93 protein-coding genes (1 of these 93 running past the window's edge) are annotated in these 115,343 nt (G+C 71.1%); 33 read left to right on the forward strand and 60 right to left on the reverse strand.

Features of this window, described 5'->3' with window-relative positions:
- On the forward strand, nt 1-204 hold a 204-nt coding region (locus ABZT02_RS31340; RefSeq protein ID WP_356023426.1), incomplete at its 5' end, for a zinc-binding dehydrogenase.
- A gap of 133 nt (nt 205-337) precedes the next feature.
- The gene (locus ABZT02_RS31345) at nt 338-1,333 is read left to right on the forward strand and encodes an alpha/beta hydrolase (protein ID WP_356023428.1); all 996 of its coding nucleotides are present in this window, start codon (nt 338-340) and stop codon (nt 1,331-1,333) included.
- Between the two features lie 76 nt (nt 1,334-1,409).
- Here ABZT02_RS31345 and ABZT02_RS31350 read toward each other — a convergent pair whose 3' ends face one another.
- Nucleotides 1,410-2,240 (reverse strand): AraC family transcriptional regulator, encoded by an 831-nt coding sequence (locus ABZT02_RS31350; RefSeq protein WP_356023430.1) that lies wholly within the window; start codon nt 2,238-2,240, stop codon nt 1,410-1,412.
- A gap of 236 nt (nt 2,241-2,476) precedes the next feature.
- Here ABZT02_RS31350 and ABZT02_RS31355 point away from each other — a divergent pair, with 236 nt between their 5' ends.
- The 3 genes from ABZT02_RS31355 (at nt 2,477) to ABZT02_RS31365 (ending at nt 4,671) form a co-directional block, all read left to right on the forward strand.
- A complete protein-coding gene (locus ABZT02_RS31355) occupies nt 2,477-2,872 on the forward strand; it encodes an MmcQ/YjbR family DNA-binding protein (protein ID WP_356023432.1) in 396 nt (131 codons plus the stop codon).
- On the forward strand, nt 2,869-3,237 hold the full coding sequence (locus ABZT02_RS31360) for an MmcQ/YjbR family DNA-binding protein (protein WP_356023434.1): 369 nt from the start codon (nt 2,869-2,871) through the stop codon (nt 3,235-3,237). The genes ABZT02_RS31355 and ABZT02_RS31360 overlap by 4 nt, the downstream gene beginning before the upstream one ends.
- Nucleotides 3,238-3,357: 120 nt before the next feature.
- Complete coding sequence (locus tag ABZT02_RS31365; protein ID WP_356023436.1) at nt 3,358-4,671, forward strand: replication-associated recombination protein A; 1,314 nt, start codon at nt 3,358-3,360, stop codon at nt 4,669-4,671.
- Between the two features lie 286 nt (nt 4,672-4,957).
- Here the strand turns inward: ABZT02_RS31365 and ABZT02_RS31370 are convergent, their stop codons facing one another.
- The 3 genes from ABZT02_RS31370 to ABZT02_RS31380 all read right to left on the reverse strand — a co-directional run bounded on the left by ABZT02_RS31370 (nt 4,958) and on the right by ABZT02_RS31380 (nt 9,529).
- The gene (locus tag ABZT02_RS31370) at nt 4,958-6,100 is read right to left on the reverse strand and encodes an acetate/propionate family kinase (protein WP_356023438.1); all 1,143 of its coding nucleotides are present in this window, start codon (nt 6,098-6,100) and stop codon (nt 4,958-4,960) included.
- A gap of 256 nt (nt 6,101-6,356) precedes the next feature.
- Nucleotides 6,357-8,531, reverse strand: coding sequence for an FUSC family protein (locus ABZT02_RS31375; protein ID WP_356023440.1), 2,175 nt, complete (start codon nt 8,529-8,531; stop codon nt 6,357-6,359).
- Nucleotides 8,532-8,638: 107 nt separating this feature from the next.
- Nucleotides 8,639-9,529 carry a hypothetical protein gene (locus ABZT02_RS31380; RefSeq protein WP_356023442.1) on the reverse strand — a complete coding sequence of 297 codons (891 nt, stop codon included), beginning with the start codon at nt 9,527-9,529 and terminating at the stop codon, nt 8,639-8,641.
- A gap of 754 nt (nt 9,530-10,283) precedes the next feature.
- Here ABZT02_RS31380 and ABZT02_RS31385 point away from each other — a divergent pair.
- Nucleotides 10,284-10,733, forward strand: a complete 450-nt coding sequence (locus tag ABZT02_RS31385) for a DUF1931 family protein (RefSeq protein ID WP_184596143.1) — start codon at nt 10,284-10,286, stop codon at nt 10,731-10,733.
- A gap of 104 nt (nt 10,734-10,837) precedes the next feature.
- On the opposite strand, the gene ABZT02_RS31390 is transcribed toward ABZT02_RS31385, so the two are convergent.
- From ABZT02_RS31390 to ABZT02_RS31440, 11 genes are all read right to left on the reverse strand, one after another.
- Complete coding sequence (locus ABZT02_RS31390) at nt 10,838-11,230, reverse strand: DUF2267 domain-containing protein (RefSeq protein WP_037722255.1); 393 nt, start codon at nt 11,228-11,230, stop codon at nt 10,838-10,840.
- A 354-nt stretch (nt 11,231-11,584) separates the two neighbouring features.
- Nucleotides 11,585-12,082: an Hsp20/alpha crystallin family protein gene (locus tag ABZT02_RS31395; protein ID WP_356023445.1), complete on the reverse strand. Its 498-nt coding sequence runs from the start codon at nt 12,080-12,082 to the stop codon at nt 11,585-11,587.
- A 46-nt stretch (nt 12,083-12,128) separates the two neighbouring features.
- Entirely contained in the window at nt 12,129-13,910 is a 1,782-nt protein-coding gene (locus ABZT02_RS31400; RefSeq protein ID WP_356023447.1) for an FAD-dependent oxidoreductase, read from the reverse strand.
- Nucleotides 13,910-14,170: a UBP-type zinc finger domain-containing protein gene (locus ABZT02_RS31405; RefSeq protein WP_356023449.1), complete on the reverse strand. Its 261-nt coding sequence runs from the start codon at nt 14,168-14,170 to the stop codon at nt 13,910-13,912. Before ABZT02_RS31405 ends, ABZT02_RS31400 begins: the two co-directional genes overlap by 1 nt.
- A 6-nt stretch (nt 14,171-14,176) precedes the next feature.
- Complete coding sequence (trxA, locus tag ABZT02_RS31410) at nt 14,177-14,635, reverse strand: thioredoxin (protein WP_356023451.1); 459 nt, start codon at nt 14,633-14,635, stop codon at nt 14,177-14,179.
- Entirely contained in the window at nt 14,632-17,271 is a 2,640-nt protein-coding gene (gene clpB / locus ABZT02_RS31415) for an ATP-dependent chaperone ClpB (RefSeq protein WP_356023453.1), read from the reverse strand. The genes trxA and clpB overlap by 4 nt, the downstream gene beginning before the upstream one ends.
- Nucleotides 17,262-17,630 (reverse strand): chaperone modulator CbpM, encoded by a 369-nt coding sequence (locus ABZT02_RS31420; RefSeq protein ID WP_356023456.1) that lies wholly within the window; start codon nt 17,628-17,630, stop codon nt 17,262-17,264. Before ABZT02_RS31420 ends, clpB begins: the two co-directional genes overlap by 10 nt.
- The gene (locus ABZT02_RS31425; RefSeq protein WP_356023458.1) at nt 17,630-18,559 is read right to left on the reverse strand and encodes a J domain-containing protein; all 930 of its coding nucleotides are present in this window, start codon (nt 18,557-18,559) and stop codon (nt 17,630-17,632) included. Before ABZT02_RS31425 ends, ABZT02_RS31420 begins: the two co-directional genes overlap by 1 nt.
- 6 nt (nt 18,560-18,565) lie before the next feature.
- Complete coding sequence (gene grpE, locus ABZT02_RS31430; RefSeq protein ID WP_356023460.1) at nt 18,566-19,153, reverse strand: nucleotide exchange factor GrpE; 588 nt, start codon at nt 19,151-19,153, stop codon at nt 18,566-18,568.
- Between the two features lie 10 nt (nt 19,154-19,163).
- Nucleotides 19,164-21,080, reverse strand: coding sequence for a molecular chaperone DnaK (dnaK, locus tag ABZT02_RS31435; RefSeq protein WP_356023462.1), 1,917 nt, complete (start codon nt 21,078-21,080; stop codon nt 19,164-19,166).
- A 67-nt stretch (nt 21,081-21,147) separates the two neighbouring features.
- Nucleotides 21,148-21,675 carry a general stress protein gene (locus ABZT02_RS31440; RefSeq protein ID WP_356023464.1) on the reverse strand — a complete coding sequence of 176 codons (528 nt, stop codon included), beginning with the start codon at nt 21,673-21,675 and terminating at the stop codon, nt 21,148-21,150.
- A gap of 303 nt (nt 21,676-21,978) precedes the next feature.
- Here ABZT02_RS31440 and ABZT02_RS31445 point away from each other — a divergent pair, with 303 nt between their 5' ends.
- Complete coding sequence (locus ABZT02_RS31445) at nt 21,979-23,688, forward strand: helix-turn-helix domain-containing protein (protein ID WP_356023466.1); 1,710 nt, start codon at nt 21,979-21,981, stop codon at nt 23,686-23,688.
- 406 nt (nt 23,689-24,094) lie between these two features.
- Here the strand turns inward: ABZT02_RS31445 and ABZT02_RS31450 are convergent, their stop codons facing one another.
- Nucleotides 24,095-24,796 (reverse strand): SDR family NAD(P)-dependent oxidoreductase, encoded by a 702-nt coding sequence (locus tag ABZT02_RS31450; protein ID WP_356023468.1) that lies wholly within the window; start codon nt 24,794-24,796, stop codon nt 24,095-24,097.
- A 147-nt stretch (nt 24,797-24,943) separates the two neighbouring features.
- Here ABZT02_RS31450 and ABZT02_RS31455 point away from each other — a divergent pair, with 147 nt between their 5' ends.
- Together ABZT02_RS31455 and ABZT02_RS31460 are read left to right on the forward strand one after the other, a co-directional pair.
- Nucleotides 24,944-25,639, forward strand: coding sequence for a helix-turn-helix domain-containing protein (locus ABZT02_RS31455; RefSeq protein ID WP_356023470.1), 696 nt, complete (start codon nt 24,944-24,946; stop codon nt 25,637-25,639).
- Nucleotides 25,623-25,772, forward strand: a complete 150-nt coding sequence (locus tag ABZT02_RS31460) for a hypothetical protein (RefSeq protein ID WP_356023472.1) — start codon at nt 25,623-25,625, stop codon at nt 25,770-25,772. Before ABZT02_RS31455 ends, ABZT02_RS31460 begins: the two co-directional genes overlap by 17 nt.
- Before the next feature lie 59 nt (nt 25,773-25,831).
- Here the strand turns inward: ABZT02_RS31460 and ABZT02_RS31465 are convergent, their stop codons facing one another.
- Together ABZT02_RS31465 and ABZT02_RS31470 are read right to left on the reverse strand one after the other, a co-directional pair.
- Nucleotides 25,832-30,907: a LamG-like jellyroll fold domain-containing protein gene (locus ABZT02_RS31465; RefSeq protein WP_356023474.1), complete on the reverse strand. Its 5,076-nt coding sequence runs from the start codon at nt 30,905-30,907 to the stop codon at nt 25,832-25,834.
- A 275-nt stretch (nt 30,908-31,182) separates the two neighbouring features.
- Entirely contained in the window at nt 31,183-31,377 is a 195-nt protein-coding gene (locus tag ABZT02_RS31470; protein WP_356023476.1) for a hypothetical protein, read from the reverse strand.
- 103 nt (nt 31,378-31,480) lie between these two features.
- Here ABZT02_RS31470 and ABZT02_RS31475 point away from each other — a divergent pair, with 103 nt between their 5' ends.
- From ABZT02_RS31475 to ABZT02_RS31490, 4 genes are all read left to right on the forward strand, one after another.
- Entirely contained in the window at nt 31,481-37,855 is a 6,375-nt protein-coding gene (locus tag ABZT02_RS31475; protein WP_356023478.1) for an RHS repeat-associated core domain-containing protein, read from the forward strand.
- Between the two features lie 65 nt (nt 37,856-37,920).
- Nucleotides 37,921-38,595 carry a hypothetical protein gene (locus ABZT02_RS31480; protein WP_356023480.1) on the forward strand — a complete coding sequence of 225 codons (675 nt, stop codon included), beginning with the start codon at nt 37,921-37,923 and terminating at the stop codon, nt 38,593-38,595.
- A 117-nt stretch (nt 38,596-38,712) separates the two neighbouring features.
- The gene (locus tag ABZT02_RS31485) at nt 38,713-38,847 is read left to right on the forward strand and encodes a hypothetical protein (RefSeq protein WP_356023482.1); all 135 of its coding nucleotides are present in this window, start codon (nt 38,713-38,715) and stop codon (nt 38,845-38,847) included.
- Nucleotides 38,848-39,066: 219 nt separating this feature from the next.
- Nucleotides 39,067-40,551: a ricin-type beta-trefoil lectin domain protein gene (locus ABZT02_RS31490; RefSeq protein WP_356023484.1), complete on the forward strand. Its 1,485-nt coding sequence runs from the start codon at nt 39,067-39,069 to the stop codon at nt 40,549-40,551.
- 100 nt (nt 40,552-40,651) lie between these two features.
- Here ABZT02_RS31490 and ABZT02_RS31495 read toward each other — a convergent pair whose 3' ends face one another.
- The 6 genes from ABZT02_RS31495 to ABZT02_RS31520 all read right to left on the reverse strand — a co-directional run bounded on the left by ABZT02_RS31495 (nt 40,652) and on the right by ABZT02_RS31520 (nt 48,776).
- On the reverse strand, nt 40,652-41,467 hold the full coding sequence (locus tag ABZT02_RS31495) for a hypothetical protein (protein WP_356023486.1): 816 nt from the start codon (nt 41,465-41,467) through the stop codon (nt 40,652-40,654).
- Between the two features lie 100 nt (nt 41,468-41,567).
- Nucleotides 41,568-44,369, reverse strand: coding sequence for a LamG-like jellyroll fold domain-containing protein (locus ABZT02_RS31500; RefSeq protein ID WP_356023488.1), 2,802 nt, complete (start codon nt 44,367-44,369; stop codon nt 41,568-41,570).
- 140 nt (nt 44,370-44,509) lie between these two features.
- Nucleotides 44,510-45,346, reverse strand: coding sequence for a carbohydrate ABC transporter permease (locus ABZT02_RS31505; protein WP_356023490.1), 837 nt, complete (start codon nt 45,344-45,346; stop codon nt 44,510-44,512).
- The gene (locus ABZT02_RS31510; RefSeq protein WP_356023492.1) at nt 45,343-46,314 is read right to left on the reverse strand and encodes a sugar ABC transporter permease; all 972 of its coding nucleotides are present in this window, start codon (nt 46,312-46,314) and stop codon (nt 45,343-45,345) included. The genes ABZT02_RS31505 and ABZT02_RS31510 overlap by 4 nt, the downstream gene beginning before the upstream one ends.
- 19 nt (nt 46,315-46,333) lie before the next feature.
- Nucleotides 46,334-47,635 (reverse strand): extracellular solute-binding protein, encoded by a 1,302-nt coding sequence (locus ABZT02_RS31515; protein ID WP_356023494.1) that lies wholly within the window; start codon nt 47,633-47,635, stop codon nt 46,334-46,336.
- Between the two features lie 202 nt (nt 47,636-47,837).
- Nucleotides 47,838-48,776, reverse strand: coding sequence for a glycosyl hydrolase (locus ABZT02_RS31520; protein ID WP_356023496.1), 939 nt, complete (start codon nt 48,774-48,776; stop codon nt 47,838-47,840).
- Nucleotides 48,777-49,133: 357 nt separating this feature from the next.
- Here ABZT02_RS31520 and ABZT02_RS31525 point away from each other — a divergent pair, with 357 nt between their 5' ends.
- The 3 genes from ABZT02_RS31525 to ABZT02_RS31535 are packed head-to-tail and all read left to right on the forward strand — an operon-like array spanning nt 49,134 to nt 52,270.
- Nucleotides 49,134-50,177, forward strand: coding sequence for a glycoside hydrolase family 43 protein (locus ABZT02_RS31525; RefSeq protein ID WP_356023498.1), 1,044 nt, complete (start codon nt 49,134-49,136; stop codon nt 50,175-50,177).
- 9 nt (nt 50,178-50,186) lie between these two features.
- Nucleotides 50,187-51,239, forward strand: coding sequence for a LacI family DNA-binding transcriptional regulator (locus tag ABZT02_RS31530; RefSeq protein WP_356023500.1), 1,053 nt, complete (start codon nt 50,187-50,189; stop codon nt 51,237-51,239).
- Between the two features lie 2 nt (nt 51,240-51,241).
- Nucleotides 51,242-52,270, forward strand: a complete 1,029-nt coding sequence (locus tag ABZT02_RS31535) for a LacI family DNA-binding transcriptional regulator (protein ID WP_356023743.1) — start codon at nt 51,242-51,244, stop codon at nt 52,268-52,270.
- A 78-nt stretch (nt 52,271-52,348) separates the two neighbouring features.
- Here the strand turns inward: ABZT02_RS31535 and ABZT02_RS31540 are convergent, their stop codons facing one another.
- From ABZT02_RS31540 to ABZT02_RS31555, 4 genes are all read right to left on the reverse strand, one after another.
- Nucleotides 52,349-52,900, reverse strand: a complete 552-nt coding sequence (locus ABZT02_RS31540) for a hypothetical protein (protein ID WP_356023502.1) — start codon at nt 52,898-52,900, stop codon at nt 52,349-52,351.
- Between the two features lie 125 nt (nt 52,901-53,025).
- Nucleotides 53,026-54,042, reverse strand: a complete 1,017-nt coding sequence (locus tag ABZT02_RS31545) for an NAD(P)/FAD-dependent oxidoreductase (protein WP_356023504.1) — start codon at nt 54,040-54,042, stop codon at nt 53,026-53,028.
- Nucleotides 54,039-54,587 (reverse strand): isoprenylcysteine carboxyl methyltransferase family protein, encoded by a 549-nt coding sequence (locus tag ABZT02_RS31550; protein ID WP_356023506.1) that lies wholly within the window; start codon nt 54,585-54,587, stop codon nt 54,039-54,041. Before ABZT02_RS31550 ends, ABZT02_RS31545 begins: the two co-directional genes overlap by 4 nt.
- Nucleotides 54,588-54,632: 45 nt before the next feature.
- Entirely contained in the window at nt 54,633-55,691 is a 1,059-nt protein-coding gene (locus tag ABZT02_RS31555; RefSeq protein ID WP_356023508.1) for a 3-oxoacyl-[acyl-carrier-protein] synthase III C-terminal domain-containing protein, read from the reverse strand.
- A 148-nt stretch (nt 55,692-55,839) separates the two neighbouring features.
- On the opposite strand from ABZT02_RS31555, the gene ABZT02_RS31560 reads away from it, so the two are divergent.
- From ABZT02_RS31560 to ABZT02_RS31570, 3 genes are all read left to right on the forward strand, one after another.
- Nucleotides 55,840-56,706, forward strand: a complete 867-nt coding sequence (locus tag ABZT02_RS31560) for a UbiA family prenyltransferase (protein WP_356023510.1) — start codon at nt 55,840-55,842, stop codon at nt 56,704-56,706.
- 56 nt (nt 56,707-56,762) lie between these two features.
- Nucleotides 56,763-58,100 (forward strand): APC family permease, encoded by a 1,338-nt coding sequence (locus tag ABZT02_RS31565; RefSeq protein ID WP_356023512.1) that lies wholly within the window; start codon nt 56,763-56,765, stop codon nt 58,098-58,100.
- Between the two features lie 292 nt (nt 58,101-58,392).
- The gene (locus ABZT02_RS31570; RefSeq protein ID WP_356023745.1) at nt 58,393-59,616 is read left to right on the forward strand and encodes a PP2C family protein-serine/threonine phosphatase; all 1,224 of its coding nucleotides are present in this window, start codon (nt 58,393-58,395) and stop codon (nt 59,614-59,616) included.
- Between the two features lie 8 nt (nt 59,617-59,624).
- Here the strand turns inward: ABZT02_RS31570 and ABZT02_RS31575 are convergent, their stop codons facing one another.
- Both ABZT02_RS31575 and ABZT02_RS31580 read right to left on the reverse strand, forming a co-directional pair.
- Nucleotides 59,625-59,798, reverse strand: coding sequence for a hypothetical protein (locus ABZT02_RS31575; protein ID WP_356023514.1), 174 nt, complete (start codon nt 59,796-59,798; stop codon nt 59,625-59,627).
- A gap of 28 nt (nt 59,799-59,826) precedes the next feature.
- On the reverse strand, nt 59,827-60,183 hold the full coding sequence (locus tag ABZT02_RS31580; RefSeq protein WP_355737220.1) for a PRC-barrel domain-containing protein: 357 nt from the start codon (nt 60,181-60,183) through the stop codon (nt 59,827-59,829).
- A gap of 153 nt (nt 60,184-60,336) precedes the next feature.
- On the opposite strand from ABZT02_RS31580, the gene ABZT02_RS31585 reads away from it, so the two are divergent.
- Nucleotides 60,337-60,885 (forward strand): SigE family RNA polymerase sigma factor, encoded by a 549-nt coding sequence (locus tag ABZT02_RS31585; protein WP_356023516.1) that lies wholly within the window; start codon nt 60,337-60,339, stop codon nt 60,883-60,885.
- Nucleotides 60,882-61,568: a hypothetical protein gene (locus tag ABZT02_RS31590; RefSeq protein WP_356023518.1), complete on the forward strand. Its 687-nt coding sequence runs from the start codon at nt 60,882-60,884 to the stop codon at nt 61,566-61,568. The genes ABZT02_RS31585 and ABZT02_RS31590 overlap by 4 nt, the downstream gene beginning before the upstream one ends.
- A gap of 37 nt (nt 61,569-61,605) precedes the next feature.
- Here ABZT02_RS31590 and ABZT02_RS31595 read toward each other — a convergent pair whose 3' ends face one another.
- The 5 genes from ABZT02_RS31595 to ABZT02_RS31615 form a co-directional block, all read right to left on the reverse strand.
- Entirely contained in the window at nt 61,606-63,042 is a 1,437-nt protein-coding gene (locus tag ABZT02_RS31595) for a polysaccharide deacetylase family protein (RefSeq protein WP_356023520.1), read from the reverse strand.
- Nucleotides 63,043-63,138: 96 nt separating this feature from the next.
- The gene (locus ABZT02_RS31600; RefSeq protein WP_356023522.1) at nt 63,139-66,912 is read right to left on the reverse strand and encodes a helix-turn-helix domain-containing protein; all 3,774 of its coding nucleotides are present in this window, start codon (nt 66,910-66,912) and stop codon (nt 63,139-63,141) included.
- A 105-nt stretch (nt 66,913-67,017) separates the two neighbouring features.
- Nucleotides 67,018-68,550, reverse strand: a complete 1,533-nt coding sequence (locus tag ABZT02_RS31605) for an APC family permease (RefSeq protein ID WP_356023524.1) — start codon at nt 68,548-68,550, stop codon at nt 67,018-67,020.
- Between the two features lie 154 nt (nt 68,551-68,704).
- Entirely contained in the window at nt 68,705-69,283 is a 579-nt protein-coding gene (locus ABZT02_RS31610; RefSeq protein ID WP_356023526.1) for a hypothetical protein, read from the reverse strand.
- Between the two features lie 613 nt (nt 69,284-69,896).
- Nucleotides 69,897-70,568 (reverse strand): ANTAR domain-containing protein, encoded by a 672-nt coding sequence (locus ABZT02_RS31615; protein ID WP_356023528.1) that lies wholly within the window; start codon nt 70,566-70,568, stop codon nt 69,897-69,899.
- Between the two features lie 343 nt (nt 70,569-70,911).
- Between ABZT02_RS31615 and ABZT02_RS31620 the strand changes: the two genes are divergently transcribed.
- Complete coding sequence (locus tag ABZT02_RS31620; RefSeq protein ID WP_356023530.1) at nt 70,912-71,841, forward strand: sensor histidine kinase; 930 nt, start codon at nt 70,912-70,914, stop codon at nt 71,839-71,841.
- A gap of 160 nt (nt 71,842-72,001) precedes the next feature.
- On the forward strand, nt 72,002-72,880 hold the full coding sequence (locus ABZT02_RS31625) for an alpha/beta hydrolase (RefSeq protein ID WP_356023532.1): 879 nt from the start codon (nt 72,002-72,004) through the stop codon (nt 72,878-72,880).
- 494 nt (nt 72,881-73,374) lie between these two features.
- On the opposite strand, the gene fxsT is transcribed toward ABZT02_RS31625, so the two are convergent.
- From fxsT to ABZT02_RS31650, 5 genes are all read right to left on the reverse strand, one after another.
- The gene (gene fxsT, locus ABZT02_RS31630; protein ID WP_356023534.1) at nt 73,375-77,295 is read right to left on the reverse strand and encodes an FxSxx-COOH system tetratricopeptide repeat protein; all 3,921 of its coding nucleotides are present in this window, start codon (nt 77,293-77,295) and stop codon (nt 73,375-73,377) included.
- Entirely contained in the window at nt 77,292-78,620 is a 1,329-nt protein-coding gene (locus ABZT02_RS31635; protein ID WP_356023536.1) for a TIR-like protein FxsC, read from the reverse strand. The genes fxsT and ABZT02_RS31635 overlap by 4 nt, the downstream gene beginning before the upstream one ends.
- Nucleotides 78,621-78,709: 89 nt before the next feature.
- Nucleotides 78,710-79,771 carry an AAC(3) family N-acetyltransferase gene (locus ABZT02_RS31640; protein WP_356023538.1) on the reverse strand — a complete coding sequence of 354 codons (1,062 nt, stop codon included), beginning with the start codon at nt 79,769-79,771 and terminating at the stop codon, nt 78,710-78,712.
- Complete coding sequence (gene fxsB / locus ABZT02_RS31645) at nt 79,768-81,957, reverse strand: radical SAM/SPASM protein FxsB, inactivated metallohydrolase extension form (RefSeq protein ID WP_356023540.1); 2,190 nt, start codon at nt 81,955-81,957, stop codon at nt 79,768-79,770. The genes ABZT02_RS31640 and fxsB overlap by 4 nt, the downstream gene beginning before the upstream one ends.
- A 156-nt stretch (nt 81,958-82,113) precedes the next feature.
- Nucleotides 82,114-82,278, reverse strand: a complete 165-nt coding sequence (locus tag ABZT02_RS31650; protein WP_356023542.1) for a hypothetical protein — start codon at nt 82,276-82,278, stop codon at nt 82,114-82,116.
- A gap of 205 nt (nt 82,279-82,483) precedes the next feature.
- On the opposite strand from ABZT02_RS31650, the gene ABZT02_RS31655 reads away from it, so the two are divergent.
- A complete protein-coding gene (locus ABZT02_RS31655; RefSeq protein WP_356023544.1) occupies nt 82,484-83,398 on the forward strand; it encodes a DUF4231 domain-containing protein in 915 nt (304 codons plus the stop codon).
- Nucleotides 83,399-83,419: 21 nt separating this feature from the next.
- Here ABZT02_RS31655 and ABZT02_RS31660 read toward each other — a convergent pair whose 3' ends face one another.
- Complete coding sequence (locus ABZT02_RS31660) at nt 83,420-83,920, reverse strand: hypothetical protein (RefSeq protein ID WP_356023546.1); 501 nt, start codon at nt 83,918-83,920, stop codon at nt 83,420-83,422.
- Between the two features lie 150 nt (nt 83,921-84,070).
- On the reverse strand, nt 84,071-85,165 hold the full coding sequence (locus tag ABZT02_RS31665; RefSeq protein ID WP_356023548.1) for a Gfo/Idh/MocA family oxidoreductase: 1,095 nt from the start codon (nt 85,163-85,165) through the stop codon (nt 84,071-84,073).
- 129 nt (nt 85,166-85,294) lie between these two features.
- On the opposite strand from ABZT02_RS31665, the gene ABZT02_RS31670 reads away from it, so the two are divergent.
- Nucleotides 85,295-85,924: a ScbR family autoregulator-binding transcription factor gene (locus tag ABZT02_RS31670; protein ID WP_356023550.1), complete on the forward strand. Its 630-nt coding sequence runs from the start codon at nt 85,295-85,297 to the stop codon at nt 85,922-85,924.
- 236 nt (nt 85,925-86,160) lie between these two features.
- On the opposite strand, the gene ABZT02_RS31675 is transcribed toward ABZT02_RS31670, so the two are convergent.
- The 4 genes from ABZT02_RS31675 to ABZT02_RS31690 form a co-directional block, all read right to left on the reverse strand.
- A complete protein-coding gene (locus ABZT02_RS31675) occupies nt 86,161-87,198 on the reverse strand; it encodes a rod shape-determining protein (protein WP_356023552.1) in 1,038 nt (345 codons plus the stop codon).
- A 177-nt stretch (nt 87,199-87,375) separates the two neighbouring features.
- Nucleotides 87,376-88,848 carry a carboxyl transferase domain-containing protein gene (locus ABZT02_RS31680; protein ID WP_356023554.1) on the reverse strand — a complete coding sequence of 491 codons (1,473 nt, stop codon included), beginning with the start codon at nt 88,846-88,848 and terminating at the stop codon, nt 87,376-87,378.
- Nucleotides 88,841-90,304 carry an acyl-CoA synthetase gene (locus ABZT02_RS31685; RefSeq protein ID WP_356023556.1) on the reverse strand — a complete coding sequence of 488 codons (1,464 nt, stop codon included), beginning with the start codon at nt 90,302-90,304 and terminating at the stop codon, nt 88,841-88,843. The genes ABZT02_RS31680 and ABZT02_RS31685 overlap by 8 nt, the downstream gene beginning before the upstream one ends.
- A 36-nt stretch (nt 90,305-90,340) precedes the next feature.
- Nucleotides 90,341-91,744, reverse strand: a complete 1,404-nt coding sequence (locus ABZT02_RS31690; RefSeq protein ID WP_356023558.1) for an SLC13 family permease — start codon at nt 91,742-91,744, stop codon at nt 90,341-90,343.
- Nucleotides 91,745-91,957: 213 nt separating this feature from the next.
- On the opposite strand from ABZT02_RS31690, the gene ABZT02_RS31695 reads away from it, so the two are divergent.
- On the forward strand, nt 91,958-92,665 hold the full coding sequence (locus tag ABZT02_RS31695; RefSeq protein ID WP_356023560.1) for a FadR/GntR family transcriptional regulator: 708 nt from the start codon (nt 91,958-91,960) through the stop codon (nt 92,663-92,665).
- A 38-nt stretch (nt 92,666-92,703) separates the two neighbouring features.
- On the opposite strand, the gene ABZT02_RS31700 is transcribed toward ABZT02_RS31695, so the two are convergent.
- Nucleotides 92,704-93,576, reverse strand: coding sequence for a hypothetical protein (locus ABZT02_RS31700; RefSeq protein WP_356023562.1), 873 nt, complete (start codon nt 93,574-93,576; stop codon nt 92,704-92,706).
- 124 nt (nt 93,577-93,700) lie between these two features.
- Between ABZT02_RS31700 and ABZT02_RS31705 the strand changes: the two genes are divergently transcribed.
- The gene (locus tag ABZT02_RS31705; protein WP_356023564.1) at nt 93,701-94,753 is read left to right on the forward strand and encodes a MerR family transcriptional regulator; all 1,053 of its coding nucleotides are present in this window, start codon (nt 93,701-93,703) and stop codon (nt 94,751-94,753) included.
- A gap of 26 nt (nt 94,754-94,779) precedes the next feature.
- Here the strand turns inward: ABZT02_RS31705 and ABZT02_RS31710 are convergent, their stop codons facing one another.
- The 10 genes from ABZT02_RS31710 to ABZT02_RS31755 all read right to left on the reverse strand — a co-directional run bounded on the left by ABZT02_RS31710 (nt 94,780) and on the right by ABZT02_RS31755 (nt 106,781).
- Complete coding sequence (locus ABZT02_RS31710) at nt 94,780-95,379, reverse strand: hypothetical protein (protein ID WP_356023566.1); 600 nt, start codon at nt 95,377-95,379, stop codon at nt 94,780-94,782.
- Complete coding sequence (locus ABZT02_RS31715) at nt 95,345-96,178, reverse strand: FkbM family methyltransferase (protein WP_356023568.1); 834 nt, start codon at nt 96,176-96,178, stop codon at nt 95,345-95,347. Before ABZT02_RS31715 ends, ABZT02_RS31710 begins: the two co-directional genes overlap by 35 nt.
- Nucleotides 96,175-96,402: a Trm112 family protein gene (locus ABZT02_RS31720; protein WP_356023570.1), complete on the reverse strand. Its 228-nt coding sequence runs from the start codon at nt 96,400-96,402 to the stop codon at nt 96,175-96,177. Before ABZT02_RS31720 ends, ABZT02_RS31715 begins: the two co-directional genes overlap by 4 nt.
- Nucleotides 96,399-97,304, reverse strand: coding sequence for a hypothetical protein (locus ABZT02_RS31725; protein WP_356023747.1), 906 nt, complete (start codon nt 97,302-97,304; stop codon nt 96,399-96,401). Before ABZT02_RS31725 ends, ABZT02_RS31720 begins: the two co-directional genes overlap by 4 nt.
- A gap of 24 nt (nt 97,305-97,328) precedes the next feature.
- The gene (locus tag ABZT02_RS31730) at nt 97,329-98,066 is read right to left on the reverse strand and encodes a class I SAM-dependent methyltransferase (protein WP_356023572.1); all 738 of its coding nucleotides are present in this window, start codon (nt 98,064-98,066) and stop codon (nt 97,329-97,331) included.
- Nucleotides 98,063-99,448 (reverse strand): condensation protein, encoded by a 1,386-nt coding sequence (locus ABZT02_RS31735; protein ID WP_356023574.1) that lies wholly within the window; start codon nt 99,446-99,448, stop codon nt 98,063-98,065. Before ABZT02_RS31735 ends, ABZT02_RS31730 begins: the two co-directional genes overlap by 4 nt.
- Entirely contained in the window at nt 99,445-103,638 is a 4,194-nt protein-coding gene (locus ABZT02_RS31740) for an alpha-(1->3)-arabinofuranosyltransferase family protein (RefSeq protein ID WP_356023576.1), read from the reverse strand. Before ABZT02_RS31740 ends, ABZT02_RS31735 begins: the two co-directional genes overlap by 4 nt.
- Entirely contained in the window at nt 103,635-104,417 is a 783-nt protein-coding gene (locus tag ABZT02_RS31745) for a class I SAM-dependent methyltransferase (protein WP_356023578.1), read from the reverse strand. Before ABZT02_RS31745 ends, ABZT02_RS31740 begins: the two co-directional genes overlap by 4 nt.
- Nucleotides 104,414-105,598, reverse strand: a complete 1,185-nt coding sequence (locus tag ABZT02_RS31750) for a glycosyltransferase family 4 protein (RefSeq protein WP_356023580.1) — start codon at nt 105,596-105,598, stop codon at nt 104,414-104,416. The genes ABZT02_RS31745 and ABZT02_RS31750 overlap by 4 nt, the downstream gene beginning before the upstream one ends.
- Nucleotides 105,599-105,791: 193 nt before the next feature.
- Nucleotides 105,792-106,781: a DUF3068 domain-containing protein gene (locus tag ABZT02_RS31755; RefSeq protein ID WP_356023582.1), complete on the reverse strand. Its 990-nt coding sequence runs from the start codon at nt 106,779-106,781 to the stop codon at nt 105,792-105,794.
- A gap of 412 nt (nt 106,782-107,193) precedes the next feature.
- Here ABZT02_RS31755 and ABZT02_RS31760 point away from each other — a divergent pair, with 412 nt between their 5' ends.
- From ABZT02_RS31760 to ABZT02_RS31775, 4 genes are all read left to right on the forward strand, one after another.
- Nucleotides 107,194-107,346: a hypothetical protein gene (locus tag ABZT02_RS31760; protein ID WP_185092818.1), complete on the forward strand. Its 153-nt coding sequence runs from the start codon at nt 107,194-107,196 to the stop codon at nt 107,344-107,346.
- Nucleotides 107,347-107,349: 3 nt separating this feature from the next.
- Entirely contained in the window at nt 107,350-108,588 is a 1,239-nt protein-coding gene (locus tag ABZT02_RS31765) for a helix-turn-helix domain-containing protein (RefSeq protein ID WP_356023585.1), read from the forward strand.
- Nucleotides 108,589-108,718: 130 nt separating this feature from the next.
- Nucleotides 108,719-109,492: an IclR family transcriptional regulator gene (locus tag ABZT02_RS31770; protein WP_356023587.1), complete on the forward strand. Its 774-nt coding sequence runs from the start codon at nt 108,719-108,721 to the stop codon at nt 109,490-109,492.
- Nucleotides 109,489-110,337: an SMP-30/gluconolactonase/LRE family protein gene (locus ABZT02_RS31775; RefSeq protein ID WP_356023589.1), complete on the forward strand. Its 849-nt coding sequence runs from the start codon at nt 109,489-109,491 to the stop codon at nt 110,335-110,337. Before ABZT02_RS31770 ends, ABZT02_RS31775 begins: the two co-directional genes overlap by 4 nt.
- On the opposite strand, the gene ABZT02_RS31780 is transcribed toward ABZT02_RS31775, so the two are convergent.
- The 3 genes from ABZT02_RS31780 to ABZT02_RS31790 are packed head-to-tail and all read right to left on the reverse strand — an operon-like array spanning nt 110,338 to nt 113,556.
- Nucleotides 110,338-111,738: an FAD-dependent oxidoreductase gene (locus ABZT02_RS31780; RefSeq protein ID WP_356023591.1), complete on the reverse strand. Its 1,401-nt coding sequence runs from the start codon at nt 111,736-111,738 to the stop codon at nt 110,338-110,340. It abuts the gene before it with no gap.
- Nucleotides 111,731-112,963 carry an MAB_1171c family putative transporter gene (locus ABZT02_RS31785; RefSeq protein WP_356023593.1) on the reverse strand — a complete coding sequence of 411 codons (1,233 nt, stop codon included), beginning with the start codon at nt 112,961-112,963 and terminating at the stop codon, nt 111,731-111,733. The genes ABZT02_RS31780 and ABZT02_RS31785 overlap by 8 nt, the downstream gene beginning before the upstream one ends.
- Nucleotides 112,960-113,556, reverse strand: a complete 597-nt coding sequence (locus ABZT02_RS31790) for a toxin-antitoxin system, toxin component family protein (RefSeq protein ID WP_356023595.1) — start codon at nt 113,554-113,556, stop codon at nt 112,960-112,962. The genes ABZT02_RS31785 and ABZT02_RS31790 overlap by 4 nt, the downstream gene beginning before the upstream one ends.
- 179 nt (nt 113,557-113,735) lie before the next feature.
- On the opposite strand from ABZT02_RS31790, the gene ABZT02_RS31795 reads away from it, so the two are divergent.
- A complete protein-coding gene (locus ABZT02_RS31795) occupies nt 113,736-115,085 on the forward strand; it encodes an extracellular solute-binding protein (RefSeq protein WP_356023597.1) in 1,350 nt (449 codons plus the stop codon).
- Nucleotides 115,082-115,343: the start of a sugar ABC transporter permease gene (locus tag ABZT02_RS31800; protein WP_356023599.1), read on the forward strand. Its footprint extends 677 nt past the window's final position; 262 of the gene's 939 nt are visible here — the first part of the coding sequence; the start codon lies at nt 115,082-115,084; the stop codon falls past the right edge of the window. Before ABZT02_RS31795 ends, ABZT02_RS31800 begins: the two co-directional genes overlap by 4 nt.

The following is a 115,343-nucleotide window of genomic DNA, read 5'->3' on the forward strand; positions in this document are numbered from 1 at the left end:
GGGGTGCGGCTGACCAGCTACGTGGGTGAGGCCGCCGACTTCCCGGCCGACGTCCTCGCCCACCAGCTCCAGACCATCGCCGAAGGACGCCTCAAGGTCCCGGTCGCGAAGGTCTACCACGGCCTGGAACAGGTCCGTGACGCCCAGGCTGACCTTGAGTCCGGCACCACGCCGGGCAAGCACGTCGTCGTCCTCGACGACTGAGAACTGATCGCGGGACGCGACAAGGTCATCGGACACAGCGAGTCGATCGACTCGCACCCACACATCGTGCGCCGTGAGTACCTCGACCCGGCGGTGAGCGCCGCCGCTCCCCGTCGTTGCCGAAGGAGAACAGATGACAGCGGCAGACCCCTTTGATGCCTTGACCATCCGGCCCCCGTTGGACCCGGAACTCGCGCCCGTCGAGGAGGCGCGGGGAGCCGTCTTTCCGGCCCTGTCGGACGAGGCCCTGTCAGAGATCCGACGGCAGATCGCCCAGGGTTCCCCCGGGTTGGATTCGGAGGCTCTGACGGCGGGCGGCAGAGTGCGGGTGGACGAGCGCCAGGTACCGGGGCCGGAAGGCGCGCCGGACATCACTGTGCTGATCCTCAGCCCCGCCGAGGACCGAGGCCCCAAGGGAGGCATCCTCAGCCTCCACGGCGGCGGGATGATCATGGGGGGCCGCCGCGACCACGTGAGTCATCTCCTCCCACACGTGATCGACGGGAGTGCGGTCGTCGTGTCGGTCGAGTACCGACTGGCGCCGGATCACCCCGATCCCGCGCCGGTCGAGGACTGCTACGCGGGCCTGGTGTGGATGGCGAAGAACGCGGCCGAACTCGGCATCGACCCCGAGCGACTCATGATCACCGGAGTCAGTGGCGGCGGCGGCCTCGCGGCGGGGACCGCGCTGCTCGCCCGCGACCGCGCCTTTCCCCCGCTCAGCCACCAAATTCTGGTCTGCCCCATGCTCGACGACCGCTTCGAGACGCACAGCAGTCGCATGGTGGACCGCGAAGGCGTATGGGACCGCCACAGCAACCTGTACGCGTGGACCTCCGTACTGGGCGAGCGGCGCGGCGGCCCGGACGTGTCGCAGTACGCCGCGCCGGCCCGCGCCGAGGACCTCGGCCGGCTGCCGCGCACCTACATCGACACCGGCTCGGCCGAGGGGTTCCGCGACGAGATCCTGATCTACGCCGGCCGCCTGTCCGAGGCGGGAGTGAGCGTCGATCTGCACATGTGGGGCGGGGGCTTCCACGGGTTCGACATGACGGTGGATCATGCGGCTGTGTCGCGCGCTTCCAGCGCGACCCGTGAAATGTTCATCCGGCGGGCCCTTGACAGGTGAGCGGTGCGACAACGCGCAGACTGCGAAGACAGCCATTGCCTCCTGACGGGCAAGCCCGGCGTTCGCCGCGTTTCCGTCAAGCGTCGGTCCTCGCTTCGCGGGCCGCGTAGGCGGCCGGGGTGAGGCCGGTGCGGTCACGGAAGAAGCGGCCGAAGTTCGCGGGGTCGGTGAAGCCGAGGTGGACGGCCACGGTCCGGGCGTCCCACCGGGCAACTCCGAGCAGGCGTCGGGCTTCCAGGAGGCGCCGGTCGTCGATGAGTTCGCGTACTCCCTTGCCGGTGGCGTCCCGGGCGGTGCGGCTGAGGGTGCGGACCGAGCAGCCGAGCAACTCGGCGTAGTCCGCGGCGCGGTGCAGTTCGCGAAAGTGCAGCTCCAGGGCGTCGAGGAAGCGTCCGTACCTGTCGGCGCGGCCGGTGCCGGCCGCGGCCGTGCCGTCGTGGGCGATGCCTGGGGAGTTGGCCAGGCGCAGCAGCAGCGATTCGAGCAGGCTGCGGCGCAGAGCGTGGTGGATGTCGAGGGGGCGGCGCCCCAGTGCGCGGTGTTCGTCCAGGAGTTGGAGTGCCGTCTGCTGGAGCCAGGCGGTGTCGTCGGGGTGCGGGCTGAGCACGGCGGGGGCCTCGTGCGCGGTGAGCGGGGCCAGGAGGCGGGCGATGTCGGGCCTCAGCACGTCCGGTTCGAACAGGATGAACGGGCCGCGGGCCGCGCCGGGCGGATGCCAGCACTGCGCGTGCCCGGGGCGCACCCACAGCCACTGGCCGGGGGCGACGGTCCGCGTGACGTGGTCGACGTCGTGCCGTAGTTCGCCTTCGGTGACCGCGATGAGGTAGTGGAAGGTGGCGCGGCCCGGCCGGGGCGGGTTCCACGGCCAGTCGTCGTGGTGGGTGAAGAAGTCCTCGACGGTGCTCACTTCAAGGCCGTAGGGAGTACCGACCGGGGGCTGGAAACCGTACAGCGGTACCGCAGCCGGACCGGCCGCGCTTCCGCTCGGGTCAGGGTGTCGCCTGTCGACCATCACGTGTCCGCAGCCTACTGCCTTTCTGGTTGGCTGCGACGGAAGGATGGGACGTGCCGCCGCGCCCGCGCGGCGCGCCCCCCACCTCTTTCGATGCCACAGTCCGTCACCACTTGAGGAAGGGAACGCCCATGAACGGACCGGCCCTGCACAAGACCGCCGCCGACTGCGCGGAGGAGCTCCCCGGAGCTCAGCTGGAACACCCTTTCGGTCCTGATTGGGAGGTCTTCAAGGTGCGCGGCAAGGTGTTCATGCTGATGACCGACGTCCCCGGGCGGCCCGTGGTGATCCTCAAGGCGGACCCCGGTGAGGCCCACGCTCTGCGGGAGCAGTACCGCCACATCACCCCCGGCTACCACATGAACAAGAGGCACTGGATCACGCTGGAGAGCGGAGAAGGCGTCGACGAGGAGCTCGTCAGGGAGCTCGTCACCGACTCCTACCGGCTCGTCGTCGCTCACTTGCCCAAGGCCGAGCGGCCTGTCGACCCGCACACCTACGGCACCGGCACGCGGGCGGCCCGGTGAGCGCGGCCGGCGACCGGCTCCAGGACACCGCCCGACAGGTGGCCCTGGCCCTCCCCGACGTCAGCCACGGCTACCCCTTCACCCCAGGGCTCGACGTGTACAAGGTCGCGGGCAAGGTGTTCCTGATCGTCACCGACGACCCGGACGAACAGATCATCACGGTCAAGTGCGAACCCGAGCACGCGCGGGCACTGGAGCGCGGCCACGCCTCGATCACTACGGGCCGCTATCTCGACAAGAGGCACTGGATCTCACTGGGGCCGGGTCCCGGTGTCACTGAGCGGCTGGTCACCGACGTGGTCGAGGACTCCTACCACCTGGCCGTCGAGCGGCTGCCGCGACGCGACCGCCCCGGTGCCCGATGAGCGCCGCGAGCTTCCCCACGAGCGGCTGAGCCGACGCCTGTCAGTGCCCCGTGCAAGGCTCGTCATGTCCGCACACGTACGCACCTGTCCGCACACGTCCGCCTGCCACCCGAGAGACCGATGGAACCGACCGAAGTGACCCTGCCGCTCTTCGGCGAGGAGCCCGCCCGGCCCCTCGCCGACCGCCTGCGCCCCACCCAGCTGCAAGATGTCGTCGGGCAGGACCACCTCCTTGCCCCGGACGCCCCGCTCGGCCGCATGGTCGCCCAGCAGCGCCTCGGCTCCGCCATCCTGTGGGGCCCGCCCGGCGTCGGGAAGACCACCATCGCCCGGCTCCTCGCGAACACTGGCAACCTGGCCTTCGAACCGGTGTCGGCCACCTTCTCCGGCGTGGCCGATCTGCGCAAGGTCTTCGCCACCGCACGAAGCCGACGCGGCATCGGCCAGGGCACCCTGCTGTTCGTCGACGAGATCCACCGCTTCAACCGCGCCCAGCAGGACAGCTTCCTGCCCTACGTCGAGGACGGCACCGTCACCCTGATCGGCGCCACCACGGAGAACCCGAGCTTCGAACTCAACGGAGCCCTCCTCTCCCGCACCCAGGTCCTCGTCCTCAAACGCCTCGACGAAGCCGCACTGTCCACGCTCCTCGACCGCGCCGAACAGCTCACCGGCCACCATCTGCCCCTGGACGACGACGCCCGCCGCGCACTGATCGCCATGGCCGACGGCGACGGCCGCTACCTCCTCAATATGGCCGAACAGCTCCAAGCCCTCCCGGACACCGAAACCACCCTGGACACCGCCGGGCTCGCCCATCACATCCAGCAGCGTGCCCCGCTGTACGACAAGGCGCAGGAGGGCCATTACAACCTGATCTCCGCGCTGCACAAGGCGATGCGTGGCTCCGACCCGGACGCGGCCCTGTACTGGCTCGCCCGGATGCTCGACGGCGGCGAGGACCCGCTGTTCGTCGCCCGCCGCCTGGTCCGCTTCGCGAACGAGGACATCGGCATGGCCGACCCGCACGCCGTCCAGCAGGCCCTCGCCGCCTGGGACGTGTACGAGCGACTCGGCTCCCCCGAGGGCGAGTTGGCGATCGCCCAGGCCGTCGTCTATCTCGCCACCGCCCCCAAGTCCATCGCCGTCTACCGCGGCTTCAACGCCGCACACCGATCAGCCCGGCACACCGGCTCACTCATGCCACCCGCCCATATCCTCAACGCCCCGACCCGGCTGATGAAAGACCTCGGCTACGGCAAGGACTACCAGTACGACCCGGACACAGCCGACGGCTTCTCCGGTGACGACTACTTCCCCGACGACATGGACCGCGAGACGTACTACCAGCCCACCCGCAACGGCTACGAAGCCCAGATCAGCGAACGGCTACGCCACTGGAACGCCCTGCGCGCCCGCCGGCAACGCGGCTGACCGGCCGCGCCCGCGACGTCTCCGTGAGGGCCCTCGCGTCGGACCGCAGCACTGCCCGGCCAAATGTCGGGGACGACTCCTGCCGTCGTGGCGTGTCGTCGAGCACGCAGGTGACTGCGAGAACCGCGTCCCTCCCGTTATGACGTCAGTGGTGTATGCCGCCAGCGTAATAATTGCAGATGGGGGCTCATGCGTGACTTGGAAGATCGTCGTGGTTGAGCCGGCTCTTTCGTGGCTTCACGGCCTGCGCCGTACTGACCGCGACACCCTGATTCAGGTCAGCCAGTCACATGCCGAGCACCCGTCGGGTCTCGGCGGCGATCTGCTGTGTCTCGCCGGTTGCGACCACGAGGACCGGGACACCTCTCCCCGCCTGATCGATGCGTCGGAGGCCTTCCCGCATCAAATCTTCCAGTTCGGGGACGAGCAGCCCGCCTCGGATACCGAGAACAGTCAGGGCCGAGCAGATCTCCTCGCGTACCTCGGGTTGGTCTTCGCCGATCTCCCCGGTGAAGACCAGCGCGTCCAGCCGGTCCAGCGATGCGGCCATCGAGGCGATGCCCCTGCGGCAGCTGAGTGTGAACGTCGCCAGCGCCAACGCGGCCGCGCCATCACCCTCCGCGCGGGCACGCACCAGGTCCCGGGTGTCTCCCGAAGTGCCGGAGAGGCCGAGCAGACCGGAATGCCGGTGGAGTGCGTCATCCAATTCGTCCGTGCTCAGACCGTGCCGCCGTTGCAGCCAGAGCAGCGCGCCGGGGTCGAGGCTGCCGCTGCGCCGGCTCATCACCAGGCCTTCCAGCGGCGTAAGGCCCATGGTGGTGTCCACGCTGCGTCCGTTCCGGACGGCGCAGGCCGAGCAGCCGCCGCCCAGGTGCACCAGCACGACCTGGAGGTTGTCGACGGATCGGCCCAGGGCCTGCGCAGTTCTCTGCAGTGCCCACGCGTAGGAAAGCCCGTGGAAGCCGTACCGGCGCAGCCCGTATGCGGCTCGCCATCGCTCCGGCACGGCGTACGTGCGCGCCTCTGCCGGCAGGTCCTTGTGAAAGACAGTGTCGAAGCAGGCGACATGAGGAACGTCAGGCAGGAGTTCTCGTGCGGCATCAACGACGGGCAGGGCAGGGGCACCGTGCAGCGGCGCGAGATCGGCGACGTCCGCCAGCAGAGTCCGTACGCGTGCGTCGATCAGCGTGTGTCCAGCCAGGTGCGGACCGCTGTGGACGATGCGGTGACCGACCGACGCAGGAGCGGGCACCTCGCTGAGGAAGTTCCGCAGTTCCACCACCGAAGCAGGCCCCGGGGGTTCCGAGGCGTCTTGGGCCGCCACCGTTTCACCGTCCGCCGCGAACAGAGCGATGTGCAGGCTCGAAGAGCCGGCAGCGAGGACCAGTACGTGACCACCAGGGCTTTCGTGGGAGGGGTCTGCACTCATCACACACCTCCAGTGCTCGCGTCCTTCCGGCACGGTGCGCCCGCCACGCAGCAGCGGGCCCAGCACGGGGGACGGGCCGCAGGTTGCTGCGGCTCGTGTCCGCGTCGGGCTGCCTCATAACCCCTGTCCTGCCGCCGGGTGGGCCTTGGTCATGTCGCGCATCGCCGCTTCCCCAGGCTGTCACCGCAGAGAGGGGCCCGCACGTCCACCCGTTCGCCAGCACGCCGCGCTGCGGCGTTCCCCGTAGCCGGAACCGTCACCCACCCCGGTGGGCGGGTCCTGATCCGTCACCCTCAGCCACGGCCGCCCGCACCCGTTGCTCCTCGCGAGCGGAGCCGACGTCCCGTTCCAGGGGTGTGCGGCTCACGGCTGTCCTGAGGTCCTCCAGGGCCCGCTTCTGCAGTGCAACCCCGCGCCGTAGCACCGGGTTCCGCTCCCCGGCTGCGGCTCCGTCCCACGCATCGAGCGCTTCCTCCACCCGCCCCCAGTCCGGATTCCTGTGCTCCCGCACGTCGACTGCCCCCTGCGCGGTGTCCGCTTCCAGGGCCTCGGCGAGCCGCTCGGCCTCGGGGGTGGAACGGCTGTCGGACTGCGGGACATGGCTCTCCATCAGCATTGCTGCCCGGTCGAGTCCCTTGAGCGCCTCCTGCGCCTCCTCCGCCTCGCGCGATGTCAGACCTCTGGGGCGGACCGGTTCCTGCCTTGCCTGGTCGTACGCCTCCTGCCAGGCGGCACGTGCCTCCCTGCTGGCCAGCAGGGCCCTGCGCATGTCGGCGCGATGCTCCCGGGTGGGTTCGGCGTGGCTGCGGAGCACTGCGGCCGCGTAGCGGCCGTCGGCGGCGAGCCAGTCCGCAAGCCGGCCCGGCAGCCGGGGGGTCTCCCATGCGGGGTACACCACGTACGCCAGCATGGCCAAGGCCCCGCCGAGCAGGGTGAGCACCACCCGCTCCGGGACCGTCTGCTCCCATGCCTGACCGCCCATGCCGAGCAGGAAGACGACGTACGCGGCAGTGAAGCACTGGGAGTAGGCGTAGCCGGTACGGTTCAGCGTGTACGACAGGGCCACCGAGACGACCGCCAGCGCGCCGAACACGTGGGCGTCCGGGCCCAGAGCCCGCACCATCGCGGTGGCGAGCGCCACCCCCACCAGGGTCCCGGCGAAACGGCCCACCGCGCGCGCGTACGTGCGGTGGAAGTCGGGCCGCATCACCATCACCGAGGCGATGGGCGCCCAGTAGCCGTGGCCCACGGGTAGCCGGGAAGCGATGAGATAGCCGAGCGTGGCCACCGCCGCCAGGCGGACGGCGTGCCGGAACACGGGCGAGTCCCGGCGGAGTTCACGGCGGACCGACCGGACGACGACCGGGAGCAGCCGGAGCATCGTCGGGCGCACCCGGAAGTGGGCGCTCGCGGGGCCGGACGGCGTAGGCGCCTTGTCGCGCGCGCCGCCGCTCCCGGCGATCTCCAATGCCTCGGCGAGCAGTTCCACGAGCCGTTCGGCGGCCTGCCGGGCGGGCCCCTCCAGTACCTCGTGTTCCTGGTCGACGCGCAGGACGTCCGCGCTCCCCGGCGGTACCTCGGCGGGAGTGCCGCGGCGGATCGAACGGGCTGCCGCGTCCAGGACGTCGGCGGCCCTGTCGAGCAGCTCTCGCGCGCGGTCCCGCCCGGGTCCCTCCGCCGGGGCGCCGACGTCCGGGTCGGCGAGCGCGGCGAGGACCGGCAGAATGCGCTCGGCGAGGCCGCGGGGTCCGTGCAGGGCCGGGGGACGGGTGCGGGCCTGTGATGGCGTCACGGCGGCCGCGTCCCGGGCCGTCATCAAAGGTACCGGGTCGAACGGGGCGGCCGGGTCCTGCCGCAGCCGGCGGGCGTAGTCCGCCACGGCGGCCAGGGCATCGGCGAGCGCGTCACGATGCGCCCCCCAGCGGCGGATCGGGAACAGCAGGATCAGCACGGCCTGCGTCACGCCTCCGAGCGCGATGACCCCGGCGTGTTCCAGGGCTCGTCCGACGCTCGTCGGCAGGGTGATGGTCACCAGCATGCTGCCGACCGTCGTCGCTGCGACGATGCCGGCGGTCGAGCCGAGGGCCCATGCCATCCCCGCGGCAAAAGCCCATACGGCCAGCAGCGGGAGGAACGTCACGAGGCGCCCCGCCGCCAGGTAGCCCACGAAGGTGCTGAGTGCCAGACCCGCGCCCGCGCCGAGCGCGATCACCTTGCGCGGACGCCAGGTCCGCTGGAAGGTGGCCCCACCCGCGGAGTAGGCACCGAGGGCGGCGGACGCGGCGTACGCAGGGGAAACCAGCCACAGCGCTGCCCCGATGACGAGCGCCACCCCCGCAGCCGTGCGGAGCGCGAGCAGGGGCTCCAGCCGCGTCTCCTCGATCGTGAGCCCGGATCGCACGACCTCCCTGAAGGTCCGCAGCCACCTCACCCATGTGAGCCTAGCCGGAACGCCCTGCCGGGGCCTGTCGGCCGCTCCGCCGCCTCCGGACGGCACCGCGCTCCGACGCCTCGCTGCTGGTCGTGCCGGTAGTCGGTTCACTTCGAGGGTTGATCATCGTGATCTTGGAGCATGCGACGACGTTCCTGTTCGCGCTTCGAGTAGGCGGCTGCCCGGATCGCATCGTCGCTCTCCAAACCTGATCCCAGCGCGCCGCCCACGGTGGCGACCGAAGCGACGAACCAGGAGAGCGTCACGTACTCCTCGGCGTGCAGGGGGGTCCGTGTCACGGAAGCGAACAGTTGGTCGTTGAGGATGAACAGCGCCCACACCCAGTTGACGACCATCAGACCCACGTAGCAGACGAGCACACCGATCCCCACGGTCATGACCGTCGAGGCGTTGTAGAGCCGCGCCCTCTGCCTCGCCTCCGGAGAGCTCTCCGGTGATCGATGCCACAGCTCCGCGTCCACGATCAGCCAGCCGATCATGAGCGTGACAGATCCGACCGTGGCGATCACGAGGCGTGGCGTGCTGAGGGACGCGGCCAGGCTCCAGACGGTGGAGTTCACGGTGGCAACCGCTCCCGTGGCGAGTGCGGCCGCCAGGGCCTTCGACAAGCCCGGCACCAAGCGCCACGGCCGGTTGGCGCGGACCATACCGACGAGCACGCGCAGGTAACCGCGCGGCCCGCTGACGACGTACCGAAGATCGCCGGTCTCCTTCTCACCGGTTGAGCCCGGATGAACAGCCGCGTGACGATTCACGAAGGACCCCAGCCGCGGCTGGCTTCGCGGAGGTCCCTCCGCCCCGGTGGTCCGCGGAGCCGCCAAGCCGAGCACGGCTTCTTCGACGGCCCGACGGGCCCTCACCGGCAGCCGCAGGCCGCCCAGTGAAGGAAGAGAGAGCAACGCCAAGCCGTGTTCGTGATTCAGATTCACAGCGAGTCTGCGCCCGTGGGCGTGCAGCGGAAGGTCGGTGAGGGCCACGACGATGTCCCAGTTCTCCGCACTCCCGCGGTCCATGATCCGGCGCATCAAGGTGGGCGGGTCCTCCGTCCCCGACGTGAAGGGCTCACTGACCACCTCGACGTCGAAACGTCGCCTCGGGCCCGACTTGTCGGCGAGCCGAGCCGGAAGAGTCCGGGCCATGCGCTGCGCGATCTCCGTCGGCGCGTCCGGATCCGCCAGGAGAGCCACGACCGTAACGTCCTGCGACGACTCCCGCATGACTGGACCCTTCTCGTCGGCTGCCCCGCGACCCCAAGTGCCCACAGACGCCGCCCAGGTAACGTCGACGCCACGTGACACGCCGGGCCCCGCCGACAGGTGCAGGCCGTACGGCCAGATCACAGGGCCTGCTCCCACCACCGGGCCACGATCGCGTCCCCCACGGCGAAGACCCGCTCAGGCAGCACCCCGGCACGCACCGTACGCCGCGCCGGCGACCACCCCGGTTCGTGTCCGCCCGGGAGCCGGAGTCCGGCAAAGCCCTGCGACGCCAATGGGTGGGATGGGCCGCGTCAACCGGCCCTGGCTGCCGTTCACCGGCCTCTCCCGAGCGCGCTCGCCCCGCACGCCGGTCCGACCACCCGGGCAGTCGAACGCATGGGCCTGGCAGGGCAATACAGGGAGGCTAATTGGGCCCGACATGCGCATGCGTTCGCGCGCCTCCGTTGGCCAGGCTGACTGGGAAGCCCAGGGGCCGGGAGTCACCCGGCTCCCGCAGCCGGAGGTTGCCGTCATGACCGTGATGTCCATCGCCAGATTCGAGAGGTTCTTTCGCGCGGCCGCAGGACTGAACGTCGACAAGAACGATCTCAAGCGCTACAGCGACTTCGTCGACGCCAAGCTCTACGATCTGCTGACCGTCGCCCAGGCCACCGCCAAGGCCAACGGGCGCGACATCATCCGGACCTGTGACCTGCCGATCACGAAAGGCCTGCAGGAGAGCATTCACCACTTCCGGAAGATCGACCAGGAAGTGGAACTGAAGCCGATCCTGGAACAGCTCGCCACCCATCCCGCTCTGGACCGCACGCCCGATGAGGAGACCGAGGCGGCCTATCCGGACATCATCGGCGGACTCAGCCTGGCCCTTGCCCAGAGCTTCAAGATCCTCCACCCCGACCTGAAGAACCCTCAGACCCAGCACTGGGACGAGGCTCGAGCCGTCTTCGACCTCCTGCTGTGAGGGGCGAGGGGAACAGGCGGTGCACACCGACTCTCTCCAAGGTGGCAGCCCCCTCCGGAGGGCTGAACCTGTGGCTGCCCCTGGCCGAAGGCCTTGGCAGGGGCTCAGTCCGCGAGGTCGGCCTTGCCGAACAGGGCCGCGTAACTGGAGGGGAGTTGGCTGATTACCTGATTCAGCTCACCGCCGGTCACCGCGTCGGCAACGGTGGTCAGGACCGCGCTGGCGTCCCACTGCGCCGTGCGCGGCCGGGCAGGGGTGCGCTCGGCGACCCGGCGGTAGAACTCCTCGATCCCGAAGCTCTGCGCCTGCTGGGGCGTTGCCTGGTTCAGAACCTGTCCCAGCGGGCCGGGCAGCTGGGATGCGAGGTCCTTGACCTCCCCCGGGCTGATCCGTTGGGCCAGCACCTCCAGTACGGCGTTGGTGACGTTCGCGGCTTCGTCCTGGTCGTTGTATTCGCCTCGCTCGCGTACGTGGGCGAGGAATCCGTCGTATTTCATCGCTGCCTCCTTCTGTGCCGGTCGCCGCTGTCATGGGGGTCACCCGGTGCGCTGACGGGCCGGCCGGGTCCGTCCGTCGGCGCGTAACTGCCGTTCGCAAGGCTCTTGGCCCGGGACTACCGCTCGAACCGCTTGTGTGATCTGTTCGATCTCGTCGTCGAGGCGTTGTTCGGCCCTGGCAGAGGTACGGCTTGCCTGAACGGGATGACGTCGCGCAGCCGTACGGTGACCGCCTTCGACCGCGAGGACCAGCAGACATGGCCAGGCGAGCCCCGCGGTGCCTGCTCCCCCCTTCGCGCCTCGCCGGCCCGGCCGCGGTGCCGGACGTGCGTCCGGAACCGCGGCGCTCGCCTCTCAGCCGCTGTTCTCGGTGCTTTCACTCGTCTCGCTGATCTCGATGTGCCGGGGCTTCGCGACCTCGGCCTTGGGGACGGTGACGGTGAGCACTCCGTCCGAGATCTGCGCATTGATCTTCTCGGCGTCGACCTCTCCGGGCAGCCGCAGCCGGAACTCGAACGCTCCGGTGCGGCGGGTGCTCCGGCGCAGGACGCCTTTGCGTTCCTTCTCCTTGATCTCTCCGGTGACCACCAGCTCCTGGCCGTTCGCTTCGACGTTGATGTCCTTGCTCTTGACGCCGGGCAGTTCGATCCCGACGTGGAAGGCGTCGTCCGACTCCGTGACATCCGCCAGGGGTGTCCACACGACTGCGGGAGCGGCACCTCCCACCGTGGACTCCATCAGTCCGCTCATCTCGCTGAGCAGTTGGTCGAACTCTGTCAGCGGATTGCGTGCCCAGCCAAGGGGCCTGTCCTGCAGTGCGCCACCGCGGTGGCGTCGGACGGGTGTGGCCATTCCCCTGCCTCCTTCTCCTTCTCGTGATGTCGTCGCCCGCTGGGTGTCATGCGAGCCAAGCGGACTCCTTCGGACGGGTGTGCGGGGAGCTGTCGGTGCCGCCGGGTGCGGCCGTGTGGCCCAGGTAGCGGTGCACGAAGTGGATGCTCATCGCGCCTTCGCCGACCGCGGAGGCCACGCGCTTCACCGAGCCGCTGCGGACGTCGCCGGCGGCGAACACGCCGGGCAGGCTGGTCTCCAACGTCAGGCAGTCGCGACCTTGGCTCTGCCACAGTTCGGGAACGGAGCAGGCCTGCGCCTCCGCGCCGGTGAGCACGTAGCCGCGCGCGTCGAGGGCGAGCGCGCCGGACAGCCAATCGGTGTGAGGGTCCGCCCCGGTGAAGACGAACAGGGCCCGCACTTCGAGGTGGCGGTGCTCGCCCGTACGGTGGTCGACCACGGTCACCGCCTCCAGCTCCTTGTCGCCGAGCGCCTCGGTCACCTCGGTGTGCAGCAGGACGCGCACCCGCGGGTGGCGCTCGATCTGATCGATCAGGTAGCGGGACATGTGCGCATCGAGGCTCTGCCCACGGACGAGCAGATACACCTGTGGTGCGTACCCGGCCAGGAACAACACGGCCTGGCCCGCGGAGTTGCCGCCGCCGACCACCGCCACCGGGTCGGCACGGCACTGCTGGGCCTCGTAGACGGTCGCCGAGTAGTGGACGCTCGCGCCCTCCAACGGCTCGATGCCGGGCACGTGGAGGCGGCGGTAGCGGGCGCCGGTGGCCAGGACGACGGTACGGGCGGTGAGCTCGCTGCGGTCTGCGAACCCGACGGCGTAGTGGCCGTCCCGCCGTTCGAGCCGGGCCGCCTCCGCGGGGAGGCTGATCCGGGCGCCGAACTTGTCCGCCTGGAGCACGGCGCGTTCGGTGAGTTCGGCGCCGGAGATGCCGGAGGGGAAGCCGAGCAGATTCTCGATGCGGGACGACGTGCCGGCCTGGCCGCCGGTGGCCATCGCCTCGACCACGGTCGTGCCGAGGCCCTCCGAGGCGGCGTTCACCGCGGCGGCGAGACCGGCCGGACCGGAGCCGACGATCAGGACATCGCCGCGGCCGTTGCCCGACTCCAGGCGCGGCAGGCCGATCAACCGGGCCAGTTCGGCGTTGCTCGGATTGCGCAGCAGGGTGGTGTCCCGCCAGATCACCAGCGGCGTCTGCTCCGGACCGACCCCGAAGCGGCGCAGCAGAGCCTCGGCCTCCTGGTCCGTCTCCAGATCGATCCAGCGGTGCGGCAGCCGGTTGCGGGCGGCGAACTCGCGCAGCCGACGGGTGTCGGGCGAATAGCGCGAGCCGATGATGCGGAAACCGGCTCCCTGCCCGACGAGCAGGGCACGGCGGCCCAGGCAGGCGCGCAGCACCACGTCACCGAGCGTGGAGTCCCGGGTCACCAGGTCACGCAGCTGATCCATGGACAGGGCGAGGATCTCGCCGGGGTCCCTGACCACGGCGGTGTAGAAGGCCACCTGTCCGTTCAGGAGGCCGAGTTCGCCGATGAAGCGACCGGGGCCGTGCACACGCAGCAGGCGTTCGCCGGGTGTGCCGTAGCCCTCGACGACGGCGATCGAGCCACTGAGGACGACGTAGAACACCTCGCACCGCTCGCCCTCCCGGATCAGCACGTCACCTGCCTCGGCGGCGCGCCGCCGGCCGTGCTGCGCCAGGCGGGCCGTCTGATCGTCCGACAGGCGGGGATAGGCGCCGTGGAGGTCGGGAGTCTCGAAGGGGACGCTCTCCTCCACCTCGTCCGGCACCGGCGCCGCGCCCGGCCGCGTCTCGTCGCCGGACATCACACGAACGCCTCGTGGACGAAGCACCACCGCCAGTCCTCGCCGGGCTCCAGCGACGCCACGATCGGATGGCCGTCGGCGGCGGCGTGGCGGCGGGCGTGCCGGTTCGGCGAGGAATCGCAGCAGCCTACGTGGCCGCAGGTCAGGCAGAGCCTGAGGTGGACCCAGGGGGAACCCGTGGCCAAGCACTCCTCGCACCCCTGGGCGCGCGGGGTGACTGGGCGTACGAGGGCGAGGTGGGGGTCGGTTCGTACGGTCATGGCCGATCATCCTTTCCCGGCCGATTCGTGGCCCGCGATCGACTGCTGCACCCACCGCCGCAGGGCAGGGGCAGGTGCGGCACCCGCCTGCCGGGCGATGGTTCGGCCTTTGTCGAGGACCAGCAGTGTCGGTACCGCCTGGACCTCGAACCGCTGCGCCAGGCGCGGGTTCTCGTCGATGTCGACCTTGACCAGCTTGATCTGTCCCGCGAGGTCGGCGGCGACCTTCTCCAGTGCGGGGCTCACCATGCGGCAGGGGCCGCACCAGGTGGCCCACAGGTCTACGACGACGGGGACGGTGGCCTGCTCGACGACCTCGGTGAAGTCGTCGTCGCCCGCGTCGGCCATCCACGGCAGAGGCTGCTTGCAGTTGCCGCACATGGGGCGGCCCTCGGCGGCCACGGGTACCCGGTTGGTGCGCCCGCAGTGCGGGCAGGTGACGTTGGTGGCCTGCATGGTGCTCATGCCGCCCTCGCTCCCCTCACGTCCTGGGGCTGGTCGTAGGTGACCACCAGCTCTCCGTGCTCGGCGTCGACGCGGACCTTCGCGCCGTCCTGGACGTCGCCGCGCAGCAGGGCGCGCCCGACCAGTGTCTCGACCTCGTGGGAGATGTAACGCCGCAGCGGCCGGGCCCCGTAGACCGGGTCGTAGCCCTGGTGGGCGATCAACTCGCGTGCCGAGTCGGTGAGTTCGACGGTGATGCGGCGTTCGGCGAGGCGGCGGCGCAGTTCGTCGAACTGCAGCTCCACGATCCGCTCGATCTGGCGCTCACCGAGCGGCTTGAACAGCACGATGTCGTCGACACGGTTGAGGAACTCCGGGCGGAAGTGCCCGCGCAGTTCGCCCATCACCAGGGCGTGGGCGTCCGGCTTGATCTCACCCTCGGCGGTGGCGCCGTCGAGAAGGTGCTCGGAGCCGATGTTGGACGTCATGATGATCACGGCGTTGCGGAAGTCGACCGTGCGGCCCTGAGCATCGGTGATGCGTCCGTCGTCGAGGACCTGCAGCAGGGTGTTGAAGACATCGGTGTGCGCCTTCTCGACCTCGTCGAACAGCACGACCGAGTACGGCTTGCGGCGTACGGCCTCGGTGAGCTGGCCGCCTTCCTCGTAGCCGACGTATCCGGGCGGTGCGCCCATGAGCCGGCTGACGGTGTGCCGCTCCTGGTACTCACTCATGTCGAGGCGGACCATGTTCTCCTCGGAGTCGAACAGGGCCCGGGCGAGGGTCTTGGCCAGCTCGGTCTTCCCGACGCCGGTGGGGCCGAGGAAGATGAACGAGCCGATGGGGCGGCGCGGGTCGCGGATGCCGGAGCGGGCGCGGATGATGGCGTCGGCGACGAGCTTGACGGCCTCGTCCTGACCGATGACGCGCTCACGCAGGATGTCGTCGAGGCGCAGCAGTTTCTCGCGTTCGCCCTCCTGGAGGCGGGAGACGGGGATGCCGGTCCAGGCGGCGACGATCTCGGCGATCTCCTCCTCGGTGACGACCTCGCGCAGCAGCCGGTTCTGCCCCTGTTTGGAGGCCAGTTGCTCCTCCTCCGCGGCGAGTCGGCGCTCCAGGTCCTGGAGGCGGCCGTAGCGGAGTTCGGCGGCCCGGTTGAGGTCGTAGGTGCGTTCGGCCTCCTCCGCCTCGTGGCGGACCTGCTCCAGTTCCTGGCGCAGCTCCTGCACGCGGCGGATCGCCTGCCGTTCGGCCTCCCACTGGGCGTGTTTGGCGTCGGCCTCGCCGCGCAGGTCGGCCAGTTCCCTGCGCAGTTCCTCCAGGCGGGCCTTGCTCGCGGGGTCGGTCTCCTTGGAGAGGGCGGCGTCCTCGATCTCCAGGCGGGTCACCCGGCGGGTGATCTCGTCGAGTTCGGCGGGCATGGAGTCGATCTCGGTGCGCAGCCGGGCGCATGCCTCGTCGACGAGGTCGATGGCCTTGTCGGGCAGGAAACGGTCGGTGATGTAGCGGTGGCTGAGGGTGGCGGCCGCGACCAGTGAGGTGTCCTGGATCTTGACGCCGTGGAAGACCTCGAGACGTTCGCGCAGGCCGCGCAGGATGGAGATGGTGTCCTCCACGCTCGGCTCGTCGACCAGGACCTGCTGGAAGCGGCGTTCGAGGGCGGCGTCCTTCTCGATGTGCTTGCGGTACTCGTCCAGGGTGGTCGCGCCGATCATGTGGAGTTCGCCGCGTGCCAGCATGGGCTTGAGCATGTTGCCCGCGTCCATGGCTCCTTCGGCGGCCCCCGCGCCGACGACCGTGTGCAACTCGTCGACGAAGAGCAGGATCCGCCCGGCGGCGGCCTTGACCTCGCTCAGCACGGCCTTGAGGCGTTCCTCGAACTCACCGCGGTACTTGGCGCCCGCCACGAGCGAGCCCATGTCGAGGGCGAACACCGTCCTGTCGCGCAGCCCTTCGGGCACGTCACCGCGCACGATGCGCTGGGCCAGACCCTCCACGATGGCGGTCTTGCCGACGCCGGGGTCACCAATCAGGACGGGGTTGTTCTTGCTCTTGCGGCTCAGGATCTGGGTGACGCGGCGGATCTCGGCGTCCCGTCCGATGACGGGGTCGAGCCGCCCGGCCCTGGCCTCGGCGACCAGGTCACGGCCGTACTTCTCCAGGGCCTCGTAGGCCACCTCGGGGGTGGCGGAGGTCACGCGCTGGTTGCCGCGGACCTGCGTGAGCGCGCCCAGGAAGGAGTCGCGGGTCACGCCGCGCTCCTTCAGCAGGCGCCCGGCGGCGGTCGCCGAGCCCTCCTCGGCCAGCGCCAGCAGCAGGTGTTCCACGGACACGTACTCGTCCTTGAGGCGTTTGGCCTCCCGCTCGGCCGCGTCCAGCAGCCGGGCCAGGCGCTGGGTGACGAAGACCTGGCCCGGCGCCGCCCCCGGGCCGGTCACCTTGGGCCGGCGGGAGAGCTCCTCGCGTACGGCCGCGCGCAAGTCCTCCGGCTCGGTGCCCGACTGCTGCAACAGCCGCGGGATCAGCCCCTCCTCCTGGTCGAGGAGGGCGAGCAGCAGATGTTCGCCGTCGACCTCGGTGTGGCCCAGGCGGCCGGCGGCGCTCTGGGCCTCCTGCAGGGCTTCCTGTGACTTCTGGGTCAGGCGGTTCATGTCCATGGTGGTAGATCACTCCTCATGCCTGCACGCCGCAGCGCGGCTTCGAGCAGGCTGATGCGGTCGAGCAGGTCGAGCACCAGACCGAGGGACGCGTAGTTCAGGCACAGCCCGGTACGCAGCCGCTGAACGCGGGCCAGGGCGGCCGGGGCCGTGGGGGCGAACACCAGTCGTCCGGAGGCGTCAGGACCGGCGTCCACCAGTCCGAGGGCGACGAACCGGCGGACCAGGTCGGGATGGAGGCCTGAGCGGCGGGCCACGGTCTCCAGGGAGAGCATGGGCACGGGCACGATCGCGTACTGCACGCCCGCCTCGGTCGTTTGCGCGTGGGGTGGGCGGGCCTTGGCCGGTCGGTCGGTCATCAGGTCCTCCTGGGGTCGAACGAGGAGACAGCGGCAAGTTCCTCCAGCAGCTCGCGCTCCCGGTCGCTCAGCCGGGGCGGCACCATGATCCGCAGCTCCGCGTAGAGGTCTCCGTCAGCGCCGCGAGGGCTCGGCATGCCCTCGCCGCGCAGCCGCAGGCGCCGTCCGCTGGAGGACCCGGCGGGCACGGTCACCTTCGCCGTGGCACCGCTCGGGGTGCGCACCGGCACGGTCGCGCCCAGCGCGGCCTCCCACGGGGTGACCGGAAGCTTCACGTGGACGTCCCGGCCGTCGAGGCGGAACTCGGGGTGGGGCTGGATCCGCACCCTCAGGTACAGGTCCCCGGCGGGAGCCTCGTCACCGCTCCCGCGCCCGCCCTCCCCGGCCAGCCGGATGCGCTGCCCGTCGGTGGTGCCGGGCGGCACGTCGACCTGGTAGCGCCGCTGCCCGGCCGGTCCGGCGAGGGTGACCGTACGGCGGCCGCCCCGATAGGCCTCCTCGACGGTGAGCGGCAGTTCGGCCTCCTGGTCGGCGCCGGGCACGCGCATCCGCCCGGCGCCGCCGAACAGCGAGCCGAACAGATCCTCGACGTCGACCCCCTCGCCCCCGAAGCCCGACGTGGAGTACCGCACCCGGGGACCGCCGCCTGTGCTCCACCGGGAGCCGCTGCCGGCGCCGGCGGCGACCTGCTCCTCCCAGTCCTCCGGGATCTTCCGGAAGTCCTCGCCGAAGCGGTCGTAGCGGGCTCGCTGCTCCGGATCGGACAGGACGCTGAAGGCCTCGTTGATCTCCTTGAACCGCTCCTCCGCCTCAGGGTCCTTGTTGACGTCGGGGTGGTACCTGCGGGCCAGGGTGCGGTAGGCCCGCTGGATCTCGTCCCGGTCGGCGGTGCGCGGAACGCCGAGCACCTCGTAGAAGTCGCGTGCCATGGACGGTCACTCCCGCTTGGCGACGGTCACGGCGGCAGGCCGCAGCTGCCGCTCGGCCTCCCCGTAACCGGGTCGCAGCACTTGGACCACGGTGTTCGGGTCGGCGTCGGGATCCTGGACCACTCCGACCACCTCGTGCCGGGCCGGGTCGAACTGCACACCTTTCTCCGCGTGGCGCGGGTAGCCCAGCCGCTCCAGGACGTTCACGGCCTGGTCTCGCACGGCCCGGACACCCTCGACGATCGCACCGGGGTCGGCGGCCCCCGCGTGGCTCAGGGCGAGTTCCAGGTTGTCGATGACGGGCAGGAAGGCCGCAGCCGTACGGGCGCGTTCGGCCGCGACCACCCGCTCCAGCTCCCTGGCATGGCGTTTGCGCAGGTTGTCGAGGTCGGCCAGGGCACGCCGCCAGTTGTCCTCGGCCTCTCGCAACGCTGACGCGTACTCGTCGTCGGGTGCGGCGGTGCCGGTTGCGGCGTCGGGCCCTGGCTCGGCCTCTTCGGTCCGCGGTCCAGGCTGCTCGAGGTCCCCGCGCGGCGGCTGTACGGCGCCTTCCGGCGGCGGGTCGGGCTCTCGGCCCCGGGATGGGATGGGCATGGCGGGCACCTCAGCCCTTGTCGAACTCGGCGTCGATCACATCGTCGTCGCCCCCGGCTCCGTCCGGCGTGGCCCCGCCGGGGCCGGCTCCGTCCGGCGATCCGGTGCCCGTGGGACCGCCCGCGGCGGCTCCTGCCTGGTGGGCCGCGAGGCCCGCGAAGACCTGCTGGAGTTCGGAGGCCAGCGGCCGGACCTTGTCCACCCCGGCCTCGTTCTTGACCGCGTCGCGGGCCTCGGCCACCAGCATCTCGGCGCGGGCCTTCTCGTGCGCGGGCGCGGCGTCGCCGAGCTCTCCGAGGCGCTTCTCGACCTGGTAGGCGATGGCGTCCAGTTCGTTGCGCGCGTCGACTGCCTCGCGCAGGGCCTGGTCCTGTCCGCGGTTGCGTTCGGCTTCCTCGACCATCCGCTCGACTTCGCTGCCGTCGAGGTTGGAGCTCTCGCTGATGGTGATGCTCTGTTCCTTTCCGGTGTCCTTGTCCCGCGCGGTGACGTTGAGGATGCCGTTGGCGTCGACGTCGAAGATGACCTCGATCTGCGGCTCGCCGCGCGGCGCGGGGCGGATGTCGGTGAGCTGGAAGCGGCCCAGGACCCGGTTGTCGGCGGCCAGCTCACGCTCGCCCTGCAGGACGACGACGTCGACGGCGGGCTGGTTGTCCTCAGCGGTGGAGAAGGTCTCGGTGCGGCGCACCGGGATGGTGGTGTTCCGCTCGATGATCTTCGTCATCACGCCGCCGCGTGTCTCGACGCCCAGCGACAACGGGGTGACGTCGAGCAGCAGGACATCCTTGACCTCGCCCTTGAGGACCCCGGCCTGGATCGCGGCGCCCTTCGCCACGACCTCGTCGGGGTTGACGCTCATGTTGGGGTCCTTGCCGCCGGTCAGCCTGCGCACGAGGGTCTGGACGGCGGGGATGCGGGTGGAGCCGCCGACGAGGATGACCTCGTCGATGTCGTTGTCACTGACCTTGGCGTCGTCCATCGCCTGCCGCACCGGGCCGAGGCAGCGCTCCACCAGGTCGCCGGTGATCTGTTCGAACGTGGATCGCATGATCGTCTCGGTCAGATGCTTGGGCCCGGAGGCGTCGGCCGTGATGAACGGCAGGCTGACCTGCGTCTGGGTCACCGAGCTGAGCTCGGTCTTGGCCTTCTCCGCGGCCTCGAACAGGCGTTGCAGCGCCTGCGGGTCCTTGCGCAGGTCGATGCCGTTCTCCTTCTGGAACCCGTCGGCGAGCTGGTCGACCAGCCGGCGGTCGAAGTCGTCGCCGCCCAGATGGCTGTCGCCCGCCGTGGACCGTACCTCCACCACGCCGTCGCCGACGTCGAGGATGCTGACGTCGAAGGTGCCGCCGCCCAGGTCGAAGACGAGCACCGTCTCGTGCTGCTTCTTGTCCATGCCGTAGGCGAGGGCGGCCGCGGTCGGCTCGTTGATGATCCGCAGTACGTCCAGGCCGGCGATCCGTCCGGCGTCCTTGGTGGCGGTGCGCTGGGCGTCGTTGAAGTAGGCGGGCACCGTGATGACCGCCTCCGTGACCTTCTCGCCCAGCTGCTTGGAGGCGTCGTCGGCGAGCTTGCGCAGCACCTGTGCGCTGATCTCCTCGGGAGCGTAGAGCTTGTCGCGCACTTTGAAGCGGGCGGCGCCGCCGTCTCCCTCGACCACGTCGTACGTGACGGCCTTGGCCTCTTCGGAGATCTCGTCGAAGTGCCGTCCGATGAACCGCTTGGCCGAGTAGATGGTGCCTTTGGGGTTGAGGATCGCCTGGCGACGGGCCAGCTGGCCCACCAGGCGCTCGCCGGTGTCGGTGAAGGCCACCACGGACGGTGTCGTGCGGTTGCCCTCGCTGTTGGGTACGACCGACGCCTCGCCGCCCTCCCAGACGGCGATCACCGAGTTCGTGGTGCCCAGGTCGATGCCTACTGCCTTGGCCATGAGGAACTCCTTCCGCGACGGGCGGCCCCGTTCGTCCTCGGAGGCGCGCCGGGTTTTCCGCACTCGGTCAGGTGACGGCGCGGCCGCTCCGCGGGCGGCCGCTCTTCCAAGCCCCGCTGCCGGTGCTGGTGCCGGTCCCGCTGGGCAGTTCGGCCGGCAGCCGCACCGCCTCCTCGGCGACCGCTTCGTCGGCGACGACGTCGTACTGGCTGGGCTGCATGAAGCTCACCGAGGCGAAGTCCCGGCGGCCACGCCGGGCCGCGTGCACCACCAGGCCGAGCAGAGCACCGACGAGGGCTCCGAGAACCAGCCCGTACAGGGCGAGCAGCAGTCCCGACACGACCGGGTCCAGCCAGTTCAGCAGCCCGAAGATCCACCCGATCAGTGCGCCGGCCGGGGCGCCGCTCGCCGCGCCGTGCAGCGCGGCCCCGCCAAGTCCCATGGGGCCCGTCACCTGCTCGACCAGGCGCACGTCCTGCCCGATGACGGCCGCCCTCTCGACGGGAGAACCCCGATCGGAAAGGTGATCGACGGCGCGTTCCGCCTCCTGGCAGGTCGTGTACGAGGCGATGGTCCTGCGGGCCTGCTCGTTCATTAGCCAGTCCTTCCTGCCAGGCCACCGGTGCGCCCGGCGATCCCCGACAAGCCCAGAGTGGCAAGGGAGCAGCGCGCTCCGCCTGCACCCGGCAGGTCAGAAGTCGACGCAGTCTGTCGGTCCACGAGAACAAGGAAAAATTCAGACAAGTCGGATGACGTTGCCTGGGCTGGGTACTCAGGTCTCGCCCAGGCGCGGATTCCCACGACTCGCTCGATCTCCTCCGATGACCGGAGGAGAACGGAATGATCTATGGCCTGCCATCCGTCACGAAGGCTGTCCTCTCACGTCTCCGACCAGGAAGTGACCCGCCACCCGAGCAACACCGCGGGCACCGAACGGCACGACCCCCACACGCTCGCGGGGCTGGACCCGCACGGGCTGCTGGTGCTGTCCCACACCCTGTTCGCCTGCGCCGAGCAGAGCGAGATCGTGCGGTTGGCCATGGGGCACGTCAGTGCCCTTGGTCCCTACCACGCCGAGGCCGGATACCTCGTGACGGGCGACGGTCTGGCCCGCGTCCCCGGCCACGACGCGGGAGCGCCGAAGGCCGACGACGCACAGATGAAGGACCTCGATGAGGCCGACGGCTCCGTATCCCTTCCGGGGCGGTCCTGGACCTGGGCGTTCGGCCTGCGCGGGGCCGGCGGTCTGCTCGGCTACATCCTGGTCTCCTGCCGCTCCGGGCCCGACGAGCAGGGGCGCTTCCTCCTCTCGACCCTCGTGGGGCTCGCATCGGCGGCCCTGTCACTGACGGTCACGCGTGCCGCGCAGCACGACAAGGCCGCCGAACTGAGCCGACTCCGCGCCGAACGGGACACCGCACTGCTGCAGCTGGACACCATGCGCTCCGAAGTGCACCTGCAGAAGACCGTGCACGAGGCCCTCGCCCGTGTCGCTGCCCGGGGCGGCGGCGAGGACGCCATCACCCAAGCACTGTACGAGCTCACCGGGCTGTCGGCGCTCATCGAGGACCGGTTCGGCAACCTGAAGTCCTGGGCCGGTCCCGACCGCCCCGATCCCTATCCGGTGCGGTCGTCGACCTACCAGGAAGAGATGCTGCGGCAGGTCGCACACGAGGCGGGCCCGGTCAGAGTCAAGGACCGGCTGATCGTCCTGGCCCGACCGCGCGGCGACGTCCTCGGCGTACTCGCCCTCGAGGACCCCGAAGCGACGGCCGACGAGCACACCAGGTTCGCCTTGGATCATGCCCAGCGGTCGCTCGCCCAGGAGCTCATGCATATGCGCGACCTCACCGAGGTCGAACTGCGGCTGCGCCGCCAACTGATCGACGACCTGTTGGAGGGCACTGACGAAACGAGCGCCTACGCCCGGGGCCAAGCCGTCGGCCACGACCTGCAACGTACCCACTACGTGGTAGTGGTGGACTGGCTGGGCAACGCCGCGAACAGCTCCTTCACCCGTGCCATCGAGCAAGCGACGGCCACCTCGGCGCCCCGTCCGCTGATCACCCGTCGCGGCGACCGGATGGTCCTGCTGACCGAAGTGAGGCCCGACGAAGATGCCGTGTACACGGCGCTGGCCCATGAGCTGGGAACGCCTGACGGAGCGATCGGGGTGAGCACCCGCTGCGACTCCCTGGACGGCATTCCCCGCTGTTATCAGGAGGCACTGCGGGCCCTGGAGGTGCGGCAGAATTCCCGCCAGCGCAGCGGGACGACGTTCTTCGACGACCTCGGGCTGTACCGGATCCTGGGGCCCGGAAACGATCTCCGGGAGCTCGAAGACTTCGTGCGAGAGTGGCTCGGCCAGCTGATCGACTACGACGTGGAGCACGACACCGAGTTGGTGGAGACGCTCTCGCGCTACTTCGACTGCGGAGGCAACTACGACGATGCGGCCGCCGCGCTGACGGTCCACCGCAGCACCCTGCGCTACCGGCTGCAGCGCATCCGTGAGATCAGCGACCGCGACCTGGCGGACGTGGACACCCGGCTCAATCTGCAGGTGGCAACGCGCGTCTGGAAGATCATCCTGGGCGGACCGCGCTGACCGCGGGCACCTGGAGGGCCGGTGCTGCGGGTCAGCCCGGCACTCGAACAGGTCACCCGTGAGTCAAAGTCGATGTTGCCGCCTGATCGCATGCCGCCCAGCCCACCTGCGGGCAGTTTCCGCAGCTCGGAGGGGGACGCGGTTGCTGTTCGTGTCAGACCCGGACCGCCAGGCCGTGATCCTGGTCGGACGCCAGGCCGCGGGCGACCAGGGTCTTGGCGCATGCGTGCCTGGTCGGCGATGACGAACGCATCCTTCTCGGCCGTCCTGCCCTGGCCGCGGCAGGTGGCCGACGCTTGGTGCAGGGGCCTTCCCCGTGCAGCTGGGTTCAGGGTCGCGTCGCGTCGCGGCGCTGGGGCGCCGCGACGCGATCGGGGTTCGGCGAGGGGCCAGAGCCGGCGCGGTGTCAGGCGCGTGGAACGCCCTCGGCATCGAGGCGGAAGACGAGCTCGGCCTCGTCGCGCTTGGTGGTGTGCAGTTCCCAGTAGAGGGGGGCGATCTGCTCGGGCTTGGCCGCCTCGACGCCGGGGATGACGGAGACGCCGATCGACGAGTCGATGCCGACGTGGGCGGCCTGGATGCCGGTGCCGTCCAGCTCCTTGTGCAGGTTCATCGCCCAGTTGCGCAGCGCCGCGGCGGCGGCGTTGACGTTGGCGACCCGCGGGTCGGGCCAGATCGAGCCGGCGCCGGTGGTGTAGAGCAGGGTGCCCGCGCCGGTCTCCCGCATCGCCGGCAGTACCGCCTTGGTGGCAGTGATGGCTCCGTAGAGCTGGAAGTTCATCTCGAACTCCACATGAGACGGCTCGGTCTCGGCCGGAGCGGTCAGCTTTATGGCACCGAACGACCCCACGGGGGAGTACTCCAGGACGTCGATCCCGCCGAACCGCGCGGCGGCGTCCTTGAGTGCCTGGGTGAGCGCGTCGCGGTCGAGCACGTCCGCGGGGAACGCGGCGGCGGTGATGCCGTCGGCGGCGAGCTCGCCGACAAGACCCTCGAGCTTCTCGCGGTTACGGGAGATCAGGGCGATGTCGAAGCCCTGGGAGCCGAAGGCGCGGGCGATGGCCAGGCCCATCTGGGGGCCGGCTCCAACGATGGCGATGCTGGTCACAGGGATCCTTCCAAGAAATCTGGTCGAAGGCGGAACGCCATCCGGATAGGCCTATCCATATCAGGATCCGGATAGGGCGCTCCGGTTTTCTGCTGCCACCGTACCACCAAAAGTGGATAGGGCAATCCGATTGCTAGACTCTCCGGTATGCCCCCTACCGCCCAGCGCCCCGACGGTCCTGCCGCCCAGCCCCTGCGCAGCGACGCCGAGCGCAACCGTGAGCGGATCACCGTCGCCGCGCGCAAGGTGTTCGCGCGTGACGGTCTGGGTGCCTCGATGGCCTCCGTGGCCCGTGAGGCGGGGGTGGGGATCGCCACCATGTTCCGCCGCTTCCCCACGAAGGAGGAGCTGGTCGACGCCGTCTTCATCGACCGCATGGACGCCTACGCCGATGCGGTCGCCGTCGCGCTGGAGGACCCCGACCCCTGGCACGGGTTCGTCGGCTACATCGAGGCCGCCTGCGCGATGCAGGCCGCCGACAGCGGCTTCGCCGACGTCCTGACCACGACCTTCCCCACCGCCAAGGCTCTGGAGCGGCGCCGCAACGAGGCCTACGAGGGGATGGTGGAACTCATCAACCGGGCCAAGGCGACGGGCCGGCTGCGCGAGGACTTCGACTCCTCGGACCTGGTGCTGCTGCACATGGCCAACGCCGGTGTCGTCAACGCCACCGGCGACGCCGCCCCCGACGCCTGGCGCCGCGTTGTCGCTCTGTTCATCCAGTCCTTCGAGGCCCCCGCCCGCGGCACCCTGCCCGCCTCACCCGAGCATGACGCCCTCTACAGGGCCATGCTCCGCGCGGGTTCGGCGGCTGATGCGGCGCCGGATGCGGGTGACAACTGACCTGGAACCGGAGCTGTCTCGCGGTGCTCGACTCATCGCCGCGCTCGCGCTGACGGGCGGGGCGGACGCGATGGTGCTCGCGCTGGACGGGGTCGCCACCGCCGACGGCTGCGCCTGCCTGCTGTCGCCCTAGGTTGCGGAGGCCGGGCACCTGTCGAGTGCCCGGCCCCGGGGTTTCGCAGAAGAGCGCGGTCAGCTGAGGTAGCCGCTGCAGTCGGCGACGAAGTCGGTGGTGCCGTCGCTGTTGTTGTAGATGCTGATCTGTCCGTTGGCGTCGGTGGGGGTGAGGGTGAGGTTGGCGAGGGTGTCGGCGGCGCCCCAGTTGATGTTGCTGGTGGCGGGTCTGCCGACCGCGGTGGGGTAGGCGGTGGCGTAGCCGCCCGAGGCGGTGTTGGTGACGGTGAGCATGGCGGCGAGGGTGGGAGTGGCGGCCATGGTGACTTGCTGCGAGCTGGCGGTGGTGAGGGTGTAGGCCGTGTTGGCGGCGACGGCGCTGGCGCTTCCGCCGATGCCGCTGCGGGTGTCGACGAGGCGGGTGGGGTTGAGGGTGTGGAATTTCTGGCCGGTGGTTGTGGTGGTGTAGTAGCCGGAGACGTCGGCCAGGACGGCGGTGGCGCCGCTGTGGACGGAGATGGTGATGGTTCCGGAGGTGCCGATGGGGACGTCGCCTGACAGTGAGGCGATGCTGTTGCCGGTGTTGAAGCTGAGGCTGGTGTCGGTGGTGGGGGCGTAACCGGTGGCGTATGCCTCAAGGAAGCCGGTTCCGGTGGCATTGGCCGCGGCGAGGTTGACGGCGACGGTGGTGGCGTTGGCGGGGACGCCGTTGAGGCCGGTGATCTGGAGGGTGAAATTGGTGCCGGCGGCCACGGTGCCGGTGCTGGTCAGGCTGGTGTGGGCGACGCCGGAGCGGGTGTCGAGGGCGCGTACGGCGCTGGTCAGCGGTGTGTAGGTCTGGTCCCCGGTGATCGTGGGGTCGCTGGTGAAGTAACCGGTGACGTCGACGATCAGGGCGGTGGTGCCGCCGGTGCCGTCGACGTGGGTGTAGAGGTCGATCTTGCCGTCGTTGCCGACCGGGACGATCTGGTAGCCGGTCGCGGTGATGCCGGAGGCGAAGTTGGTGGACGAGGTGATGGGGCGTTGGGTGCCGTCGGCGTAGGTGGTGACGTAGCCGGAGTCGCTCTCGCCGGTGGCGGTGACGTCGACGGCGACCGCGGTGACCGAGGAGGGCACGGTGCCGGGGACGCCGCTGACCGGTGAGGTGACGCTGTCGCCCGCGATCTTCAGGCTGGTGACGGAGCCGGACGTGATGGTGCTGGTGCCCGCGGTGACGCCGGTGGTGTAGGTCAGGCCGCTGCTGGTGCGGGTGTCGAGGATGCGGGTCGGGGTGACGGCCTGGTGGTAGCCGGCCGGGGTGTAGGGCTGGGCCGGGGGTACGACGGAGCCGGTCCAGGTACGGACGCGCGCGAGTTCACCGCTGTAGTAGTCGGTGCGGGCGGAGGCGTTCAGGGCGTCGCCGAGCTGGAAATTGCCGCTCGCGCCGGTGGTGGGGGCGGTGTGGTTTCCGGTGGCGACGAAGACGTCGTCGACGTAGAGGTTCATCACGCCGGTCGACTTGTCGTAGGTGGCGGTCAGGTGGGCCCAGGTGCCGAGGTGGACGGTGCCGCCGGTGACGGTGTCGAAGCTCGAGGCGGTGCCGGTGCCGGTGTTGAGGCTGAACTGCCAGCCGCCGGTGGTGGGCAGGAGCAGGATGCCGGAGTCGGCGCTGCCGCTCTGGGAGAGCACGGCGCCGCCGTAGGCGGTGGGGTCGGCCCAGACGGACACGGTGAAGGACTTGGTCAGATCCAGGGCCTTGGCGCCCTGGAGGTAGTCGTGGTCGCCGGCGTCGAGTGCGACGTCGGGGTCGAACAGGCCACCGGTCGGGGCGGTGACGCCACTGGTGCCGGTGAGGGTGATGGCGCTGGTGGCCGCGTCGTCGGCGGTGTGCGCGGTGGTGTCGTAGTCGTTGAGGGGCCAGTCGTGGGTGTCGGTGCTCAGAGCCTGGCCGGCGGGCGTGGTCCAGGTCGCGGTGGTGCCGGAGAGGGTCATCTCATGGGCGGTGGCGGTTCCGGTGCTGCTGAGGGTCCACAGGTCGGGTGTGCCGTCGTTGTTGATGTCCGCTGCCTGGAGGGTGGGCTGGCTACTGGCGTCCCAGCCGGAGGCGGCGGCCTCGACGGAGGTGAGGGTGGTGTCGGTGGCGCCGTTGGAGAGGGCGTCGTAGGTCAGGGCCTGGAGGTTGGCGGGGCTGAGGTACCAGAGCTGGCCGTGGGACGGGTCGCCGGTGTCGGTGCTGGTGTCGCGGGCGAACAGTTCCGGCATACCGTTCGCGTTGAGGGCGCTGGTGAGGGTCCAGCCGCTCCAGCCGGTGGTGCAGCTGGTGGTGGTGCCGGTGTTCTGGGCCAGGCAGTAGGGGTTGTAGTCGGACAGATCGGTGGCCTGGTCGGCACCGGGGTACAGACCTGTGGCGGGCACGGAGTTCTCGTCGTAGAGCGAGCCGTTGATCACCAGGAGGAGGTCCGGATAGCCCGTGGGGGTCTCCCCGTTGACGGTGTCGTAGAGCCCGCCACCGCTGGCGATCGAGGTGGCCGGGGTGGTGGTGTCGGTGGTGGTGCCGTCGTCGTTGAAGGTGGTCGTCGTCAGGGCGAAGACGCCGGTGGCGTTGGTGACGGGAAGGGAATCGACGGGCTGGAGGTCGGTGCCGTCGCCCTGGCCGCGCAGGATCTCGCCGCTGACGGCATCGGTTGAGGTGTCGTAGCCGTAGTCGAGGACGTCGTTGAAGCCGTTCCCGGTGAAGAAGTGGCCGGTGACGGCCTGGGTGCCGGTGAAGGAGGTGGCGGTCTGAGTGGTGGAGACGCCGTTGCCGTCGATGCCGATGTTGCGGGCAACGGGGTTGAGCCTGCCGCCGCCGTTGCCGGTGGCCTGCCAGAGTCCGGCGGGCAGGGAGTTCTTGCCGCCGACCGTGAGCAGGTCGGCGTTGCCGTCGCCGTTGAGGTCGTCGGCGGTGGCGGTGGCGGGGGCCTGGGCGATGAACCGGTAGTCGTAGGTGTCGCCCACGTTGCCGCTGCTGCCGACGGCGGTGACGGTCAGGACGTTGGTCTGGGTGGTGGGCTTGAGTGAGATGGTGGCGGTGTAGGGGCTGGAGCCTGAGGCGGTGACGCTGACCGGGTTGCCGCCGTTGAGCTGGTAGCGGTAACTGCCAGGCGCCGTTGTGGTGTTGGTGTCCGTGATCGTGAAGCTCGCCGATGTGCCGACCGCGCACAGGCTGTCGCCCGAGGGGCTGTCTGTGAGTTCGGCGCACTCGCTGGTGGTGGAGGTGACGGCGTTGACGGTGGGGGCGCCGGGAGCGGTGGGGTCGTAGTAGAAGTGGCAGGTCTTGGACTGACTACTCGTCAGATGCTGGTCGGTGACGGTGAGATACCAGGCGAACTCGGTCTTCGCGGTGAGCGCGTTGAAGGGCCCGGAGGTCGTGTGGGAGTAGAGGGTGCTCGCTGTGGTGCCGCTGGTGGCGTTGATCGCCCGGGTGTAGGTCGTACCGCTCGCCATGTTCTTGAGCGTGAAGTTGGCGGTGAGCGGGCTGGTGGTGCCGTCCGGGTCGGAGACCGCGGCGCGCAGGGTGACGTCACCCAGTCCCAGTGAAGTCGGCGTGGTGGCGGTGCAGTTGGTGGCTGGGCTGGTGGTCAGCGAGGTCGGGGTGGTGGGAGTGTGGTCGTAGGTCGTGGTGATCGTCGCTTGCTTGCTGAACTGCTTCCACGCCAGGTCGTCACCCTCGTCGGCGGCCAGCAGGCCGAAGGTGGCCTTCGACCAGTGGTTGTCGGCGGCGCGCTGCATCAGCGAGGTGAGGGAGTACGTGACGTCCGCGGGGCCGCAGGACGTCGACCAGCCGTGGGCGACGGACTGCGAGCCGATCTTGCTGAGCCGGGAGGGCTGGTTGTTCCACGTGGTGGACGAGGAGATCGAGCCGGTCCAGTACAGGTCGAGTGCCTTGGCGGTGCAGGAAGCCGACCAGTTCTCGTAGAAGGAGATGTCGGAGGAGATCACCGTAGAGTTCCACAGGGCGCTGTGGACGCTGGTCTGGAAGAACGACCGGTTGGTGGAGACGTCGGAGGTCCAGTCGGTGTAACCGACGTGCAGGGGGCCGGGGTTGGAGGAGCCGGGCTTCCAGAAGGCGGTGTCGGGCCACTCGTTGTCGACGAACGCCCATGCCTGGACGGTGTCGGTCTGGCCGGATGCGGTGAAGGTGGGGTCGATGTAGACCGGGTAGGTGGTGTGCTCGCCGGTCAGCAGGCCGCGGTCGGGTGACAGGCCGATGCGGCCCGGTCGGTAGGTGGCCTTCAGGCTCGCCTTGCGGGCCGCGTCGCCCGGAGCGGCCGGGCTGGAGGCGAGGGGGGCGCCGTTGTGCCGGTCCACGGTCTGGCCGGTGTGCGGGTCGGTCGCCTTCGGGGTGTTCGCGGCGGGCCGGGTGGAGTCCCACATGGTGGGGGCGGTGGCGGAGAACACGATCCGTCCGGCGCGGTCCTTGGCGGTGATGTCACCGGCCTTGTCGCCGGTCAGAGTGACCCCGGTGGCCTTCGTGGCGAGGGTCAGGGCGGTGAGGGCGGGGTTCGCGGCGGCCGTGGCGTTCTTGACCACCAGGACCTCGCTGAACCCGCCGGTGTCCTGCGCGGTGACCGCGAGATCCACGTCGGGAAGCACGTCGTGGTACGTCGCGGTGGGGCCGGACAGGGTGGGAGTGCCGAGCGCGAACGCGGAGGGCAGCGACACGGCCAGGGAGCCGCTGCCGGCCCGCATGGTGGCCAGGGGGTCCTCCGCGCCGCCGCCGGAGAGGGTCAGGGAACCGGTCGCCACCTTGGGGGAGATCGTGCCGTCCGCGTGCCGGACCAGCGTCGCGTCCAGGCTCTTCCATCTCCCGTCCACCAACTTGCGTACGGGCGCGATCGTCTGTCTGAGCGTCAGCGTGCCGTTCGGGTTGGCGGTGAGCGTGGAGGAGTCCGTCGTGGCGGCCGTCGCCTGGACGGACGTTCCGGTGGACCGGGCCTTCGCGAGTGCCTGGTCCTCGGTCAGGCCCGGGGAGGAGCCGGCCGGCGCCCGAGTGGCGGTGGGGGAGTGCGCCGGGACGGCGGCGTTGGCGAGAGCGGGGCTGCCGACGGCGCCGGCGACCGCGAGAACAGTGGCGCCGACGACCGCGCGGCGCGCCCATGAGCGGGGCGGAGAAGCCGACCCATTCTTTTGCATTTCTTTCCCCCAATTCCTGGGCTGTTAAAGAAGTCCAAGTGTTCTGCAAAATCCGGTTGAGAAACCCTTGGTGATCGGCCCGTTAATGGGCCCGCATCGCGAATATCCAAGGCCGCGTCACCGTATGGGGACTTGAGGCCGCATATGGGCGAATGTGATTCAGGTCACACAGAATGCGTGTCGTGGATGTCTGGATCTGGCGCCGTTTGCGGATTCTTCATGGGTTGGTTTTTTCCAACCCCATATCCTCCGCGATTGAACTTTCGGGTATTTCTTCAGTTCGACTTGATGGTCGCGACGAGGGGGAATCCGGTGTCCGGTAGACGCGTGCGGCTGGTGGCGGTGGGATGGACAGCGCTGGTGGCCTGGTCCCTGTGTGTGGGTCCGGCCTTCGGGTCGACGACGAGCACCCCCCCTTCCACCCCCAGAACGGCCGCGAAGCCGAAACCGGACCTCGGCAGGTCTGTCACGGGCCTGAAGTCCGTTCCGCACAAGGACGTGCGCGGTTCGGACGCCACCCGGCACACGGCCGTGCCGACCCGGACCACGTGGCCGGCCGCAAGGACCGCGACCTTGGAACTCGGGGCGCCGAAGCACTCGGCGACCGCCGGCTCCAAGGCCACCGCGTCGGGAACGCCCGTGTGGGCGCAGGCCGTCGCGCCCAGCAAGGGCGCCTACAGCGGCCCGAGGGCGCTGGGCGTCCAGGTCCGGCCCAGGTCCCTGTCCACGCGCTTGGGCGTCTCCGGCCCCGTCTGGTCCCTCACCAGCTCCGGGACGACCGCGGTCGGTTCGGGCCGAGTGAACGTGGGCCTGGACTACGGCGCGTTCAGCCAGGCCGTCGGCGGCAACTACGCCTCACGCCTGCGTCTCGTGGAACTGCCCGCCTGCGCACTGACGACCCCTCAACTGGCCAAGTGCCGCGAGCAGACCCCTCTGACCTCCCGCAACGACACCAGGAACGCCGCTGTGTCGGCGGCCGTCACCTTCCCCGCGGCATCCTCGGCGAAGCCCGCCTCGACGGAACCCGGCCGGCTCCCGTCAGGGGCGGCGGTTCCGGCCGTCTACAGCGGTTCGGCCTCCGCCGTCGCCTCGGCTCGGACTGCCTCGACCTCGGACGCGGCGACCGTGATCGCGGCCACCGACTCCACCGGCCAGGAGGGCGGGGCGGGCGGCACCTACGCCTCCACCCTGTCCTCGGCCGGTTCCTGGGCCCAGTCGGGCTCGTCGGGCGACTTCACCTACACCTACAAGGTGGCGGTGCCCGGCGCCTCGACGTCGCTGGCGCCGGACGCGTCGCTGTCGTACGACTCGGGCAGCGTGGACGCGAAGACCGCGAACACCCAGGCGCAGGCTTCCTGGGTGGGTGACGGCTGGAGCACCCAGGACTCCTACGTGACGCAGGAGTTCACCCCCTGCGACGACTCTCCGGAAGGCAGCGCGGGCTCGGTGACCACCACCGACGAGTGCTACGACGGGCCGATCCTGACCTTGTCCCTGAACGGTTCGTCGACGTCGATCGTCTACGACAAGGACACGTCCACCTACAAGCTGGCCGACGACGACGGCGCGACGGTCAGCAAGGTGACCGGCTCGTCCAACGGCTCGGGCACGTACGACACGTCGTACTGGGTGATCACCGAACGGGACGGAACCAAGTACTACTTCGGCCGCAACCAGCTGCCCGGCTGGGCGTCGGGGGACGACACGACCAACTCGGTGGACTCCCAGCGGGTGTACGCGGCGCACTCCGGAGACCCCTGCTACGACTCCACGGCCACCAGCAGCTACTGCACGATGGCTTCGAAGTGGCACCTGGACTACGTCACCACCGCCACGGGAGCGGCGATGGCCTACTACTACAAGCAGGACACCAACTACTACGGCGCCCACAACGGAGACTCTGAGGTCAAGTACGTGCGGGACTCCTACCTCGCGCACGTCGACTACGGCTTCACCACCGCCACCGGCCCCTTCGGCACGGTCCCGGACAGGATCGTCTACGGCACGTCAGTGCGCTGCACCTCGACCGGCGCCAACTGCGGCAGCACGGAGACCTCGTCGAACGCGGCCTACTACCCGGATGTCCCCTACGACTTGAGCTGCGCCTCCGGGGCGACCTGCAGCGCGCACGCGCCGTCGTACTTCTCCACCGTCCGCCTCAGCTCCATCACCACCCAGCAGTACTCGACCTCCGCAGGCGCATACACGACCGTCGACTCCTACGCACTGAGCCAGACGGAGCCGTCGACCGGCGACGCGACCAGCGCGACGCTGTGGCTGTCCTCCGTGCAGCGCACCGGCGCGGACACGACGGCGGGGGGCTCGACCTCCTCGATCACCGTGCCGCCGGTCCAGTTCACCGGTTCGGCGCTGGAGAACCGGGTGAACACCACCACCTATCCGGGCCTGTTCCGCTATCGCATCACGGCGATCACCACCGAGATGGGCGGCGTGATCGGCGTCTCGTACACGCTGCCGACCGCGTGCTCGACCTCCGTCACGCCGTCCTCGAACACGGCGTCCTGCTTCCCTGAGTACTGGACACCCAGCGGCTACATCAGCCCGATGCTGGACTGGTTCAACAAGTACGCGGTGCAGGAGGTGTTGGAGACCGACACGACCGGGGGATCGGCGACGAAGGAGACCGACTACGCCTACAGCGGTGCGGCCTGGCACTACGACGACGATGAGAACACCAAACCGAAGTACCGCACGTACGGGCAGTGGCGCGGCTATCAGCAGGTGACCACCACCACCGGCAACGGCTCGGGGGGCGCGAAGACCAAGCAGGTCGACTCCTACTACCAGGGCATGGACGGCGACTGGCTCTCGTCCACCTCGACCCGCAGCATCTCGCTGACCGACTCGCAGGGCGGTCACCACACCGACACGCCCCAACTCGCCGGTCGGGTACTGGAGTCCACGTCGTACCTCGGCGACGGTGGCGGCGTCGACCACTCCACGATCACCTCGTACTGGATCTCCGCGGCGACCGCGACCCGCACCCGTTCCGGCCTGCCGGACCTGACCGCCAACGCGACCGGCACCGCGGAGGAGTGGACCCGACAGCGCGTGTCCGACGGCGGCACCACGAGCTGGCGCGACACCGAGACCGACACCACCTACGACGCCACCCGCTCGGACGACGACTTCGCGCTGGCGACCTACACCTACGAGCACACCGTGCCGGTCGACTCCCACTACGACCAGTGCACCGCCACCACCTACGCCCCCGCCAACACCGGCGCCAACCTCGTCGGCCTGGTCTCCGGATCCGAAGAGGACTCGGTGGCCTGCTCCGGCTTCACAGAGGGCTCCACCTCCTCCGTGCCGAGCGGACTGAACACCCTCGGCGCGCCCACGAGTGTCACCCGGCCCGACCAGGTCGTCTCCGCGACCCGGACGTACTACGACGACACCACCTTCTCCACCACCTTCCCGCAGGCCGGCGCGCCGACGATGGGCCTGGTCACGATGACCCGCACGGCCACCAATTACGGCGCGGGCGCGTTCACCTGGCGGACCACCGCGCAGAACACCTACGACAGCACGTACCACCGCCTGGCGAGCACCACCAACGGCAACGGCAACACCACCACGACCACCTACACCGTCGACTCCGCCTACCTGACCACCGGACAGAGCGTCGCTCAGCCCACGGTGAGCGGGATCGCCCACACCACCAGCGAGACGTACGACCCGGAGCGCGGGCTGGCCCTGACCAGCACCGACGCCGACCACGTGGTGACCACCACGCACTACGACGCCCTCGGGCGGACGACCGCGGTGTGGAAGAACTCCCGCGCGACCAGCTCCCTGGCCAACGAGACCTACACCTACACGCTGACCAACAGCGCCGTCTCGGGTGTGGTGACCAACACGCTGAACGACAACAGCGGTTACCTCACCTCCGCGAGCATCGAGGATTCGTTCGGCCGTCCCCGCCAGACGCAGACCTACACTCCGCAGGGTGGTCGTCTCATCGACGACACCCTGTACGACTCGCGCGGCTGGACGGCGAAGCAGAACACCGGCTACTGGGACTCCGCCACCACACCGGCGCTGTCGTTGAAGGCGGTGGCTGACAACCAGGTCGCCGACCAGGACGTGTTCACCTACGACGGCCTGGGCCGGCAGATCTATGACACCTCCGAGAAGAACGGCTCCGTGGTCTCCACCGCCACGACGGTGTACAACGGTGACGCCACCACCGTCATCCCGCCCACCGGTGGCGTCATCAAGACCACCCGCACCGACCCGCTCGGCCGTACCAGCGAACTCGACGAGTACACCGCCGCCCCCTCGCTGACCACTCCGCTGAACACGACCACCGGCACCTTCTACCTGACCGGCGGCACGACCAGCGCCACCACCTTCGGCTACGACGGCCATGGCCAGCAGGCCACCACGACCGACGCCAAGGGCGACACGTGGACCAGCACCTACGACCTGGCCGACGAGGTGACCGCGAAGACCGACCCCACCGCCGGCATCTCCACCATGACCTACGACGCCGACGGCAACCTGCTGCAGACCAAGGACTCCCGGGGCCAGTACGTCTCCTTCACCTACGACGCCCTCGACCGCAAGACCGGCCAGTACGCGGCCGCCACCGCCGACCAGACCGCGTACACGTCGACCAGCTCGCCAGGCAACCAGACCGCGTCCTGGGTCTACGACAACGCCAACACCGCCGTCTCCGGCATGACCTACCCGGTCGGCCACGTCACCACGGCGACCTCGTACAGCGGCGGCTACGCCTACGTCCAACAAGCCGTGGGCTTCAACGTCTTCGGCGAATCCCTGGGTGAGGAGACCATCGTCCCCTCCGCCGCACAGGGCTCAGTGCTCGGCAAGACCTGGAAGATCACGCACTCGTACACCAGCGTCAACGGCCTGCTGTGGACCGACGGTTACGCCCTCGGTGGCGGACTGCCCGCCGAGACTGTCACCCACGGCTACAACAACGATGACGAACCCAACGCCCTGGCCGGAGCCTACGGTTACCTCCAGAGCACCACGTACAGCGCCAACGGCCAGGTCGCGCAGGTTCAGTTGGGCTCCTCGACGTCCTACGCCACCGTCACCGACGCCTACGACAGCCACACCGGGGACCTGTCCGACCAGCTCGTCACCCGCTCCACCGCCACCCCGTCCAGCGTCGACGAGACCGCCTACACCTACGACCTGTCCGGCAACATCACCCGCCAGAGCGAGACCCGCTCCGGTTCCAGCACGACGGCCGAGACCCAGTGCTATGCCTACGACACCCTCGACCGCCTCACCACCGCCTGGACCGCCACCGACAACTGCGCCACCACCCCCACCAGCGGCGACCACAGCACCGTCGGCGACGGCATCACCGGCGGCGCCTACTGGACCAGCTGGACCTACGACGCCGTCGGCAACCGCCTCACCCAGACCCAGCACACCGTCTCCGGCACCGGCAGCGACGCCGTCACCACCAGCGGCTACTCCAGCGGCCAGCCCAACACCCTGACCAGCACGGCCACCACCGGCGGCTCAAGCGCATCCACCAGCTACGGCTACGACAACGCCGGTAACACCACCACCCGCAACACCGGCACCGGTAACCAGACCCTCCTCTGGAACAACAGCGGGCAGCTGACCAAGGTCAGTAACTCCACCACCGGAACCGCCACCAGCTACGTCTACGACGCCGGCGGCAACCTCCTCCTGCAGATCGACCCGACCACCACCACCCTCTACCTCGGCAGCGAACAGATCACCCTCGACAACTCCGCGGGCACCGCCACCGGCGTGCGCTACTACTCCGCTCCCGGCGGCGCCAGGATCGTCCGCACCGGAACCGGCACCTCCTACGGCTTCGAACTCGCCGCCGACCAGCACGGCACCAACAGCCTCTACCTCGACAACACCGCACAGACCCCCACCTGGAGGCAGTTCGACCCCTACGGCAACCCCCGCGGCACCACTGCCAGCTGGCCCGACAACCGCACCTTCCTCGGCAAGACCACCGACACCACCACCGGCCTCACCGACGTCGGCGCCCGCGAATACGACCCCGCTCTCGGCCGCTTCACCAGCCTCGACCCCGTCTTCGAGGACGACAGCCCGCAGGAACTCGGCGGCTACACGTACGCCGGCGACAACCCGGTCACCGAAAGCGATCCCACAGGCATGGAAAGCTGCGGACTGGCTCACTACTGCTCCGGAAGCAACGGGACATACGGTACCTACCACCCCGAACAGGATCCGGGGTCGAAGAAGTACAAGGGTTCCAGCCACTACTGCGACACACACACATGTGGCGGTACGAGCAACAGCGGCTGCTACTACGTACTCAAAGACCCCTGCGGCACAGCTCACAACAGCACATCCTGGCAGCCCGTGCCCCCCTTCACGGGGTGGTGGAGTTCGTCCTGCGCGACCAGTGCAATCGGAAAGCTGTGCACGGCGGCGGGTGTGACTTCGGCGGGACTCAGCGCGGCGCAGACCCATCTCGCCAAATACCAGGCTGCGGCAGTATCCCAAGCGATCAAGAGAGGAAGCGCGGAAGAAGGAATGGCCAGTGCGAACAGAATGCTGGCAATGCAGAACACTGCAACGGGGTGGTCGAGAACGGCCCTTCTCCGCCCTGGACTGACGTCAGTCGGGGCCACCCGGGCACTCACCGGAGCGGGAGGCGTGGCGGCCTATGGGTACAACTACATGACGGACCGGGGGGAAGGGCAGTCCCGTACCCGGGCAGCCCTGACGAGTGTCCCGCAAGCGGGTGCCGACATGTACATATCGGCGACGATGGCGGAGTCCGGCCTCGAAACCGGAGCGATCATCGGCTCGTTCGTCGGTCCCGAAGGTACGGTTGTCGGAGGCGCGGTCGGAGCGGTCGTAGGCTTGGCTGCCGGGTTCGTCACCAGCAATGTGACGAACAACATCATCTCGGATATCGGAAACTGGTTCTGATCGTGATGTCCTGGACGGCGCTCGCTGGAGCCGTTGCCCTCGCTGTACTTTCCACCCGATCATGGGTGCGCGTCGTCCGCCGCTGGGACGACCCTTCGGCGCCCCCCTCGCCGATGGCCTTTGCGCGGCTCTTCGGACCTGATGCTCGGCGCAGGCTCGAACACGTCTCCCTGCTCAACGCCACCTGTTTGAGCGGTGTGACGCTTCTGCTGCTCGGCGGGGCATGGCTGCCGCCACAGGGAAGCACGGCCAAGGAGAATCCGCTCGCACTGGGCGTCGCCGCGCTGGGGCTGGCCGTATTCTCCGCCGGGTTTCTGGCGCAGCTGTCCATAGGGTTCTTCGGCAGACCACAATTCTTCCTGCCCAGGCCTTTCCGGGACGTGAAGCCCGATGCTCCTACTGCTCCCACGTCCGTTCCTAGGGTAAAAGGCGATATGACAGAGATTTCGGTACGCCGTGACGAGGCTGACAGTTACGCGCAACTGCGGCGCTACAAGGTGTACGTGGACGGCGAACGCGTGGGAGACCTACGGCCGGGCGAGACCTGTCAGAGGGCGGTCTCCGAAGGCATGCACACCGTTCAGGTAAAGATCTCATGGTGCTCGAGCCCGCCTCTTTCGGTAGGAGTATCCGAGGGAGAGCGACAAGAACTGGTGTGCAGGGCGGTCCCAGGAGTGGAATCGGATCCCATGGCGATGATCATCCGTCGACACGACCTCCTCACCCTGCGGAGGGCGTGAGGCCGTTGCGTCCAGGGGCAGGGTGTCGTCGATGGGACAACCGCTGGAGGAGGCTCCAGCGGTTGTCCTCGTCGAACAGGGTCTGGGTTCTTGCTGGCCCAGTAGGCGCCGCCGGTGATGCCGTCGCCGACGGTGCTGTGGTCGCCGCTGGTGGGGGTGGTGGCGCAGTTGTCGGTGGGCGGCACGCCCGGCAGCACCACCAGCAGAGCCTCGCTCGCCCTCCGTCTCACCGTCCCTCCCCTCGTCCTGTGAAATCCGGTCGAAGGGGCCGCGCTGCATTTCGGAACCGTTACGAGTCTTGTCACCCGTGCGGGCGCCGTGCCAGTGTCCCGGCAATGGTTACGTAACCATCGCCGGTCCGACGGGTCCGAGCAGCTGTGCTCGGATCCTGGTTCATCAGGTTCATCAGTGCCTCGGCTCAGGTGACGAACCCGCACCGCCCCTCCACGTTTGCCCGTCACTGGAGACGACATGACCAAGACCCCAACGAGGTCGAGAAGGCTGGCCGGTGTGCTCACGGCCGGCTTCGGCGCGACACTCATGTTGCTGACCGCCCCCGGGCCCGCGCTCGCCCAGCAGGCCCCCGAGAAGGCGGCCGCCTCGTACGCTCCGGTGAAGCCCGCTCCGAAGGGCGGCACCAGTGACTTCCGCGGAGTGAACTGGGCCGACCCGCGCGACAACTACGCCAGTGACGCCGTGGTGCCGAGCGGACTGAAGGTGACCGACAGCTACCGCACCGTGTACCGCACCACGGAGAAGATGGTGCGCGGCTTCAAGAAGAACCTGGGCGCCAACACGCTGCGACTGCCGATCAACCCGGCAAGCGTGGGCACCACCTGGTGGAAGTCGTACCGGGCGACGATCGACGCGGCCACGGCCTCCGGTGACAAGGTCATCGTCAGCTACTGGGAGGCCGACTCCAGCAAGGACGGCCTGGTCGACGACACGGCCGCCTGGAAGACGATGTGGAACACCGTGGTGCGGGAGTACAAGCACAACCCGCGGGTGTACTTCGAGCCCATGAACGAGCCGCACGGCTACACCCTGGACCAGTGGGTGTCCGTCACCAGCGGCTGGCTCGCGCAGCACAAGGACGTCCCGCGCGGCCGGGTCGTGATCAGCGGCACCGGCTACAACGACAACGTCACCGGGGTCGGCGCGGCACCCGAACTGCGCGGAACGCTGTTGTCGTTGCACTTCTACGGCTTCTGGAACAGCTACACGAAGCAGTCGGACTGGACCGCCGACCTGGAAGCCCGCCTCGGCAAGTACACCGGCCGCACCATCATCGACGAGGCCGGCTCCCCGATGACCATCGGCCTGAACTACGGCGCGTGGAACGGCAACATCTACACCTCGTACCTCGCGTCCGTGGCCAACACCGCCCGCAGCAAGGGCATGGGGCTGGTGTACTGGCCGGGCCTGCGTTTCGGCGACTCTTACTCGATCGAGTCGCTGGACGCCGACGGCAACATGGTGGACAACAGTGCCACCGGAGTCGCGCTGCTGCGCTGGGGCTACGGCTTCGGCAAGACCCCGCCGGTCAACGACCTGCCGCCGGCGCCTCCCGGTGAGGTCCTGCGCGGCGTGGCCTCGGGCCGCTGCGTCGACGTGCCCGGCTTCAGCACCACCAACGGCACCCAGCTCGACCTCTGGGACTGCAACGCCGGCGGCAACCAGACCTGGAACTGGAACGCGGACAAGCAGCTCACCGTCTACGGCAACAAGTGCATGACGGTGGGAGGCACCGGGGCCACGGCGGGAGACCCCGTCGTCATCACCGACTGCACCGGCGCGGCGGCACAGCAGTGGAACGTGAACGCGGACCTCTCCGTGAGCAGTGTCGCCAACCCGGCACTCTGCCTGGACGCGGCCGGGGCGGGCACCGGCAACGGCACGTCGGTCGACGTCTGGTACTGCAACGGCGGCAGCAACCAGCAGTGGACCAGGAGCTGACGCCAGGCGCCACCGGACCGAACCGTCGGCGCCGTCGCGCTTCGCCCCTCGGCGAGGCCGGCGGCGCCGCGGTGCGCGCGCGGACCACCGGCCGGGTACGTCAGGCGACCGGGACGGCGTCGAACACCTTGTGGTGCACGCGGACTCGCGCCGATCCCGCGAGGTGGCCGATCAACGTCCGGTAATGGTCCAGGACGTATGCCTGGCGGACCTCCGCGTGGGCCGCGGCGAACGACCGGTGCGGGAAGTCGCCCCGGTGGGCGGTGAAGTAGGACCTGAGAGCGCTGTCCGGCGTGGTGATGGCCCGCGAGTCCGTGAGCCTGTCGCGCAGGGCGGCGGCGAGGTTGCTCAGGACGTAGGTGAAGTAGTTCGACTCGGTGTACTGCACCGGGCCGTAGATGACCTGGTGGGTGGCGACGGCCGTGCGGCGACGGGCGTTCTCCGCCTGCCAGTTGCGCAGGAAGGCGTCGTATCCGGAGTCCGCCAGGAGGCCCTGGCGGTGAGCCAGGTGCAGCTCGACGGTGACCCTGGTGACGTCGGCGAGGGCCCGCTCGCGGAGGTAGGCGGCGGGCGTCTGGCCGTCGTGTTCGGTGGTCCAGAAGTCGGGGCCGTCGTCGGCTCCGAACTTCTGCCGGAAGTGGGTGAAGGTCGCCGCTCTCTCCTGAGCGAGGTAGAGGGCGAGTTCTCGTACCGGGATGTCCTGACCGTCGACCGTGGCCGCCACGGCCGTGACCGGTGGAGCCGGTGCGGCGGCCGGTGGCCGGCTGTGCCGCGGGCCGGGCAGCAGGGCCGCCACGGCGATGGCGGCCGCGGCCACCAGCGCGGTGACGGCAATCGCCCAGAGCGGCACACTGCCAGCCGCACGGTTCTTCGCCGGTGTCCGGGGCCGGGTCCGGGGCCGCGTCGACGTGCTCATCGCCGACTCCTCTCTCGTAGGGCCGTCCGAAGGGGGACGGGCGCCCGGCCCGGAACACCCTCATGCCCCGGGTGGGCACCCGTCCTGTCCCGCCGCTGGGTCAGCCGGCGGCGAGCGTCTGGATCTCAGCGGTGCTGAGAACCCGGTTGTAGAAGTGGACGTCGTCGATCTGGCCGTTGGTGAAGTCCACCGGTCCCTGGTTGTAGGTGCCGGCGCCGATCAGGGTGGCGCCGATCGCCTTCCAGGGGGAGGTGAACGACGTGCTGCCCTGGAGGGTGCCGTTGACGTACAGGGAGATCGTCTGGGCGCTGCTGTCGTACGCGCCGAGGACGTGGTACCAGGTGCCCGTCGTCGCCGCGGAGCCGGCCGTCACCGTGGTGGCCGCGGACGCGTTGGCGTCGGAGGCCCGGGTGACGAAGGTGAACTTGCCTCCTGACAGTTGCAGGTAGAAGGGGCTGACCTTGCCGCCGACGAGGCTGGCGAAGGTCTGGTTGTTGCCGCTGACGGAGTTCAGCTTCACCCAGGCACCGACCGTGTAGCTCTGGCTCGTGTCGATCACCGAGGACGGGACGACCGCCATGGTCACGGCGGTGCCGTCGAGGCTGAGCGAGTCGTTGCCGATCTTGCCGCTGCCCGCCCAGCCGGCGTTGCCCTCGGTGTAGCCGTCGTCGGTGTTGCCGAGCAGGTTGGTGACGGTGTGGCCGCTGCCCTCGTCGAGCTGGTAGTAGCCGGCGGCGCCGGTCCCGAGGGCGTACGCCTCGCGGGCGGTGATCGCCCGGGGGATCATGCGTACGTCGTCGACGGCTCCGTTGGCGAAGTCGGCGTTCGCGCCGTTCCACTTGGCCCGGCCGATCGTGGTGTGGCCGGTGGCCTTCCACGGTGAGGAGAACGCCGTGGTGCCCTGGAGCTGACCGTTCACGTACAGCGCGATGGTGTGCGCGCTGTTGTCGTACACGCCGGTCAGGTGGTACCAGGTGCCGGTGGCAGGGCTGCCGCCGGTGACCTGCTTGTAGGTGGCGCTGGTCGAGTCGGAGCTGCGGACGGTGAAGGCGAAGGTGCCGTTCGACAGCTGGAGGTAGAAGGGGCTGATGTTCGCGCCGTCGATGCTCGCGTAGGTCTGGTTGCCGGTGAGGCTGTTCGGCTTCACCCAGGCGGAGACCGTGTAGCTTCCGCTGGTGTCGAGGGCGGTGGTGGGGACGTCCAGCCAGGAGTTGCTCGCGCCGGTCAGGCTGAGCGCGCCCGTGCCGACCTTGCCGGTCGTCCAGGAGGCCCCTGCTTGCAGGGAGCCGTTGTTGGCGCCGCCGGTCAGGTCGGCGGTGGCGGTGCCGGAACCCTCCTCCAGCGGCCAGTACGCGCCCGCGTGGGCCGTGGGTCCGGAGACGGCCGGGCCGTTGTAGGCGCCGATGTTGGGCGCGGCGGTGGCGGAGACGGTGTTGCCGAAGTAGTCCTGGCCGCCGTTGGACGAGACGACCGCGCCCGCGCCGAGGGCGGGGGAGCCGCTGCGCAGTTTGTATACGGCGGCGGAGGCCCGGCCCGTTCCACCGGCGCCCGGGTTCACGAACAGCGGGTCCGCGGTGATCTTCGCCGAGTCGGCCGGTTCACTGGCGGGATGGTTGCCGTAGAACAGGTTGTGGGTCCACGTCGTCCTGTTGGTGGCGTAGCCGCCGGTGCCCAGCTTGTAGACGATGTTGTTCGAGAAGGCGACCGTGCTGTTCGGGGTGCCGCCGGTCACGCCGCCGTTGTCGCCCTCGCCCATGTAGATGGTGTTGTTGTACACCTGGGCGGTGGTGTTGCTGTCGACGCCGCCCATCCCCGGGAAGACGGCGTTGGAGGCACCGTCGTTCTGGCTGATGTTGTAGCGGATCACCGAGGACTTGGCGCCGAAGCCGCTGCGGCAGCACCACTCCGTGAAGCCGAACGGGTTGTCGTGGCTCCAGTTGTACTGGATGACGGTGCCGGAGTTGTTGTTGTCGATGTCGAAGGCCTGGCCGTCGACGAAGTTGCGGTACTGGCGGGAGACCTCGTTGTTCTGGAACACCGCGTTGGTGGTCCACCCGTTCCACAGGCCGGCGCCGGAGTAGCGGTAGCCGTTGTCGGTGGCGACGTTGTTCTGGATGACCGGTGAGGCGCAGAACACGCAGACGATGTCGTTGCCGCCCATGTCGGTGAGCGTGTTGCCGTCGATGACGACGTTGGTGGTGTTGATGTTGTGGTTCAGGCCCACGAGCGAGCCGATGTAGATGCCGCCGGCGTCGTCGCGCGTCAGCGTGTTGTTGCTGATCTGGACGTCGTCCCAGCCGCTGGTGGTGTTGTTGTCGGTGACGTCGAAGGCGATGCCGGAGGACTGGCTCGGCTGCACGGGGTTCTGGACGTTCGCCCAGTAGCCCTTCACGTCATGGATGTTGTTGTTCAGGATGTGGATCCCGGCGAGGATCCCGGTGGTGTCGTTCTCCAGCTGGATGCCGCTGCGCACCGCCGCGCTGGAGGCCGGGTTGGTGATCTCCAGGTTCTGGACGGTCCAGTACTGCTGGTCCTTCAGGTAGATGGTGGCCGCGGCACCCCCTCCGTTGAGGATGGGAGCGGCACCGGATCCGTAGCTGGAGATCGTGATCTGGTTGCCGGAGGCGCCGGATCCCTGGGGCTGGAGTTCGCCGGTCCAGGAACCGCCGGCCTGGAACAGGATCTGGTTGCCGGCCGCGAACGTCGTCGCATTGACGTTCGTGAGCGTCTTCCACGGGGTGCTGGTGCTGCATCCGTCGTTGCTGTCGCTGCCGGACGACGACGAGATGTAGTACGTGGTGCAGCTCGCCGCGTGGGCAACCGTGCTGGGGACGAGCACGAGTCCCAGCGTGGCTGCCGCGCTGCCCAGGGCCGCCATGAGGCGGCGTGGCCATCTTCGCATTGCGTTCCTCTTCGAACGGAGCGGATGAGTGAGGTGGAGCAGACCGGTGCGCACGCCGTGCCGGACGATGCGGGAAGGAGGGCGCGCCGAACGCACCGGTCGATCGGAGGGACGGCGGTCAGCTGGTCAAGGGCGGGGTTTCAGCCCTTGACGGCGCCGCTGAGCAGGCCGGACATGATGTGCCGCTGGACCGCGACGAAGAAGACCACCATGGGGACCAGGGCCATGACACTGAGGGTCAGGAACGCCGGCCAGTCGACCTGGAACTGCCCGACCGAGGTGTAGACCTCCAGCACGATCGTGCTCTTGGCCGGGTCGCTGAGGTACACGTTGGGGGTGAAGAAGTCGTTCCAGATCCACATCGTCTGGAACACCGCGACGGTGGCCAGGATGGGCCGGATCAGCGGCAGCACGATCCGCCAGAAGACCTGCCAGGGTCCGCAGCCGTCCAGCCGGGCGGCCTCGATGACCTCGAACGGCAGGGTGGCCATGTAGCCCTGGATGACGAACCAGCAGAAGATCGATCCGGCGCTGTAGACCAGGACCAGGCCGTTCAGGCTGTTGACCAGGCCCAGTTTGACGAAGATCTGGTAGACGGGGATGACCGTGGACTGGGTGGGCACGACGAACGCGAGCAGCAGGAGCTGGCCGAAGCGCTTGTTGAACCTGGTGGGGCGGATCGTCAGGGCGTAGGCCGCCATGGCGCCGATCAGCACCATGAGGGCGACCGAGACCACCGTGACGTAGAGGGTGTTCGCGAAGGCCGCCGCGACGGGGACCTGGTCGAGGACCCGGTGGTAGGTGGAGAAGTCCGGTGAGGTCGGCAGTGCGAGTGGTGAACCGGTGGTCTGCGCCTGCGTCTTGAGGGTGTTGACGAGGACGTAGTAGAAGGGCAGCGCCATCACCGCCGAGACGGGCAGCATGTAGGCGCTGGTGAGCCAGCCCCGGGTACGCAGCCGGGAGAGGATCGCCGTCACCGGAACCTCCTTTCCAGCCTGCGGGTCACCGAGAGCTGGAGCGACAGCACGGCGGCGACCGCGATCAGGAAGATCACGCCCAGGGCGGCGCCGAGCCCGTAGTCGCCCTCGGCGATACCGCGTTGTACGAGGACCTGGGTGATGGTGTAGGTGTCGTAACCGGGGCCGCCGCCGGTGAGGGTGAACGGCAGGTCGTACACCCTGAGGCCGTTGATGAGCAGCAGGAACTGGCTGACCGTCATGGCCGGCGCGAGCAGCGGCAGGGTGATGCGGAAGAACTGCTGGCGCGCTGTCGCCCCGTCGATGGTGGCGGCCTCGTAGTAGTCCCGGGGGACCGACTGCAGGTAGGCGAGGTAGAGCACGGCGTGCCAGCCGGTCTGCGCCCAGACCCCGACCACGATCACCGAGACCTTGGCCAGGGTGTTGTCCGACAGCCACGGCACCGGGCCGACTCCGAAGAGGCTGCCCAGCACGGAGTTGATCACCCCGGAGGACAGCGGCGACAGGACGAACGTCCACACCAGGCCGAGGATCGCCATGCTGGGCACGGCGGGGAAGAAGAACGCCGCGCGGACCAGACTCCGGCCGGGGAAGCGGCGGTTGAGGATCACCGCGAGCGGGATGGCCAGGACGGTCACGATCAGCGTGGTCGCCACCGCGTACAGCAGGGTGAAGCCCAGGCCGGTCAGCACCGAGGGGTCGGTGAAGATCTGCCGGTAGTTCCGCAGCCCGACCAGGTGCCGGGTCGGGGAGGAGCCGCTGTAGTCGGTGAAGCTGTAGTACACCGACTCGGCGAGCGGCACCAGGAACAGCACCACCAGCACGAGGGCGATCGGTGCCAGGAACGCCTGTGTGGTCAGCTGCTCGCGCAGTCGACGGCAGCGGTCGGGGCGGGTTCCGCCGGACGCCCCGTCGGGCGTGGTGCCGGCGCGGGCCCGGGTCGGGAGGTCGGGGGTCTGTATGGCCATGAGGGCTGTCGCTTCCCGCCTACTTCGCGTCGAGCTGCTTGAGCTTCTTGTCCAGTGCGGCGGGGATGTCCTTGGGCTTGACCGATCCCTGGACCATCTGCTGCATCTGGGTGTTGAACTCCTGGATGAGCTCGTTGGAGTGGCGCGGCCAGGCGACGACGGGGAGGTAGATCTTGCCGGAGCGGGCGCCGAGGGCCTGGTTGGTGATGCTCTCGGCGAAGCTCGGCTTGTAGGTGCTGGTGGTGGTGATCGCCCCGCTGGACTTGCCGTACGCCTTCACGGCGTCGGGGCTTGCCAGGAACTCGAGGAACTTCAGCGCGGCCTCGGGGTTCTTGGCCTTGGCGTTGATGGCGTAACCCGGGCTGGCGGCACCGGTCCAGTAGTTGGTGCCCTTGTCGATGCCGGGGATGGCCTCGGTCTGGAAGGACAGGTGGGGGGCGCTCTTCTGGACCGTGGGCACGTTCCAGGTGCCGGCGCCGAACATGGCCACCCGTCCGTTGGCGAACTCGCTGACCACCTGGTCGCTGGTCAGGCCCACCACCGACTTGGGCGTCAGCTTCTCGGTGTACAGCCTGCAGTAGGCGACCAGCGGTTCCGTCCAGGTGTCGGCGAACGTGGCCTTACCGGCGAAGATGTCGGCGTCCGGGAAGCCGCCGTGACCGTCGAAGTACCCGCCGAGCAGGCCCCACAGCGCCATGAAGTTGCCGTCGTGGGCGGAGTCGTAATACGGGGCGATCCCCTGGTCCTTGAGCTTGCCGCACAGCTTCAGGAACCCGTCCCAGCTGTCCGGCAGCGCGTCCGCGCCGACCTTGGCGAGCAGGTCCTTGTTGTACATGATCCCGCCGGCCCAGGAGGAGATCGACAGTCCGTACACCTTGCCGTCGACCGTCATGAAGTCCTTGTTGGCGGAGTTCATGGGGGCCAGGAACTTCTGACCGGTCAGGTCCTTCACGAAGCCGCCGCCGACGAGTTGCTTGTCCTCGGCCGTGAGGATGAAGACATCGGCGCCGGTGTGGGCCTGGAGGCGGGTCTGCAGGGTGGAGACGTACTGCGGCACCGGCGGGGCGTAGGAGAAGGAGACGGAGGCGCCGGTCTGCTTGGTGAACAGGTCCAGCACCGGCTTCATGACGGTCTGCGTGTCCCAGGAGAAGAAGGACACGGAGCCCTTGCCACCGCCACCGCTCGCCGCGGTGCTGGTGGAGCAGGCGGAGGCACCCAGCGCGGTGCCGCCCAGGACGGCGGCCATGAGGCTGCCCTGCACGAAACGTCGTCTGCTGAGTTGGGGGGTGCCGGTGTCAGTGGCGGTGTGGTTGATGGACATGGTGGTTCCTCTCGGGGGAGCGCGGGGCGGGGCGGGGCGGGGCGGGTCTGGGGTGTAGAGGGGGGCAAGGGCGGGTGAGGTAACGGGCGGTGCGGGGTCCTGGGCCGGAGACGGAGGCGTCAGGGCCGGGAGCGGGGGCGGCCGGAGCCGGGAGGGGAGAGCCAGGGCCGGGAAGCGGAGGTGTCAGTCCGGAGGCGGGGTGTCACGGCCGGGGGAGGCCGTTGAAGGGAACCGTGTCGCGGTCGAGCAGCAGCCGGTCGCCCGCGCTGGTGAGCCGGGCCAGCTGCACCACGGAGCGGCGCTGCGCCGGTCCGCCGCTGTCCGGAGCCTCCGGATCCCGGTCGGGGTGGGTGAAGTAGAAGATCCAGGCCGCGTCGGATCCCGCGACGACATCGGCGTGGTGTCCGACGCCCCGGTCGTCCGCGCGGGTGCCGGAGATGTCCAGGATGCGGCCCGCGGGGGTCCAGTCGTCGAGATCGGCGGAGCGGAACACGTCCTGGCCGTCCCAGCAGTCCACGACCATCCAGTACCGGCCGTCCAGCGCGAAGACGTTGGGCCCTTCGTGCGGCCGGTGCTCCAGGACCGGGCCCCGTACCCGCCAGTCGTACAGGTCGGCCGAGTCGGCGGCCCAGGTGTGCGCACCGTGGGCCTCGTCCTTGTACCACATGCGCCAGCCCGATCCGTCGGGCAACGGGTGGACGCAGGCGTCGATGACCTGGGACGAGCTGAGCTGCACCGGCCCGGCGTGGACCCAGTGCCACAGGTCACCGCTGGTGTAGTGCAGGATCCGCCGGTCGTGTCCCTCCCAGCGGTCCGGCACACCGCGGATGTAGCTGACGTACATGTGGAACACCCCGTCGGGCGCCCGCACGATCTCCGGGGCCCAGAAGGTGTTGGTGCCGGGCTCGAACGGGAGGCTGTCCAGCACGCCGCGGTAGAGCCAGTCGCGGCCGTCCGTGCTGGTCGCGACGCCGATCGCGGTGCCGTGCACCCAGGCGACGCCGGGCGCGGCCACGTCCGAGCGGCGCTGTGTGTAGAACATCCACCACTGCCGGCCGTCGTACTGCACGACGGGATCGGTCGGGCCCGAGTGGACGGGGTCCTCGTACAGGGGTGCCGGGGCGGGAGCGGGGGAGGCCATGACGACCTTCTTCTGCCGGCGGCAGCCGGCTTCGTCGGGAGGATAGGCCGAACGAACCGGATGAACCGGGTGTTACGGCTGGGTGAAGCGGGATCAGGATGTCCGCCAGGTACATCGTCGTCAACCCTCTTCCGTCGGTCTTTTTCCAGACCGACATCAAACGGCGTCCCCGAAGATCCACGTCAGGCTCATCGCCTTTGCAGGTCACAGCCGTTCACTTCGTCGCATCCTCCAGTCCTGGCTCGTGCTTCCGTGAGACCTGTCCTGCTCCGTCGGACTTCCCGCCCTTTGACAACGATGAATTCGCGATGCGAAGCTCACCTCACGCATCCCCTGCAGACGAGGAGACAGGTCCCCGTGCCTCAGAGCGCCCACCGCGATCACCAAGCCACAGGTACGGCACAGCCGCATCCCGGGGCGGGGCCCGAACGGCCCGCCGGCTACCTCTTCGCCTACTTCGCCGGCGAGCAGCGCCCCGACGGCGAGCGGATCCGCTTCGCGCTCTGCGACACGCCCCGCATGGACCGCTGGACGGAACTCACCGGTGTTCCGACGCTCGCCCCGGCGGGCGGAGGCGCCCGGGATCCGTTCCTGGTGCGGGCCGCGGACGGCGGTGGGTTCCATCTGCTCGCCACCGACCTGCGCATCCACGGCGGCGAGGGCTGGGAACAGGCGATCGCGCACGGCAGCCGCGATCTGCTGGTGTGGAGCTCGGCCGACCTGCGCACGTGGGAGGGGCCGCGCCGGGTCGAGGTCATGCCGGAGCGGGCCGGGTGCGTCTGGGCGCCCGAGGCCGTCTATGACCCGGGCCGCGAGGAGTACCTGGTCTTCTGGGCCTCCACCGTCTACCCGGACGACGACCCGGGGCACGAGAGCCCTTCGTATCAGCGTATGTACTGCGCGACCACCAAGGACTTCCGCACCTTCGGCGTTTCCCGGGTGTGGGTGGACAACGGGTACTCCGTCATCGACTCCACCGTCGTGGAGCACGACGGATGGTTCTACCGGTTCACCAAGGACGAGCGCCTGCCCGGCACGCCGGACGCTCCTGACGCCAAGTTCGTCTTCGTCGAGCGCTCCCGGGACCTGACCGCCACGGAGTACGAGCCCGTGGCCCAGGGGGTGGGCCGGGGCACCGAGGAACTGCCCGGGTTGGCGTACGCCGAGGGGCCGATCGTGCTTCCCGCGCCCGGCGGGCGGGGTTGGCTGCTCCTGCTGGACGAGTTCCTCGGCCGCGGCTATGTGCCCTTCCGGGCCGACCGCCTGGACAGTTCTGTGTGGCTGCCGGTGGACGACCCGGAATTCTGCGCACTGCCTCCGGGGCTCCGCCATGGGTCGGTGCTGCCGCTCACCGAGGCCGAGTGCGCGGAGCTGCGCAGTTCCGCCGCGGCCGGAGCCTAAGGTTCGGTCATGTCCACGATGCATGACGTGGCCCAGCGGGCCGGGGTGTCACTGAAGACGGTCTCCCGTGTGGTCAACGGCGAGCCCAACGTCAGTGAGCAGACCCGGCGGAAGGTCGACGCCGCGATAGCCGAGCTGGACTTCCGGCCCAACTCGGTCGCCCGCAACCTGCGCACCGGCCGGATCGACCTCGTCGGCCTCGCCCTGCCGCATCTGTCCCAGCCGTACTTCTCCTCGCTCGCCGAGGAGATCATGCGGGAGGCCGAACGCCACGGGCTCACAGTGCTGATCGAGCTCACCGAGGGAGACGCCGAGGCCGAACTCGCACTGGTCCGGGAGCATGGTCCGCACCTGGGCGGGCTGCTGATGTACCCGGTGGGACTGTCGGACGCACAGGCCCTGACCGTGGCGCGGACCGTGCCGACGGTGTTCATCTCCGAACGTGCCTACGACGCGCCCGTCGACCGGGTCGCCATGGCCAACCGGGAGGGCGTCCGCGCCCTCGTCGGGCACATGGTGTCGCTGGGATACACCCGGATCGCGGCTCTGGGTGCCGACCACACCGGCCGGCCGGAGCGGGCCGCCGCTCACCTGCGCCTGGAGGGCTACCGGGACGGGCTGCGCGACGCGGGCCTGCCCTACCTCCCCGACCTGGTCCTCGAAGTGGGAACCCCCCACTGGAACCGCCAGGAGGGAGCCACGGGCATGCGCCGGCTGATCGAAGAAGGCGTCGCGTTCGACGCCGTGGTCGCCTTTGCGGACGTCCTGGCGCTGGGTGCCCTGCACACCCTGCAGGAAGCGGGGGTGAGGGTCCCGGCCGAGGTGGCCGTCGCCGGATTCGACGACACGGACGACGCCCGGTACGCCCACCCGGCGCTCACCTCCATCGCCCCCGGCAGGGCCCAGATCGCCCGGGAAGCCCTGGCCCTGCTGAACGACCGTATGAACGACCGCGCGAACGGTACGGTCGAGCGGGATTCCGGACGACTGTTCGTCGCCGACCACCAACTGACCGTCCGTGAATCGACTCTGGGAGGGATGGCCGCATGGGGCGGAGCGTGACCATGCGTACCGTGGCCGAGAAGGCGGGCGTCTCGACGAAGACGGTCTCCAACGTCATCAACGGCACCGGCTCCTTCAGCCCGGAGACGGAACACCGCGTCCGTGCGGCCGTCGAGGAACTCGGCTACCGGATAAACCCCTTCGCCCGCGGCCTGCGCTCGCAGCGCACCGGCACCATCGCGCTGGTCCTCCCGAACGTCTACCAGCCGTTCAACGCGGAGCTGGCCGAACAGGTCATCCGGGCTCCGGAGACCCAGGGACTGAAAGTGGTCGTCGAGACCACGCGCGGAGACGCCGAGCGGGAACGAGCCGTCCTGTCCGCATCACACAAGGAACTCGTGGACGGGGTCATCTACGTGCCGCAGGCCCTCACTGCCGAGGAGTACCTGCCCCTGCCGCTCACCCAGCCCACCGTCGTCCTCGGCGAGCGCCCCGACCGGGCGGCCGGGACGCATCTGGACTACGTCGAGATCGCCGACGAGCAGGGCACACACGCGGCCGTCGGTCACCTGCTCGCCCAGGGCCGACGCCGTATCGCCGCCCTGTGCGAACAGGAGGAGCCACGCGCGGGCGGCCGACGTCTGCACGGCTACCGCAGAGCACTCGAGGACGCCGGGGTCGCCTATGACGACTCGCTGGTGATCGGTGTGGACAACGCCGATCTGTGGTCCTCCGGCGCCGGTGCGGTGGCCCGTCTGCTGCGCACCCGCGTCCGCTTCGACGCCCTCTTCTGCTACAACGACGTGGTGGCCATCGGCGCGCTGTCGGTCCTGGCCCGAAGCGGCGTCTCCGTCCCGGACGACGTGGCCCTGGTCGGCTTCGACGACATCGAGGCGGCCCGCTTCGCCTCACCGCCCCTGACCACCGTCGACCCCCAGCGCGAGTCGATCGCCCGCAGAGCGGTGTCGCTCCTGCGCTCCCGCATGGACACGGAGGACTTCCGGGATCTCCCCGGCCGCTGCGAGAGCGCCGGGTTCGTCCTGCGCGTACGCCGGTCGTCGACGTCCTCGGACTTCTCCGGGGCCGACTGAGCGGCCGGTGCGTCACGGCCCGCGCAGTCACCGTCCACCGGTCACCGCCGAGAACGTCACGGTCGGTTTCGCGGCGGGTCAGTAGCCGTAGCCGCCTCCCGAGCCGCTTGCGGAGGGGCTGGGCGCGGTGCTGATGATCGAGGTGCCGCCGGGGCTGACCACGTACCAGGCGCCTCCGAAGGCCGTGCTGCCCTGGCCCGTGGTGTCGCCGGGCTTGGTGTCCTGGGAGAAGCGGTAGAGGGGGTGGCCGTGGTAGGTGACCTGGGTGGTGTGGTCGTTACGGGCAGTTGTGCCGACCATGGTGGTGTTCAGGCCGTGGGCGCTGGGGTGTCCGGTCGTGGTGTCGGGTGGCCATGCCTGGGCGCAGGTGCCGTAGCAGTGCGAGGTGGTGCCGCTGTCGGCCCTGAACAGGTACAGGGTCCGGCCGGATCCGTCGACGAGGATCCGGCCGAGCGGGGAGCTGTGGGCCTCCAGCGTGCCGGATCCGCCGGTGGCGGGTGCCGAGCTGCCGGGCGGAGGCGATGAGCCGGTGGACGCGGACGACGAGCCGGTGGTGCCGGAGCTTCCGCATCCGGCGGCGAAGGCGGCGACGGCGGTCGCCGCCGCGGCGATGGTGGCGGCGCGGTTCATGACAGTTCTTCTTTCCGCTGGAACCTCCTGCCGCGACGTGTGCGGTAGGGCTGGTCCTCGGGCCCGCCGCAGGGCGGGTCTGTAGTTCGATACGTCCGGTACTTCCTTTTCGTTCACTTGTGGGCTTACTGAAGCGCGTGGACGGCGGCTGAGAACAGCGGGGGCAGCCGGGAGGCCGCGGGGACGATGAGGCGGGCGGTGCCCGGTCGGTGGCCGGCGGCCAGCAGGGCCCCGGTCAACAGGCGGTGGCGGCGGGTCAGTCGGGCCCAGGCGCGCTCGTAGGCGTCCGGTCGTCCGGAGGCCAGGCAGCGGACGGCGGCCCCGGCCGTCGCCAGCGCGAGGGCGACACCCTCGCCGGTGAGGGCGTCCAGGTAGCCCGCGGCGTCGCCGACGAGCAGGACACGGCCGGCGACTCTGCGCCGCACCCGCTGTCGCAGGGGGCCTGCGCCGCGTACGTCGGTCGTCGCCGGGCCGTGCAGCGACGCGGCGAGGGCCGGGAAGGCGGCCAGGTGATCGTCGTACCCGCGACGGCTCCGGCTGAGGATCGCGACGCCCACCAGGTCGTCGCCGACCGGTGTCACGTAGGCCTCGCCGTGCCGGGACCAGTGGACCTCCACGAAGTCCGTCCACGGTTCGACGCGGTAGTGCCGGCGCAGTCCGTAGCGGCCGTGGGGGCGGCCCGGCAGGTTCAGCCCCAAGCCGCGGCGCACGGGGGAGTGCAGGCCGTCGGCGGCGATCAGCCAACGGGCCGTCATTCCGGCGGCGGTGACCGAGTCCGCCTTCTGGCGCACCTCGCCCACCTTGCCCGCCAGCACGCGCACGCCGAGGCCGAGCGCCCGCTCGTGCAGGGCGGAGTGCAGGGTCGTACGGCGGACTCCGAGCCCGCCGCGGCCGCGGAAGGAGGCTTCGGCGTGGGTGGTGCCGTCCAGGTAGCGGATGCCGCGCAGTGCGCGGCCGGTGACCTCCTCGACGCCCAGGGCCCGCAGCGCGGTGACGCCGCTGGGCATGAGGCCCTCCCCGCAGGCCTTGTCCACGGGCGTGGCGCGGGGTTCGACGACGACGGCCTCCAGGCCGGCGAGGGCGGCGTGGATGGCGGTGGCCAGGCCTGCCGGTCCGCCGCCGGCCACCAGGACGTCGATCACGCCGGAGCCGACGTCGTCGGTGTGGTCGGGGCGGTCGCCGCGGCGAGCGCCCGGTTCTCGCAGCGGATGCGGACGGTGAGCAGGGCGGCGTTGAGCACCGTGAACGCCGTCGCGGTGATCCAGGCGGTGTGGACCAGTGGCAGGGCCAGGCCCTCGGCGACCACGGCCACGTAGTTCGGATGCCGCAGCCACCGCCACCGGTAGGGGCCGCCCGTCACCAGCGGCAGGCCGGGGACGACGATCACCCGGGTGTTCCAACGGGGCCCCAGGGTGTGGATGCACCACCACCGCAGCGCCTGGGCGGCCACCAGCACGGCCAGCATCGGCCAGGCCAGGGCGGGTACGAAGGGCCGATCCGCCAGCCACACCTCGACCGGGCAGGCGGCCAGCAGGCCGGTGTGAAGGGCGACCATCGCCGGGTAGTGGCCCTGCCCGCTCACGGTCGCGCCGCGGGCGCTGCTCCACCGCTCGTTGCGGCGGGCGACGACGAGTTCGGCGACGCGCTCGCCTGCGACGGCGGCCACCAGCAGTCCGTACCAGATCATGTGTCGTGGGTCCTTCGGGTCCTTCGGGTCGTTCGGCGGTCCGAACTACCAGCGCAGCAGGACGAGTTCGCAGGCGAAGCCGGGCCCTATGGCCAGCAGCACACCTGGTGTGCCGGGCGGCGGGCGGCGCTCGGCCAGGGTGTCGCGCAGGACGTGGAGCACCGACGACGAGGACAGGTTGCCCACGTCGGCGAGGTGCCGCCAGGTCACGTCGAGCGTCCCCTCGGGCAGGTCGAGGGCCTCGGTGACGGCCTCCAGGACCTTGGGGCCGCCGGGGTGGCACACCCAGGCGGTCACGTCCTTCGGCTTCAGCCCGTGGTCGCCGAGGAACCCCTCGACGTCATCCGCGAGGTACTGGCGCACCACGTCGGGGACCCGCGGGTCGAGGACGACCCGGAAGCCCGAGTCCCCGATGTCCCAGCCCATGACGCGATCGGTGTCCGGATACAGATGGCTGCGGGTGTCCACGATCGTCGGGCCGGAGGTCTCACCCGGGCGGCCCGCGCCGCACGCGACGACCGCGGCGGCACCGTCCCCGAACAGCCCGGTGGCGACCAGGTTGGCCATGGAGGCGTCGTCGCGCTGGAAGGTGAGCGAGCACAGTTCGACCGACAGCAGCACCGCCACGTGGTCGGGCCGGCCCAGCAGGTAGTCGTGCAGACGGGAGAGACCGGCGGCCCCACCGGCACAGCCCAGGCCGAACAGGGGCATCCGTCTGACGTCCGGCCGCAGCCCGAGGCGGCCCACCAGCCCCGCGTCGATCGAGGGCGTGGCGATGCCGGTGACGGAGGTGAAGACCAGCAGGTCCACGTCGGCCCCGGACAGACCGGCGGTGTGCAGGGCGCCCCGGACGGCCTTGGCGCCCAGGTCGGTGGCGGCGGCGATGAAGACGTCGTTGGAGGCACCGAACCCGTCCAGTTCCCCGTACCGGTCGAGCGGCAGCGTCATGTGGCGCGAGTTGACCATCGCCCTGTGGTGCAGCCGGTCCAGGACCCGCCGGTCCGTACCCTCCGGCAGGCAGGTGCGGGCCACCATGTCCGTGATCTCGTGCTGGGTGTGGCGGTGCGGTGCGAGGGCGCCGTGAACGGCGGCGATCCGCGTCATGTGGTTCCCGTCCGGTGACCGACTGGGTGGGCTGCTCGCACATCTTTCCCCGGACCGGGGACTTCACCACCTTGTATCGCCCGTCCGGCCGTTGCCTCCGGGGCGTGGGTACCGGCCGGGTGAGGCCCGGACGCCTACGATCGGCCGGGTGGGCACTCCCGAGCAGTCGACGGCCGGCGTCCCGGCCTCGAGGTGGGCAGACCGGGCGAGGGGTCTGGCCGGGGCGTGCCATCCGGGGCCGGTCGTGGCGGTCACCGCGCTGATCGCCGGGCTGGCCGTGACCGCCGGCCAGGGCGCCGGGCGCTGTGTCCTGACCGCGGCCGCCGTGCTGACCGGGCAGTTGTCCGTCGGCTGGTGCAACGACGCGTTCGACGCCGGCCGGGACACCGCGGCCGGCCGCCGGGGCAAACCCGTCGTCGACGGCACGGTCGGTGCGACGGAGGTGTGGGTGGCCGCGTACGCCGCGCTCGCGCTGTGCGTACCGCTGTCGTTCGCGTGCGGCCTGTGGGCGGGCGCCGTGCACCTGGCCGGGGTGGCGGCGGCGTGGGCGTACGACCTGCGGCTCAAGGCGACGGCGTGGTCCTGGGCGCCGTACGCGGTGGGCTTCGCCACGCTCCCCGCGTTCGTGGCGCTGGGGCTGCCGGGGCACCCCTGGCCGGCCTGGTGGGTCGTCACCGCCGGGGCGCTGCTGGGGGTCGGCGCCCATCTGGGTGACGTGCTGCCGGACATCCGAGGGGACCTGGCGACGGGTGTACGGGGCTGGCCGCACCGGCTGGGCCCGGACGGCGTGCGGCTGCTGCTGCCGGTGCCGCTGGTGGCCGCGTCCGCGGTTCTGGTGCTGGGTCCTGCCGGGCCACCCGACAGCTGGGGAGTGGCGGCGCTCGCGGTGGCCGTCCTGGTCGCGGTGGCCGGGGCCGTGCTGGGACGCCGCTGGGAGCGGTCGGCGTTCGCGGCAGCGGTCTCCGTGGCGGTGGTGGACGTGACGTTGCTGCTGCACGGCACCGGGATCGCCTGACCGCGCCCGCCGGACCCACCGGGTCTACGGCCGGGCCGCAGGGGTAGTCGGGAGCGGTGACCAACCCCTTCGCACCCGCGCCCCACCGCACGACCCGGGACGACACCCCCGCACTCAAGAAGGCGCTGACGACGCCTCTGCTCTACTTCTTCATCCTCGGCGACGTGCTGGGCGCCGGGGTCTACGTCCTCATCGGCCAGGTCGCCGCGGAATCGGGCGGCGCCGTGTGGGTGCCCCTGCTCCTCGCCCTGCTGCTGTCGCTCCTGACGGCCGCCTCGTACGCCGAACTCGCCACGAAGTACCCGAGGGCCGGCGGCGCGTCCCACTACGCGACCCTCGCCTACGGGCCGTTCACCGGGTTCCTCGTCGGGTTCTGCATGCTGGCCGCGGGCATCGTGTCCGTGGCCGCGCTGGCGCGGGGGTTCGCCGGCGACTATCTGTCCACCTTCGTCAGCCTGCCCGTCGTCCTGGTGGCGGCCGTCTTCCTGTGCGCCCTGGCCCTCCTCAACGCCCGGGGCATCAGCGAGTCCACCCGCGCCAACGTGGCCGCGACGGTCATCGAGGTGAGCGGTCTCCTCCTCGTCGTCGGCCTCGGGATCTGGCTGTTCCTGCGCGGTGACGGCGACCCCGGCAGACTCGTCAGCCTCGGCACCTCCGACACCGGGGCCGCCGCCGGGGCCCTGGGCGGAACGGTCATCGCGTACTACTCCTTCGTCGGCTTCGAGACCTCCGTCAACGTCGCCGAGGAGACCCGGGATCCGAATCGCTCGTATCCCCGCGCTCTCTTCGGCGCCCTGATCACGGCGGGGGCCGTCTACGTCCTGGTCGGAATCGTCGCCTCGGCCGCCGTCCCCACCGGCACACTGGCGCGCTCCAGCGGCCCGCTGCTCGAAGTGGTGAAGGAGGCGGGCGGGGTTCCGCCGAAGCTGTTCAGCGCCGTCGCGCTCGTCGCCGTCGCCAACGGCGCGCTGCTCACCGGCATCATGAGTTCCCGTCTGGCCTACGGAATGGCGCGCGACGGTCTCCTGCCCCGCTTCCTGACCGGCGTGCTGCCCGGGCGCCGTACCCCGTGGGCGTCGATCGCGGCCACGACGGTCCTGTCCTTCCTGCTGGCCCTCACCTCGGACGTGGCCACCCTCGCCTCGACCCTGGTGCTGCTGCTCCTCGTGGTGTTCCTCATCGTCAACACCGCCGTCCTCGTGCAGCGCCGCGACCGCCCGGACCGGCCCCATTTCCGGGCGTACACCGCCGTCCCCGTGCTGGGTGCGGCGTCCTGCGTGCTGCTCGCCACGCAGGTCGAGGCCGAGGTGTGGGCGCGTGGGCTGATCGTCGTCGCGGTCGGCGTGGCCCTGGGCGCCGTCGCCGCCGTACACCGCCGCCGGGCGTCGTCGTGAGCGCGGCCGGGCCGCGCCCGGGTTCCCAGCCCCAGGTGAGGGAGGCTCACGGCCAGGCCCTGAAGCCGGGGTGGCAGGCGGTGGATCCGGGGTGGCAGACTTCCTCCGGGCGGTATCGGTGCGTGCCTGGCCGCGCCGTCCCGACCGGCCCCGTCGGCGTCCTGCCCCTTGGGCGGGACGACTGTGGGCGAGCAGAAAACAGGAGACGCATCAGGTGAGTCCAAATCCGGCGGACGCTCACGGTGCGGCCGACGCCCAGCTCTCCCGGGTCACCGACGACCACGTCCGGATCATGGAGTTCGCCGAGGTGCTGGCCGCGGCGGAAGCCGCCGCGCCGGTGGAATCGCTGGACGTCGTCGCCCACATGCTGAGGAAGAGCCTCGACGCGACGCGCGTCTCCTTTCTCATCACGGACTTCACCGGTACGTCAGTGGTGCGCCTCGGCGCCGCGGGGGACGTCAGGACCGACGAACCGGTCAGACGCACAGGCCTGCGCGGCACCCTGTACGACGAGGTGATCCGGACCCAGCAGCCGGTCACGGAGGCCGAGGGCGACGGGAGCACGGTCCGGGTCATCGCTCCGGTCACCAACCGGGGAGACGCCATCGGTCTCCTGGAATGCTTCCTGCCCTCGGCACCGGACGAAGCCGCGATGCGGGAGATCGGCGAGACCGCGCACGCACTGGCCTACATCGTCATCGCGAACCGGTCGTACACCGATGTGTACCAGTGGGGCCGCCGCACCAAGCCGCTGAATCTGGCCGCGGAGATCCAGCACCGGCTGCTGCCCTCGTCCCTCGCCTGCGAGGCCGCGCAGTTCACGGTCGCCGGATCACTGGAGCCCGCCGACCATGTCGGCGGCGACACGTTCGACTACGTCGTCGACCGCGACACCATGCAGCTGTCCGTCACCGACGCCATGGGCCACGACGTCGACGCCGCACTCCTGGCCACCCTCGCCATCGGGGCGCTGCGCGGAGCCCGACGGGCGGGCGCCGATCTCGACGAACAGGCCCGGCAGGCCCACCAGACCCTGCGCGACCACGGCAAGAACGGATACGTCACCGGCCAGCTCCTGCGCATCAGCCTGCTCGACGGCGGCACGGAGTTCATCAACGCGGGTCATCCCTGGCCGCTGAGGTTGCGCGACGGGAGGGTGGAGCGGCTCCAGGTCGAGGTCGACATGCCGTTCGGGTTTCCGTTCTCGCGCGGCTACCGGGTCCAGCGGCTGGATCTGCGGCCCGGCGACCGGCTGGTCATGCTCACCGACGGCATGCTGGAGCGCCGGGCCCGGGACGTGGACCTGGAGGGCCTCATCGTGCGCACCAGCCACCTGCATCCGCGGGAGGCCGCCCGCACGGTGATCGCGAAGGTCATCGCGGCGAACGACGGTCACCTGCGCGACGATGCCACCATCATGTGCCTGGACTGGCACGGCGTCAGTGCCTCCCGGCGGTACGCCGACACCGGAGCGCAGCTCGCCGACGCGTCGCCCTCACGGACACCGGAGTCCTGACCAGCCGCTCAGCGCACCGGGCGCCGGTGCCGGCCCGAGCGGCCGAGGCGCATGCCCAGGTACACCAGGGCCACGAGGAACACCGCGATGCCGATGACCAGCAGGTAGAACAGCCCCTTGACGGCGACGCCGACGATGCCGAGCACGATCGCCGCGAGGACGAGGAGCAGGAAGAGCGTCATGACGTGAACACCTCCTCGACAGGGCCGGTCAGCGGCGGGCGAGCTGCCGCTCGCCGTTCGCGCCGGGCTGGTAGGGCAGGCCGTAGTGCGCGAAGACCGCGGCCTCGTCCTCGGCGGGCAGCACATCGTCGGTGCCGATCGCCGGGCCCTTCTTCACCAACGACCGGTCGTAGCCGACCTTGACGTAGCCCGGCCCCACGACCGCGTCGTGCAACGGGACGAACACCAGCTGACGGCGGGTGGGCAGCCCGACCTGGACCGTGCCCATGGCGGGCTCGTCGGTCCTGGTGTCCACGTAGACGGCCTCCAACGTGCCGATCTTGTGGCCGTCCGCGTCGACGACGTCGTGAGTGCGCCACTCACGGATATCAGCACTCTGGATCATCCTCGGGTCCCTTCGCGCCTCGGTGCGCCCGGAGAAGGCACTTCTCCGCGTTCCCGTATCGGCCCTGGTGACACCCCTCGGAAAAGTCCGGCCGGCCGGGCAGTCGAACCCCCCTCCGCACCCGTCTCTACAGGGGACGAGGGAGGGCACACATTGAACGCCGACGAGGAACGCCAGTTCCGCGAGTTCGTGGCGGCGCGGTCGAGATCGCTGCTGCATACGGCCTACCTGCTGACCGGGGACTGGGAGCAGGGCCGGGACCTGCTCCAGACCGCGCTCGCCGCCACCGCTCGGCGCTGGTCGAAGCTGCGCGACCGGGAGCAGCCGGAGATCTATGTGCGCCGGGCGCTCTACCACGCCCAGGTGGACCGCTTCCGGCTGCTCAGCTGGGGGCGGGAGACGGTCACGGACACGCTGCCGGACCGGCCGTCCGCGCAGGCCGCCGACTGGGCCGACACAGTGGTCCAGCGGCAGGACATCATGGCGGCGCTGCGGCGGCTGCCCAAGCGCCAGCGCGCGGTGATCGTGCTGCGCTACTTCGAGGACCGGCCGGACAGCGAGATCGCCGCGATCCTGGGCGTCGCCCAGGGGATGGTCCGCAGCCAGACCCACAAGGCCCTCGCCGCTCTCCGCACCACCCTGGCCGGGGCGGGGCCGTCGGCCGCCTCCTCCACTGCCTCCGGAAGGGGCGCCGTCGCATGAACGACTCGACCGAACACCCGCTGCACGACGCCCTGCACGCCCATGTACAAGAGAGCGGCGGTGACGCCGGTGCCCAGCTGGCCGGTCTGGCCGACGGAGCGCTGCGGATCGCCCGGCGGCGGCAGCGGCTGGTCCGGGCCGGGGTCGGCGTCGTCGCCGCCGTCGCGGTCGCCACCACCTGGGCGGCCGTCGCGGACGGGGCGACCCCGCGCGCGCACGTGGTGCAGCCGGGGGAGGGCACGGAGAAGGCGGCCCTGCTCTCCCTCCTGCCGGTCACGTCGTCCAACGAGAAGGCGTGCGCCCCTGGCAGCGGCGGCTACACCGTGCCCGCGAGCGCGACCCACCCGGCGTTCTGCGTCCGGGTCGACCGGGCCGCGGGCATGACCGGCGTCCGGGTCGCCTCCGCCAAGGCGGAGAAGAGCGATGTCGTCGGCACCTGGCAGGTCGACGTGCGCCTCGACTCCACCGACCGGGACCGTTTCGCCGCCCTCACCGGCACCCTCGCATCGGCCCCGGCCCCGCGCAACGAGTTCGCCATCGTCATAGACGGCAAGCTCTGGGGCAACCCCTACGTCAGGACCTCGCTCACCGGCGGCCGTCTCGAGATCGCCGGGCCCTACCTCGGCGACCTCAACAGCGCCACCGCCCACGACCTCGCCCAGCGGCTGGATCCCGGCAGGTGACCCGAGCGGAGCCGGACCTCGTGCCGGCGGCCGAGGGTCACATCGTCGAGCGCAGGTGGCTGACGGTGACGAAGTGGTATTCGCGGGCGGAGAGGGCGCGCAGGATCTCGGGCACGGCGGCCACCGACGTGGGGTGGATGTCGTGCATCAGGACGACGTCGTTGCGCTTCACCTTCGAGACGACGGATTGGGCCACCTTCGCGGCGTCCGGGTACTTCCAGTCCTCGGTGTCCAGGGTCCACAGCACCGGGGAGAGGCGGGTGGCCCGGCGGACGGTGCTGTTGAGCGCGCCGTAGGGCGGGCGGAACAGGGTGGGGGCGGTGCCGGTGGCGGCCTTGATCGCGGCGCTGGTGCGGCTCAGCTGGTACGCGACCTGCTCGGAGTTGAGCCTGGTGAGGTCGGGGTGACTGTAGGAGTGGTTGCCCACCTCGTGGCCCGCGCGGACCTCGGCGCGCACCAGGGCGGGGTGGGCGACGACGTTCTGGCCGACCGTGAAGAAGGTGGCCCGTGCCTGGTACTGCGCGAGATACGTCAGCAGGGTCGCGGTGTAGGCGGTGGACGGGCCGTCGTCGAAGGTCAGGGCGACACACGTGACCTTCGCGCAGTCGGTGTCGTCGTCACCGGAGGCCGTGTGCGTGGGCACCGCGGGCGTGGGCGTGGCGGCCGCCCCGAGGTCGAGCGAGCCGGACGGGCTGACGCTCTGCCGCTGGGCGCGTGCACCGAAGTCGGACAGCCAGGGCGTGACGGTCTTCTTGGGGACGGTCACGCTGTAGGAGCCGGCGGGGACGGCGCCGACCGTGCCCGGATCGAAGGTCACCCGCAGCCCGCCGTCCGCGGTGAAGGCCATGTCGTCGAGTTCTCCGGCGAGGAGCGACGGGTCGGCGAACGCCTGGTCCAGGGTCTGCGCGTCCGTGCCCTCCCGTCCCTGGAGCCGGCTCTTCAGGGCGGCGACGAAGGCGGACCGGGAACCGCTGCCGACGAGGTCCAGCGCGGTGCGGTACGCGCCCGCCCGGCCGTCGTACCAGTAGGTGCGCCGGGACAGTCCGCTGCCCACCCCGCCGCCGCCCAGGGTGGTCAGGCGGACGCCGAGGACGTCTCCGGAGGCGACCAGGAACCCGTGACTGATGTTGAGCTCGGCGCCGGAGGCGTCGGCGGCGTCGGCGCAGGACTCGCGGAAGAGGGCCAGGCGCGCCTCCACGTCCTTCTTCATCGCCTCCGTCGCCGCGGTCGCGCCGGGCACGTCCGGGTAGCTGGTCGCCCATGCGCACGAGGTGTCCTCGCTGTTGTCGCTGACGATCTGAAGCCCTTTGATCTTCGAGGGGTCGACGGAGCGCACCGGGGAGGCGGTGGCCGACGATCCGGGCGCCGCGGTGGCCGTGCCGCCCGCCGTCCCGGAGGACCCGGACGAGCAGGCAGTCGCCATGGACAGCGAGCCGAGCAGCAGGAGGGAGGGGATGAGGAGGTGAGTGCGCATGGGATCAGTACCTGAGGGTCGAGGGGCTTGAACAAACCCGACCTTCCAGGTCAGGGGCGTTTTTCAGCGACCCTCCGCGTCACCCTGAAAAAAGGTTCAGTCCGTTGTGGGGCACACCTGCCGGTACGGCGCGTCGGGCACGTACGTTCGCCACCGCGCCCTGGTGAGCCCGCCACCGAACCGGCCGCACAGCACCCGGGCCACGTCGTCGGGCGCGACGGGGTGGCGCTGGAGCGGTACGTCCGGGCCGCCGGTGTAGAGGGCGGCGCCGTCGGGACCGAACGCGAGAGTGCCGATCTCGTCCCGGGTGGGCAGGTCGGTGCCGAGCTGCTGCTGCCCGGCGGTGTCCCACAGGCGCAGGGTGCCGTTCTGGCCGCCCACGGCGAGGGTGGCGCCGTCGGGTGAGAAGGCGAGCGCGTTCACGGCCTCGGCGTCGCCCTGATCGGTGGTGTCGGAGGTGCCGGTCAGGATGCCCAGGCGGGTCCGCAGGTCGCCGTCCCACACGGTCACGTGCCCGGAGATGTCACCCACGGCGAGCCGGGAGCCGTCGGCGCTGAAGGCCAGGGCGGTCACCTGCCGGCCGTCGGCCAGGGCGCGCCCGGTCACCCGGCCGGCCGGCAGCGCGGCGTACTGGTCGGCGGAGCCGGCGAGCAGCCGGCCGTCGGGCCGCAGGGTGAGCAGGCCCGGCGAGACGCCCTTCAGCGTGGCCGTGCGATGACGGGTGCCGGTGTCCCACAGCTCGGCCGTGCCGACACCGTCCCTGTCCCGCCCGGCCAGCAGTGTCCGGCCGCCCGGACCGAGGGCGAGCGCGAAGACCGTGCGGTCCGCCGCGCCGGAGGTCTCGAAGGACGTACGGATCCGACGGGCGTGGACGTCCCAGACGCTGAAGCGCTGCCGCAGCGAGCCGTGCGCGGACACCGTGTCGGCGACGGCGAGGGACCCGCCGTCCGCGCTGAAGGCCAGGCGCGGGACCCTGTCGCCGTCGTCGCCCGGCAGCGGACCGAGCGTGGCGTGGGCGAGGACCGCCCCGTCATCGGTGGCGCGCAGGTCGAGGCGAAAGCCCTTCCCGGACCCGGACCCGGAGGCGGAGGTGACGGTGGCCAGGACCGTGCCGTCCGGGCTGAGGGCGGTCGCGTCCGCCGGAGTGCTCCGCCAGGGCAGGTTCAGGCGGTCGCTCAGGTTGTCTGTGTGGACGGTGGCGCCGTCGAGGTAGCGCAGGGTCCTGCCGGCGCGGTCCGGGTCCCAGGACAGCTCCCGCACCTCGGCGCCGGCCGTCGGTGTGTGGAACACCAGCCCGCCGCCGTTCACCGTCTGCCATACGGCGACCTCCCGGCCGTCGGCCGTGGCCAGGAACTTCCCGTCCGGGGACAGGACCGCGTCGCTGAAGCCGGTGTAGTCGCCGCTGGTGAAGTCGGCGACGGTCCGCCCCCCAAAGACGTCCCAGACCGTGGCCGTCGTTCCGTGTACGGCGGCCAGGCGGCGGCCGTCCGCGCTGAACCGGAGCAGCCGGGAGCCGTCGTCCGCTCCCGAGCCGGTGCCGCACACCGTGCCGTCCGCCTTCGTCCAGTCGCCCGGCAGCTTCCTGCCGCGCACGGTGTCCCACACCTGCGGTGCGCCCCCGGCCGGGCACATGGCGAGGATGCGGCCGCCCGGGCCGAGCGCGGAGGTGGTCACGGTGTGCGTCTCGTCCCGGGCGAAGAGCACCTTGCCGTCGCCGGTCCGGCGCACCCGCACGGGGCCCGGCCCGTCCGACGGTCCGGTGACGTAGGCGCTCCCGTCGGCCGCCGCCGTCCAGTAGGCCGTGTCGCCCAGGTCGGCGGCGGACTCTCCGGCGGCCAGGTTCCACAGCGTCTCGGACTCCTGGCCGAGGAGGACGAGGAAGCGGGCGTCGGGGCCCGGCGCGGAGGCCTCCGCGCCGCTGGGAAGACGGTGAGCGGCGGTGACGCGGTGGTCGGCCACGTTCCGCACGGTCACCTTCCCACCCGCGACGGTGACCAGGCTGCGGCCCTGATCGGTGAGAAAGCGGCGGGCGTCGTCGCCGGTCAGCGGGTCGGTGTAGGTGTCGCGCTCCGGCCGGGCCAGGGACTTCAGCAGGGCCGAACGGGACTCGGTCAGCGGGGCGAGGCGCCAGGCCGCGACGGAGAGCAGGGCGGCCGTACGGGGGTCCGTTGTGCGCAGGCTGTCGGACACCGTGGCCAGACGGCGGGCGGCCGCCTTGGCCGCCTCCTCCTCGCCGACCCGGTCGCGCTGCCAGGCCAGCAGGCCCGCGGCCAGCGCGAGGACGAGGAACGCGGCGAGCCCCACGGTGAGCGCGCGGGTACGCCGGGCGGTCCGCGCCTCGGCCGCCCGCTCGGCGGTCCGAGCGGCGCGGGAGGCGGTGAGAAAGGACCGTTCCAGAAGGGTGAGGTCGTCCTGGGTCTGGGTCTGGGGTTCGGACGGGTACGGCGGACCGGACAGCGGCTCGCCGCCGAACAGTTCCTCGGCATGGGCCAGTCGTGTCCCCCGGTACAGGGCGCCCGCGTCCCGGTCCAGATCCTCCCACGCGCGGGCCGACTCGCCGAGGTGCCGCTGTGCGCGCAGCCGGTCCCGGCCCTCCTCGATCCAGCCGGCCAGCCGGGGCCAGCCGGTGATCAGCACCTCGTGCGCCAGCTCGACGGTGTCACCGTCCAGGGTGATCAGGCGGGCGGCCGCGAGGCGTTCCAGGACCTCCCCGGCGCCGGGCTCCAGCTCCGCGCGGGACGCCGGACGGCGGGTGTCGGCGGCGCCGTCGCCGGGGGCGATCAGGCGCAGCAGGACGCGGCGGGCGGTGCGGGCCTGCTCCGGCGCGAGACCGCCGTAGAGCTGCTCGGCACTCGCGGCGATCGCCTCGCGCACACCGCCTGTCTCCTCGTATCCGGCCAGGGTGAGGGTCCGGCCGCGGCGCCGCCGCCAGGTCTCCAGGAGGGCGTGCGAGAGCATCGGCAGGGCGCCGGGCCGGTCGGCGACCTCGTCGATGACACGGGCGGTCAGCACCCGCTCCACGTTCAGGCCCGCGGCGGTCGCGGGACCGGTGATCGCCTCCCGCAACTCGTCCCGGCTCATCGGCCCGACCAGCAGGTTCGCGCGGCTGACCGCCTCGGCGAGGTGCGGGTGGCTGCCGCAGTGGCCGTAGAAGTCGCCGCGTACGGCGATGGCTACGCGCAGCCGGCTCGACCGGTCTCGGGCGCGCAGCAGCAGGTCGAGGAAGCGGTCGCGCTCCTCGCGGTCGTGGCAGAGGGTGAACAGCTCCTCGAACTGGTCGACGAGCACCCAGGTGTCCAGCTCGCCGTCCCGCGCGGTGAGCGCGCTCTCGTGCGTGCGCGCGGGCCGTTCGCCCGGCGTGAGAACCCGTACCACCGCCGGGCGGTCGGCGCCCCGCTCCTGGCGCAGCGCCGGGATCAGCCCCGCCCGCAACAGGGACGACTTGCCACTGCCGGAGGCGCCGAACACGGCCGCGAACCGGTGCGCGCGCACCAGCCCCAGCAACTCGCCGACCTGCTTGTCCCGGCCGAAGAACAGATCACTGTCCCCGGGTTCGAAGCGGGCGAGACCGCGGTACGGCGCCCGCTCCTCGGCGGACGGCGCCCGGACCTCCGCGTCCACCTCGCGCCAGCGCCGCTCCCACTCCTCGGGGTCGGCGCCGAGCGCCTGCGCGTACGCCCGCAGCAGGGCGAGCGAGGGCAGCTGGTCGCCTGCCGCGGCCTGGGACAGCGCGGTCGTCGAGTAGCCCGCCCGCTCGGCCATTTCCCGGTACGGCGGCTTCCCGGCCTTCTCGCGCAGCAGCCGCAGGTCGTACGCCAGCCGCTGGACCGGTCCGGCCTCGGGGTCCACCGGCTTCTCACGTCGTCCCACCGGATGTACCTCTCGACCGCACTGCCACCGAACGGCCGCCAACCTACGTTTCTCCTCCGATCCGAGGCAATTCCTGCCCATTTGCCGGACACGGCACCGGCGCGGTCACCTCTGCGCGTCGGCCGCCGCCCTGCGGGTGGGGGCGCCCAGGGCCCAGAACAGGACGCCGAGGAGCATGAACCCGAGGAGGGGGAGAGTCTCGGTCAGGAGGTACTTCACCCGCTCGTGGTGCTGCCAGCCGTCCGGTGCGTAGGCCGTGCTGAACCAGTGGTCGCCGAGGCCCGGGGCGACCAGCTGCACGCTCGCGAAGAGCACGAGCGCGGTGAGGACCACGCTGATGGCGAGGGGCGCGGGTGCCTTGTACGGGCGGGGCACCTCCGGGGCCTTGTGGCGCAGGACCGCGAGCGCGGGGAAGATCCCCAGGTAGCTGACCAGGGTGGTGGAGACGGCCAGGCTCAGGACCGCGCCGAAGAGCTTGGCCGCGCTGCCGTCGGTGAGTTGGTGGGCCAGGACCAGGACGGCCGTGGAGACCAGGCCGCTGAGGACGTTGACGCGGACCGGGGTGCCGAAGCGGCTGGAGATGACGCCGAGGAAGCGGGGGGCCGCCCCGTCGTAACCCGAGACGGCGAGGGCGCGGTCGGAGCCCATCACCCAGGTCACGCCCGAGGACAGCACGGTGAGGATGAACAGGATCGCGGCCAGGTCCCCGAGCGCGCTGCCCGCGCCGCTGAGGGTGGCGGTGCCGTCGCCGGCGACGTGGCCGCCGTAGACGGTGAAGACCTGGCGGATCGCGTCGATGAAGCCGCCGAGGCCGGTGATGGCCTTGACCGGCAGGACGAGCAGGATGCCGAGGATGGGCAGGGCGTAGAGGAGTACGGAGAGGGCGGCGCTGCGGAAGACGGCGTACGGCACGTCCTTCTGGGCGTCGGTCATCTCGTCGCCCGCCGTGCTGGGCAGTTCGAAGCCGACGTAGTTGAACATCAGGACGGGCACCAGGCCGACGAAGCCCGCGTAGGTGGGGGAGAAGTCGCCGAGGCCGAAGCCGTGCAGGCCGTGCTGGATGCCGTAGATCACGACGGTGACGGTGAACAGGCCGAGCAGGAGGAAGCGGCTCCACGCGCCGAGGGTGGGGATCCACTTGCCGACGTCGAAGGAGAGGATCGCGGCGAGGACGCCGATCCAGACGAAGGCGAGGGTGAAGACGTAGAAGGCGGGGGTGCCGAGGTCCTTGCCGTCGTTGAAGAAGGTCGTGTACGCGGTGACGGCGGAGACGGAGAGGGTGCCGCCGAGCCAGACCGGATTGGTGATCCAGTAGAGGAAGTTGTTGACGGCGCCGGCCAGGCGACCGAAGGCGCGGCTGGTCCAGATGTAGGGGCCGCCCTCGTCGGGGAACGCGGCACCGAGTTCGGCGGTCAGCAGGGCCGAGGGGACGAAGAACACGACGGCCAGCACGATGAGCCAGGTGAACGCCTCCGCGCCGGAGGAGGCCACCGTGCCGATGGTGTCCACGCCGACGATGGTGCACAGCAGGAAGAACAGGATGTCGAAGCGGCCGAAGTGCTTGCGCAGCTTCTGGCGTTCCGACCGGGCTGCCGGCGGCGCGTCGACCGGCTCTGAAGTGATGGGGCCAGCGGTCACCGGGAGCTCCTGCGGATGAGCGGTACAGGCGGAATTCGGCCAATGATCGATGCCGTCGTACAAGCTCACAAGCGTTCATTGAGAACTCTTGACCGGGTATTGCTGGAAAAGGACACGGTATTGCCGAAAACGACAGGCGGACGTCGTCCGGGGCCTACGTCTCGGGGAGTTCCGCGCGCAGGGTGTCGCGCAGCCGGCGCAGGTCGTCCGCGGGGCGGCCCAGGCCGTTGAGGCGCAGGCGGGCCGCCTCGGTGCGGTCGACGGGGCGGGTGGTGAAGGCCAGGTTCATCGAGGCGCGCAGCATCCACAGGTCGTAGGCGAGCAGCCGGGCGGCGCGGGCCTGTGCCGCAATCAGGTCCGGGTCGGTGGTCCGCAGGTCCTGGAGCCGGGTGCGCAACCGGTGCAGGGTGATGCTCTGCAGCCCGCAGTCCCGTGCCGTCCCGCGGGAGACCGGGCCGGGTTCGCCGCACGCGGCCACCGCCTCGTCGGCCGGTGTCTGCGCGGCCACCGCCTCGTCCAGGACCGCGACGAGCGCCCGCAACTGGTCCGGCCGCGAAGGGCCGGCCGGGGCCGGGCGCCGGTGGGGGCGCACAAGGGGGCGCAGGAGCGCTGCTCCCACGGCCGCGAGCAGACGTACGACGGCGAGCAGCCGTGGGACACCGGGCCATCGGGGGACACCGGGCGACCGTGCGGCTCGGGGCGCGGGCGCGTCCGGAGCGGTGCCTGTGCGCATGGCCCCTCCTGGCGACCGAGGCGTCCGTGGCGGCGTGGGTGGCCAGGTCCCGCGACCTCACCGTTCCGGGCCCCGCCGGCAGGCCCTGGCGCGTGCGGAGAACCGGCTTCCGGCCGCCGCGCCCCTCCAGTGTGCGCCTCGCGCGCGGCCGGGTGTTCCTGTGCGTCCTGTCGGGCAAGGCTTGATCCGGCGTTCTCAGGGGTAGTTGTCCTCCCCCGGGAGTAGCGGGAGGCGGTGCGGTCGTCCCGGGGAGGCAGGGCAGGTGCCTCCGTGGGCACGATGTGCGGGCGGGTCTCGGGGAAGAGGCTGGTTCGTGTCGGGGAACAGATCGAGGCCCTAGGAGGGCGCCATGAACCGCCAGATCCGTGTTCGCGTCACCCGTCGGCCGTCGTCCTCCCGTGACACCCGGCAGCCCGAGATCGACCGCAGGACCCCGTCGGGACGGCTGCTGCCGTACTGACGCCGGTCCGGGCGACCGCCGGTACCGCTGTGCGGCCACCGGCCGCAGACCCCGGCGGGCCCACCAGGGCATGTGGGCCGGCGCCGCGCACCCGTGGGGCGACCCGTCGCTGCCCGGCCGCGAGGTGGGCGTCGCGGGCGTCGGCGCCGGTGGTCAGTTCAGACAACGGTCGATCGCCGTGCGCAGCGCCCGGCGCAGCTCGGGCGACGGCAGCGGGCCACCGCCCTCGGCACCGGCCGTCACCTCCGCGGCGACCTTGCGCAGCTTGGTGTTGGACAGCTGGGACGCCTCGCGCAGGACGTTCCACGCCTCGTCCGGGGAGCAGGCGTGGGTGGCCATCAGGACCCCGCGCGCCTGGTCGATGACCGGGCGGGTGACGATCGCCTGCCTCAGCTGCTCGACCTCCGTGCGCAGCCGGTCCAGCTGCTGGGTGCGTTCCAGGACCACCATGGAGGGCACGGGCTCCCGGCGTGTTCCGGGGCCGTGCAGCGGATCGTCGGGATCCAGACCGGCCATCTCCAGGACGCGGCGCGGCTGGTCGTTCCAGCCGGTCGCCGTCACCCGTACCCGACGGCGGCGGGCGTAGGTGTCGAGGACCTCCAGGAACTGCAGTCCCGTCGTGTCCATGAACGAAACGCCACTCATGTCCAGGTCGACCCGGTCGGTGCCGTCCGGCAGTCGGGCCAGGGCCCTGGCCAGGGTGTCCGCACAGCCGTGGACCAGATCGCCGCGGGGGACGAGCACGGCGCCGCCCCCGTCCACGCGGCTGTCGATGATCAGGGTGTTCAGCCGTCCTGCGAGCGATGTGTGTGTCGCTGAACTCATGTCCGCCTCGCTGCTCCCCACAGTCGTCACGACGTTGAGTCACCGATCGCCGCCGGACTCCGGCCCCGAGCACGGATGTGACTGTGCGGAATCCGCCGGTGCTGGGATGCGCCTGCCCGGCCCGTCCGGGAGTACACCCGGCCCGGCGGGGAGTGACGGGCGCACTCCGGGGGTAAACGCGGTCTCGTGCAGGTATGGACAGGAGACGTTTCGGGAGGGGAGACGTATCGGAAGGGGCAGCATGGGGTCAACGGTGGGGAGTCGGTGTGAGGATCCGGCACGAGGCGCCACGACGCCACCGCCTACCGGTGCGCGGGAACGCGGTGACACCGCGGTGAACACCGTGGCCGAAGCCGCGGATCCGTTCGTGCATCCCGCGCTCTTCTACCGCGACGAGCGGGAGTACCTGGCCGGAGTGGTGCCGTTCGTGCACAAGGCGCTCGCCGCCGGCGAACCCGTGGCCGTGGCCGTGCCCACCGAGAACCTGCGGCTGCTCAAAGCGGAGATCGGCGCCGAGGAGAACATACGGTTCCTCGACATGCGGGAGGCCGGGCGCAACCCCGGCCGGATCATCCCGGGGGTGCTGCGGGCCTTCGCCGACGCCCAGCCGCCCGGTACCCGGGTGCGGATCGTGGGCGAACCGATCTGGGCCGGCCGCTCGGCCACCGAGTACCCCGCGTGCGTCCAGCACGAGGCGCTGATCAACGCCGCCTTCCAGGGCCGCGAGGTCACCATCCTGTGCCCTTACGACACCCGGCGCCTCGACCCGCGGGTCGTCGCCGACGCCTACGCCACCCACCCCGTGGTCGTCGACGCCGGCTCCGGCCGGGAGGAGGAGAGCGGACGGTACGACTTCGAGGCCGTGCACGCCCGCTACAACGCCCCGCTGCACCCGGCCCCGGACGTGACCGCGCACGCCTTCGTCGCCGACGTGCTGGGTGAGATCCGGCACTTCGCGACCGACGCGGCCGAGGGGTTCGGGCTCGTGCGGCCGCGGCTCGACGACCTGGCGCTGGCCGTCGCCGAGCTGACCACCAACAGCGTGGTGCACGGCGGGGGTTCGGGCCTGCTGCGGGTGTGGGCCGAGGACGGGCACGTGGTGTGCGAGGTCCGCGACCAGGGACACCTCACCGACCTGCTGGCCGGACGCCGGCCGCCCTCCCGGGGCCGACTCGGCGGCCGGGGCCTGCTCATGGTCAACCTCGTCGCCGACCTCGTGCGGGTGCACACCGGGCCGGACGGCACCACGGTCCGCTGCTGGTACGCCCTCTGACGGACCGCGACCCGCGCGACATCCTCCCGGTGGCCGAAGAGCGCCGGTCTCCGCCGCCCCGGCCCCCGTTTGACCTGCGTGTTCGTTTCGCCGTACGCCCGCACGGGCAGGGTTCGGTCAGCGTGGCCCGGTCAAGGCCTCGGGTGGGGGGAGCACGGCGGTGCCCGACCAAGTGCGTACGGCGGACGGACGACGGTTACGGGTGGAGGTGTCGGGGGATCCGCACGGACGCCCCGTGTTCCTCCTGCACGGCATGCCGGGAAGCCGGGTGGGGCCTAAACCCCGCTCGATGTTCCTCCACCAGCGCGGCGCGCGCCTCATCAGCTACGACCGCCCGGGATACGGCGGTTCGGACCGTATGCCACGCCGCCGGGTGGTCGACGTGGCCCAGGACGTCGCCGACGTCGCCGACGCCCTTGAACTGGACCGGTTCGCGGTGGCCGGCCGGTCCGCCGGCGCCCCGCACGCCCTGGCCTGCGCCGCGCTGCTGCCCGACCGGGTCACCAGGGCGGCGGCGTTGGTGGGCTGGGCACCGCGCGACGCCGAGGGCCTGGACTGGTACGCGGGAATGGCGCCGTCCAACGTCGCCGCCCTCAGTACGGCCGCGACCGACCCCGAGCGTTTCGCCGCCGGGATCATCCCGCGCTCCGCCGCCATCCGCAGTGATCCCGCGCGTCTGCTGGAGGAGCTGCGCGAGGACCTCACCGCCGACGACCGGCTGATCGTCTCGGACAACACCATCCGCTCGATGCTGCTGCGCAACTACCGCGAGGCGCTGCGCACTTCACCGTACGGCTGGATCGACGACGCCCTCGCCCTCACCGCGTCCTGGGGCTTCGACCCGCGGCGCATCAAGGTGCCGGTGCTGCTGTGGCACGGCAAGGACGACGTCTTCTCGCCTGCCTCGCACGCCTCCTGGCTCGCCGCCCGCATCCCACGTGCCACAGCCGTCCTGGAACCCACCTCGGCCCACTTCGCCGCGTTGCGCGCCCTGCCCGCGGTACTGGACTGGCTGCTCGCCGATGCGAGGGCGCGCTGACAGGTGGTCGGACTGCCGCCCGGGTACGTGGGGAGGCTGGGCGGGCGGTCACGTGGGTGTGGTGCCGGACGGGCGGTTGGCCGGCGGGGTGCATGGTCACGCGGGGTGCAGGCCGCATGGGCGCGCGGTCACGTGGGTGCATGGCCATGCCGGGCGGGCGGCGTGGGTGTGCTGTCGGACAAGTGCGTGGTCGCGGGGGCGCATTGTCAGGTCGGGCGGGCGGGTTCGCGTGGGTGTGCTGGTGGACGGGCGCGTGGTCGCGGAGGTGCGTTGTCCCGCCGGGTAGAGGGCCGCGTGGGTGCGGGGGTGCATAGTCCCGCCGGGTAGAGGGCCGCGTGGGTGCGTTGACGGGTGGGTGCGCGGTCACGTGGGTGCATGTCACGCCGGGCGCACGGCCGCGTAGGTGCGCTGATGCGCGGGTGCGTTGCCACACCGGCGCGCGGGCGTACCGGTGCCCGGCGCCGCCCCGGTCGGCGGCGCCGCCCCGCGCGCGATCACACCGACAAGGGCTCCAGGTCCCGGTAGATCCGCCGCCCCCGGCTTGCCAGCAGGGTGATGCCGTTGTCCTCGCCGAGCAGCAGGCGCAGCTCCGCCAACGCCTCCTCGCGCAGGGCACGGGCCTCGCCCTCCCGGCCCAGGGCCCGCAGGCTGAGCCCCAGGTTGGTGACCACGGCGAGCGTCTCGGGGTGGTGGTCGCCGAGGGCCTCGCGCAGCACCGGCAGTGCGGCCTCGTCCCGTTCCCGCGCCTCCTCGAAACGGCCCTGGTCGTAGAGGACGTTGGCGTAGTTCACGCTGCAGAACACGGCGTGCGGATGGTGTTCGCCCAGCACCACCGCCATGCGGGGCAGCACCTGCAGGAACACCGCCTCCGCCTCGTCCAGGTCCCGGCAGCCCCAGTGGAAGATGCCCAGGTTGTTCAGGGCCGCCTGGGTGTACGGGTGGGCCTCGCCCGGCACCTTCATGTACTCGGTGAGCACCTCCTTGGCCACTTCGCGGGCCCGGTCCCGTTCGTCGGCCGCGAACAGGTCCGCCGCCAGGTTCAGGTCACAGGCCAGCGAGTCGGGGGTCGGGGCCGCGTACTGGTCCTTGTACTGCTTGCGGGTCGCCTCGGTCAGCCGGCGGGCGTCCTCCAGCTGGCCGTTGCGGCGCAGCGACACCGCCAGGGACTTGGCGCAGCGCAGAGTGCCGGGGAACTCCCTGGTGAGGATCCGTTTGTGGGCCGCGTAGGTCCGCGACAGGATCGACACCGACTCCGCGTACCGCCCGACCTCTCTGAGGTCACGGCCGAGGCGTTCGGCCGAGGCCAGCGTGTACGGGTGGTCGGGACCGAGGACGGCCATGCGCCGGTCGAGCGTGTCCTGGTTGATGGCGCGTGCCTCGCTGTACTTGCCCACCATCTGCTGGGCGAGGGCGAGGTTGTTGGCCGCGCTGAGGGTGCGCCGGTGCGACTCGTGGAAGATCTCGCTGAAGCCGACGTGCGCCTCCTTGGCCAGCTCGACCGCCTTCGTGTACTCGCCGAGGGCCGCCAGGTCGCTGGAGAGCGCGGACATGGTGGCGTAGGTGTGCGGGTGCTGCTCGCCCAGCTCCCGGCGCTGCCGCTCCAGCAGGTCCTCGCCGATCTCCCGGGCCTCCACGTAACGCCCTTGCGAGCGCAGCACGTTGGCGAGATGGAAGCGCAGGTAGAGGTAGTAGACGTCGTCCTCCCCGAGCACCGGCTTCCATTGCTGGAGCAGGTCCTCCGCGAGGCGTCGCGCGGCCAGGAAGTCACCGCGTTTCCACTGGTAGCGGACCCGGTCGATGAGCAGTCGGCGGGTGTCGGCCTCATGGCAGTTGCGGGCGTCGGAGGCGGCCAGGTGCGGCCAGATGACGGCGAAGCGGGGCCAGGTGCTCGGGTCGTCAATGGGTTCGTCGCCGTCGGGCCGGGTGCCCGCCAGGACGGTGTGCACGGCGTGCCGGGCCTCCTGCTGCTTCTCCTCGGGCATCTGGGCGCGGATCACCGCCTGCACCAGCCGGTGCACCTGGAGGCTGTTGGTCTTCTGGTCGACCTTGGCGAGCGCGAACCGGCCGATCTCCCGGATGACCCGGCCCAGCAACAGGCTCTCCTGGAGCGAGGGGTCGTACGGCTTGAGCGCCGTGATCATCTCCTTGCTGTAGAGCAGTTGCTGGGAGATCGGCTCGGGCGCGAGGAACGCGCACAGCTGGAGCAGCCGTACGGCCGCGGGTGATCGTTTCTCCAGCTGCTCGATCGAGACGTTCCAGGTCGCCGCGACCGTCCGCGGGTAGTCGGGCGGCTGGTTGAGGTCCAGGACCTCGGTGGTCTGCCGGGCCAGCTGGCGCAGGTAGTCCTCGATGGGGGTGGCGGTCTCGGCGAGCCAGGCCGCCGCCTGCTCGACCGCCAGCGGCAGATCGCCGACGGCCTCCGCCACCCGGTCGGCGTCCTCGGCCGTCAGGCCGCCCTCGCGGCGCCGGGTCAGGTGCTCGATGCTCTCCTTGCGCTCGAACACGTCGATCTGCTGGGACGCCCCGTGCTGCGACCAGGCCTGGTTGCGGGAGGTGACGAGGATGTGCCCGCCGTCCCCGGTGGGGAAGTAGCGGGCCAGCTCCGCGGGGTCGCCGGCGTTGTCGAAGACCAGGATCCAGCGCTTGGTGGGCAGCCCCCGGGACAGCCGCTGCACGGCCTCCTGGCTGGCCTTCGTCATGTCCTCCTCGGTGCCCGTCGCGCCGATCAGCGGGGCGAGTTCGGCGAGCGAGGCGACCACGTCGTCCATGTGCTCGGCGGACATCCACCAGACCAGGTCGTAGTCGGCCATGAAGCGGTGCACGTACTCGATGGCCAGCTGCGTCTTGCCCACGCCGCCCAGTCCGAACAGCGCCTGCGGCTGCGGCGGCCCGGACAACTCGCCGAGCTGGGTGCGGATCCGGTCCATGATCAGGGTCCGGCCGGTGAAGGTCGTGTTGCGCTGGGGCGCGTTCCAGATGCCGGGGGTGATGCCGGGGAAGCGGGGTGCCGACGGGCTGTTCTCCGCCTGCTGCAGCGGGAGTTCCAGCGCGCGCTGGAGCGCGGCCACGCACTCCGTCTCGTCGAGCCGGTGCAGGTCGGTGCACGGCTCCGGGAGCGGGACCTCCTCGACGCGCAGCGGCACCACCGAGCCGCGGGCGCTGTCCGGGGTCCGTTCGCCGAGGGCACGCCAGACCGAGTCGGCGTACCGGGACTCCTGGAAGGTCTTCGACAGCAGCACCACGGTGTGGGCGGTCGTGTCCGCCGGCTCGACCGGACCGGTGGATATCTCGTGCAGCGTGACCTCGCAGCCGGCCCGCTTGAGGAGGTACTCGACCCAGTCGGCCCACATCCGCTTCTCCGCCGCGTACGCGACCACGATGTCGGCCACGCTGGTCAGCGGCCGGCGCCTGAGGTACGCGTCCCGGCAGCGCAGCCGGACCGGCTCGGGGATCTGCGGCAGCGAGGTGACCTCGCGGTCGGAGATGACGGCGGTGAGCCGCTCGAAGGCGGACAGCAGCGAGTTGGCGATGCCACTCTCGTCGCCGACGGTGGCGAGGGTCTCCTCGTAGGCGTAGTAGGGACGGTAGGGGATCTCGACGTTGCCCCAGTAGGCGCTGAGCTCCTCCTGGCTCAGCGGCCGGCCGTCGGCCCCCTTCGGCAGTCCCTCGAAGCGCATCCGGGCCAGCGCGCGACCGGCGTCGACCTTCTCCTTCTCGCCCTCGTCGATGCGCATCGGCACCGGCAGCACCCGTATCCGGCGCGGCCGGTAACCCTCCTCGACGCTGCGGGCGACGACCGCCGCACCCTCCAGTGCCTGGTCGCTCAGGGTGAAACAGTCCACCAGGACGTCGGGCATCTCCATGGTGCAGATGTCGGCGTTGTCCGACAGCCCGGTGCGGCTGTCGATCAGGACGTAGTCGTACGTCGCCTTCATGCTGGCCCGCAGGGCCCTGAGGAAGGTGCCGCCGCCGAGGCGTTCGTAGAAGTTGTCCCACTCGAACGAGGTGACCGCCGCCGAGTAGGCCCGGTCCTGGCGCCCCGCGGACAGGAAGTCCAGGGAGCCGCCCTCGGGGAAGTGCAGGTCGAAGCGCTCGGGGCGGATGGACACGGCGTGCTGCTCGACCTGGGCGTAGGACAGGTGCCAGTCGTCGGGGCGCTGGGTTCCGGTGGTCGCGGCCCAGGCGTAGTCCTGGATGATGTTGATGACGCCCGGGGTCGCGGACAGCGCCTTGGGATCGAGGAACGGGTGGAAGAAGCGGTGCAGGCCCGGTGCCTCCAGGTCCCAGTCGACGGCGAGGACCCGCTTGCCGTTGGCGGCCAGGATCCAGGCGGTGTTGGCCAGCGCCATGGTGCGGCCCGTACCGCCTTTGTACGAATAGAAAGTGATGACACGTCCCTCGCGCGGGCCCGTCATGCTTCTCCTCCGTGGTCGGGTCCGCCTTCCGGGTACGGCGGCTGGATGGGCCCCAGCAGACGGGGCCTGGGCACGTGCGGACCCGGCGGCGGATGGGCCTCCGCGTGTTTCAGGTACTGCCGGGTGGTGTGCGCCACGACGGAGGGCAGCACGTCGGTGAACGCCTTGAGGGTGGGGACGCCGTTGACCGCGGTACGGCAGTCGGTGTGCCGGCCGCGCTCCAGCAGCAGGGGCAGTGTGCGCTCGAACTCCAGGGTCAGGCGCTGCCCCTCGTCGCCGTGACACTGCAGGTCGGTGCGGTTCCAGGGGACGACGGCGCTCACCCACGGCTGGGCCTGGGAGTCGAACGCCCTCAGTCTGCGCCGTCGTTCCTCGTCCGTCAGAGTCCAGCGGTCGACGAGCAGGATGCGCGGCCGGCCCGTCTTGCCGCCCTCCTCGCCGGTGCCGCCGGGGAGGGGGCTCTCGGTGTCCTCGTCGTCGAAGGAGGAGACCGTGGGCCGGTAGTCCAGCGAGCGGATCAGCTCCTCGGCCAGGGCCGGCAGCGCACGGGTCGACTCGGAGTGGTACGGGTTCCAGTCCAGTGGGTCCTCGCCGTACGGGCGCGGATCCCGGTCCTCCGGGACGCTGTCGAGGGTGGGCGCGGCCACCGTCAGATGGATGTGCCGCGGTTCCTCGCCGCGTGGCCGGAACGCGCTCGGGGTCGACTCGTAGTCGCGCAGCCGGCCGGGCGGCAGCGGCGACTCCTCGGCCACCTGGACGATGCGCTGGGCGAGGGTGAGGACGGTCTCCTCGTACTCGTCGCGCAGTCTGCTGAGTTTGATGAGCCCATAGAAGCCGTTGGTCGCGTAACGGTCGCCGAAGGTCGTGCGGTCGAGGTGTATGTGGCGTATGGAGTCCGGCAGTTGGTGGAAGTCGACGCGTGTCCACAGGGCCGGGACGATGGCGGACACCTCGCGTCCGCCGACCGCCTTGGCGTGCAGGAGGCGCTCGTTGAACGCGAACAGTTCCCGGCCGCACATCTCGCTGGTGAAGTAGCGCGGCGAGAGCAGCGGTACGAAGACCCGGCAGCGGGCCAAGTTTTCGCTGAGCTTTCGCGGCCAGCCCACTCCGGAGCCCATCTCCCGGTCTATGAAGCCGACTTCGGCGCCGGCGGGCAGGTCGGTCAGCGCCATGATGTGGTTGCACAGGTCCCGGTAGAGCTGGTGCACCCAGTGGTCGGGGTCGCCGCCCCCGGACCCCCACGGCGGGGTGTGGGCATAGCTGAGGAAGAAATAGGGCTGCCCCTCGGCTGAGGCCTGCCCCCACTCTCCGTCAGGTGTGTCCAACACGCCCCCCTGCGCGTCGGTGGCCCCGAATCCGGAGCCACCTGGAACCGGAAGAACAATGTGCCTGACCAGGAGCCCTGACGGATCGCTTATTTCACGTCATTCCGGAGACGATATCTGGACAGTTGATCGCGTACGTCGTCGACTGCGGCCCGCATTCCGAACAGCGTGACCGCCTTCCCGGCCCATCTCCGCCGTACGAGGAGTTCATCCGGAAGCCGTGCGCCGGCCTCCGCGAAATCACCGTCGTCCAAGGTCAGATCCTCGTACGTGATCCAGTTGCCCTTGTCGCCCACCACGCAGCGGTACAGCCGCTGAGGCGGTCGGGGGTTCATGCGGTACTCGGCGAGATGGAAGGCGCTGCACACCTCGAACCCCACGCGCAGCAACAGCACTTGGGCGTCGGCGGCGTACAGCCGGGCGAGGGGCGAGCGCTCGCCGAGGTGGCAGCGAGGGTCGTGCCCGCCCAGTAACTCACCCGCGCGCGGCCCGATCGCGGCCAGCGAGGTCTGCGGGTGGTCACTGCGCACGGCTCCCGGAGTGGTCCGCACACACTCGGCCAACGCGCCCATCGACGGGCAGGGAGTGGCGTCCGGCTCGAAGGGGGGCATCGACGCACGGAACTCCTCGGCCTCCGCCGCGCTCAGGTGCGCGACCAGGGCCCGGTGAGCGCGTGAGCCGTCCGAGTTCTCCGGCGTGAAGGCGGGCACGACGAGCGTGCCCCGGGGACCGAGCACGCCGAGCAGCGCGTCACGGACCCGGGTGGGGGAGAGGCCGGTACCGCTCAGGGCGGCGTGGACCATGAGAGGGAGTTCGGGACGGATCGGTAACTCGGCGAGAAGCTCGGTCAGTTGGCGGCCGCTCGTCGGATGGCGGGGACTGCTCGCGGGCCGAGTGGCCGCCGCGGCCGGGGAGTTGTACGGGCGTCTCGTAGGGTCGGCCGGGAAGGCGCCGGGACGCCCGGCGTGCGGGCTGGACAGCAGGGTGTCGGAGTGCCCGGTGTCGGGGCAGCCGGCGTCCGGACGGGTCGGCGAGGTGACCGGGTGCGCGGTGCTCGGTTCGGGAGGTAATCCGCAGCGACGGTCGGTGAGGTGGCGGGCGGGCGTGTGTGTCGAGGTCGTCGCGTCCGCCGGGGCGGCCGGCTTCGTCACGGTCGCCCCGCCATCGCCGTCCACTCCGCCCGAAGCTCCGCGGTCAGTACCTCGCCGCTCTCGGTGAGGTCGCGGTCGGGCAGTTCGGTCAGGGCGGTCAGGGCACGTCCGGCCCGGGCCAGGGCCTGGAGGCCCTCGGGGGTCTCGCGGCCCCAGTACGCCACGTCCCCCAGTCCCTCGACGGTTTCGGTGAGCAGCCGGCCGGCCTGGTTGCCCAGCACATGCAGATCGGTGGTCGCGCGCAGGGCGGCCAGCCGGGCACGCCGTCCCAGACGCGGCAACTCCCGCACGAACGTGGCGGGTTCGAAGTCGACGGCGACGCCGAGTCCGCCCAGACCGTCGCCGGCGAGCCGCACCCCGGCCCCGGCGACGAGCGGGGTGACCGCGTCGACCCGCAGGGCGTTGCGGTCGTCGTCGGCCGCGGGCCCCTGCTCCGCCCGGAGCTCGTAGGCGGTCCGCAACCGCTCACGGAACGCGTCGAGGTCGTCCTGGTCCAGCGGGGCGGTGACGGGCGCGGAGTAGACCGCGCGGCGGGGGTCGGCGTCGTCGATGAGCAGGGGATCGGTGGCCGCCACCTTCAGCACCGCCAACGGCCGCCAGACGTCGGTGGGTTGATCGCCGACGGTGAGCCGCGTCCCGTCGGCGGTGCGGACGTCGAGACCTCGCGCGCTCACGACCGCCTCCACCCGTCCCGGCGTGGGCAGGGTCAGGGTGCCCAGCGTCGGCAGGTGCAGTTCCCGGTCCGGCTGCTCCCAGGCCAGCCGCAGCGGGGCGTGCGCGTGGACGGCCGTCGCCACGGCTACGCGGGCGAAGCGGGCGGCGGTGATGTGGGCCGGCTCGGCATGACGCAGGGCGGCCCGCAGGTAGGGATGGGACAGGACCCGGTTGAGGTGTTCCGCGGTGGTCCGGTCCGCGTCCAGCCGGAGCAGGGCCGGCCAGGTCGCGTCCCAGTCGGGGTGCCCGGCCAATCGCTCGTTGGCGTAGGCGAGGAGGGTCCGGTCCAGCTCCTGCCGGGCGAACCGCAGGGCCTCGGGGTCGAGGACGGCGGGCGAGAGGGAGCGGTCGGTGATCCGCTCGGCGATCCCGTCGACGAGGGCGCGGAGGTCGGCGCAGAACACCGACGGGTTGTCGAACGCACGTTCGCTGCTGTAGCGGTGGGCGTAGAGGCCGCCACCGCAGGACTCGACCACCGGGCACGCGCGACAGGTCTTCGACAGCCCCAGCAGACCGCGCTGCCGGGCCTGCACGCCGGGATGCCGGGCCACCTGCTCGAAGGTGTGCTCGTCGACGTGGTACCCCGTGGCGGGCGCGCCGTCGTAGGCCGTCTTGAGCGAGTCCACCTGCTCGAAGGAGCCGTCCGTCTCCACGACCGCCAGGTCGGAGGGGGCCAGGCCCATCGCCTCGGTCAGGCTGGGACCGCCCCGCAGGGTGCTGAGCACCGAGTCGAAGGTCCGCACCCGCACCTTGCGGCCCTGCTCCGTCCAGCGGTCGAACACGGCGAGGAGCCAGTCTGCGTACGGGGTCGCCGAACCGGAGGAGCCGCGCGGCGGCGGGGTGTCCCAGGTGGAGTGCGGCAGCAGGTAGTCGATCCGGGGCGGGGAGAGGGCCGACAGGGTGTCGTGCACGACGACGGGATCGTTCGCGACGTCCACCGTGCAGAGCAGTCCGCCGAAGAGATGCCGGTACTCCTCGGTGCGCAGCAGGTCGATCCCGCGCAGGACGCGGTGATAGCTGCTTCTGTACCTGCGGTCGAGCCGGTGCCGGTCGTTCGCGGCCTGGTCGCCGTCGAGCGAGACGCTCACGAGGACGCCGTACTCCCTGAAGACGTCCAGATGACGGCGGCTCAGTTGCACGCCGTTGGTGTGGATCTTCAGCTCGAGCTCGGTGACGCCGGCCAGTGCGGAGCTTAACTCGGCGCAGATGGACTGCAGTCGGGCGGGACCGGCCAGCAGGGGCTCACCGCCGTGCAGGATGACGGTGACGGAGGCGAGGTCGTGCTCGCGCGCGTACGTGGCGAACCGTGCGGCGGTTTGACGGACCGTGTCCTGACCGATCACGACCGGGCGGGTCTTCCAGCTCTTGTCCGCGTGCTCGTACACATAGCAGTGGTCGCACGCCAGATCACAGCGACTGTGGATCTTGAGGACGAGTTGCTGGAGTGGGTGGTCCCCAGGGGAAACGGTCACTTAGCACACGCTACCGCGCCCCGTCACCTCCGCACGCCCTGTATCGGCCAAGTGGGCTACCGCACAAGTGTGTTGTGGTATCCGACCGAACCTCCGGCGGTTCGACCACGCGCGCCGTCGTGGACGGTGTGCGTGGTCGCGGCCGGACTGTCCGCCCTACAGCGCAGAGTTGAAGAGCGTGAGACGCCTTCCCGGACCACCCGTGACCCGGTCAGCGGCCTTCGTCGTGGCAGTGGAGTCGATCGCGTCCAGCGGGGTGTGCTGACCCTGGGGGGCGGAACCGGCGACCGTCGCGCGTTCCGTGGCCGTCTGAGCCTTCATCTGTCTGATGTCTCCTTCCGTGGGGACCGGCGTGTCCCCGGCCCAAGGAGGCCAAAGGCCCGGTGTCGGAATGCGAACCATGAGACAGAGACAACCCGGTTTTAGGCGGACGATACCTCAGCCGAAGGGTTCCGGAGCATGGCTAGGGGGCGCGTGCGCGCCCATACTCGGATGTCCGGGGGAGCCTGTTGTCGGGGGGTGGGCCATGAGGGTCGGTATTCCGGGGCCGGGGGTCACATGGAACGACGACGACCTCCCCCCGCTCTTCCGCGTCAACGATCAACTCGCGATCACCCATCAGGGTGAATCGTTCCGTGCCGTCCGCGCCCAGCTGGTCGTCCTGCTGGCGGCCACGACCTCGGCCATGCTGGCCGAACGCCTGGACAGTCACGTCCCGGCGCTCCTGGCCGCGCTGCTGTACGCCCTGACCATCGGCATCGGACTGCACACCACGCGCCGCCGGGCCCGCGCGCGCTGGCAGGCCCATCGTGCCGTCGCCGAGATGCTGAAGTCCCTGGCGTGGCAGTACATGGTCCACGGGGGCGTCTTCCACTCCCACGTGGCCAACGCGGACGCGCTGTTCGCGGAGCGGGTAGAGGAACGGCTCCGGGAGATGCGCAAGGTGGGCTGGGAGGACTCCAGGAACGGCACCCACGCACGCGGCGAGGGTCAGATAACACCGCTGATGCGGCAGGTACGGGCGAAGCCCTTCCCGGTGCGGCGGGACGTCTATCTGCGCGAGCGATTACTCGAGCAGCACGCCTGGTACCGGCGCCGCGCCGCACAGGCCCACCGCGCCTCCGTGCAGTGGTCGTCGGTGACCGCCGTACTGACCCTGCTGGCTCTGCTCGCCGCCGTGCTCAGGGCGGCCGGGATGCTCGGCGGCTGGGACCTGACCGGGGTGTTCAGCGCGTCCGCGGCGGCCGCGGTGGCCTGGCAGGAGGTGCGCCGGCACCGGCCCCTGACCTACGCGCACTCGCTCGTCGAGCAGGATCTGGAGACCCTGCGGGTCGAGATGAGCACGACCGTGACCGAGGACCGGTGGGCCCTCGCGGTGGCGGAGGCGGAACGGCTGGTGTCGCCGCAGCACTCCGATTGGCTGGGCAGGTTCGGCAGTTGACGTGCAGTCGGAGGGCGGGCGTCACGGCTCGCGGCGCACGTCCGGCTCCCACAGGACGCTCACCGGGACTCCCGTCCTGCGCGCGTAGGCCACCACGTCCCCGGTGCCTCCCGGGCCCCGGGCCGGGCGGCCGTCCCACACGGCGATGAGCAGGTCGCAGTGGTCGACGATCCAGCGGCCCGCCGCGAAGTACGCCTCCTCGTGCGTCGGCTCGGGCGGCAGCTCGACGCGGTTCGCGCAGGCGCCGAGGATCCTGCGGTACCCGGCGCGTGCCGCGTCGTCGTCGAGGTGGGCCTCGTAGTCCATGCCCGGGATCACCGCCGTCACCGGGACGCCGCCGGCCAGGGCGATGTCCGCGAACAACTGGTCGGCGCCGGCCGCGAGACAGGTGAGGGCCTCCAGGACGCCGGCGCCGAGGTGTCTGCGCATCTCCGCCCGTACGCCCGGCAGGACGGAGTCCGGGAGGGAGCGGTGCCCCGTCACGCCGATCCGGGTGACGGAGGTGAGAGCCGGTGTGGTCACGGTGAAACACGTTCCGGCCTGTCGGGTCGTCGCGGTTCCGCTCGTCACGAGAGAGCCTCCCACAGCCGTCGGAAACTTAACCGTAGCGCCCTCGGCGGGGAGCACACAGGGGCGCACCCGCTCACACCGGGCTCGCCGGAGGACGTCGACTCAGTCCAGTCGCACCCGGCTGCCGCCGGCCGCCGACGACTTGACCGCGTCCAGCAGCCGGTGCACCCCGACGGCGGTCGTGAAGTCCGGTCCGAAGTCGTCGCCCGTGCGGATCGCGCGGGCCAGGTCCGTGTACACCTGGGCGACATTGCTGACCGGGGACGGGGTGCCGAGCAGGGGGCGGTGCGCGTCGGGGACGGTGAGCCGGCGGGCGGGGGAGCCGTTGTCCGGTGCGTGGGTCAGGGTGAAGCGGGGCCCCACCAGCGAGTCGTCGGACGACACCAGGACCAGCCGGCCCGTCCGCCCGTGCACCTCGATCCGGAAGCCGTCACCGCGTGGGCCGCCCGTCATGAAGTGCGCCGAGGCCGCCGCGCCCGACTCCAGCAGTCCGCCCAGCACGATCTGGTCCGGCGAGGTCACCTCGATCGGTTCGCCGGTCTCCTCCATGGTGACCTGGTCGATCCGGGTGGCCAGGGTCGCCGAGATCTCGGTGAAGTCCCCCACGGCGTACTGGAACATGTCCAGCGAGTGCCCGCCCACCACGGCGAGATGGTTGACGCCCTTCGACACGTCGAACAGCGCCGCGTACCGCGTCGACCACACCTCGGGCGTGGCGAGCGAGTACAGCAGGGACGCGGAGAGCACCTCGCCGATCAGACCCTGCGCCAACACCTCCCGCAGCAGCCGCACTTCGGGATGGTGGCGGCTTTGCAGCCCCACCGCGTACCGTACGCCCGCCGCCCGCGCCGCCGACTCGAAACGCTCCGCGGCCGCCGCGTCCTGGGCCAGCGGCCACTCGCTGTAGACATGCCGGCCCGCGGCGATCGCCGCCTCCACCAGCCCCGCCCGGGAGGGGAGTTGGACCGCAAGGGTGACCAGATCGACGTCCGGGTCGGCGATCAGGGCGCGGGCGTCGTCGTACGACTTCTCCGCGCCCCACACCTCTGCGGCGGCCCGCGCCGACGCGGAGGTCGTGCCGGCGACCGCCGTGACCTCAAAATCGTTTAGCGCCCTCAGTGCCGGGAGATGGATGGTGCGACCCCATCCTCGTTCGGCGTGTGCGCCGACGACCCCCACCCGGACCCTGTCCGCCACGTGAACTCCCCTCGTTCCATGGTGTTTCCCTGGTTCGACGAGAAAAGTACCAGTCGGTTGGTTTTTTTGTGATCGGGGAAGGCAAACTGATCCCGAGAGCTCGTCGTGACACAGGCAGGGGTTGGACGCATGGTCAGGCAGGAACGCGCTGAGGTCACCCGGTCGGCCATCCTCGACGGGGCGGCCCGCGCCTTCGACGCCGAGGGGTACCACGGGACGTCGCTCGGGGACATCGTCAAGGAGGCCGGAGTGACGAAGGGCGCGCTGTACTTCCACTTCGGCTCGAAGGAGGAGCTCGCCCAGGCCCTCGTCGACGAGCAGTTCTCCGCCCTGGAGTCGGTCACGGACACGGGGAAGCCCGGGGTGCAGACCGTCATCGACATCGTGCACTTCATGGCCCGGCGGCTGGTGGTGGACGTCCGGGTGCGGGCCGGCGTCCGCCTGGTCATCGACCAGAGCCTCAAGACGGGCATCGTCAGCGAGCCGTACACCCGGTGGATCGAGCTCTTCCGGGAGTGCCTCGTCCAGGCCCAGCAGCGCGGGGACGTCAAGGCGGACCTCGACCCCGGACGGGTGGCCCGGCTGATCGTCGGCTCCTGGACCGGGCTGCAGCTCAGCTCCCAGGTCCTCAGCGGGCGAGCCGACCTGACCGAGGAGACCACCCTCATGTGGGAGATGCTGCTGCCGAGCATCGTGCCGCCGCGACGGCTGGAGCGGTTCCACCCCGAGGGCACGGCCCGGGTGCCCGAGATGGCCTGACGGGGCCTCACGGGGGAGGGCGCCGGTCTCGCGGGGGCGACTGCCAGGTGACGGCTGTGTCGGACCCGGCGTCGCCGCACACCGTCAGCCGTCAGCCGTCAGCCGTCAGCCGTCAGCCGTCAGCCGTCAGCCGTCAGCCGTCAGCCGTCAGCCGTCAGTCGCACGCCGTCCCGGCCGTTCGGCCTGGTCGGTGACAAGGCTCTCGACGGCGCCGGCGAGGAGGGCGCCCGTCGTGCTCAGGTGGCCAGCGGGTCGAGCGACAGCGGCTCGATCCGGCCCTCCAGCATGTACCCCAGTCCCTGTACGGCGCAGACGTCGGGCCGCTCGGCGATGTGCACCGGCATCCCGGTGGCGTGCCGCAGCATCTGGTCGAGCCCGGGAAGCAGGGCGGAGCCGCCGACCATCATGATGCCGCGGTCGACGAGGTCGGCCACCAGGTCGGGCGGGCAGTTGCGCAGCACCCGGCCGATGCCGTCCAGCACGGCGGTCAGCGGGGTCTCGATCGCGTCCCGTACGGCGGCGGTGTCGACCCGCACGGAACGGGCCAGACCGGTGGCGACGTCCCGTCCGTGGATCTCGGTGGAGGCCGGGCCCTGCGGGGTGAGGCCGTTGCCGGAGAGGGCGAGCTGGAGCGGTCGTACGGACTGGCTGGGCAGCATCAGTTCGTGCTCGTGGCGCAGGTGCTGGACGATCGCGTGGTCCACGGCCTCGCCGCCGACCGGAATGCGCTCGGCGGTCACGATCGACCCGAGGGAGAGCACGGCGACCTGGGTGGCCGCGGCTCCGCACACCATGATCATGGTGGCCTCGGGCCGCTCGACGGGAAGTCCGCAGCCGACGGCGGCGGCGATGAGGGTGTCGACGAGCTCGACGCGGCGGGCGCCGAGGCCGACCAGCGTCTCGATGGCGGCGCGCTGGGCGAGCGGGTCGGCGTCGTGCGGGGTGCAGGCGGCGGCCCGCAGGATGGGCTTGCGGCGCAGCGTGCGGCGGATCTTGTCGCCGAGCAGGTGGCGCAGCATGCGCTGGGCCATCTCGATGTCGACGACGGTGCCGCCGGAGACGGGCCGCACGACCCGGATGTAGTCGGGCGTACGCCCCGTCATCTTCTCGGCGAACTCACCGACCGCGATCAGCGCGCCGGTACGGGTGTTCACGGCGGCGGCCGACGGCTGGTCGACGACGAGCCCGGCCCCCTTCACGTACACCCGCGTCCGCGCCGCCCCGAGGTCGACGGCGAAGTGGCAGCGGCGCAGCTGCTCCAGACTGGCGGTCATCGCAGGTCCTCCCGGGAGCACAGACCATGGGGCCGCGCCGGGCGGCGGGGCTTAGTGGCATCGTGCGGGCGTTGAGGAGGGGGCGCCTTTATTAGGGGGCCGGGTGGGGCGCGGCCGAATGGGGGGTTCGTGTCCTGTCTGCCATGTAGGTCTTTCATGAGGCTGCCTGATTCAGGGTCAGTGGCGTACGACCACCCCGAGCTCCACCAAGTCCTGCGGCCGGACCCGAAGCTGGTCCGCGGTCGCCTCGACCTCCTCCGGTGCCCGCTTCAGGATCGCCGCCGCCGGCTCCGGTGCGATCACGGAGAAGTAGCTGTCCGGTGTGGCGTACGTGGCGCCGGGCGCCGCCAGGGCCAGCGCGCCGCCGGAGCCGCCCTCGCCGATGAGGAGGGTGGTGATCGGGGTGCGGGCCGAGGCGACCGTGCTGAACAGGTCGGCGATCGCCGCGCCCGCGCCCTGGCGTTCGGCCTCCGCGTCATTGGCCGCGCCCGGGGTGTCCACCAGAGTGAGCACCGGGATGCCGAGACGGTCCGCGAGACGGATCAGGCGGGTGGCGGTGCGGTAGCCGGCGGGGCGGGTCGCCGTGCCGGTCTGGGCGGCGTAGGCGATGGTGCGGCCCCCGTGCTCGCCGAAGCCGCACAGCATGCCCGGGTCGGTGCCGCCGCAGCGGTCGCCGGAGACGGCCGCGCGGTGGGTGAAGTAGGCGTCCAGGTACGCCTCCGCGCGTGGCCGTTCGGGAGAACGGGCGCGGCGGACCGCGTCCCATCCGGTGACGGGGAGGTCGGTGGAGCCGAGCGGGGCCGGGACGGGGGCGGGTTCGACGGGCGGTGCGGGGAGCGCCGCGCCGGACGCGTCCGAGGCCCCGGTGCCGCCGGGTGCCGGTCGCTCGGAGGCGGCCGCCGCGGCGACGGTACGACCGTCCGTGGCCCCGTCGCCGGATCCGCCCGACGGCCTCGCCAGCAACCGCAGCCACCTCCCCAGGGTCTCCCGCAGCTCCTCAGGTCGTACGACCGCGTCCGCCGCTCCCGCCGCGACCTGTGCCTCCGCCGTGTACGCCGACGGGTCCGCGTCCGGGGGACGGACCCGGGAGCCCGCGAAGCCGACCTGGGCGCCCGGCAGGGCGAGGATCACGTCGGCGCTCGCGCCCATGGTGGCCCAGCCGCCGCCCGTGGTGGGGTCGCGCAGTACCGCGATCTGAGGAAGGCCCGCAGCCCGGGTGAGGGCCGACTGCCGGGCCACGCGCTGGAGTTGGGTCAACGCGAGCATGCCCTCCTGCATCCGGCTGCCGCCCGTGGCCACCAACGGGACGACGGGCAGGCGGTGTTCACGGGCGTACGTGTACGCCGCCTCCAGCCGGTCGCCGGTGCGCTCGCCCAGCGAGCCGCCGAGGAAGCCGAACTCGAAGGCGATCAGTACGGCTCGGGTGCCCTCGACGCGCGCGGTGCCGCAGATGACCGACTCCTGCTCGCCGGTGCGTTCGCGGGCACGGGCGCACGAGGCGTCGTAGCCCTGCCAGGCGAGCGGTCCGTCGGGCTTCGACTGCCGTTCGGGATAGGAAATTTCGGAGAAGTCGTCGGCGAGCAGCGCGACCACCTCACGGGCGGACAGGCGCCCGGCGGGCGGGCGTTCGGTGCTCGGGCGTTCAGTCATGCAGCGCCCGCTTCATGATCTTCCCCATGTCGTTGCGGGGCAGCGCGGTGAGATGGTGGATGACCCTGGGGCGCTTGTGGGGGGCCAGGCGCCCGGCCACATGGTCGGCCAACTCGTCGAGCAGCGGAGGGGATTGCGGGTCCGCCGGGACGATCCACGCCACGATCCGCTCGCCCAGATCCGGGTCCGGCTCCCCGGTCACCGCCGCCTCCCGCACCCCCGGATGCTCCAGCAGCGCGTTCTCGATCTCGCCCGCCCCGATCTTGTAACCCCCGCTCTTGATCAGGTCGGTGGCCTTCCGGCCGACGATCCGGACGTACCCGTCCGCGTCCCGCACCGCCATGTCCCCCGTACGGAACCAGCCGTCCGCCGTGAACGCGGCCGCCGTCGCGTCCGGCCGGTTGAGGTACTCGGTGAACAGGTTGGGCCCGCGCACCTGGATCTCTCCCACCGTCTCGCCGTCGTACGACGTGATCGGCGAGCCGTCCTCCTCCACCAGCCGCAGCTCCACGCCCGGCAGCGGTACGCCCACGGTCCCGGCGCGCGGCTCACCGTCGGCGCGCACACTCGTGTTCATGAGGGTCTCCGTCATGCCGTAGCGCTCCACGACCCGGCGGCCGGTCGCGGCCGCGATGCGCTGGTGGTCGTGCACGGGGAGCGCCGCCGAGCCGGAGACGAGGAGCCGGGCACCGGCCAGCGCCTTCACCAACTCCGGGTCCTCCGCCAGGGTTTCGGCGATGCGGTGGTACATCGTGGGGACGCCGAAGAACATCGTCGCGTCGTCGTTCAGCTCGCGGGCCACACCGTCCGTGCTGAAACGGCCCAGGTGACGGACCGAGCCGCCGCGGCGGAGCGGGCCGAGGACGCCCAGCACCAGGCCGTGCACATGGAAGAGGGGCAGGCCGTGCACGAGGACGTCCTCCGAGGTCCACTGCCAGGCGTCCGCGAGAGCGTCCAGGGTGCTGGCGACGGCCCGGCGGGGGATCACGGCGCCCTTCGGGGGGCCGGTGGTGCCGGAGGTGTAGACGACCAGGGCGGGGTCGCCGTCCTGCGCCGGGCTGTCGGGGGAGGGGGCGGGCGCGGGGAAGAGGGTGCCGGTGGCGTGCGCGTCGATGTCGAGGCGCTCCAAGTCGGCGATCGCCGACGGCAGTTCGGCACCGGGCGCGGTGAGCAGCAGGCCCGGCGCGCTGTCGTTCAGGATGTGCCCGAGCTCCTTCTCGCCGGACTTCGGGTTGAGCGGCACCGCGGCGACCCCGGCCTCCAGAGCGGCCACCACGGCCACCGCGGTCTCCAGTTCCGGCGTCGCCCAGACGGCCACGCGGTCGTACCGCGCGAGACGGCCCGCCAGGGCGCCGGTCGCCGCGGCGAGTTGCGCGTAGGTGAGTGAGCGGTCGCCGAACCGCAGGGCGGAACGGTCCGCCGTGACGCCCCTGAGGGCCGGGAAGAGAGAGGTCACGCTTCACAACTCCTAATGTTTTGTCGCCTGTCGGTCCTACCCGAACCCCGGCACGACCATCACCAGCCACACCACCGCGGGTACCACCGCGACCACGATGCCTCCGTAGATCATCAACTGCCGGAAGAAACGCTCGCGGTCCACGTCCGGTGCCGCCGCCAGCACCAGCGCCCCGTTCGTCGAGAACGGGCTCACGTCCACGACCGTCGCCGACACCGCCAGCGCCGCCACCATCCCGACCGCCCCGATCTCGCCCTGCGCGAGGAACGGCACGGCGAGCGGGATCAGCGCGCCCATGATCCCCACGGACGAGGCGAACGCGGAGACGATGGCACCGATGTAGCACAGCAGCACGGCGGCCAGCAGCGGGACGCCGATGCCGCCGACGCCCTCACCGGCCCACTTGATGGTGCCCATCTGGTCCAGCACGCCGACGTAGGTGAGGACACCGCAGATCAGCAGCACCGTGGTCCAGGCGATCTGCCCGACCGCGTTGCGGCTGTCCTCCGGCCAGGCGGCGCTCAGGAGCACCGCGAGGGTGATCGACGTGAGCCCGGCGTCGAGGTCGAAGGCGAGGACGGCGACGACCAGGGCGACCAGGGCGGTGAGGGTCGCGACCCGGGCGGGGGTGAGGCGGGTGGTGCCGGGGGCCTCGGGGCGGGCGGCTACGGCGGTGGCGGGGCCGGCGGTGGTGCCGGTGCCGGTGCCGGTGGGGGTCGTACCCGCGGAGGTGGGGCCGGTGCCTTCGGCCGGTGTGTCACGCTGGTCCACAGTGCTGGTGGCGCTGGTGGCGCCGGTGCCCCCGGTCGCCTCGTCCAGCGGCACCGCCCCCTGCGCCCACAGCTTCAGCCCGCCGAACAGCACGAACATCACGCCCGCGATGACGAGGTTGACGATGAGCGAGGCCAGGAAGAGGAACACCTCGTTGACCGGGAGGTGCTCGCGCTCGACGATGCCGTTGACGATCGTGCCGTAGATGCTGATCGGCGAGAAGCCGCCGCCCTGGGCGCCGTGCACCACCATGGCGCCCATCAGCAACGGGCTGATCCCGTACCGCGCGGCGAAGCTCAGCGCGATCGGCGCGACGATCGCGACCGCGGCCGGGCTGACCGCGCCGATCGCCGTCAACGCGCCGGTGAGCGCGAACATCACCCACGGGATCAGCGCCACCCGCCCGCGCACGAGCCGGATGGCCGCGTGGACCAGCCAGTCCGTGGTGCCGTTGGCCCGCGCGATCGCGAACAGGTACGTCACGCCGACGAGGACGACGAACAGGTCGCCGGGGAAGCCGGCGAAGATGCCGTCCGCGTCGAGGTCGGCGACCAGCTCGCCCACGGCGAAGGCGGCGGCGAAAGCGAGGGCACCCATGTTGACGGAACGGGTGGTGGCGATGACGAACACCACGACGAGGACGAGGATCGAGATGAGTTCGGGGGACATACGGGCTCCCGTCGTTGGATCCCGGAGCGGTTGGTCAAGTGGATGAGCCACTTATCACTCAGCCACTTGGTGGGGGGATGGCTGGTTAGCGTGGTGGTGGGCGGGCCGAACGTCAAGAGGGGGAGCGAAATTGGCTCAGCCACTCGACCAATTGACCGCCTCAATTGACCGCCTATGCGGGTGTTACGCTCCCGACGAACGAGAGGGGGACCCGTGACCGACGCCCTGCGCCCCATGACCAAGCCACGCCTCTACGAGCAGGTGCTGGACCGGCTGCGCCAGTACGTCACCGAGGCCGGGCTCCGGGCCGGCGACCGGCTCCCGCCCGAACGCGACCTGGCCACCCGCCTCGGGGTCAGCCGGGCCTCCGTGAAGCAGGCCATCGTCGTCCTTGAGGTCCAGGGCCTGGTCGAGGCGCGGCACGGCGGCGGGACGTATCTCGTGCGCGACAGCCTCGATGTCGAGCCCGTCGAGAAGATGGTCGAGCGGCGCCGGCGTCTGCCCGACGTCCTCGACGCCCGCGAGGCCCTGGAGACCAAGCTCGCCGAACTGGCCGCCGAACGCCGCACCGACGAGGACCTGGTCCGGATGCGGACGGCCCTCGCCAAGATGGCCGGCGAGATCGAGGACGGCGGCCACGGCGTCGAAGGCGACCGGCTGTTCCACGCGGCGGTCACCGCGGCCGCCCACAGCAGCCTGCTCGCGGAGTTCATGCGCTCCATCGCCGACCAGATCGCCGAGAGCCGCACCGAGTCCCTGCGCCAGCCGCATCGCCCCGAGCGCTCCCTCGCCCAGCACCGGGCGATCCTCGACGCGATCACCCTCCAGCGCCCGGGCCAGGCGGCCACGGCGATGCGCCGGCATGTCCGCACGGTGGCGAAGGTACGGCTGCTGGACTGGGAGCCGGAGGAAGGCGAGTAGCGGCAACCGCGGTGCGTCGAAGGTGACCCCGGTTCGCGCTACCGCCGGGCCGCCCGCAACACCGCCTCCACCACCGGCCGCAGCGACCCCGGGTGCAGGAACAGGAAGAGGTTCGGCTCGACCAGCTCCAGTTCCATGACCCTCGGCTGCCCGTCCTCCCCGTCGACGAGGTCCACGCGCGCGTACAGCAGCTCCGGAGCGTTCGGTACGGCGGCCAGGGCGCGCTCGGCGACGGCGTGTTCGGCCGGGGTCGGCGTCCAGGGCTCCAGGCCCGGGTGGGCGACCTTGGCCGCGTCGAAGGCCGTACCGGGAGCGAGGACGGCCCGCTTGCGGCTGGCGTGCAGCAGCCGGCCCCCGAAGAACTGCAGCGCCCGCTCACCTCCCGCGTCGATGCCCCGCATGTACGGCTGCACCATCGCGGTCAGCCCCTCCGCGTGCATGCGCTCCAGCTGCCGTACGGCACTCTCGTGCTGCTCGGGTGTGTACCGCGCGGCATAGCGCGCACCCGCCCCGGAGGTGGGCTTCACGACGTACTCGTGAGCGCCGGGCAGGTCGGCCGGGTCGCCGGGCGCGAGATAGCGGGTCGGCACCACCGGCACGCCCGCCTCCGCGAGCTCCCCGAGGTACCGCTTGTCGGTGTTCCAGCGCACGACCTCCGCCGGGTTGGCGAGCCGTGTCACCTCGCCGCACCGCTCCGCCCACGCCACGAACTCGGCCGCCCGCCAGCTGTAGTCCCAGGTGGACCGGATGACGGCCAGGTCGTACCCGGCCCAGTCGACGTCACCGTCGTCCCAGAACACGGCCTGCGCGTCGGCCCCGGCCTCGCGCAGCGCCGCCACCAGCACGGGCAGGTCGGCGTCCTTGCTGGGCTCCGGCTGGGGGTCGTAGGTGACGAGGGCGACTCGGGGCACGGCGGATTCCTTTCCCATACGGCTCGACCGGCAGGCTAACCACAGCGGACGCAACCGCGACAACCGCTTTACCTTCCCCCTCGGTGAAGCCCCACCATCGAGGCGAGGAACGAAAGGTGGCCCTATGGAGTGGCTGACGATCGGGGCCTTCGCGCGGGCGTGCCGACTGTCCCCGAAGGCACTGCGGCTCTACGACGAGCTGGAGCTGCTGCGTCCGGCACGTGTCGACGCGGAGACGGGCTACCGCTACTACGCCCCGGCCCAGCTGGAACAGGCCAGGCTGGTGGCGTGGCTGCGCCGGCTGGGCATGCCGCTGGCCCGCATCCGCACGGTGTGCGCACTGCCGCCCGCTGCCGCCGCCGGCGAGATCCGCGCGTACTGGGCGCAGGTGGAGAGGGACACGGCCGTACGGCGGGACCTCGCCGCGTTCCTCGTCGACGAGCTCACGGCTGCACCGAGGAAGGACCCCACCATGCTCGAACTGCGTTACTGCGCCCACTCCGACCCCGGCCGGGTCCGCCCCGCAAACCAGGACACGGCCTACGCGGGCGCCCGCCTCCTCGCGGTCGCCGACGGCTACGGCCCGGCGGGCGCCCCGGCCAGCAGCGCGGCCGTGGCGGCGCTGCGGTCCCTGGACACCGACGAACTCCCGGCCGGCAACGTCCTCGACCTGCTGGCGGACGCCGTGCACGGGGCGAGCGAGGCGGTGCGGGGCGTGGCCGCGGGCGCCGCCGAGAACGGCACCACTCTGACCGCCCTGCTGTGGACCGGCTCCCGGCTCGCCCTGGTCCACATCGGCGACTCCCGCGCCTACCTCCTGCGCGGCGGCGCGCTCTTCCGCATCACCCACGACCACACGGTGGTCCAGTCGCTGGTCGACGAGGGCCGGCTGACCGCGGCGGAGGCGGTCAGCCACCCCCGGCGGGCCCTGCTCCTCAAGGCCCTCACGACCGGCACCCCGGACCTGAAACTGCACGACGCCGAACCCGGCGACCGCTACCTGCTGTGCTCCGACGGCCTCTCCGCGGTCGTGCCCGACTCCACCATCCGCGACCTGCTCACCGCCGCCCCCGCCCCCGACACGGCCGTGCACACCCTGGTCGACGCGGCGAACACCGCGGGCGGCCCGGACAACGTCAGCTGTGTGGTGGCGGACGTGGTGGAGACGCCGGCCTGATCCGCCGCAGGCCGGTTTCTGGCCGGTCAACGCACCGTCAGCCGTTGCAGCAGGCCCCAGGTGAACTCGGCGACCGCCTCGCGCCGTACGCCCTTCTCGTCCGGGGCCGTGAACGTCAGGCCCCATCGGGTCGGGGCGGTGCCCTCCAGGGGGCGGGCCGGGGGGAAGGCCCGGGCCGCCTCGTCGACCGTGCAGGACCAGGGGGTGAGGTCTTCCAGGGTGCGCAGGTCGGGGCCTTCGGTCTCCGGTGCTCTGACCAGCCACTCGTTCCACACCGTCGAGCCGTTCGGGGCCAGGAGCGCCTCGAAGCGGAGGTCGGGCCAGAGCGGGACGGGCCAGAGCCAGGCCTCGCACTCCAGGTCGCCCACCTTGCGGGTGAGGACGGTCTCCGGGGCGCCGAGGATTGAGCGGTACCGGGACGCGGCCGCGCGGGCGCGCGGGGAGCGGACCATCGCCTGCCAGCGCCTGTTGGCCTCCCGCATGTCCGCGATCGACACGCCCAGCGCGTGCCGGGCGTCCTCCACCAGGCCGGGGTTGTGGTCGGCCATGCGGCGCAGCAGGACCAGCTGGAAGTCGTGGACGGTGAAGGGGCTAGCCGGGGGCTTTCCGGAGGGCATGGTCCCCATCGTCCCCCACCGCACTGACACCGGGCCGGCGGCCGTCGGGGAGGAAGAGCACCGAGTTGATGTAGCGGGGGCGGTCGAGGAAGGGCAGGACCCGGCGGAGCAGGCCCTGGCTGACGACGTACGAGGCCGTCTCCTGGTGGGCCTCCAGGGGGAAGCCGGACAGCGGGACCCAGGTGGCGCGGGGCAGCACCCAGCCGTCGTAGCCGAGGAGGGAGAGGTAGGTGACCACGGGCGCGATCGGCTGGATCCGGGACTCCAGTTCGACGAAGAGCGCGGGCCGGTCGCGCGCGAGGATTCCCGTCGCCCCGCGCAGCACCCCCAGTTCGCTGCCGTCCACGTCGATCTTGATGAAGCCGACGTCCTTCAGGCCGAGTTCGTCCAGCGTCACACAGCGGACGTCCACCGCCCGGCCGTGGATGTCGCGCCGGACCAGGGAGGACACCCCGCGGTCGCCCTCGTCGCCGGGCGGCAGCCACAGTCGGGCGGTGCCCGGGCGGTCCGTGGCGGCAGCCTGGACGACCTGGACGTTCGCCGGGGCCGCCGAGGTCAGCAGCCGGGCCAGATGGGGGACCGGCTCGACGGTCACCACCTGCCGCGCCCGCCCGGCCAGCCGCCGCGTCCACGGCCCGTACCAGCCGCCCACGTCCACCGCCGTCCGGCAGTCCGCCGGGCACAGGTCGGCAAGCCGTGCCAGCTCCGGCTCGAAGCGCGGGTACACGGCCCGTGCGGCCGCCGCGACGAGGCGGGTGGGCAGCAGGGGGGCGACTCTCGCCGCCCAGGTACGAGCCGGGGCGGTCATGGAGTCATCCGTTTCACCAGGTCTTCGTGCGCGTCGTCCGTGACCTGCTCGCCGGAGGCCGGCAGCAACTGCGGGATGCCGTCGACGATCGGATAGCGGCGGCGCAGCCGGGGGTTGTACAGGGCCTCCTCGACGGACAGCGACTCGTCCGGCGGTACGAGATGCAGGGGCCCCTTGTCGAGCGGGCAGGCCAGGATCCGCAGCAGCGGGTCGTCGGGGTTCATGGGGGCGTCAACTCCTTGGCACCGATGGGGGGTTGGGGCGCCGGATCATGCTTGGGCATGCTCAGCAGTACGGCGACGGCGAGCACCGTGCCCGCGAGGCGCAGCGCGAGCCGCAGCGGATCGTGGGGCAGGGACTCGCCGAACGAGAGCGTGCCGAGCACCGCGGTGTACAGGCAGGTCACCGTCGTGCACACCGGCACGATCAGCGAGGCCCGACAGCGCTGCAGCGCCGCCTGCGACATCACCAGACCGAAGGCCCCGGTGAACAACAGGAGGTACGGATACGGGGAGCCCAACAGCTCAACTGCCGCGCCACCGAGCCCACTTGATGTCAGATAGCTCGACACGCCCTTGATCGCGAGCGAGCTGACCCCGTACAGCAGGCCCACCGCCACGCCGTACTCGACGCCGGTCGTGGGCATGCGGTGCCGGTGTCTCGTGCGCCGCTCGGCGGACCCGTACAGCCACACGCCCGCCGCCAGCGACGGAACGCACACCAGCAGGATCAGCTGGTACGGGGCGTCCCGGCTGACCTGGTCCGAACCCTGCTTCAGCGACAGTACGACCATGAGGAGCGCGGCGAGGATGGCGCCCAGGGCGTACCGTTCCCGCCCGGTCGTCCGCTCGCCCAGCAGCCGCGCCGACAGCAGGACGAGCAGCACCAGACCGGAGACGAAGATGCCCTGCGCGGCCGCGATGGGCAGCGTCCGGTAGACCGCGAGCTGCGCGCCGAAACCCGCGGCCAGCGAGAGCGAGCCGCCGATCCACAGCGGACTCCTGAGCACCAGCCCGAGCAGCCGCGCGGGTTGCCGGATCGTCACCTCGGGCAGGGAGGTGAGCGCCCGTTTCTCCAGGACGAAGCCGACGCTGTACAGGGTGTTCGCCAACAAGGCCGCCGCCACTCCCCACCACATGGTCCACGCCCCCTAGGTCTTGCGCGCGTGCAGCAGCAGGATCGACGCGAGCGAGGGTCTGGCACACGCCAGCCGGTCCAGTGCGCGCAGCGGACGCGGCACACCGTGGAAGGGCGCCCCCTCCAGCCGTACGACCTCGAAGCCGGCCGCCGCGACGAACTCCCGCAGCGCCCGCGCCGTGTACAGCCGCAGATGCCCTACGACCTCCCGCCCGGGCCGCCCGTGGATAGCCCGCAGGCTCACCTCCGAGAACACCGGCTGGACACCGGCCAGCAGCAGTCCGCGGTTGTACCAGGCGGCCAGGTTCGGTGTGGACAGCATGAGATGGCCTCCCGGGCGCAGGATGCGGCGGATCTCGTCCAGCGCGGCATCGGGGTCGACGAGATGCTCGACGACCTCGCTGAACAGCACGGCGTCGACGGAGGCGTCCTTGAACGGCAACCCCGCGCCGCTGAGTTCACCGCGGACGGCGTACGCCAGCCTGGTGCGGGCGCGTTTGAGGGCGTCCTGGGACCAGTCGACGCCGACGATCCGGTGACCGGTGAGGAGCGGCGCGGCGGTGGCCGCGGCGGTTCCGTCGCCGCAGCCGATGTCGAGAACGGTGCGCCCGGTTTCTCCCGGGGCTCCGAGGGCCCCGGCCAGCATGCGGGCCTGGCGCAGGGAACGGGGGGTGCCGGAGGCGACCGGCACGGCGGGGTCCTCGTAGAAGTCCCTGAGGCCGCCGCGGCGCGCGGGCGCGGTGGTGTTCACGGGGCCACCTCCGTGGAGTGCAGGTAGTGCTCGAACAGGTCCCTCAGATGGGCGCCGTCGCCGTGGCCGAGCAGGGCCCGCGACCAGCGCAGGGCGAGGTGCAGCCGGCCCGCGGTCGAGGCGGTCGTGACCGTGAGGCCGCGCGGCATCCTCGCGGGCGCCGAGAACCACACGGCGTGCGCGCGGCCGGCCTCCTCGCCGAAGTCCAAGGGGTACGGGACGCGGCCGATGTTGCTGAGCAGGGTGGTGGAGGTCCAGGGGGCGGCGGCTCTGCGGAGGCCCCGGGTGAGGGCCGCGCGCCAGGCCACCGGGGTGACGGGGGCGGTGAGCAGGCTTGCGCCGTGGCCGAGTTGGGGGCGGGGGAGGGACTTGAGAGCACGGGTGCGCTGAGCCGTGCGCCGCAGGAAGTCGGGCATCTCGTTCGGCTCGTTCGTCAACTCTTCCGGAGAGAACGGGACTTCGACCAGGCGGGTGCCGTTTCCTATGGGCATCGTCGTGTCCCTCGGACGGTCGTCCACGGGCATGGTGATGCGCAGGGGGCGAGGGGTTTCTCCGTGCTCCCTGTTCCAGTGGGCGATCGTCAGGGCCGTGGTGACCATCAGCTGGTCGTTGACCGTGTACGGGGAGCCCTTGGGGCGGTGCGGGAGGGGGAGTTCGGTGACGAGGAGGCCGTTGCCGGGGGAGTTCTCGGGGGCGCCGTGCGCTACGCGGGCCGGGCGGCTCCAGTTGGAGGGTGTCTCCGGGGTTTGTGGGGGGTCCGGAGTGCGGGTGGGAGCCGGGGCGGGCGAGTTGTCCTTGCCGCCGTAGATTTCGGCCGCCGTGGCGAGGATGCGGAGGCATGCGGGGCCGTCCAGGGCTGTGTGGTTGATGGTGAGGAAGAGGACGGTCGTCTGTCGGGTGCGGGCCGGTGGGGGCTTGTCGCGCCCCGCGGCGGAGCCGCTTGTCGACACAGCCCCGCGCCCCTGGGGTGGGTGCAGGCCGACTATGTCGGTTGCCTCGCTTCCTTCTGCTGGGCCCGCGCCCTCCACCACCTCCAGTCGTATCGGTGGGGACAGTGACAGTGGGGGTGCCTCCGTCAGGGCCCGCGTCCTGGCGTCCCGCAATGCGTTGAGCCCCGGCCTCGGAAAGCTCACCACCTCCACATCCGGCTCCGCCGTCAGCTCCCACTCGTAGCGGCGCCGGTACCAGCCCCCCGGGGCCTCCCGCATCAGGATCCGGGGGTGCCGGTGCAGGGCCTCCAGGAACGCCTTGCGGAGGCGGGACTGATCCAGTCGCCCCGGCAGGTGCACCTCGATGTGGACCGTCTCGGGCTCCTCCTCCTGGAGGCAGTGGCGGGACACCTCGTCCACGACCGGGAACGGGATCCGTGCCGGAGGCGTCATGCCGGTTCGCCCCTTCCCTTTTCCACCTGGACCGGCGGCAGTTGCTGCGTGGGCGCCTCGGAATCGGGACGGGTCTCCGGCTCCCGCACACTCACCAGCGCCGCGAACAACCCGATCAGCGACAGCAGTTGGGCCACGTGTCCGAAGGCCCCCTCCGCCGCGCCCACCGGCTCGCCCGCCCCCACCGCGGCGGCGATCCCCGCTCCCGCCAGCGCCACGAAGGCGATCGGCACCAGGAGCCCGTGGCGTCGGAACGCGAGCAGCGCCAGCGCCGGGACCAGCAGCGCGAACCAACCGGCGATCACCACGCCGACCAGCGTGAGCGCCACCACCCCGAGCCACACCCCCGGCGCCGGAGGCACCCGCTGGGGCTCATCGGGGTTCGGGGAGCGCCTGCGCCACAGCACCAGGCCCACCAGCACCGCCAGTGCGACCCCGCTGCCGATCAGCGCGCCGTCGTACGTCGTCGCGGGCTCGTACGACAGCTTCAGTGTGCCGCCCGCCCCTGCGGGGATGCGCCAGCCCTGCTGCCAGCCGTCGAGCCGCAGGGCGGACAGCGACTTCCCGTTCAGCGTGGCCTTCCAGCCGTCGTTGTAGTTCTCGTAGGTCGTGAGGTACGAGGCGGCTCCTGATCCCACGGTCACCTCGCGGCGGTCGCCCAGCCAGTCCCGTATCCGCAACTCCCTTGTGAGAGAGGACTGTTCGCCGATCGTGCCGCGGGTCAGGGTGATGTCGGTCAGGGCGAGCGGTCCGGCGTCGCCACCCTCGACGACGTGCTCACCGGAGGTGAGGGACAACTCGTCGTCCGAGCGGCCCTGCTGACAGAGCGTCACCGTCAGCTCGCGGCGGTCGGTCAGGTCCCGGATGCGGCCCGACACGCCTGTCTGGTAGAGCTTGCCGTCGATCGCCAGTACCGGTCCCTTGCCGCACGGCAGCGAGAACTTCCGGGCGGCCTTCGGCTGCGGGGTCCGGTACTGGTCGAGGGCCGGGAGGTAGGCCTCTGTCAGTCCCACGGGGAGTTGCAGATCCTCGTCGGCCACCGGGTTGTGCAGGACCAGCGGGGCCGTCTTGGTGATCGTGATGTCGAGCTGGTCGGTGGTGATCGCGGGGAAGCGCACCGCGCCGTTCTCGTCGACCCCGGCGACCGTCGCGCCGTCGGGCGAGGTGATGTCCACCTCGGTGGGGCGGGTGGAGAGGCCGCCCGCCGGGGCCAACACCAGCTCGGATATGGGCTGTTTGCCGTTCCAGCTGAGGTGGATGGTAGGGCGGTCGCCCGCGATCCAGGCCGTCGTGAGGTCACCGTCGGTGAGGTTGCGGGCGGACAGCCCGGTGCCCAGGGTCGCCGTGGAGTCGGCGGTCGCGGTGATGCGGTTACGCTGGTCGGGGGCGACCTCGTACAGCAGCCTGTCGAGCTGTTCCCCGCTCACCGGCACCGCGCTCGCCCGCACCGAGTACGTTCCCGAGGTCGCCGTGGCGAAGCGGCGGTGCAGGCCGGCCTCCGTGCCGGTCGGGGAGATCCCGGCCGGGTCGGGGACCCGGTGCAGGGAGACCACCTGGGCGGTGGAGTCCGTACCGTCGGCGTCGGTCGGCAGCCGCAGCAGCCGGGTCACCTGCACGTGCGGCAGGTCGATCTCGGAGAACCCGGCCCCGGCGAGCCCGGTCCGCCGCGCGACCGAGTCGACGATCGTGAGCTTCATCCAACTCGTCGCTCCGGGCGGGGCCTTGACGCTCTGCGTCGATCCGTCGGCCCGCAGGAAGCTGGTCCGCGACCCCCGCTCCGTCTCGACCCGCACCTTGGTCGCCGCCGACCGCACGCTCTCCTGAGGCAACGGCGTCACCTTGAACGACGACGGCATGTCGTACGCGGGATCGGAGAGGCCGATGCGCAGCCACTGCCCGTCGGGTGAGCCCGCGACGCCCTCCGCCCAGGCGGTGTCGGGGTTGCCGTCGAAGGCGCCCACCGGGTCGAACTGCGGGAGGTGGAACAGCCAGTTGCCGTACGAGGACGCCGTCACCGAGCGGGCGCCGCGCAGTTCGGCCACCGTTTGATGCGAGAGTCCCTTGGCCGGCAGGATCTGGTGCGGTTTCTCGCCGGCGTCCTGGGCGGCCCCGGAGGCGTTGCGTTCGTCGCTGGTGTACGTGTACGAGGTGTTCGCGTTGACGAGCCCGAAGCGGGTGTCGGCGCGCCGCAGTCCGTCACCGACGATCTGGAGCGGCGCCGTGCCGAGCCCGGGGTGGTTGTCGCCGGTCAACACCGTTGCCCGCCCCCGCAGTTCGGTCGCCAGCGGGAGCAGCGACTCGGGGCCGCCGGACACCTGGGCCGTGTCGGCGACCGGGAGCAGACCGGCCTGTCCGGGCCGCGGCACGTCCTCGTTCGCCGGGCGGTAGATCTCCACCGCCCGCTGCCTCGGGTAGAGCCCTTCGATCTGGAGCGGGGTGTCGTGCGCGATCTTCCCGCCCGTCATGAGCGGCCCGAGACCCGTCACCCGCTCGTAGCCGGACTGTTCCAGGGCCCGCTTGACGACCGAGGACGACACGGTGCCGATCTGGTCGGGGTCGAGGTCGTTGCGGACGACGACGTAGTAGACACCGGCCCGGCTCAGGTAGTCGGCGAGTCCCGGGATCTCGCCGCCGGTCATCAGCGCCTGCTCGACCGCGTCCGTCGCGCGCCGGTTGCCGGGGGTGCCGAAGGGGACGTAGTCGCGTTGCGCCCAGCGGGACTCGGCGAGGACGTCGAGGGGCTGGTCGATGGGGGAGCCCCAGGTGTAGATGCCGTGCGCGGTCGCGGGGACGACGAGGGCGCGCGAGTCGGGGGAGTACTTGTCCAGCCAGTCGGCCGTGGAGTGCCAGTACTTGGGCAGTTCCTGGAAGGAACCCGAGCTCAGGATCGAGCCGTTGAGGTACGGCCACATCAGTCCGGGCAGGACCAGGACCGCCGCGATCAGCGGGGCGTACCGGCGGCCCCTGATCTCTCTCGCCCCGCGCGGCTCGGCGGCCACCCCCACGAGATGGGCGAGACCCAGCACCAGGGCGAGCGCCAGCCCCGGCTGGAACTTGTAGATGTTGCGGAAGGGCGCGAGACCGCCGTTCAGCCAGTCCTGCACCAGCCCGTGGAAGGGGGCGCCGAACGCGCCGCCGTACCCCGCGAGCAGTACCAGGACGGCCGTCAGCACGGTCAGCACCAGCCACCGCCGCTCCGGCATGTCCCGCCGCGCCAGGCCCGCGAGGCCGAGCCCGGCGGCGAACGCCGAGCAGAGGATCACGATCACCGAGGAGGCCACGGTCCAGCCGGCCGGCAGCCACGCCTCCACCAGGTGCAGATAGGCGACCCAGTTCCCGGCCCCGCGCAGCGCCTCCGTCGCCGACATCGTGTCGGTCGTGGTCCGCGCGCTCTCGACGTACGGCAGGAAGTTCTCGCCGTAGAACCCGAGCAGCAGCAGCGGGATCACCCACCAGGCGGTCGCCAGGATCACGCCCGGCACCCACCAGGCGATCAGCTTGCGCTGCCGGGGTCCGGGTGGCCGGGAGAGGAGGTACAGCCCGACGGGGAGCAGGCAGGCCAGCGTGGAGGCCGCGTTCACGCCGCCCATGAACGGGATGACCAGCGCCGAGCGCAGGGCGGCGATGCGGGCGCTGTACCGCTCGTTCGTCAGCGGCAGCAGCACCCAGGGCAGGAAGGCGCCGGGCAGCGCGGCGGCGGAGGTCGAGCCGACGACGATGGTGAAGGTCGGCCACAGCGCGTACGCGACGGCGGCGAGCAGCCTTCCCGAGCCGTTGCCGACCCGCAGCCGCTCGGCCAGCCTCAGCGCGCCCCAGAACGCCACCGACACGACCAGCGACAGCCACAGCCGCTCCACCAGCCACACCGGCAACTGGAGGGCGTGGCCCAGCCAGTAGAACGGCAGCATCGGCCACAGATAGCCGACGTACTGGTCCTGGATGCCGCCGAAGGAGCCCTGGTCGTGCCACAGCTGCCCGAGGTCGGCGAGGAACCGCCCGGGGTCCGTGGTGACGCCCAGCTTGGTGTCGAAGGTCTGCCGGCCCGGGTGCACCGCCAGGAACAGCACGAACACCACGGCCCAGAACCCCAGCAGCCAGCTCCGCGACCGCGGGCCCTCCGGGGGGCCCGACATGGTCGCGGTGGTGGGGACGGCGGCCGGGGGAGGGGCCTGGACCGTGGACGTCGTCATGGTGGACACCGCCGGAGGATGAGGAGGAGGTTCCAGGTGGCGACCTCGCGGATGCCGGGAATCCGGACGACGGTTTCCGCGAGGAACGGCCAGTAGCGGGAGCGCGCCGAGACGACCGTGATGTCGTCCCGGGCACGCACCTGCCGCAGGGTCGGGCCGATGTGCACGGCGAACAGGTTCTCGCCGAGGGTGTGCTTGGCGGCCTTTCCGGTACGGCGCCGATAGCGGGCGCGGGCCCGTTCGGCACCCAGGTAGTGCCAGGGCGCCCACTCGTGACCGCCCCACGGGGACAGCCAGTTGGTGAACGACACGTAGATCAGCCCGCCGGGCCGGGTGACCCGTACGAGCTCGCTGAGGAAGATTTCCGGATCGGCCACGTGCTCCAGCACGTTGGAGGAGAAGGTGACGTCGGCGGCGGCGTCCCGCAGGGGGAGCAGGTAGCCGTCGGCGATCACGGCGGAGCCGGGCGGTTTCTCCCCGAGTTCGGTGGGATCGGGCTCGAAGAGGAACGCGTCCGCGCCCCGTCTGCGGAACTCCTCGGTGAAGTACCCGTTCCCGCCACCGACGTCCACGACGGTACGACCGGCGACGGGACCGTCGTACGCCTCGACCTGATCGACGGCGTCACGGGCGAGCAGCGCGTAGCAGGACTCCGGGTCATCTTGTTCACGTAAAAAGGCCCGGAAAAGCGCAAGGGATCGTCGAAACGAGGGGTCCTTGGTTGCTTGGGGGCGCGGGGAACTGCGCGACCAGCCACGACGGCGCCGCGCCCGCCTCACGGCCCCCAGCCCCTCACCGCCTCCGAAGCAACCGCACGGAACTGTCTGACAGTCCGATGCCAGCGATACCGAGCCGCCCGGTCCCGAGCCGCCTTGCCCATCAGCTCACGGCGATACCCGGAGAGAGCCAAGGTGCACCAAGCCGCGGCGAACGAGGACTCCCCCTGCGCAAGAACCCCCGTCTCCCCGTCCACGACGGAATCCCGCAGCCCAGGTACGTCAAAAGCAATCGTCGGTGTCTCCCGGGTCGCGGCCTCGGTGACGACCAGCCCCCACCCCTCCACGGCCGAGGGATGCAGCAGCAGCCACGCCTCACAGAGCAGCCGGTGTTTCTCGGCCTCGGAAACGTGCCCGGCGAATTCCACGCCGGGTCCGGCGAGTTGCTCCAGACGGCTCCTCTCGGGCCCGTCCCCGACGATCACCAGCCGGCCACCGGTCACCGGCCGCACCCGCTCCCACAGTCTCAGCAGCAGGTCGATCCGCTTGTACTCGACGAGCCGGCCCACGGCCACGAAGAGCGGTTCGGGCGAGCGGCGGACCAGGGGCTCGGGCTCCTCGACCCCGTTGTGCACGACGCGGATACGGTCCCGCTCGACACCGATCGCCCGCAGGGCATGGGCCGTCGACGGGGACACGGCGACCAGCAGACTGCGGTGCCGGGCCGCCGCACCGGCCAGCGCCCAGTGTTCGAGTCTTCGGCCGATCCGGGCCGCCGGGGCCAGGGGCCCGCCGAACCGCATCTTCCACAGGTCGGTGTGCACATGGTTGACCAGGCACAGGGTGGGGCCGTGGTGCCACAGGGGCGCCAGGTACGGCATGCCGTTGCAGACCTCGACCAGCAGATCGGTCTCGCCGACCTGGCGGGCGAAGGCCGTACGGGCGCGCAGGTAGTGCCCGAACTCGCCGCCCGCCGACACGACCCGGTAGTCCCGGTAGGAGGCGGGCCCGCCGCACAGCAGGGTCACCTGGTGGCCGAGCCGGGTCAGTCCGTCGGCGAGCCGGTCGACGAGCAGCTCGGAGCCGCCGGCGGCCGGATTGTCGAGGTCACGATGGGCGAGAAAAACGATTCGGCGCGGAGGTGGGGGGAGCGCCGAAGGGTGTTGCGGACTGTGCGATGAGGGTTGCAGCTGCGACGCCTGGGGAAGCGCGGCACGCAGCCGGTGGGGCACGTGCTGGGGCATGGGTGCTCCAACTCGTCTCAGGGTGCGGAACTCAGCAGTGTCTCTCAGGCTGGTTGTGGGGGGACTGAGTGCTTCCTAGGAGAAGGGTGTGGACGGGTTGTGCTCGGGTGGGGTGGCACAGTTTTCGCCCACCCGTACGCCGTGGCTACTCACCCACGTGACAATTTCCGGGCTTATTAGAGCTGACGTCCAGTCACATCGTGAGAACGGGCTCGGGCGTATCGCTCATATCGGTGGACTCGGGACGCCTGCGTCCCCGTACCACCAAAACGCCCCCCACGGCAGCCAGTACGAATCCGGCCACAGCCGCCCCGATGGGCAACGTCTCACCCACCGCGCGCAGTTGGCCGCTGTCCCGCTCGGCCAGCCGTACCGCGTCCTTCTGGGTCGCGGTGGTGAACGCGATCTTCCGGCTGTCCAGCAGGACCACGGCGTCCTTCTTCGCGCCGGGCGCCCGCAGGGTGCGCTTCGGACCCACCTGTGCGTAGACCACCCGGCCGGTGCGCTGGTCGACGACCAGCTCGATGCCGTGGTTGGAGTACCACTCCTCGGCCAGCACCTGCGGCCGCCCGGGCTCGTCCACGATCGTGCCCGGCACGAGCCGCGTCCCGACCTTCGCCGGGGCGACCGTGCCGGTGAACCGATAACCCGTGTACCCCTGAACCTTCTTCGTACCCTGGTAACGCAACGTCACCGTCGAACCGAGGGAGTTGTCCCACCACTGGTAGGAGCGTCGCTGCACGTCGAAGGGGAACTTCAGATAGGCCTCACCCTCGATGTACGGCTTCTCGCCGCAGCAGTGCACCGGCTTGGTGGTCTTGCGGTCCATCACCCAGCGGTGCGGGACGAACTCCAGCGCGTCGTGCGGGTCGGAGGCCGGCAGCGACTTGTCGGTGTCGACGGTGGTGGTGACGTCCCACACCGCGGCCCGGCCGCTGCGCTCACTGTCCTCGACGTCGGCGCGCACCCGCTGGGTGACGGTGATCCGCTGACCGGGAACCGTCTCCAGTTCCTCGGTGTCGAAGACGCTGCCCGTCCCGCGGTAGACCGCGGTCTGGTCGATGTCGATCGGATTCACGGCCGCTCGCGGTGCCACGTACCACGCGAGCAACGGCGCCAGTACCAGCAAAAACGTGCCGAGTCCCAGCAGAATCAGGGAGATTGGAGAGGCTGTACGGCGCATCCGGACACTCCTGGGGCGTGAGATGACGGAGTTCGGGCCGCTCTGGGCTCTGTCGTCACCCTCCCGTCGTCGCCCGTAGGGCGGGCCGAGCGGCGTCTGGTGCGTGCAGCTGCAAGGCGGAGGAGGGCGTCGACGCGGAGCGTCGGCAACCGACGACAACGCCGCTGGGGGCACCCCCTCTGGGGGAGGGCGTGCCAGGCGTCGCTCGGCAGGCGGGAGTGTGACGACAGAGCCCTTGGGCCGGAGACCGTAGGCGTTCATTGACGGAGTGTCAACGTCTTGACGGGGCATCAGTGTCCTGTCGACACTGGGCCGACAGGCAGGGTGGGTACCGGGTCGGGATCCGATGGATTCCACGTTCCGGGTGGGGACGTACGCCGGATCGAGCCGCTCGAGAGAGGCTGCCCCTGCGATGTCCAGACTGCTTGCCGCCGCACTGACCGTCGTGGCCGCCGCATTGCTCGCCCTCGGTGCCGCGCTCGGCATCGTCGCGCTGCTGGAGGCGACGCCCGAGCAGCCCAACACACCCCTGATCACCTACGAGCAGACGGACCAGGGGAGTTGACCCGTGGCCGCCCGCCCGGCAGCCGTGAACGCCCGCTCGGCCTGGCACGACGTCCCCCGCCCCCAGGTCCGTCGCTTCGCGGCCATCGCCATGTCCGAGGCGCCGGCCCTCGCGGAGCAGATCCTGCGCGAGATCCGCCGCGAGTACCCGCACCTGCCGGTCGTCCTGGACGAGTCCGGCGAACCGATGGCCCTGGTCGGCATCCGCCGCGCGATCGAGGTCTTCGTCCAGCACCTGGAGACGGCCGAGGGCCGCCCGACGGTCCCGCCGGGCGTCTTCCAGGAGTTCGGCCGGGGCGAGGGCCTGAACGGCCGCAGCCTCGACTCGCTCCAGGCGATCTACCGCATGGGTGTACGCCTGGCCTGGCGCCGTTTCGCCGACATCGGCCAGCGCGTGGAGATCCCGCCGCCGGCGATGTACGAGCTGGTGGACGCGGGCTACGAGTACCTGGACGGCCTGGTCGACCAGTCGGTCCGCGGCTACGCCGAGGCGGCGGCGAGACAGGCGGGCGAGCGCCTTCGCCTCCAGCGCCGCCTGATGGAGTTACTGCTGGCCGAGCGCCACCACGGCGACCCGGCGGACGCGCTGACGGAACGCGCGGCCCGTATCGGCTGGCCCCTCCCGCGGAAAGTGGCGGTCGGCGTCCTCCTCCGCCCGGCCCGCGAGGCGGTGCCCCCCGCGGTGGGCCAGAGCGTCCTGCTGGACATGGACTACGAACAGCCCCGCATGGTCGTCCCTGAGCCGGACGCGGCGGGCCGCCCCGAACTCCTGCACCGGGCCCTGACCGGCTGGGCGGGCGCGATCGGCCCCCCGGTCCCCCTCACCGACGCGGCCAAGTCCCTGCGCTGGGCCGAAGCCGCCGTACGCCTCATGGAACGCGACCTGCTCCCCACCGGGGACGTGCTGTACTGCACCGAACACACCGAGGCGCTGGTCCTGCTCCAGCCCGAGGAACTGATCGACGACCTGGCCCTGCGCTGCCTGGCCCCCCTGGCCCACTGTGGCCCCACCCACGGCCGCCGCCTCGCGGAAACCCTCCTCGCCTGGCTGGAGACACGGGGCGGAGCCCCGGAGGTGGCGGCCCGCCTGGGCGTCCACCCCCAGACCGTCCGCTACCGCCTCCGCCAGATCCGGGAGCTGTGGGGCGACGAGATCGACGACCCGGACCGCCGCTTCGAACTGGAGCTGGTGCTGCGGGCGCGGCGGTTGCGGGGGGAGCTCGGGACCCGCCACGCAATGTGACGTGCCGCACACGAACACAGCAGGACCATTGCCGGAGGAAACCGCCTGTCGCTAGCCTGTGTTCGTCATTCCGATCGTCTGTTGAAATTTCGAACGCAGACGCCTTAGACGCAAAGGGAGGGGGCCGGTTGTGGGACGCCTCGTACCTGCCGTGACCCGGGCTCTCGACATTCTCGAGCTCTTCCTCGACGGTGACGGGACGCTCTCCGCCCCCGACATCGTGCGCAGGCTCCAGCTGCCGCGCACCACCGTGCACGAGCTGGTGACCACTCTCGCCGCCCGGGCGTACATCGTCCAGGTCCCCGGCCAGCCGGGACGCTACCGGCTCGGGGTCCGGCCGTACCAGCTCGGCAGCCGGTACGCCGAGCAGCTCGACCTCGCCGCCGAGGGCCAGCAGGTCGCCCGGTCCGTCGCGGAGACCTGCGACGAGACCGTGCACGTGGCGATCCTGGAGGGCACCGACGTCATCTACATCGCCAAGGTCGACTCGACGCACGCGGTGCGGATGGTGTCGGCCGCCGGCCGGCGCCTGCCCGCGCACTGCACCTCCGTCGGCAAGATGCTCCTCGCCTCCCTTCCGGAGCCGCAGCTGGCCTCCCGTATCCCGGAGGACACTCCGCTCGTCGGGATGACGCCCAACAGCATCACCGACCCCGGCGCCCTGCGCGAGGCCCTCGACGAGATCCGGCAGCGCGGGGTCGCCGTCGAGAACCGTGAGTCCAACCCGGACGTCTCCTGCGTCGCCGCCCCGGTCCGTGACCGCACCGGGCAGGTCGTCGCCGCGCTCTCCATCTCCGTGCCGATGATCCGCTGGAGCGACGACCGCCGTGTCGAGCTGGAGCAGCTCGCCGCCAAGGGCGCCGCCGAGCTGTCCGAGCGCCTCGGCCACCGGAGCGTGGGATGACCCGCCACCCGATGTTCGACGTGGCCGTGCGCGCCGAGGCCACCCTCGGCGAAGGGCCCACCTGGGACGGCGAGCGGCTGCTGTGGCTCGACATCCTCGGGGCCCGGCTGCACACCTACGACCCGGTCTCCGGCCACCGCACGGTCCGCGTCCTCGACCAGCACATCGGTGCCGTCAAGCCGCGCGCGGGCGGCGGACTCGTCCTCAACCTGCGGGACGGCGTGGCCCTGCTCGACCCCGACGACTCCTTCCGCTGGCTCCATCACGAGCCCGTCCCCGGCCGCCGGGCCAACGACGCCGCCGTGGCCCCCGACGGCTCGCTGTGGGCCGGCACCATGCGCTACGACGAGGCGCCGGGCGGCGGCACCCTGTCCCGGATCACCGGTGAGGGCACCCATCACACCGTCCTCGACGACGTGGCCGTCAGCAACGGCACCGGGTGGAGCCCGGACGGCCGGCTCATGTACTACATCGACTCACCGACCCGCCGCGTCGACGTCTTCGACCACGAGGGCGGGCACGTCTCCGGCCGCCGGCCCCTCGTCGCCATCGAGGACGGCGCCGGTTTCCCCGACGGCCTCACGGTCGACGCCGACGGGTGTGTGTGGGTCGCGCTGTGGGACGGGGGAGCCGTACGGCGGTACACGCCCGACGGCGAGTTGGACCGGGTGATCAGCCTGCCGACCCCGCGCGTCACCGCGTGCGCGTTCGGCGGCCCGGACCTGACCGACCTGTACATCACGACGGCCCGGGTGGGACTGGCCGCCCCGCACCCGGTCGCGGGCTCACTGCTCGTGGTGCCGGGAGCCGGGAAGGGCGTACGGCAACAGCCGTTCGCGGGCTGACTACTCCAGCCCCGCCTTCTTCAACTCCTCAGCGGTCAGCGGCGGTTCGGTCAACGCCGGTTTCAACGGCCCCACCACCGCCGCCAGCAGGACAGCCGGCGCCAGCAGCACCTCCGCCCGCCGCTCCAACGACGTCACGTCGGTGACGCGGCGGGCGATCCGCCCGTTGCCGGTGGCCGTGTACATCAAGCGGTCGACGTACGCGGCCACCGCACGGTCCCGCGCCGTCGGCCCGTCCTCGGTGGCGCCCGGATAGAACACGTCCTGCCCGATCGCCAGGTCCCACGCGGCCCCGACCGGCCCGGCGACCGCCTTCTGGAGACGGCGGGACAGACCGGGCGAGCCCCAGCCGTGCCGTCGTACCACCGCCCGGAGGGCCACCGCGCCCTGTGCCGCCACCGACATGCCGTGCCCGTACACCGGGTTGAACGCGGCGACGGCGTCACCCAGCACGGCGAAGTTCTCGGGCCATGCCGGCATCCGCTCGTAGAAGTGGCGGCGGTTGGCGGTCGTGCGGGTGAGGGCCACGTCCGTCAGCGGCTCGGCCTGCTCGACGAGGTCGGCGATCACGGGGTGGCGCAGCCCCGCACGGGCGTACCGGGCGAAGTCGGCGGTGTCGGCGACGGGTTCGCCACCACGGGTGCCGTACAGCGTCACCAGCCACTGCCCGTCCTCGATCGGCAGCAGCACCCCGCCGCGTCCGGGCCGGCCGGCGCGTGCGTCGGGCTGGACGCTGACGACGGGGTAGCCGTCGCGGGCCGGTTCGGGGGCGCGGTAGCGGCGGCTGGCGTAGGTGAGGCCGGAGTCCACGGTGCGGCTGCGGGGCGCGGGCAGGCCGAGCTCGGCCAGCCAGTGCGGGGTGCGTGAGGCGCGGCCCGTCGCGTCGACCACCAGGTCGGCGCGCAGGGTGCGGTCGGCGCCGTCCACCCGGACCCGGACGCCGGTGACCGCCGCTCCCGTGCCGTCGAGCCCGAGCACCTCGGCGCCTTCCAGCAGCTCGATCCGGTCGTCGGCCAGCACCTGGGCACGCACCGTGGCGTCCAGCAGGTCCCTGCTGGACAGCAGCATGAAGTGCGACTCGCTCCAGCGGCGGAACCAGCCCCGCGGCGACAGCGCCACCATGTCCGTCGTCACCGGCAGCCGGTGCGCTCCCGCCGCCCGCAGTCGTCCCGTGACCCCCGGCAGCAGTTCCTCCAGCGCGACCGCCCCGCCGGACCACAGCTGGTGGACATGGCGAGCCTGCGGAAGTCCCTTGCGGGGCGACGGTCCGGAGGGCAGCACATCGCGTTCCACGACGACGACCCGGTCGGCGAGCCCGGCCAGGGCGCCTGCCGCGAGCATGCCGGTGTGGGACCCCCCGAGGACGACGGCGACTCTGGCGGGGGAGGGACGTTCAGTCATGCGCGGACATGCTCTCTGCCGGGACGGCCGCGCGGGAGCGTACCGCCGTGATCTCGTCGGGACTGCGCAGGGCCTCGGATACGGCGTGGATCTCCTGCAGCAGGTATGCGGTGTCGAGAGCCGCCGTGTCGTCGCCGTCCGTGACGTGCCGCCCGGTCTCCACGGCGTCCAGGATCGTCACGGCGGCGGCGAGGGCCCGGGCCCGGCCGGGTGCGGCGCCCAGGGCGAGGGCGGCGTCGTACGCACGTCGCCGCAGGTCCTCGTCGAGATGGCGGGAGAGCTGCAGGAGCGCGTCGCGGATGTAGGTCTCGCGGCGGATCAGGCGGATCTCCGGGGTGGCCTGGAGGGCGAGGGGCTCGCGGCGCCCCGGGACGGCCCGCAGCAGCCGGGCCAGCGGCTTCAGGTTCCGGCGCCGGCGGCGGACCAGCCAGCGCTCCTGGAGGTACTGGCCGGCGTGCGGGACGATGACGCCGGTCGCGACCATGGTGGCGCCGATACAGGCGGCGGACGGCGCGATGTTCGTGTTGAGCCAGTCCAGGTCGTGCCCGGTCCACCGGGCCACGATGGCGGTGAACTTGGCCGCGCTGAACAGAAGGTTGGTGACGTAGCCGACGCTCAGGAACCTCAGGCCCCAGCGCAGCCAGCCGTCGAGTCCGTCGGTGCGGATCCAGGTCCAGATGAGCCGGGCGGTGATCAGACAGGCCGCCGTGTGCACGATCAGGTAGAGGAGGATCTCCTCGCGCATGAAGGGCGTGGTGGCGTAGTAGGTGTCGAGGTCCCGGATCTGTTCCACCGGTACGTCGGCGAGCGCGAACAGGACCCACAGCGCGACCACCACGGCCGTGTAGAGGCTGACCACCCAGCGGGTCGCCCGCCGGGTCTGCTCGCGGCGGTCGGTGTGGCCGTTGCGCCAGTGCACGACCAGCAGCAGCCAGGACGCGGACAGCGCGGTGATCAGGGAGTACACCCAGGGGGCGGCGATGTTCGGGACGCCGGTGACCCGGTTGGCCCAGGCGATGGTGCTCGGGGCCGCGAAGACGAACACCGCGCAGGCGAGCAGCAGCAGGCCGCCGACGGCACGCAGCAGGGGGTCCCGCCACAGCTTGACGATGCTGGGAAGTTTGATCGCCAGGGCCGCGCCCAGGACCAGGCCCGGGAGCCAGAAGGAGATGTACAGGCCGGTGAAGAACGCGGTCGGCCCCTCGGCCAGTTGCTGAGGTGTCACAGCGTCCCGCCTCCGCGCCCCCGGTAGCCGAGCGACCTCTGGACCGGGTCGGGAGAGGCGCCGCCGCCCCGTCCGGGCGCCACGTGCCGGAAGGCGGCCGCCAGCCGGTGCCCGAAGTCGTCGGCCTCGGCCTCGTCCGCCTCCCGGGAGCCGTTGCGGGCGGCGACGGTCAGGGCGACGGAGCCCCAGCCGGGCCGCCCGGCGAGCGCGTCGGCCGCGGCCGCGTGATGGTGGGCGTGGCCCGCGTGCAGATGCCACAACTCATGGCCCAGGATGACCAGTTGCTGCATCTCCTCGGCCCGCTCCTCGACGATGACGAGGTCGAAGTCCTCGAACTCCACCCACAGTCCGGTCACCGCGATCTCGTCGGGGAACCGTTCGAACCGCAGGTCGACAGGGCGCCCGCCGCGGCGCGCGCTCATCTCCTGGCACAGGATCCGGCACAGCTCGGGCACGTCGGCCGGGGGGCGGGGTCGGGCCCGGACCGCGTCGGTGAGGCCGGAGACCAGATCGCGCATGGCCGGGGTCGCACGGGTGCGTCGCAGCGCCGAGGCGATCCGGGCCGCACTCCTGCGCGCGCCCGCGATGTCCATCCCACCCCCTGAGCTCCCCCGCCGCCGTAGGACGGGCCGTTCGAGACTACGCGCCCCGTCCGGTCCCGTCACGCGATCCTTTTTTGCTGCGCACCCCATTGACTGGAAAGCGCTTCCTGCCTACGGTCCCGTTCGAAGTTACGAGCGCAATTCGAGATCTCGAACAGATAGGGCAGGGAATGGGACGACCTGACCTGAGCCGCAGGCAACTTCTCGCCACGGCCGGCGGATTGACCGTCGCCGCCAGCTTCGGCTTCGCGGCCCTCGGCACCGGCGCCGACGCGCTCGCCTCCGGCGCGGACACCCGGGTGCGCTACTGGAACCTCTTCAGCGGCGGCGACGGCGCCAACATGATCGCGATGCTGGACGCCTTCCGAAAGGCCAACCCGGACATCGACGTCAAGGACTCCACCCTCCAGTGGGGCAACCCCTTCTACACCAAACTCGCCATGGCGGCCGCGGGCAACCGCGCACCCGACCTCGGCGTCATGCACATGGGCCGGGTCACCGGCTTCTCGCCCGGCCGCCTCCTCGACCCGTGGGACGTCGACCTGCTCGCCAAGTACGGCGTACGGGAGCAGGACTACAACCCCGCGCTGTGGAAGCGCGGCGTCATCGACGGCAAGCTCTACGCCCTGCCGCTCGACATCCACGTCCAGCTCTGCTTCTACCGCAAGGACGTGCTGAAGAAGGCCGACCTGCTCGGTGACGACGGCCGGATGATCCCGGTCACCTCCACCGACGAGTGGTTCGACGTCCTGAAGAAGGCCAAGGCGGCCCAGAAGAAGGGCCTGCAGACGATCGGCCTGTGGACCAACGACCAGAACTTCCAGTGGTGGTTCTTCGTCGCCTTCTACACCCAGCTCGGCGGCAAGTGGTTCAACGCCGACAACACCGAGGTCCTCTTCGACCCCGAAAAGGCCACCCGGGTACTGGAGTTCCTCCGCCAACACGTCACCGACGGGTACGTCATCCCCGGCGCCCCCACCGGTGAGCAGTTCATCAACGGCGCCCCCTTCACCTGGGAGGGCAACTGGTCCGTGCCGGTCTTCTCCGGCGCCAAGCTGGACTACGGCGCGACCCCGCTGCCGCCCGTCTTCGGCGAGCCGGCCACCCACGCCGAGTCGCACGCCTTCGTCCTGCCCCACCAGGCGAACCGCGGCGGCGCCACCAACGAGGGCGCGCACGAACTCGCCGCGTACGTCGTCACGCACGCCCTCCAGTGGGCGGCCGGCGGTCACATCCCCGCGTACACGCCGACGCTCTCCACGGCCGCGTACAAGAAGCTCACCCCGCAGAACGAGTACGTGAGCGCCATGGACCACCAGGCCACCGAGCCGAAGGTGTGGTTCGCGGGCTCCACCGGTGTGCTCGCCCAGGACCTCGGCCCGGTCGTCGTCTCCTCGACCATGGGCTCCGCGAAGCCCGCGGCGGTCGCGCAGACGATGAGGAAACACCTCACCAAGCTTCTCGCCTCGAAGAACCCGATGGACGGCAGGACCGCCGCGCAGGGAGGTGCGGTCGCATGACGACCAGCGCTCAGACCGTTCTCACGGGCGCACGCCCCAGGACAGCGACCGCCGCCGCGACCGTCCGCCGCAAGCAGGGCTTCCAGCACGGGGGTTGGTTCGTCGCCCCGTTCCTGGCGCTCTTCGCGCTGTTCGTGATCTGGCCGCTGCTGCGCGGTGTCTACCTCAGCTTCACGGACGCCAACATCTCCGGCGACGGCGCGAGTTTCGTCGGCCTCGACAACTACCGCGAGGCCCTGGGCGACCAGGCGATGTGGG

It is taken from the genome of Streptomyces sp. NPDC005402 (assembly GCF_040606575.1).
Classification (GTDB): Bacteria; Actinomycetota; Actinomycetes; order Streptomycetales; family Streptomycetaceae; genus Streptomyces.

Excerpts from the sequence above, each read along its gene's own strand:
- ABZT02_RS31655 (WP_356023544.1), top strand. The coding sequence starts at position 82,484 with ATGAGGGTCGGTATTCCGGGGCCGGGGGTCACATGGAACGACGACGAC.
- ABZT02_RS31720 (WP_356023570.1), bottom strand. The coding sequence starts at position 96,402 with ATGAACCCCGACGACCCGCTGCTGCGGATCCTGGCCTGCCCGCTCGAC.
- ABZT02_RS31385 (WP_184596143.1), top strand. The coding sequence starts at position 10,284 with ATGACCGTGATGTCCATCGCCAGATTCGAGAGGTTCTTTCGCGCGGCC.
- ABZT02_RS31760 (WP_185092818.1), top strand. The coding sequence starts at position 107,194 with ATGTCCAGACTGCTTGCCGCCGCACTGACCGTCGTGGCCGCCGCATTG.
- ABZT02_RS31500 (WP_356023488.1), bottom strand. The coding sequence starts at position 44,369 with ATGCGAAGATGGCCACGCCGCCTCATGGCGGCCCTGGGCAGCGCGGCA.
- ABZT02_RS31355 (WP_356023432.1), top strand. The coding sequence starts at position 2,477 with ATGAACGGACCGGCCCTGCACAAGACCGCCGCCGACTGCGCGGAGGAG.
- ABZT02_RS31790 (WP_356023595.1), bottom strand. The coding sequence starts at position 113,556 with ATGGACATCGCGGGCGCGCGCAGGAGTGCGGCCCGGATCGCCTCGGCG.
- ABZT02_RS31775 (WP_356023589.1), top strand. The coding sequence starts at position 109,489 with ATGACCCGCCACCCGATGTTCGACGTGGCCGTGCGCGCCGAGGCCACC.
- ABZT02_RS31755 (WP_356023582.1), bottom strand. The coding sequence starts at position 106,781 with ATGCGCCGTACAGCCTCTCCAATCTCCCTGATTCTGCTGGGACTCGGC.
- ABZT02_RS31690 (WP_356023558.1), bottom strand. The coding sequence starts at position 91,744 with ATGTCCCCCGAACTCATCTCGATCCTCGTCCTCGTCGTGGTGTTCGTC.
- ABZT02_RS31370 (WP_356023438.1), bottom strand. The coding sequence starts at position 6,100 with ATGAGTGCAGACCCCTCCCACGAAAGCCCTGGTGGTCACGTACTGGTC.
- ABZT02_RS31595 (WP_356023520.1), bottom strand. The coding sequence starts at position 63,042 with ATGCGCACTCACCTCCTCATCCCCTCCCTCCTGCTGCTCGGCTCGCTG.
- ABZT02_RS31390 (WP_037722255.1), bottom strand. The coding sequence starts at position 11,230 with ATGAAATACGACGGATTCCTCGCCCACGTACGCGAGCGAGGCGAATAC.
- ABZT02_RS31615 (WP_356023528.1), bottom strand. The coding sequence starts at position 70,568 with ATGAGTTCAGCGACACACACATCGCTCGCAGGACGGCTGAACACCCTG.
- ABZT02_RS31520 (WP_356023496.1), bottom strand. The coding sequence starts at position 48,776 with ATGGCCTCCCCCGCTCCCGCCCCGGCACCCCTGTACGAGGACCCCGTC.
- ABZT02_RS31705 (WP_356023564.1), top strand. The coding sequence starts at position 93,701 with ATGGAGTGGCTGACGATCGGGGCCTTCGCGCGGGCGTGCCGACTGTCC.
- ABZT02_RS31550 (WP_356023506.1), bottom strand. The coding sequence starts at position 54,587 with ATGATCTGGTACGGACTGCTGGTGGCCGCCGTCGCAGGCGAGCGCGTC.
- clpB (WP_356023453.1), bottom strand. The coding sequence starts at position 17,271 with ATGGACATGAACCGCCTGACCCAGAAGTCACAGGAAGCCCTGCAGGAG.
- ABZT02_RS31750 (WP_356023580.1), bottom strand. The coding sequence starts at position 105,598 with ATGCCCCAGCACGTGCCCCACCGGCTGCGTGCCGCGCTTCCCCAGGCG.
- ABZT02_RS31680 (WP_356023554.1), bottom strand. The coding sequence starts at position 88,848 with ATGACTGAACGCCCGAGCACCGAACGCCCGCCCGCCGGGCGCCTGTCC.
- dnaK (WP_356023462.1), bottom strand. The coding sequence starts at position 21,080 with ATGGCCAAGGCAGTAGGCATCGACCTGGGCACCACGAACTCGGTGATC.
- ABZT02_RS31345 (WP_356023428.1), top strand. The coding sequence starts at position 338 with ATGACAGCGGCAGACCCCTTTGATGCCTTGACCATCCGGCCCCCGTTG.
- ABZT02_RS31455 (WP_356023470.1), top strand. The coding sequence starts at position 24,944 with ATGCCCCCTACCGCCCAGCGCCCCGACGGTCCTGCCGCCCAGCCCCTG.
- ABZT02_RS31795 (WP_356023597.1), top strand. The coding sequence starts at position 113,736 with ATGGGACGACCTGACCTGAGCCGCAGGCAACTTCTCGCCACGGCCGGC.
- ABZT02_RS31535 (WP_356023743.1), top strand. The coding sequence starts at position 51,242 with ATGCGTACCGTGGCCGAGAAGGCGGGCGTCTCGACGAAGACGGTCTCC.
- ABZT02_RS31675 (WP_356023552.1), bottom strand. The coding sequence starts at position 87,198 with ATGACCGCCAGTCTGGAGCAGCTGCGCCGCTGCCACTTCGCCGTCGAC.
- ABZT02_RS31440 (WP_356023464.1), bottom strand. The coding sequence starts at position 21,675 with ATGAACGAGCAGGCCCGCAGGACCATCGCCTCGTACACGACCTGCCAG.
- ABZT02_RS31490 (WP_356023484.1), top strand. The coding sequence starts at position 39,067 with ATGACCAAGACCCCAACGAGGTCGAGAAGGCTGGCCGGTGTGCTCACG.
- ABZT02_RS31530 (WP_356023500.1), top strand. The coding sequence starts at position 50,187 with ATGTCCACGATGCATGACGTGGCCCAGCGGGCCGGGGTGTCACTGAAG.
- ABZT02_RS31425 (WP_356023458.1), bottom strand. The coding sequence starts at position 18,559 with ATGGCACGCGACTTCTACGAGGTGCTCGGCGTTCCGCGCACCGCCGAC.
- trxA (WP_356023451.1), bottom strand. The coding sequence starts at position 14,635 with ATGAGCACCATGCAGGCCACCAACGTCACCTGCCCGCACTGCGGGCGC.
- ABZT02_RS31735 (WP_356023574.1), bottom strand. The coding sequence starts at position 99,448 with ATGACGCCTCCGGCACGGATCCCGTTCCCGGTCGTGGACGAGGTGTCC.
- fxsT (WP_356023534.1), bottom strand. The coding sequence starts at position 77,295 with ATGACGGGCCCGCGCGAGGGACGTGTCATCACTTTCTATTCGTACAAA.
- ABZT02_RS31580 (WP_355737220.1), bottom strand. The coding sequence starts at position 60,183 with ATGATCCAGAGTGCTGATATCCGTGAGTGGCGCACTCACGACGTCGTC.
- ABZT02_RS31710 (WP_356023566.1), bottom strand. The coding sequence starts at position 95,379 with ATGGGGACCATGCCCTCCGGAAAGCCCCCGGCTAGCCCCTTCACCGTC.
- ABZT02_RS31570 (WP_356023745.1), top strand. The coding sequence starts at position 58,393 with ATGGAGTTCGCCGAGGTGCTGGCCGCGGCGGAAGCCGCCGCGCCGGTG.
- ABZT02_RS31515 (WP_356023494.1), bottom strand. The coding sequence starts at position 47,635 with ATGTCCATCAACCACACCGCCACTGACACCGGCACCCCCCAACTCAGC.
- ABZT02_RS31420 (WP_356023456.1), bottom strand. The coding sequence starts at position 17,630 with ATGACCGACCGACCGGCCAAGGCCCGCCCACCCCACGCGCAAACGACC.
- ABZT02_RS31485 (WP_356023482.1), top strand. The coding sequence starts at position 38,713 with ATGCCGTCGCCGACGGTGCTGTGGTCGCCGCTGGTGGGGGTGGTGGCG.
- ABZT02_RS31540 (WP_356023502.1), bottom strand. The coding sequence starts at position 52,900 with ATGAACCGCGCCGCCACCATCGCCGCGGCGGCGACCGCCGTCGCCGCC.
- ABZT02_RS31510 (WP_356023492.1), bottom strand. The coding sequence starts at position 46,314 with ATGGCCATACAGACCCCCGACCTCCCGACCCGGGCCCGCGCCGGCACC.
- ABZT02_RS31495 (WP_356023486.1), bottom strand. The coding sequence starts at position 41,467 with ATGAGCACGTCGACGCGGCCCCGGACCCGGCCCCGGACACCGGCGAAG.
- ABZT02_RS31650 (WP_356023542.1), bottom strand. The coding sequence starts at position 82,278 with ATGAAGGCTCAGACGGCCACGGAACGCGCGACGGTCGCCGGTTCCGCC.
- ABZT02_RS31780 (WP_356023591.1), bottom strand. The coding sequence starts at position 111,738 with ATGACTGAACGTCCCTCCCCCGCCAGAGTCGCCGTCGTCCTCGGGGGG.
- ABZT02_RS31575 (WP_356023514.1), bottom strand. The coding sequence starts at position 59,798 with ATGACGCTCTTCCTGCTCCTCGTCCTCGCGGCGATCGTGCTCGGCATC.
- ABZT02_RS31670 (WP_356023550.1), top strand. The coding sequence starts at position 85,295 with ATGGTCAGGCAGGAACGCGCTGAGGTCACCCGGTCGGCCATCCTCGAC.
- ABZT02_RS31610 (WP_356023526.1), bottom strand. The coding sequence starts at position 69,283 with ATGCGCACAGGCACCGCTCCGGACGCGCCCGCGCCCCGAGCCGCACGG.
- ABZT02_RS31400 (WP_356023447.1), bottom strand. The coding sequence starts at position 13,910 with ATGTCCGGCGACGAGACGCGGCCGGGCGCGGCGCCGGTGCCGGACGAG.
- ABZT02_RS31395 (WP_356023445.1), bottom strand. The coding sequence starts at position 12,082 with ATGGCCACACCCGTCCGACGCCACCGCGGTGGCGCACTGCAGGACAGG.
- ABZT02_RS31715 (WP_356023568.1), bottom strand. The coding sequence starts at position 96,178 with ATGACCGCCCCGGCTCGTACCTGGGCGGCGAGAGTCGCCCCCCTGCTG.
- ABZT02_RS31405 (WP_356023449.1), bottom strand. The coding sequence starts at position 14,170 with ATGACCGTACGAACCGACCCCCACCTCGCCCTCGTACGCCCAGTCACC.
- ABZT02_RS31465 (WP_356023474.1), bottom strand. The coding sequence starts at position 30,907 with ATGCAAAAGAATGGGTCGGCTTCTCCGCCCCGCTCATGGGCGCGCCGC.
- ABZT02_RS31590 (WP_356023518.1), top strand. The coding sequence starts at position 60,882 with ATGAACGACTCGACCGAACACCCGCTGCACGACGCCCTGCACGCCCAT.
- ABZT02_RS31365 (WP_356023436.1), top strand. The coding sequence starts at position 3,358 with ATGGAACCGACCGAAGTGACCCTGCCGCTCTTCGGCGAGGAGCCCGCC.
- grpE (WP_356023460.1), bottom strand. The coding sequence starts at position 19,153 with ATGCCCATCCCATCCCGGGGCCGAGAGCCCGACCCGCCGCCGGAAGGC.
- ABZT02_RS31460 (WP_356023472.1), top strand. The coding sequence starts at position 25,623 with ATGCGGGTGACAACTGACCTGGAACCGGAGCTGTCTCGCGGTGCTCGA.
- ABZT02_RS31555 (WP_356023508.1), bottom strand. The coding sequence starts at position 55,691 with ATGACGCGGATCGCCGCCGTTCACGGCGCCCTCGCACCGCACCGCCAC.
- ABZT02_RS31740 (WP_356023576.1), bottom strand. The coding sequence starts at position 103,638 with ATGACGACGTCCACGGTCCAGGCCCCTCCCCCGGCCGCCGTCCCCACC.